Genomic DNA, 115343 nt, shown 5'->3' on the forward strand with positions numbered 1-115343 from the left:
TTTCCACTGGTCAAAATAATAGTATACGGCTTGCCAGTGCGGAAAGCTAGGCGGCAGGTTTCGCCATTGACAGCCGGTGCGTAACATCCAGAAGATGGCATCCATGACGGCACGTAATTGGTGTTTACGCTTGCGTTGAAGGTTAAAAAAAGGCGAAATTGCTGCCCACTGGTAGTCGGTCAGTGGTTGCCACTGCTTAGTCATTACTTTGTTTCTTGGTCGATACAAAGTTGACTCGACTACCAGTCCTTATCAATTCCCCAACAAGCTCTTAGCAAATGACTATCGCATGACTTAGTCAGTTCTTTCACAGATTTAACGCGTACATTCCAATGAACAAAAATGATAAAATTGTAGAAGGTAAAAACGACCTTCGTAATTACCAGTTTGAGCATGTAAAAAAAGGGAAACGAATTTACAGCCAGATTTTTCCCGGTAGCTACCAAGAGTTTACCAACTTCTTTTACACAAAAAAGTGTCTATATTGTGGTAAGGAGTTTGAAGGTAAGAGAGTTGATGCTACTTTTTGCTGTCAAGGATGTCAAAAGGCGCGTATGAGGCTCAGAAGAAAATAATAATAAAAGGATAGACTATAGTAGCATCTATCCTTTTATTATTTAACATATAGGCATTAATTTCTCCTAGCTTCTTCAATATATTGGTTAATCAAATTATTATGCGTTTCTGAATCAATATAATTAAATATTGTCTCTGCTAATATTTTTTGAAACCCTCTTAATACCTCTGTTTTAGAATTTGCACTTAAATCGATTTCAAATTCTTTACAAATGACATGACTTAGATTTTCTTCATCAATAAAATAATTATATATTAATGGCTGTTTAAACGTTATTTCCATGCCACTAATATTCAAGTAATTTACAGATAGCTCTACTTGAGCTTCTTCCCTTTGAAAAAGAATATTCTCATTCATGGTTTTCTTTCCAAATGAAATTACACCATCTTTCTCCGTAACTTCAACTATTACATTTAAAATTTTCTTTTTTTCAATACTGTCAGGATTAGGTGGGCTAGTTTTTATTATTTCTTTATAAGTTTTTCTACTAATAGAAGGGTGGATTTTTTTATAATCACCGTTGGCACTACGAGTCTCTAATTTATAATCCTTACTAACTAGAATGTCCATAACGGGTTTTATAATTCTACGCCTAGTAGCTTCATTAGGAAAACGTTCTTCCAATTTAGCAATAGCCTCCTTAGAATTGTAATCTATATTAATTACATCTTCATGGTAATTTTTCATTAAATTTTTTCTCCAATTCCGATATTCTGTTTTTTCTCCATCATAGCCCATATACCGATCAATACTAAGCATAACTTCAAAGCTGCTAAACTTTGCATCAACAACTAAAGGCTCAGCAAATTCTCCAACATTAGACACAGCCTTTTCAAGTTGTTTTAAATCTGTAAAATCATCTTTGTATTTATTATAAAAATCATTCCTAGCGTATTCATGAGCAGATAGACTAATGTCTACCAAAAAATAGCCAGCATCATGTAATCTCACGGCTCTACCGTAACGCAGATTGACGTTGGTTGTTTTTAAAGCAAAATAGTAACCCGTTTCCCGCATTGATTTTAAAATCTGAGTTGGGGAATATAGAGGTTTAGGTAAATTATATATTTCTGGAATATCAAAGGAATATAGACTGTCTTCCTCTGGAATATAAATTGAGGGTATTTCATCAAGTGTAAGTATAGTGATATTGTTATAATTAGTCTCTCTATCTATTTCTACGCTAAAGAATATAGGAGTTTCGAGGAATACTTTGTGAAGAGACATTTCCCCATGAATGTAGTCGTATAAGGAAGTAGTATTAATACTCCAAACTAACCATCTATTAAAATAGTCGTTATAATCAACCCAATAAAATAATATATCTTTATCCATGGAATCTCTAAAATGGGATAATAGAGGCCCATCATATTCCATAAGATCAGATACCTTGCGAAGCTCTTTGTAAGGTAGATCGGGTATAGCCATACCATTTATTGCTTCCATATTACAAAGTATCGATAATATTAAACTTTTTAGCTCAGATCACAACCTACATATTCATAAAAAAGGAAATGCCCTTTATTATTTACAGAACTCATTATGCCATCTGATTTTGATAATGGGCCAGTTGCTACATGAGTATAGCCAAGCTTACTACGGGTATTAAGGGGATATTTATTAAATTGTTTTTTTGCATTTAATAAGCTATCAAAGAATGAAAGGGCACATACTCCACAGTGATATTCATCGCCCTTTAAAAGTCTTCTGGGCTTATTTTTTGCCTCGTCTTCAAGAAGATTAGGTAAAAAATTGATCTCGTCTGTTACAGGTTCACAACACCATCTGAAAGATTCTTTTTCGTCCTCAAAAAGAGAAGGATCAGGGCAAGGGATAGTGAACGATTGGCTATCAATAAGCAGTTGGTGTTTTAAAGGAGGGTTCATTGGGTGGAGGTATTTTTAAAAACTCTACATTAAAAGACCAAAGATTTTGTTACGCATAATCTATTCAAAAGTTTTAATAAAATTTCAAATTTAGAATTCATGTAACTCAATAAATGTGCAAAGATGTTACAGACTGTTACAGAAAAACTAAAAAAGCCCCAAATCGTGAGATTTGAGGCTTTTTGCTCCCGAAGCTGGGCTCGAACCAGCGACCCTCTGATTAACAGTCGTATCCAATAGCTTTTTATATATTAATAGAATGCTTATTTAGGTACTTTAAATATATTGATAGTCAGTAAGTTATATTGAATGATTTTATTTCTAATTATTGGTTTTATGCGTTGATTCTTTATTTTTGTATTGCAAGTTGTATTGCAACTTATGGCCAACTTGCAATACAATATGAGCAGAGCAACCGTAAACCTTTTCTTTGACAAACGAGCCAGCAAAGACGGGCAAGGTGTAATAAAATGGCTTGTCTGCCTTGATCGTAAGCAACGGCTTTTTAGTACTGGGCGTAAGATTTTACTGTCTGAATGGGATTTCCTACAGACTAATAAAAATAAGCTGGATAACCGAATCAAGGATGAGGGTAAAATACGGCTCTGGCATGAGTTTTACGGTGAAACGTTTAGGGATGAGTTAACAGGTAAAACGCAAACAAGCTACCTGAAACGGGCGCAAATTGTCATCGGTCAGTTAGTAGATCATTTCACGTTCGATGCATTTGCCGAAACTATTGCCAACTATGGCAAAGAGCCAGAGAGACCCGCCGAACAAACCGACCTCATTGCAGCACTATTAGCGAAAGCTGACAGTATGAGTAGTGCCGGGCGTATCGGTAATGCCATTAATTACGAATTAGCCGCAAAGTCACTACGTCGGTTTGTGGATTCGTTCACAGATGAGGAACGAAAAGAGTTTTTAAACTTACCTCTCCCTCGTCGATTTAGCCAACCCCGCCCAGTTGCCGTATTGTATTTTGAGCATCTTACATCGAACTTTCTGACAACTTATGAGCACTGGATGCAACATTATGGCAAAGCCCCACAGAGCAAGCTAAAGGCCGCAACAGGGGCGAGCTTGACCACCGTAGGAATTTACCTACGGCACGTGCGGGCCGTTGTCAATGATGCAATAGAAGCTGGATTAATGAGTCGGGATAATTACCCGTTCGGACGTAATCGGTATGTGATACCCGCTGGAGCCAACGTTAAGAAAGCCCTGCCCAAATCCGATATTGACAAGCTGAAAGCCTACCAACCCATAACTGGTACGACGGAGCAACGGAGCCATGATTTATGGCTATTTTCCTACTTCTGCAACGGAGCCAATCTCACTGACATTTGTCGCTTGACGTGGGGCCGGGTTGACCTCAAAGACGGTAAACTAACCTTTGTTCGGCAGAAGACAGCTAGGAGTAAAAAACATAGCCAAACTCCTATAGTAGCACATCTACGGCCCGAAACCCTCGCCATTATTGAGCGATGGGGAACTGCCGACCGACGCGCCAGTAACTTCGTTTTCCCATTCCTCAATGCTGATATGAATGAACGGCAAAGGAAACAGGCAGTACATCAGATAGTGAAAATGACGAATAAATGGATGGGCAAAATTGCCGAACAGTTAGGTATAGTAGGTGATGTAAACACTTACTCGGCTCGACACTCGTTTGCAACCAGTTTACTTAAGAGTAAAGCTCCACTTGCTTTCATTTCCAAGTCGTTAGGGCATACTAATCTCAAAACGACGGAAAGCTATCTAGGATCATTCGATGATGAAGAAGCAAAATCATTTTTAAATGCTCTTTAATATATGTCTGCTACCGAAGCACTTGCTAATCTAGAACCTCTGGTAGCTGTTGGCCAACTATTTGACAAAACAGATGAATGGAAGTGATAAATCTTACAGAATCTGAAAGCTACGAAAACCGACGAGCCCGCGCTTGGGAGTTAAAACAACAATTAGACAAATTGTCTTCTTTCAGCTTTAAATTAAAGTTCTGGCTGGAAAATATTGGCTCCTACCCTTGTCCTGTTACATTTCAAGATGGAGAAAATGCACCGTTTACATTGAGCCTTGATCCTGAAACGGACGACGATTTACGAGAACTACACCGAGTTTGGATGGACTTTCATAGGAAGAAATATGCATTAGAAAAAAGAGAGGTAAATAAATTCGGCTGGCGATGGAGTGAAGCTGAAAAGGTAAAAATTGCGTACCATATTCAATCATTAGAAACACTCCTTTCGGATTTAGAAATAAGGTTATCTACTACAACACGTCGGAACGATTTATTACAGAAAGAACTAACCAACGTAACTGCTGCCATTGATGCCGTTAGTAGAAAAGTCAATGGAGCTTTCTCAACACTGGCTGATGAGATTAAAGAACTACGAGACACGTTAGAAACGAACCGAGAATATGATTTTGTTTTTGTAAATGAGCATTTTCCTGGAACCAAAACCGCGCGTTTAGCTGAGGTTTGGGACATTGTGCATTATGAAAAGTACCTGAAAGACAGGTTGGCGAGTTGGCAAATTAACCCAGAATCCTCAGTGCTACCAGTCAATGATAAACGAAGTAACCCCAAACGCAATGAAGATACGGAGCGTAAAGCAAGACAAGCTGTCACGCTTTATGAAGATCAAATAGAATCAATTTTACAACGAGAGAGAGGGAAGCAATTTCCACTTACAGAGAAAGAGATAGTTAAAATGGCGATAAAAAAATTTATAGAATTAGCAACAGGGCGCAATTTAGGAGCTACACAAAGAAGCCTTGACCGTTATTTGGAAGACATTGGTAAAGTAGAAACATCCTTAAAATATGGTAGACAACTTGTCAGACAATTTAAGAAAGGAAATATTCTGAATGACAGGTAGTTATGTGTATTTTTAGACAAATTGAAAATTGTCTAATTTCTTGGAAGCAGAAATAGCCTGAACCTTGATTTATTGCGGTTGCAGGCTTTTTTATTTGTGGTCGAACTCAAAGAAACAAGTTATGACCATAGCAGAAAATCATTTGAAGATATGGGTTGATCAAACTTTACGGCCCGTATTACGTGAAATGTTACGTGATGAATTAGCGGACATTTTATCTAGTCTAAAAGTACAACCAACATCAGTAGATGAGGAAACAATCTTAACTGTTTCGCAAGCTGCGGACTTTTTAGGGATTACGCCACAAACAGTTTACCAACGCATTAAAGATCTTCCACATAAAAAGCGGTTCGGTCGATTGTATTTTCTTAAAAGTGAACTGGTCGCTTATCTTCAAGCCGGGACACAAAATCAGGAAATGATATGAGCGCACTACAAGACATCCGCCAACTTGTTGACGCTCGCAAAACCGCACTAAAGCCCAACTTCCCAACTCGTTGTATACCTCGAAGCAAATACAACGATAAGGATGCAAATGTATTAACTCGTTGTGTTGTCGGCTACTTTAATCTATCTGGCTATTTTGCTACTAGACTACAACCAACTGAAACATACCATGAAGATATAAACTGGTATATACCCTCGCAGCAAGGTATAGGGTTACCTGATTTGTTATATATCGTCAATGGTTGTGCAGTAGTTGTTGAGATAAAGATCGGTAAAGATCGCCCGCCAGAAGTTCAAAAATAACTCGCAAGACACATAAATAGGTTGAAGCCAGTATTTAATCGCTCGTCCGTTTCAGGACTTCTGCGAATGGCCTACCGATTTTCGTGCATCGTATCCACGTCAGCCTTGTTTGCTTAAGCTATATGCAACAAAACGGGCTGATGCCCCTAGCATCAGCCCGTTCTAAATATTACCAATATGAACGAAGAACATAACAAAAATACGTCCATTTTGCAAAATATCCACATCAGCGATGGAACAGATTTAAATAATCTTGCCAGCGAAATGCAGATTGGTATGTTTCGCATACGAACTGCGCAGGATGTCTTAGATTATGCCTCACAACTACCTGCGCCGGTTGAGCTTTATCCAAATCTCATTATCGAGAATGAGCTAACCATCTTATTTGCCGATACAGGAATAGGCAAGACGGTTTTTGCTACTCAAGTTGGTATCGACATTGCCACTGGCGCCAGTAAGACAGTGTTGTATGTGGATTTAGAGTTGAACGACCGGCAGTTCTTAAAGCGGTACCAAGGGCAGGATGGGCTTTTGTTTCGATTTCCTCCTAACTTCTACAGAGCCGACTTTACACCACAATTTCAGGCTCCCAACGGCTTGAGCTATCTGGATTACTTCATACAAAGTCTGGAACAGGCTATTGATGACACTGGGGCTGAGGTAATCATTATCGACAATCAAACCAAACTGGTTGCAGGGGACACTGATTCAGCTAAGACAGCTATTCCTGTACTGGAACATTTGACCCGCCTGAAGCTTAACAAAGGTATAACCATTATTATACTGGAACACAACAAAAAGGTCGATTCTTCCCGTCCTATCAGCCTAAACGACCTGCAAGGGTCAAAGATGAAATCCAACTTTGCGGATGCCGTTTTCTCAATTGGCCGTAGCCTGACTGACAAAAATTTGCGCTATATAAAGCAACTCAAAGCACGTAGCGCTGAACTGGTTTATGACACCGAGAATGTGGCCACTTACGAAATTACCAAGGAGGACGGCTATCTACATTTTGCCCACATTGGCTTCAGTAGCGAGTTTGAGCATCTCAGACAACCAAACAGAGACGAGGGAAAAAACGATACGCTAACCGAGCAATACAATTGTATACAGGATTTAAAGCGGGCTGGCTATAGGGGTGATTCACTTGCCCGTAAGATGGGGATGAGTAAAGGAAATATCAGCAAGATCGAGAAGAAATATGAAACCGAACTTTCCTGCGCACTTTCAAATCAATTTATAGCAGAAACTATGCAGGAAACCTATTAATCAAAGTTTCCAGAGTTTCCTGTACTATCAGTATGGAAACTCTGGAAACTTGGAACCTATTAAGAACTTGGCTTCTATGAAATCCATATTAGACGTTACTGTGAGTTGTTTTGCAAACTTTAAAGCCGCTGGCAATCCACAACCCGTAAACCTGCTACAGTGGTTAAGATCGGATAAATATGCTAACCGAGTGGTCAATATCCGAACTATTGCCGATAAGAAGGAACGAGATGCGCTAAAGGCCACTTTACCGGCAATTACACCAAGTGGTCAGTTTACTTACCGTGAAGCATCGTCATTGGTACAACACAGTGGGCTAATCTGTCTTGATATTGATTTTAAAGGAAATGAGCAAATCAGCAACTACAACTACTTGAAAAAAGAACTCAGCCACATTCGCAACGTAGCCTATTGCGGTCTATCAGTGAGTGGCACAGGGTTATTTCTGCTGGTGCCTATTGCTTACCCTGAGCAGCATGTCAGTCAATTCAACGCCCTGCAACAACTGTTCAAAAGTCATTTTAGCGTTCGAATAGATAATACACCCGATGTGGCTCGTTTGCGTGGCTACTCGTTCGATGCCGAGGGATATTATAATCACTATGCAACGCCCTTCACAGGCCTATACAAAGCACCGGTAATAACGCGTCGTAGTGTACCTACTATTACAGCTAGCGATGCGGGCGAAATCTTATCTCATTGTATAAAGTTGGTCGAAACAGCCTCTGAAGGACAACGACACCAACAACTATTAAAGGCAGCAAGATTGGCAGGTGGCTTTGTTGCGGGTGGTTTCATTGATGAGAACCTCGTTGTTGAAACTCTGGAAACAATAGTGAGTAAGTGGCCGAACTTTACAAAATCTCGAAAAACGATTCGTGATGGACTCAGTAACGGTAAACAAAGCCCATTGCATATTGATGGATGGCGCTGCTCTCAACAGTATAGTACAGGGTATAAATCCGTAGTCGGCACCATAACCAAACAATATTCCAATTCAGGCAATATGCAACGAGTGTCAGCCGCTGAAGTCGATCTATCACCAGATATTAAAGCCGCCGAACACTCTGTCGGAAGTAACGAATACTTATCAGATATTGCGGCCACTTCAACTTACAATCAGGACGCATCAGTGGCACCTACACGAATTAAGGATCAGGTTAACCCGCCGATTCTGACTGACGATTTGCCACTGACAATGACTGAACTGGCGTTACAACGGATGAACCAGCGCAACCCAGCCTTACAAAGATTAGTTGAAACACTTGACTTGGTGGATAAAGAAACCGGGAGATCGATTCGATTTACAAACTAAAGACAGGTTATAAGCAGGTTATACTTCTACAATAATACGAGACGATATTTACCGGGATGGTCAAGAATATCAATTCAAGTAGGGGCAAAGTGGTAACTCAAAGGGGCGGCCGAAAGGAGTCGGAGATAAAGCTAAACTAATTCTGCAATGCTTGGACTCGGAACTGTTAACCAATCCATGTCTATTACAAGCACTCTTAGTTTAGAGGAGATGATTCCATTAGCAATTATCCAGAAAGCGTTGAAAGGCAATACAGCTGCCTATAAAGCAAGTATTGATACAGCTTACGGTAAAAATCGAAAAGTCTATGAAGTCGATGAATAAAGGTAGTAAGCCAGAGCGTCGAAAGTATAATGGTCAGGAAACATTGGACTTGATTTACGAAGCTGTTTTTGCGGGTAAAACCAACAAAGAAATTGCTTCTTTACTACTGATTAATCCTGATACATTCTATGAATGGAAAAAAAATATACCCGATATATCCGAGACAATAAAAAGAGCCGAAGCTAATCATCGTGAAGAGATTCGAAATGCAGCTCGTATATCTCTGCTAAAACGAATTGAAGGGTATACTGTTGAAGACAGGCAAACTACGGAACGTCATGACAAAGATGGTAATATTGTAGCTAAGACGACGAAAACGACCATCAGGTATATAATGCCTGACACAATGTTGCTCATGTTTGTATTGAACAATCTTGATAGTGAAAATTTTTCAAACAGCCAGAGAGTAAAAGTGCCTGAAGAGATTTCTGCTGGTGAAAGTATATTTTTAGAGGTAACGGAACAGGAAGCTGAATTAATCCGGCAGTTAAATGAATTAAACGGGCAAAACCTGACTTCGCTTTGAACTGATATTATATTCCGTAAGAATATTACATTTGCAAAAACTTGAAATTATCGAATAAACAGCGGAAACACTGACATATTGAATAGCGTTTAACGAAACTTCCTGCCGTCGAAATCTGGTAAATTTTATTGTGCAAGGGAGTGAGGTTGAACGCCCCGCGTCATGGCGTGGGGTGTTTGCTTCATTCTTGCATATAGGCTTACCAGAGCCTCGACGGCGGAATGAGTGCAGCCCCGCGCTATTTTTTTGTGTTGGTACAATTTACCCTCACAAGCTCATGAAAACATTTCTATGCCTTCTGATTACCATTGTTGTTAGTTCATCTAATTCAACTCAGGAACGATATAAGCTTAAGCCTAATACAACTGTAGAAGGTGCATTGAAAGAGTTTTGGTCAGGCCGGATAAAATTAGCCGAAGATCAACAGTCTAGTGATTTACAAGTGTTCTGGGCAAAGCATAAGGACGAAATCCTGAACAATATGGTTGTCGCAGATAAATATGTTTCTTCCAAGGGCGATCTATGCTTGGTTATGTATAGAATTACAGTTGGCGACAAGATATCTAGGAAGACACAATGGTTTCGTAAGCTAGATGATAACTGGGCAGCAAGTAATTTATATGCTTCTTCGCTTGACGATGATCCGTTACATGACGGGAAAGGTGAGTTAGTAAAAAAGTGGCTGGCCAAGGCTGAAGCTTGGGAGCAAGAAGATTCTTCTGAAGTGTGGTGGTAAATGGAGTATTTAGCTATTTGAATTTTTAAAATTGGTTAAGTACTAGCTACTACAGCTAAAAACAAGTAAGTAAATTGACCAAGGGGACACGAAATAAAATCTTCAAATACTCTCAGTATTAAGAGCAACTTTGGTATCTTATGTATAAACAGCAAGCCACTCTGGCTTATTCAGCATTTCCTGCAAAAATGAGGCTTTTAGAAACTTTCGATCATCATACCTATCTATGTTATAATTTTCGATCTCATCGTTTAGAATCTCCTCGTAGGTAGCCCCATGTTTTCTCCTTGTGTTTCGATTGAATCTATTAGCCAGTGTCCTCAGTTCCGTTTTCGAAAATTGTCTAACTTCTTCATTGTAACGGGTTGTTATTTCAAACAGCCAGTCCCAGGTAGCAACCTTGTGAGAATCATTATTAAATGACATCGATATTTCGTCTTGGCTAAGTTCTCCATAATTAGTTGCATCTGTATTATTAATAGTTATAACAATCTCAAACTCTTGATCCAATGCTTTAAAGGCATAAAATGATTTTCGCCTATTCTCAAACGGATTCTTCGAGGATTTACACTTTTTATTACATTTACTACAGAGTGGAACAAGATTTGAGAAATTAACTGAGGCAAAAGGATATTCTGCTTTTGGGCCATAATGATCATTATCTTCTCTGTATCGTGACTCGGTACTTTCAACAGGAAGAATTCCACAGCAGGGACAAAATTTATAATTTGCCTTTTGATGTTCAATTAGCTTATTGTAATAGTCTAGCTTCTCCTTTGCGGTAATAAGATCACTGTAACACTTAATTAAAAAAGTTTTCATTTTTTTCTCTACAACATCAGGTAATATATCGAGGCCAATAGGTTCTTTTTGTGCTTCGCATAATTCCTCGATATTATTATTTACAAAGAATGCTTCTTTGATGTCAGCCCGTTCTTCATCTGTTAATTTCTTACAGATTTCATAGATTTCATCAACAGCTGTCTTTACCCAATCGCGTTCCCAATAAATTTCTTCGAATTCATTACTAAGTAGGTCTGTACAAAGTATTTCATCTTGAGCTTGGCACCAGACCTCACAAATCAGATGTTGAAAATACTGCTGATAGACAAATACGGGATGTTCGTCCAAAGGCTTATAAGTTCTTAACATCTGGTTCGCTCTTTAATTTTTTATTCAAACGGGATAATACTAAATCCTTTTCTATAGATTCTCCTAGCTTACGCAATTCTGCTTTAGCTTTTTCGATCTGAGCAACACCTTGAATCGAATCTATATCAAGAGCTTCAATTTGTGAAAACGATAAATCACCGATAGATTGCGTGTATCCAAATAATCTGTCCAATATCAATTCCACAGAAGTGCCATAAGTATTAAAGGTATTTTCTAGCTCCGAAACCTTCATAGCTGTCGTTTTTCCCATACCATCTTTTTCAAACAGTATCACATTGTCGGGCAAACAATCTGAAATAATAAATGGCGAATGTGAGGTGAGTAATATATCCTTCAGTAAATGAACGTTGAAATTAACAAGAACAGAAGCTTCAGGACTTCCGGCAGAGATACTATCATTAAGTACTTTTACAAACTTGGCACGCCAGCTGGGGTTGAAATGTGTTTCAGGTTCATCTAACAGTAGGATAGAACGCTTGTTTTTTAGCAGTAGGCAAATACCCATAGTGTGGATAAATTGGTGTTCTCCATCCGAAAAGCTACGCAAAAGTAAATCTTTCTTCTCTCCGGTTTTCTTTAATTCTTTAGTGATATAGAAGTCCAGAAAGTGGAAAACATCTTGCTGCGCACTACCCACCGGAAGTTTACCATCGGTGTATACTCCTTTGGAGCGATACACTTCTTCTTTTGCTTTTTCGTTCACAAAATGTGAATTCAGTTCATACAAAAGTCGAAAGCACTGAAAGCATTCAAAAGAAGTTTTGAAGTGCTTTTGGAATGCCTGTTTTGTGGCATCGTTTACAAAAAAGTCCAGCCATAAGGTTTTTTCTTTTTCATCGTAAAACAACGCAGTAGCACATTTCTTCAGGCTATCCAACTGATGTTTTTCAATCAGTTTAAGAATGGATATATTTCTTTCTTTCCCTTTGTCATCTTTAAACACAAAATCGTGCAGGCGAATATTCATCCGGAAGCTGCGAAGACCTAGGATACCTGTGTTATCTACATCTCGAAATGGTGCTAATGTATCTTCCTTTTCAAATAATAAACACGATAATAATACCGCCTGACTCATGTTGCTGTCGATGTAAATCAGACTGTTCTCTGGTTCATCGTAACGCTCATAATTATCACGCGTAGCTTGGCGGTATTCATCCAGATGGATAAGACGACTTTTGATGAAAGGCAAGCTCAAGATTTCATTCTCACCAGAAGAGTAACCCACGATATGTTGTGGTAGGTACTGCTTGCCTTCCGCTGCCTCTTGTTTGTTAATGGAAGGTAATAAGGAAACTCTCCTTACCTCTACCGTATCATCGAACGGATAAGGCTGAATAAACAATTGCGGTTCTTCGCTTTCTTTTTTTATTATAGTGACTTTTTCGAAAGAATGAACAGCATAAGCATTATTATTCTGCTGGCCAATCAGATATTCCAATGTAAATGCATCAGGAGTGCATTTAGCACGTTCGAAGTTACCTGGATCTTTTATGCTTTCTGGTAGATAACGGGCTACACAAAGCTCCAAGTGAAAAAAAATATTGGCCAACGCTTCCAACACATTCGACTTGCCGCTGCCATTTAAGCCCGCGAAACAAAATGGGCGAAACTGCTTCATAGACTCCGTATCTTCAAGTGTATGGAACTTGATCTCAAAGCCTTTTTGTAGGCTCCGGAAACCTTCGTTGTTTTCTATCTTGAGCCTAAGGAGTTTCATGCAACGACAAGATTAACACTTTTGGTTAGTTCATCAAATACCTGTTGCACTTTGCCTTCTTTCAATAGTTCGAATACGAAGTTCTTAGCTTTATCGTAGATGACAGTATCGTAAAGCCTCTTGTCATTCAATTCATTTTTATCAAGCCGATCTATGAGTAATTGAATAGCTGTTTCGCTGCTATTTTGCTTGAAAAATTCGTAATCATTTTCAAGTAATACTTCAAGATCTACGGCTGTGTTAAAAGTTAATTCGCCTGCAAAAGCAAGTTGGGCGATGTTGATATTCAGATTCCTTATATAATTTAAATTTACTTCTAGCGATTTTTTTATTGATTCTATCTTTAAAGCAATTTTAGCAAACTTTATTTGTAGGACTTCCGGAGGGAGATATACAGGAAACTTTTTCAGCTGAGTTGAATTTATTGAAGCAATGCCTGTTGTTTGCTTCGCGGACTTTAAAAAGTAACTTTTTCCGTATGCACTCGATGTTTGATAAGACAAGAAGACAGGATTTAATTTTTCTTTATCCTTAATCCTAACACGAAAAATGTGATTTTGAAAAATGCAATCTTCAATTTCGTTTTTCCATAGTGATCCTCTTCCTAGTTTATCAGGATCACCTCCCTCGGTTAATAATAAGTCATCCACCTGCAGATTATAACGAGCTATTTCTTCTTCCGTAGCTTCAATCTCTTTAATCTCAGATAAATCAAGATAGCCATCCTGAACGTTAGCAACGCGCATGTAAGGTGCATAGACCGTAGTTTTGTTAGAGTAGTCTTTGCCCTTAGTTATACCAGAAGTTACGTCTGCGATATCTGATAAATTGATTACATCTTTACCTTCATACTCCCCAAACATTTTCCAAAAAGTACTTCTCAGTAATTCGTCATATTTAAGAATGGTTTCGATTCGCTTATACAGAATAGCTTTTGACTTATCTAAGATTGCTACAATTTTGTTTTGTGTCTCGAAATCAGGAAGATTTACTTCAAAGTCTTTTATATCACTTACAGAGACATTTTTGATTGTTGCACTTTTTGCTTTGTTAATTATTTCCTCAATAGAATGTGCTATTTTATAATATATCCAATCAATATTGACACCAGCTTTGGGCTCTATCTTGACAATTCTTTGATTTAACAAAGCTGAATTTCCATGCCATTTGTAGATTTTAATTGTCCCTGATAGGCTTAAAAGAATGTCGCCTTTATTTATGATGTATTTTTTGTCGTAGTCTAGATTCCAATAAACAAAGTCATTAGCATGAAGATCAAGGTTATTTATTCTAATTATTGGAATACCTTGCTCAGAAAAATCGTTTGACTTCCAAGCATTGCCCGATATAAAGGTGCAAATCTGATTTAACTTTACTCTCTCCATCACCCAATTAAAATTTTAAGCTCATCCATATCTTTTTTAATTTCTTTTTCCAATTCTATTAATGCATCCAATATTTTTTGTGGCGGCTCGTAAGCTTGCTCTTGATACTCGAATTTTTTGTAGCGATTGTAGCTCAAGTCTAACCCATTGTCTTTTATCTCGGCTAAGGGTACATAAAAATGATTGGAGCGCTCAATCGGTGTTTGCATGGCTCGTTGCTTATATATATCGACTGCTATCGGTAAGGGATTTACTGCTAGCTTCCTGCGGTTGTCATCAAGGCTATAGCCATCGTTCTTCAATTCATAGAACCAGACTTTTTCAGTATGCCAAGTGGTGCTGCCTTCTTCTGCCTTCGTAAATACCAGAATGGCAGTTTTTACTCCTGTGTAGGGCTTAAATGCTCCGCTAGGTAAGGAGATTATTGCCTCGAGTTGGTTGTCTCTCAATAATACCTCACGTGTTTGTTTTTGATTTTTGCTTCCCCCAAATAACACACCTTCTGGAATGATTACCGCAGCCTTACCACCAGGACGAAGCATTTTTGAAATTCGGATGAGAAACAACAGCTCACTTTGTGTACCATTAATCTTTAGCTTGTCGCTCATACCTCCTTTATCGATACGTCCTGTAAAAGGCGGATTTGCCATCACAACAGAGTATTCACCGTCTGGGTATTCCTGATCGTACTTTTTGGAAAGCGTATCCACATTTTCAATCTGTGGTATCTTAATGCCATGTAGCATTAGGTTCATCAAACCAATCCGCACCATAGTCTGATCCATATCAAAACCAAAGAAGGCTTTTTCGTTTAGATGATCCCAAACGTCTTGTCTCGTAATCAAATCGCCTCCGTACTTCTTAAAACGTTTCAGTCCGTTCTCATCTAGCACAATTTCCTCTGGACTGCTGTGTTTGGTGAGAATATGCTGATAAGCACCTAGCAAAAAACCGCCAGTCCCGCATGCAGGGTCGCAAATTGTGTCTGTCCAATCTGGGTCAATTATCTCGCACATGAATTGAATCAGGTGGCGAGGTGTACGAAACTGACCATTTTTACCTGATTGGCTGAGTTCTTTTAATAGGTATTCGTACACATCGCCCTGCGTGTCCTGAAACTGTTGTCCTTTGTTTTGTTGTTTTTTTATCTCTTCAAATATTTCATCAATTGCACTTACTGCTTCATCCAGCAACGCAGAATTGTTGATAATGAAGAATGCATTTTTCATGTGACGTGCGTATGGCTGCGAAGGATCATTTAGATCCTTTATAAAAGGAAATGCCTTCTTCGAAACTGTTTCGAGCATATTATCAGGATCAAGATTTCTAAACTGAGACCAACGGCAATCGTCAGCGTTTTCATAAACAGGATTCTTATCTTTATCCAAAATAGGTTTTCCATCTTCACCCAGTTTCGGCCGGACAAACAATGTTTTGTATTCAGCACCGGTAAATTCCGCTATAGTCTTAGCATTTGTATCTGCATCGTCAATCCTCCGCATAAAAAGCAGATAAGAGATTTGCTCAATAGCTGTGACAGGATTCGTGATTCCACGGCTCCAGAACTTATCCCAAAGATTATTAATCTTCGTTTTTAATTCGTTTGATAACATTTTTACTTTCCGATTTTAATTATGCTGCTATTCGATGAATAACGCCAATAATTTCTTCTATTTCCCTTGGCGAAAACATGCCTAGAATCCCCTGTGGATGTAACTGAGTAAAAGGCGGATTTATCAAGTCTTTCTTCTGCGCTGTTCCTTTATCAATCAAATACTTCTGCAGCAATTTCACGAATTCGATCTGGTTGTTGGTTAGATTGTTGTGCTGCTGAATGAATACATTGAATGCTGTAGTGACGGTTTCTTCAAAAGTATGAATAGGCTCTACCTGCAGAATGTGGCGGATGAACTGTAGGAATTTTGCATGCTGGTTTCCATACACACGTTGCAGTAGTTTTTCAGTCACGAATGGATCACGTTTATTCATCAATTGTGCCAACGCATCTATCTCATGCTCTGTAATGGCCTCACCAGATTTTATTTTCTGCAATACCAAATGGGTTTTTGCTAACTGTTGAACCATATTTTCCACCATTTCTTTGTAGCGGCTTACGCTCACTAATTCATTTTCAGGGCCAAACTCAATCATTTCTTTTTTGTAGGTAACATCCTGCAGATTGAGGCTCGCCTGTTCATCACCCCAATCAAAGCGCTGACGGTAGCGCATAAGGGGGGCTATTTTTTCAATCGCTTGTTTGAGATCCTCTTCAGAAGTGTTAGTCCAGAAACTGTTTTTTAAAGCACGTTGAACAAGCTCTTTTTCCTTTGCTACTACACCTATGTTCAAGGGTAATTCTGCTATTTGGGTAACGATAAGTTCACGAAGGTTTTCTATTGCCTGTTCATCGGTTTTCAACTGAGCAATAGAAAATTCCACTATGTCCTTCTCAAAACGCATAGCTTTAAAATCTAGCGATGAAAGCGCTCTTAGCAAGGGAGCAATGGTTTGATCCAGAAATTGAATCTTATCGTCATTGAGATGTTCCCAGAAAGCGGGATCTGCTACTATTTGCAAGTGCGTGGCATTATCTAGTACCAGCACATTGTTTTGGGGAAGTGCATTAATAAGTTTTTCTAATTCAAACTTCTCTGACTGCGCAATATCGGAATTTCTTTCACGCGCGAGCTTTAGTTTTTCCAGCCGCATTTTGAAAAGTCGCACAGGTAGTGCAAGCTGAGATTTGTTCTCTTTTCCTTTCGGCTTAAGTTTAAAGTATTCAAAATTGTCCCAGCAATCTATGATGAGGAACTTATCCTTTTCATGGCACCAGCTTCTTCGGTCTTTTTTATCTAGTACGCGTGTACCTCTTCCAATCATCTGCCAGAATTTGGTGTAGGAAAAGATAGGTTTGGCAAATACAAGGTTCACCAACTGCGGAATGTCGATGCCTGTATCGAGCATGTCCACACTGATCGCGACTCGTGGGAGGTCGTTATTTTTGAACTGATCCAGCAATCCACCTTTGCCATACACGCGAGGATCATCCGATACAATCACTTTAGCAATTTCACCTGCACCCTGCGGATAGAACTGATCGAAAATTTCTTTAATCCTTCTTGCATGGGTCATGGTCATACAGAAAAAAATAGTCTTTCCTGGCAATACTCCATTGGGATCTTTAATACATTCCTCCCAAAATTCACGAACAATCAGCGCATTCGTTCCTTTGTTAGTGACTGTCTTTTCAATATCAGTTCCTTCAAAGTTAATTTCAGCCGGGTCTTTATTTTCAACCATCAGCTTGTGTTGATCTTCTTCGCTGATAGTATGAATATGTATACCCTCCTGCTGAAATTTAGTGGTTAGCTTCATCACCTCGAAGTTAGAGAGATATGGTGGTTTGTTGTTTACCGCATCTTCGAATGTATATGCAAAAGTGGGAAGGCCATCCTCACAGTCGAAAAGCTGAAAGGTATTGTGGTCAACAGTCTCAGTAGGTGTTGCGGTTAGGCCAAGCACAGCCGAGTCAAAGTAGCTTAGTATATTTTGGTACACATTGTAGATCGAGCGATGGCTTTCATCAATAATAATCAGATCAAAAAAGTGTGGTGACAAACTTTCCTTTTCACCCTCGATGATATTCAGTATTGTTGGGTATGTAGACACGTAAACACGTCTGTCTGTGGTTAATTTCGCTTCACCCGTTTGTGGCCATACAGAATATTGCGGTACATATTCTTTGAACGCTTCCACAGCTTGGTCCCGTAATGCAATTCTATCTACCAGAAATAATACCCTTGAAATCCATCCTGCTCGCATCAGCCCATCGATCATCGCAATACAAGTTCTGGTTTTGCCAGTTCCTGTTGCCATGGTAAGGAGGAATTTTCTTTTCTTTTGTTCTATGGCTTCAAACACTGCACGGATAGCTTGTATTTGATATGTTCTACCTGCAATACCAACATTAATCAATTCATTCGCAAGCGGTTTTCTGTTTTTGCGAATAAATGCCATACGTTCAAGATCGGAGCGGGTTGGAAAGGCATGGATCTTTCGGGGTGAATAATTTCCTAAATCCCAGAGCCAGATGTCATTTCCATTAGTATACATACAAAACGGAAGCTCGCTGTTGAATTGCTTCTGGATGTTATAAGCATATTGCTTGGCTTGCTCTTCACCTACACGAGCATCTTTAGTAGATCTCTTTGCCTCCACAACGGCCAAAGGCTTACTGTCTTTACCGAGCAAAACATAATCACTGAATTCGGAACTGTACTTTATTAATAGCTCATCAACAGCACTTGCATTACTAGAAATATAAAACTCTTCAATTACCTGAGTACGGTCAACAACATTCCATCCTGCTTTTTTCAAATTCAGATCGATTTGCCTTCGCGTAAGTTTTTCGGGTTCCATTTCTATATTCAGACTATTGATCACCTAGAAAAAGATTTACTTCCCTTTGTATACTCTAGAGCAAATGTTGTTCAAGTTTATTTTTGTCAAGGTACACTGAATTTTAAGGCCAACAAATGATTCAATGCTTCAAATAATTACCTATTTTCTCCGGCCCTCAGAAGGGGTACAACGCACGAAAATGAGAAGCGAGAATCTAAAGCCCGTTTTAGTATGCCAAAATTTCATTTTACCAACTAGTTAAAACAAAATAAAAAAGCACTTATCGTTATTGGTAAGTGCTTTTTTAAGTTAGGAGTTGATGAAGTTCAACCAACGATCCGCCGTCTGTAAGGCAATTGCACCATATTAACCAATAAGAATGTATTGCAAGTTGTATTGCAATGAACATAAAAAAGCACTTACCATTTATGATAAGTGCTTGATTTACAGGGCTCCCGAAGCTGGGCTCGAACCAGCGACCCTCTGATTAACAGTCAGATGCTCTAACCGACTGAGCTATTCGGGAATTGTGGTGCAAAACTAAGGGCTTTTTACATACTACGCAAGCATTTGCCATGAAAAAAGACTTTTTTTTGCGACCATTTCAGGTAACTCCATGGGAATCAATTGCCCCGCCATCGCACTTTATCGGAAAGCGTCGGGCCGATGGTTGGGTACGTTCTCCAATATCAACTCCTTGATGCGTCGGGCATCCGCTTTGGAGAAGTTTCGGATAACAATCTCCGGGCGAGCGCGGGGAATAACCCGGATCGTGGAAAAAAAGAGCCCGTTATCGATTTCAACACCGGATATGTCCGAAAAGAAGACGAAGTTATCAGTACCGCCAATTAGCTTGCGAGACCGAAATGTGACGCCTTTGTCGTTGAATGCTACCTCGTCGGGGGTAAGCGGATCTTTAAAGCTGCTGCTGCGGAATTTTTCGTTTGGCATATGTGGGAGGCAGTCGTGCGTAGGTAGAAGAGAAGGGCGAGAATCCATTTAGCAGTCCTATTCCTGCGCCAGCATTCTCACTTCTCGCTCCTGGCTACTCACTACTTTTTAGGTATATAAATCACTTTTTTGGTTTCGAAAAAAGGCTCCTTAAAATAGTCGGATAAGTCGTAAACCCGGTATCGGTCCGGAATCTCGGCTAACTCTTCGGTCAGGTCGCCCCCTTTGAGGTACAAAACACCATTGGGCCGGTCGTTGTTGCCCGCTTTATGGATTTTATAACGTACCCAGCCCAAAAAGGGCTTTAGTCGCGTAACAGCCCGGCTCACCACAAAGTCGTAGGTGGTATTCAGTTGCTCAACACGCGCCTGCTCGGCTTTTATATTTTTTAGCCCTAATGCATCGGCCACCTCCTGCACCACCTTTATTTTCTTGCCAATGCTATCGACCAGGTGAAAATCGACCAGCGGATACAGAATCGCCAATGGAATACCCGGAAACCCGCCCCCCGTACCCACATCCAGAATTTCAGTACCCGGTTTAAAGTCCACAATTTTGGCAATGCCCAACGAATGAAGCACATGCTTTTCGTAAAGCGCATCAATATCCTGTCGCGAAATTACGTTGATTTTCGCGTTCCAGTCCCGGTAGAGTCCATCCAGGGCCGCAAATTGCTCCTTTTGTTCAGCGGTCAGGCCCGGAAAATAGTTTAAAAGCAGGTCAATGTTCATCCGTAAATGCGATAGCCTGATGTATATATTGCCCTGGTGGTAGATGGGTGGTGTCCAGACGTACCAGTCGACGTTGTTATATAAATCAGTTTATTTCCAGTAAAGTCGTTTTTTGCGCCGTATAAACAGGGTTGTTAGCCCCGATAATCCGTAATAGATCGCTAACATCACATCCATTACAGGCATGATAGCCCAATGTACGGTATGCGCCAAACGATAACTGATTCGCCCAACGATACCCCAGAACGCTATAAGCCGAAGCAGAAAAGCGCCCGTTGCCGTCAGCAAAAATAACCATTCGTGGCTGGTAAACGAACGATGCTGCCATTCGTGTATAAGAACAACAAGGCCAGCAGCCATTGCCAGTACCCACGAGAGAACGTGTGAACCGAGGAGCAGCGCCAGCCGTAGTTTATGCCCTGGCTTGTAATACTTACCCGCGTTGAGGTGCCGACGCTTCTGTTGCCGCCATTCGCTCCAGGTTTCTTTAGGGGCCGACCAGGTGAAGGTATCGGGGTGCAGGCAGACCGCCGTATTTTTACCCGTGGCTACTTCATTCACAAAAAGATCGTCGTCGCCACCCATTACGTTCATGTGCGAATAAAACCCCCGGTTCGCAAAAAACAGGCTGATTCGGTAGGCCAGGTTCCGGCCAACTCCCATATAAGGCGAACCCGCCAGGGCTAACGAAACATACTGAACGGCGGTAAACAAGGTTTCGGAGCGGATAAGCAGGTTTAGCAACCCCGGCTGCTGATAATAAGGTGAAAAGCCCAGCGTAAGCTCCTTCTGATCGGTTGCCAGGGGCGCTACCATTCCTGCCAGCCAGTTGGTTGAAGCGGGGCGGCAATCGGCATCGGTAAAAAGAGCAATCGGGTAAGTTGCTTTTTTGAGCGCTATGGTAATGGCATATTTTTTCGGGGTTACATGCTCATGCTCTTTATCGATTCGGATAAACCGTACCCGGTCGAGGTGGGCAATGTCATTTTCCAGAAAAAGGAGTGTGCCATCCGTTGAACGGTCGTCCATAACCAGCACGTCGAAATGTGGATAATCCTGCTCATTTAAGAGGGGGAGAAGTTCCTGTAGGTTGTCGAGTTCATTGCGGGCGCATACCACCACCGTAACCCCAACCGTTGAGCCGCTCGAAAGTGGCTGTTGCCTGTTAACATCACCTGGTTCAGATTGTCGATAGAGCGCTGTTCTGGAGTAAACAAAGAAGATGTAAATAAGCTGAATGCCGACCATAATCAGCCAGGCTATCAGTAGGACCGTAATCACCAGGAGTAAATGTTTATTCGTTAATGCGTTGATTTTTAATGAAGCCGCAAAGATAGGTGGCAAAGGGCAGAGAGCAAAGGGCAGAGTGGTTAGGGCATGGAGCAGGGTTGACTCAGAGTAGTCGGAATTGTGTGACAACTATAACCGAGTTATGCCCTAACCCTCCGCCCCTGCCCAAATCCCTTTGCCCCATGCCCCTTGCCACCTATCTTTGTACCATGACATTTTCTATTACTGCTCATGATCCGCAGTCGAAGGCCCGAACAGGCAGCCTGACAACGGATCATGGTCTTATTCAAACACCAATTTTTATGCCAGTCGGAACGGCTGGCACGGTGAAAGCCGTTCATCAGCGCGAACTGGAAACCGACATCAATGCCGAAATTATTCTGGGCAATACCTATCACCTGTACCTTCGGCCGGGATTGGATATTCTCCTTCAGGCGGGTGGATTGCACGCGTTCAATGGCTGGCAGCGGCCCATTCTGACCGATTCAGGTGGCTACCAGGTCTACTCCTTGTCGGGAACGCGTAAGATCAAAGAAGAAGGGGTTACGTTTAAATCGCATATCGATGGCTCAAAGCATACCTTCACGCCCGAAGGCGTTATGGATATTCAGCGGATCATTGGGGCGGATATCATCATGGCGTTCGACGAGTGTACGCCCTATCCCTGTGACTATGGCTATGCCCGGCAGTCGATGGACATGACGCACCGATGGCTTGATCGATGCATTGCCCGCTTCGACGGCAGCGATGGGCTGTATGGGTATCGTCAAACGTTGTTTCCAATTGTACAGGGGAGCACCTATGCCGATTTACGCCGACAGTCGGCTGATTATGTAGCCAGTAAAGAACGGGACGGCAATGCGATTGGAGGATTGGCGGTAGGTGAACCTGCCGAAGAAATGTATAAAACCATTGAGCTGGTCAATAGCATATTGCCTGTCGATAAACCCCGCTATCTGATGGGGGTGGGAACACCCGCCAATATCCTGGAAGCGATCGCCCTGGGTATCGATATGTTCGATTGTGTCATGCCAACCCGCAATGCTCGTCATGGTATTCTGTTTACGACAGAGGGCATAATTAATATCAAAAACGAAAAATGGAGCCGCGACTTTAGTCCGATCGATTCGGCCCTGGGGGGATATGCCAGTACATTTTATACGAAAGCGTATCTGCGGCATTTGTTCAAAGCCGAAGAACTGCTAAGTGGGCAGATTGCCAGCCTGCATAATCTGACTTTTTATTTGTGGCTTGTTCGGCAGGCACGGGCGCATATCGAAGCGGGTGATTTTGTGGGCTGGAAAAATGAGGTGGTGAACAAGTTTATGCGTCGATTATAAGCCAGATAGTCAATTGGTTAGCTAAAAAAAGTCTCCTAAGCGTACAGCTTAGGAGACTTTTTTTATGTTTTGTCGTCATACTGTATGATTAAGGCCACTTCGGGCCTTCTGGAAGGATGCTAACTCCTGGACGATTTCGGTATGGTCACATCGACGAAGTTTGAGCCCCCCACACAGCCCAATTGGTGGTTTTTGCCCGCCGATCGGGTGGTACGACTGGTATGGCTGGCCCGAAACCGTGTCCTGCTGCTTACGTTTCTCTTTGCTCTCCTTGGGCTGGTAACCGCCTTTTTACTACCTCAGGAATTTAGGGCAGAGGCACGGATTATGCCCGAAATGAATACGAGTGCCGGGAGTTTATTTAAGCGACTATCGTCGGTAGCCGCGTTTGCCGATTTGGATCTTTCTGATACGGAGGGCATGGATGCTGTTCGGCCTGATCTCTATCCTAATGTCTTACAGAGTACCCCTTTTGCTTTGTACCTGATCAGCCAGACGGTTTATCCGAATGATGGGCTTGCGACAACAGTTGGGCGGTTTTTGCTGCCTGATTCGACGGGCTGGTCATTCAGACACTGGTTTTCATCCAGGAAAGAAGTCGCCGGGCCATCGGTTTCGAACCGGCTTAAAGGCCCTATACGCTTATCGGATCGGCAGCAGGAACTGGTTGAGGAAATCGGTGAGCGAGTGAGTGCCCGGCTGGATACACGTTCGGGGATTATTACGATTGTGTCGCAAATGCCCGATGCCGAAGTAGCTGCGCAGGTAGCGCAGAAGGCCATGACGTATCTGACGCTTTACGTAACCGACTATCGTACAGAAAAGGCCAGAGCCGATTTTGCTTTTTATAGCCGTCAATTGGCCGAAGCCCGTCAGCGTTACCAGGATGCCCAGTTCAAAGTATTTCAGTACAACGACAATCACCGGAATGTAATACTCCAGACCGTAGCAATGGAGCGGTATCGGTTAGATGCTGACGTGACCACGACCGAGACGGTATTTACCGAGTTATCGCGTCAGTACGAACAGGCAAAGCTTAAAGTACAGGAGCAAACGCCCGTTTTCAAAGTACTTGAACCACCCAGAGTACCACATCAGCGAGCCTCTCCCAAACGAACCGTTGTATTACTCGCTTTTATCCTGCTGGGCCTGATCGTGAGTGTATTGTCGGTGCTGGCCGAACAGCCTGGTTTAAAAGCGCGTGTACGAACGATGATAACCGATGTATAGCTGATGGAGGGAGCCATATGAACATAGTGATTGTAGGGAGCCACCTTGCCGATTCCTTGGAACAGCACCTGTGCGATTCGTTTCGGGTGTTGGGCCACGATGCTTTTCTCATTGATGTCGTTGGGCTGGCTCCTATGGGCGGGCGAGGTGCCTATTGGCTGTCTCGTTTTGTTGGTTTATACGACCGATTCGTTGGTAAACAGCTAGCGGCTAAAATTGTAAGTCACCGGCCCGATCTGGTACTGGTAGTCTATCGGTACATGAATCCGATACTGGTAGAGGAGGTGAAGGCCCAATTGCCCAATACACCCATTGTTCAGATCAATCCAGATGCCTTATCGAATCTGGAAAGGCAACAGATCATAGCGGCCGATTTTGATTATTACTTCTCGAAAGAGCCCTACATCGTCGATGTGCTGCGGCATAAAGCTGGCCTGAACGCGCATTATTTACCAGAAGGTTTTAACCCACGCTATCACCAGAAGCCGCCCGTCGAAAAGGCCGTTGCTGAATGGCTCACCGATATCGATGTATTGGTATTTGGCAATTTGTATGCCTATCGGGTTCGGATGATCGAGCAACTGATTCGGGCTGGGGTTAAAGTGGTCGTATATGGGACGAAAGGTCCTTACATGCGTCCAGATATTCGTAGGGTTTTTCAGCGCCAACGACTGGTTGGGCAATCAAAAAATCGCCTGCTCTACGGGGCCAGGATCGTTTTTAATAATTTCCATTATGCCGAAGTGACGTCGGTCAATCAAAAATATTTCGAGATCAACGGGATTGGAGGTTTCCAGCTTTGTGACTACAAACCGACCGTAGACGCCTATACGGGGGTCCCGGCCGACCTGGTTACCTACCAAACGATGAATGACGCCATCGACAAGATTCGGTATTACCTGGCCCGGCCAGCCCGACGACACGAACTGGCGGCCAAACAGTACCGCCATTTTCAGGAACACCATACGTTCGACCATCGGGTTTCGCAGCTTTTGCAAACCGTCGGGTTGGTTCCGTCAATCGACCTGCCCCAACCAAAACCTGCTGACCGATGAATCGTCTTCTGCTTCCGTCCGTAGCTGTTCTGGGGTCGCTCTGGCCTATCGATGGTTCGCTTTATGAAGCGATGGCTGCGGGTTTTTCGGTCTATACCTTTCAGCGCTTCTTCAATGAGATTGGCCAGCGCATTGCTATTGTCGAAGGGATAGGAGCCATTGCGGCATTTGAGATTCTATTTATTCCGGTCATTACCTACTGGGTGTTTCCGGCCTCTATGCCTGTCGAATCAACGACCTATTTGGGCTATGCGCTACCCGCTTGCTGTCTGTTTTATATAGGGCTCAATGGCTCGAAACTTCATCGAGCCGAGCCCACTCATCAGATAAGTCTGGAATGGGTGTCCAGTTATCTTCAGGATCGACAAGCGGCTGCCCCGGTTCTGTTCTGTGTTGGGCTGGCTGGATTTATAACCAAGCGATTTTGGCCCGATGCGCCAACGTTTATGGGAGCCTTGCCCATGAATTGTCTGCTTACCAGTGTCCTATATGCCCGGTATGCCAATAGCCCGTTTCGGTGGCCGCTGATTGGTCTGGTTGTTATGCTGTGGCTGGTCAACATGGTGCAAACCGGGATGTTTGGCGAGTTGTTCTTTTGGCTTTTCTTCTGGTTACTGATGGGTTGTGTTGATCGGGTCCGGCCCCTGACAGCTTCTGTCAAACTGTTTGCTGTGGGACTGGGTTTGGCCGCCCTGCTTTTGATCCAATCCATAAAAGGGGAATACCGATACAAGACCTGGGGGTACTGGCGTACCGAACGCGCTGCTGATGCCGGCCTGATGGTTGACTTAGTGACAGACCGGCTGGCCCACCCTGCTAAGCTCCTGAATATCGCTCAGTTGTTTCGGGCCACGGTTCGGTTCAATCAGGGAATTCTGATTGGTAGTGCTATCGGAAAAGTGCCTGTTTATGAAGCGTATGCTCATGGAGAGGTACTCTTGTCATTTATCTATCCCTTTGTTCCTCGCTTCCTATGGGCCGATAAACCACTGGCAGGTGGATTCGCCAACATCAAACGATTTACGACCCTACCCCAACACGAGAACACCAGTATGAACCTTTCGCCCATAGGCGAAGGCTATGTCAATTTCGGTTATGGAGGCCTGCTTTTTTCCTGGTTTTATGGCACGATTTTGCGTACCTGTTTTCGTGCTGTTTTTCAAGTAGCCAGGCAGATACCATCTGTGTTGCTGTGGCTGCCTATGCTGTTTATTGGGTGCATGACCATGGAAACGGATGTGTTTTCGACCTGGGGAAGCCTGTTGAACAGCGCTGTATTTATAACCATCCTGTATTGGCTGCTGAAGCCAATCGGAGTGAATCTGTAACCGTAACGAAAACGAAGGAGGTCATCATCCTTCAGTACTCATGAAAATTACCAATTGCCCAATGCAGATTACCTATTTATTCCGCAGCCCAGGAACCGGGTATAGTATCGAAACAGTATTCGGGCATATCAGGCAGTCGATGAGCCTGTTGCACGATGTGCAGACGCAGGATGTTCAGATGCCGAACATCAGCCATAACCTGCGGCAGGTGTGGCAGAATCTGCGCTTTGTACGACGATTACACGCTGATATTTTTCACATTACCGGCGATGTACACTATGCGGCTCTGGCTTTGCCTGCATCGCGTACCGTGCTTACGATTCACGACTGCGGTCCTCTCAAAAAGTTTCGGCATCGTCCCTTCCGATACGTTGCGTTCTGGTTGCTCTGGTATTATTTACCCGTACGTCGGGCACGATACGTAACCGTTGTCTCGGAGAAGACTCGTCAGGAATTGATTCGCTACCTGGGCCGGATTGGTGAAAAGGCGATAGTCGTGCCTAATGGGTATGACCCCAGTATGGTTTATACCCCAGCTCGTTTCAAAGCCGAACGCCCAGTTTTACTACAGGTAGGTACGGCTTCAAACAAAAACCTGCTTAGGCTGATAAACGCGCTCTATGGTATCCCCTGCACACTAGTGATCGTAGGAACGCTGACAGACGACATCATAGCCTATCTGCAGACGCACCAGATCGACTATCGGCATTACGTCAATTTGAGTCGGGAGGCCCTTATCGACTGCTATATCAACTGCGATATGGTTACATTTTTATCAACTTACGAAGGGTTTGGGATGCCCATACTGGAGGCCAACGCCATAGGGCGGGTAGTGCTTGCATCGGCCCTTGAACCCCTGTTGAGCATTGCCCCTGGGGCAGCTCATTTTGTTGACCCAACCGATACAATCGCCATTCGCCAGGGGGTTTTGCGGTTGATGGACGATGAGTACTACCGGAACAGGCTTATTGAGGCAGGTCTCGATACTGTACGACGGTATTCGATCGATAAAGCCACTGAACACTATGCCGCTATTTACCAGAAAGCATTCCGTAATACCCCCCTGGCTGAAGTAGTCGCATGAAGATCGTTCTGTCGGCCGATTACTTTTACCCCTCGCAAATGGGTGGCCCCAGCAATTCGATTTACTGGCTGGCAAAAGCATTAAAACAGGCTGGGCATGACGTAACCGTAGTGGCTACTTCCCAGGCGTTGATATCGGTGCCCGTCAATACCTGGATTACGCGGGATTGCGGACGGGTGATCTATACCCAAAACCCTCACGCTTACCTACCCATAAACCATATCTGGTACGGTTGGCAGGCGATTCGAAATGCCGACATCGTTCATATCAACAGTTTTTTTTATCCTGCCTCTGTAGCCTGGGTGCTCATGAGTCGCATTACGGGTAAACCAATTATATGGACTCCGCATGGTGAGCTCAATCCGGCCGTTTTAGCCATCAAGCCCCTTCGCAAATGGCTGATAGTACAACTCATTAAGCTTACGAAGCCACGGCTTTGTTTTCATGCGGCCAGTGCTCCCGAAGCAGAGTGTATCCAACAGCATTTTGGCGCCGGGACTGTTGTCCATACCATTCGAAATCGCCTGGAAATGCCGGTGTTACTAACCCCTGACTCCATCGAGCGGTCGTATCTGCTTTTTATTGGTCGATTACATCCCGTTAAAGCCATCGATCGCTTGCTGAAAGCAATCAGTACCTCCAACGTATTTCTGGAAGGTAATTTTCAGCTATTGATTGCCGGGCCGAACACGCACAGAGTTTATGCGCATACCCTGAAGCGCTTAGTAAAAACATTGGGGCTTTCGGCCAAAGTATCCTTCATCGGGTTCGTTGGGGAGCCGCAGAAGCAACACTTGTATGCCAATGCTTTGCTCACGGTCTTGCCGTCGCATTCGGAGAGCTTTGGCAACGTTGTGATGGAATCACTGGCGCAGGGAACACCAGTCGTTGCCTCTATTCATACGCCCTGGCAATTGCTCGAAATGGAACGCGTAGGAGCCTGGGTCGATAATGCCCCTGATACGTTACGACAAGCCATTGAGCAGTATCTGTTGATGCCTTCAAAAGAATACCAGGCTTGCCGCGAACGCGCGGTTCATCTTGCCCAACAGACGTTTTCGATTGGCGATTCCATAAGCGAATGGACACAGATTTACGATCAGTTACTCGCTTCCAGTTAGCGGCCATCCGGTATGAAAATCATGAATGTTGTGGGTACCAGGCCCAATTTTATCAAGCTTGCCCCCTTGTATCGGGCGTTCTCCAGTGAACCAGAGATGTGTTCGAAGATTGTGCATACAGGCCAGCATAACAGCCTGTCGATGAGTGATGTATTTTTTCAGCAGCTTGCTCTGCCACAACCTGATTATAACCTGTGTATAAAGGCTGGAAATGCTACGCAACAGACAGCCGATATACTGGTCAAATTTGAGCGGGTACTGGCCAAAGAAAGACCCGATTGGGTATTGGTGATCGGTGATGTGACCAGCACGCTGGCCTGTGCGCTGGCAGCCGCTCAGCAGGGCATCCGCGTTGTGCATGTCGAAGCCGGGTTACGGTCGGGGGATCGGCAAATGCCGGAGGAGCGTAACCGGATACTTACCGATGCCCTATCCGAACTTTTATTCGTAACGGAGCCGGCGGGTGTTCAGAATCTCCAGCGCGAGGGCATAGCGGCCCATAAAGTGCATTGGGTAGGTAATGTTCTGATCGATGCGCTGATTCAGTACCGTTCGCAGGCTGCCGAATTGAACACGATTGAGCACCTGGGGCTATCGGGCAAAAGCTACGTAGTCTGTACCCTCCATCGCCCCTTTAATGTCGATACCGAAACCAGTCTGCGGAACGTGCTGGAATTGATCGAAACGGTATCTGTACTCAAAACCGTAATCTTTCCTGTACATCCACGTACTCAAGCTAACCTGTTGAAGTTTGGTCTGGAAGGCCAGCTTATGGCTATGCCGAATGTTCGCTTACTAGGGCCCCTGAGTTACCTTGACTTTCTGAATCTGATGGAAAACGCGGCTGCTGTCATTACCGACTCGGGTGGTGTTCAGGAAGAAACCACGTATCTGCAAATTCCCTGTTTAACCGTACGCCCGTCGACCGAACGCCCGATTACCCTAACCCTGGGCACCAATCAACTCATCGACGATCTGAGTAAACAATCGATCGGGCAGTTTATACGCGAGTCGTCAGATTCGAAAAAGGCCTATAAAAGCTCTCCGGTCTTATGGGATGGAAGAAGTGCAAACCGCATCGCCAAAATAATACTGGCAGCTCACGGCTAATGACGTCAAAAAAACAGTTTGTCCGGCAGAGCCCGGATAACACTATCGCTATTCATTCTTTCAATCGTATTGGGCTGATCTGGCGGACGGTGCGGCACTTGTCGGGCTGGCAGATTATGCATCTGGTATGGCATCGACTACGTGGCCGGGCACGGTTAACGTTTTCCAGTCGGCTCCGGCAAGGCCATTTTTTACAGGTTCCGGATGCCGATAAACCTGTATCGTGGCAGTCAGGGACATTTACATTTTTGAATCAATCCGTTTCGTTTCTACCCTGGATCAATTGGAATTTCAGCCAGTCAGGTAAACTTTGGACGTACCATCTCAACTACTTCGATTTTCTGAATCAGCCGCATATAAGCCAGAGTGGTGGCCTGAGACTGATACGGGATTTTATAGCCCAGACTCCCTGGTTAAAAGATGGGTTAGAGGCTTATCCAACATCGATACGGATCGTAAACTGGATTTACTTTTTGAGTCGCCACCAGATTCAGGATGATGTTGTTAACCGACATTTGTTTGCTCAGGCGACCTTGCTTAATCGCCGGATAGAGTACCATTTAGGGGGTAATCATGTGATTGAGAATGGGACTGCCTTACTTACCGCCGGGCTGTTTTTTAGGTATATGCACTGGCTCGGAAAGGCAGAACGGCTACTCCGAAAAGAACTATCCGGACAGGTTTTGCCGGATGGAGGGCATGATGAGCGTAGCCCGGTTTATCACCAGCTACTGCTCAATCGATTGCTCGATACGTTGACGGTTTTACGGGCAGATGCCTGGTACGATAACGCTGATTTTATTCTGTTCCTGAGCGTAACCGCATCCCGTATGCTGGCCTGGTTAAGTGCGGTTACGTTCCGTAATGGCGATGTACCTATGATGAATGACAGTGCCGTAGAAATGGCTCCGTCAACACCACAATTGCTTAACAAGGCCAGAACGGTTCTATCGGGTTCTGTTTGGCAAGAAAATAGATTACAGGAAAGTGGCTTTCGTATGTTCCGGCAGAACCGATATGAGCTTTTGGCAAACGTAGGCGGTATTGGTAAGGCGTATCGATCGGGTCATGCTCATGCCGACACCTTTTCGTTTGTCTTATACGTCGATGATCAGCCCATTCTTGTAGATGCGGGTACATCGACTTATGAGGTTAGTAAGCAACGACTCTGGGAGCGAAGTACCGAAGCCCATAATACGGTAACGATCAAGGATCGAAACTCCTCCGAAGTATGGGCAAGTTTTCGGGTTGGGCGCCGGGCGACGGTGAGCCTGCAAGTCGATTCGGAAACAGAGTTAACTGCCTGGCATGATGGATACAGGAGAGTCGATGTACTTCATCAGCGAACCTGGCTTATAGCACCCGACCGGATCCTGATTACCGACACATTGCTGAACACGCATACCCAAACTGTGGCCGGACAGCGTGGGACGGCACGTTTCCATTTTCATCCAGGTATTGCGTTACAGTTGATAGGAGATACCATTCAGGCTGATTCAATAAAAATAAACGTAAAATCCGATACCAAACCAACGTATCACGTCTCAACGTTTTCCAGAGCCGAGGGTTTCAATCGTCTTATTCCAGGACAGTGCCTTGAAGTCGTCTTTACGGATAGGCTGGAGACCTCTTTCCTACTCAGTGGATGAATATACTTTATCTGACGTTTTATTTTGAACCGGATCTGGGCCCAGGAGCTACCCGCAATACCTCGGTAGTCAATGAACTGGCCAGCCAGTTAGCTCCCAGCGATTCCATCCATGTCGTTACAACGCATCCCAATCGGTATAGCTTATACCATTCCCCCGCTACCAGTCATGAACAATGGTACCACGGAGGAGCTGCGATCACGGTGCAGCGGGTTAAAGTTCTGGAACACAAAGGCCGCTATGTGGGTCAACTGGCTGCGTTTTATAGCTACTACCGACAGGTCTGGCAGCTAACGAAAGAGCGGCCATACGATTTAGTAATAGCCTCATCGTCGCGTTTATTTACGGCATTTTTAGGGGCACGAATCAGTCGGCGCAAGCACATTGCTTTGTTCCTGGATATTCGCGACCTCTTTCGGGAAGCCATCCTGGAGATACTAAAGCGTCGTTGGTGTACTGCCCCTGCCGCCTGGATGATCGATGGGGTGCTACAAGTCGTTGAGCGGTACACATTCGGATACGCCCAGCATATTAATCTGGTTTCAGAAGGGTTTGCCGATTACTTCAGGCCATTTGACCAGGCTACCTACAGCTATTATACCCAGGGTATAGACGACCTGTTTATCAATATGCCGCATTCCGAAAAACGAACGGATAGTGCCGTTAAAACCATCCTTTACGCGGGCAACATTGGCGAAGGGCAGGGGCTCGATACCATTATTCCGCAAGCGGCTCAGCAATTGGGAGACGGGTATCGTTTTGTGATTATTGGCGATGGGAGCGCTCGATCGAAGCTGGAAAAAGCCATTCGTCGGAGTACCCGATCGAACATCGAATGGCATCCGCCAATCAGCCGGGCCAACCTGGTCAATGCCTATCAAATGGCCGATTACCTGTTTGTGCACCTGAATAATTTGGAGGCTTTTAAACGGGTAATTCCGTCTAAATTGTTTGAATACGGAGCTACTGATAAGCCTATACTTGCCGGCGTGTCTGGCTATGCGGCATCATTTATAGAAAAATACCTGCCCAATACGCTTGTGTTTCCGTCGGGTGATGTAAACAGGTTAGTTGAGCAATTGCGCCAAACGCCTTATGTCAGGTTAGCAAGAGATCGGTTTGTTCGGCAATTTAAACGTCGGACCATCAATGCCGCCATGGCGCGTCAGATTCGGCAGGTCCTGACAAACAGTACGGCTCACGTATGACAAGAGGTCGGCTTTATCAAGCCGACCTCTTGTTTTCTGAAACGCTGAATCAGTCTGCCGAGGTTTACATAGAGGCTGACTTAACACTCTTGCCAATGGCAATCAGGTCTTCGGGCGATTGATAGCCTAATACTTTTTTCAACACTTTACCATTGCCGTCAATAAACAGCAACGTAGGGTAGGCTTCGAGCGGATATACCTGCGACAACGCAGGGCCTTCGCCTTTTTCCATATCCATTTTTACGTTGATAAATTTGCTGTTGTAGAAATCACCCACCGCTTTCTTCGTAAACACATTCTTCTGCAACATCTTACAGGGGCCACACCAGCTAGCGTAGGCATCGAGGAAGATCACCTTTTTTTCGGCCTTGGCCTTTTTCAGGACTTCTTTCCAGGAGGTTTCTGTAAACTGAATACCTTCTGCGTCATTTTTAGGAGCAATATTGGGGTTGCCAGCTCGGTTAGTACGGGTCGGATGGGAGCCAGCCTGAGTTGGTAAAGAAGAAAATCCTACCAGTAAAAGCGCAAGTAGCCAAAAAACTTTTTTCATGATTGAACCGGCAATCCGGTGGTCTTTAATGGTTTTTCTGAGTCTATAACGCGTCGGCAGGCGATTTTCGTTTCTGATCGCCTGTTTCTGAAGCAAATTAATAGTCTACTTCTCAATTTACAAATGGTGTGCCATTCTCGGTAATCTTTCCGAACTTTGCAGCCGTTTCAACCCATGTCTGTCATTTAGGGTCATTCATTATCATTGATAAGCCAAAGCGGCCCTCGATGAATGACAACGAATGACGAGCCTTGACGATCAATGACTTCATCGTATGCCTGTTAAGCAAGCTGAGTTTTTTGTCAGTAACTCCGACCCCGCTAAATGCCCCAGCCCCGATCGGCCTGAGTATGCCTTCATTGGCCGTTCCAATGTTGGCAAATCATCGCTGATCAACATGCTTACGGGCCGTTCGGGGCTGGCCAAAATTTCGGGCAAGCCGGGTAAAACACAACTAATCAACCATTTCATAATTGATAATGAATGGTATCTGGTCGATTTGCCGGGATATGGGTATGCGCAGGTCAGTAAAACAGAACGAGAAAAATTTGCGGCACTCATTACGGGCTACCTGACCAACCGGCCTAACCTGCTCTGCATTTTTGTGCTGGTCGATTCGCGAATTGAGCCGCAAAAAATAGATCTCGATTTTATGGAGAATCTGGGCGATCGTGGCCTTCCGTTTGTTGTTGTGTTTACGAAAGCCGAGAAGCTGGGCCCGATGAAGTTACAGGCTACCCTCGAAACGTACCGGGCAAAGTTGCTGGAAAGCTGGGAAGAAGCCCCCACGTTTTTTGTGACATCGGCCATGACCGGAGCGGGTCGGGAAGACATTCTTTCGTTTATTCGGCCCCTGAATGAAGACTATGCAAAAGAACAAAAGAGTGAACGAAAGAAGCGAAATGCCGGGCCACTTCGAAAAACAGGCAACTAATCTTTGAGCCATTCCATCGGTCAGTAGCTCAATCATTCAATTATTGAAACGGGCAATACACCCACCAAAATACGCGTTACCAAATTACAAAGTCTCTCTATGGAAGCATTAAAACAGATTGCTAATGTGGCTGGCTACAGCGGCCTTTACCGAATTCTGAAACCCGGCCGGGCTGGCGTTATTGTTGAATCACTCGACGACAAAAAGGCTAAAACCATGATGGGGCCCACCGCACGGGTGTCGGTCCTTAACGATATTTCTATTTATGTCGATGACGGCAGCAAAGAACAGTCCATTCCATTGAGCGAAGTTCTGCTGGCCATCCACGAAAAATATGGCGATACATTATCCGTTGATCCGAAAGGTTCGCCCGACGAACTGGCGGAGTTCATGGCGTCGGTAGTGCCAGCTTACGATCGTGAGCGTGTTCGTCAGGCCGACATCAAAAAACTCATAAGCTGGTATGGTATTTTGAGCCAGTATGCTCCCGAATTATTTGAGGTAACGGCTGAAGCTGAAGCAGCATCGGACGAAAAATCTGACGCTTCGGAAGGCGTAGAAGAGGCTCCCGAAGCCCCTGTTGCCGAAAAAACGGCCAAGCCGAAAAAACAAAAGGCATAGGTTTGGGCTTTATGTAAGCACAGCTATTGTTACCAACGTTCTTATTTTCAGTAAGAACCGAAAAGCCGCGATGACCTTTGGTTTCGCGGCTTTTTAGATGGGTAATACATCGACCTCCACCTGAAAGGTGTGCCTGCCTGTGCTGAAAATGATCCCTTTCAAGGGCGAAACATCGCCGAAATCACGCCCCCAGGCGGTTGTGATGTGCCGTTCCTGCGGAATCAGGTCGTTGGTAGGGTCGAAATCACACCAGCCAATTTCGGGAACGTAGACAGATACCCAGGCATGAGTAGCATCGGAACCCTGTAGCTTGGCCGCACCCGGTAAGGGTTGCGTTTCCAGATAGCCGCTAACGTATCGGGCCGCAAAACCTAAGCTGCGCAGACAGGCAATGGTGAGGTGTGAAAAGTCCTGACAGACCCCTTTCCGTTCACGCAGTACGGTTTTTAACGGAGTATAAATAGTCGTAAAGCCGGGTACGTAAGTGAACGCCTTGTAAATTTTATGACACAGAAGCCGGGCACTTTCATAAAACGGATTCTGGTCATTAAAGCAATCGGCTCCAAACAGTCTGATTTCGTCGTCCCACTGCACAAACGGACTGGGAAGTATATAATCCAGTAACTCATTGCGGAGCGCCCGATCCGTTTGCAATCGTTTCCGTACCGCTTCATTGGTTAACAACGAATCCGGCGAGCTCACGGCCTGGGTTTGAAGTGTGCTTTTGGCAATAATAACGAGTTTGTTATGGGGTCTGTAAATCGAGAAATAGTGCGTGGTATTGCCATAAAAATCGGTGCGGGCGTCAATCTCGTCGGGCGTGGGGTAAATGGCCAGTGAAAAGTCAAGGCAGGTCTGATACCCTATGGTTTTTGGCATTACACACGCCAGTCCATGGTAATTATTGACGTTCTCGCTGTAATCATATTGGGTTTTATGGAATACTCTATAATTCATTTACAATGTCAACGATGGTTTCGGTAATGGAATGCTGCGTGGCGGTGTGGTTGAAATATTGATTGGCCGTATAGCTCGAAACATCGGCAATCAAACCGTACACCTGCGAAAGTATATTGCTAAGTTTTTCGTACGTCTGCGTACTGGGTTCAACAGCCGTAATGTCGGAGACATCAATGAGTTTGATTTGCGTAACCGCTTCCAGAATGGCTTTCCGGGATTTACTCAGCCGTTCGGATGCCTGCGGCAACTGGCTGATGCTATAATCCAGCGAATCCAGTAAATAGGCCAGCGAAGAGGGGATCTGCCGATCCAGCAAAATCATGTCCAGCACATACTCCTTGTCGTAATTGGTTTTATAGATCGACCGATAGTGTGATAGCGCAAAATGATTCATCAGTACCACTTCCATCAATTCACTTTCGATGATCGGTTCGGTTCTGATGCTGAAAATGGACTGCAGAATGGTAATTTTTGATAGGATACGCTCGATTAATTTTCCTGTTTCGAACAAGTAATAGCCATGGTTTCGAGGGATCGATTCGTTTACGATTCCATAAAAGGTAAACAGATGACTCTGCAAACTATTGAGGGTATTCTGAATATCGTTGGGGTTGTGGCTAGCCTGAATTTGCTGAAGTTTCTGATTGATATGTTCAATAACATCGATCGTTCGCCAGGTTACGTTGTTCCAGCGTTCGCGGACGGCCATCATAGCCCTTAAAAACGAATTTACCGATGCGGCTACCGTACCGGCTTTGTTGCTATTGGCAATACTATCGGCAATGATCGGAAACGGATTTTTAAAGTCCTCTTTAGTTTCATCCGAAAAGCAAGGCTGAATCTGAATGAGGTTGGATACCGTTTTCAGCAATATTTCGAGGTGCTGCGTCTTATTCTGACTGCCAAAATTACGTTGAAGGCTCAAGGCATTAAGCGTAAACATCAGAAAAGTGGCGGCATTCATACTCCGCTCACTGTAGCGGGCAGCCCAATAAAGATTTTCGGCACTACGGCTGGGCAGCGAAGTCTGCGTTTGATGATAAACAGTACCGGGCACTTTAACCCGTTCGCGGATCACGTCGGCCTCATCCGAAATAATCCAGGTATCCTTGGACACACTACCGTACTGGTTCGAAAACGTGAATTTGTCTTTCAGGGCCGAACTTCGGGTTAGTCCACCTTCCATCACCTGATACCCATTGGGCGTAGCAGTCAGGAAGGCGCGTATAGCCGCATACCGAGGCTCAATCTGCCCATCAACGAAGGTAGGGGTAGTGGAAAAACTAACTTCTTCCTGGGCCACATACTCGGTCGGATTTTGCAGAATCTGTTCCCGTAGCTGCTGAAGCTGCGCTTTTGTAAGCTCTTTGCCGTATACCGATCGGAAAACCTGCTTCCGGTTGGCTTTTTTGATAATCAGGCTGTCTAGATGATCGAGCGTATTCTGAAGCTCCTTAGGCTGACCGCACCACCACGTAGCTACCGATGGCAGAATCAGTTCTTCGCCCAGAAAATAACGGCATAGTGATGGCATAAACGCATTGAACGCCGAATTTTCGACCGCACTGGTACCGGGTGGATTAATGACCATCACATTACCGTTGCGGATGACCTGCAACAAACCGGGAACGCCCAATTTAGAATCGATGCGTAATTCGAGTGGGTCGCACCATTCGTCATCAATTCGTCGGATAATAATGTCGACCCGCTGAAGGCCGTCTATCGCTTTCACCCAGACACACCCGTTCTTCACCACCAGATCGTCGCCCTGAACCAGTGTATAGCCCAGATAAGATGCCAGATAGGCCTGCTCAAAGTATGTCTCATTGTTGGGCCCAGGGGTTAAATAAACGACGTTCAGATACGTTGACTTTTCGCGAAATACTTTAAAAATGGATTGCTGTGCCTGGGTAAAAAAGGGAGAAAGCCGACCAACGTACATATCCCGCGCCAGTTCAGGCATGATTTTGCTGATAATGGCGCGGTTTTCCAGGGCGTAGCCTGAGCCCGATGGAGCCTGCGTTCGATTATCGACTACCCACATGCGTCCGTCAGGACCGCGTGCCATATCGGCTGCGTACATGACCAGTTGGTTCTGGGTGGGTAGTTTTACATCGTAGCAGGAGCGAAAAAATCCGGTATTTGTATAAATCAATTCGGCAGGAAGTACCCGATCTTTCAGCATCTTCCGTTCGCCGTAGATGTCCCGCAGAATCAGATCCAGCAGGATCGCTCGTTGCTGCAACCCTTTCGAGATAGTCTGCCACTCCCGTTGTTCGATCAGGAAAGGAATCAGGTCCAGTTTCCAGGGGGTATTGAGGCCGTCGGGATGCTGGTAAATGTTGTACGTAACGCCATTTTCCCGAATCTTATTTTTAATCTCCTGTGCCCGGTTGGTCAGCTCCTGAAGGCCAATTTTTTCCAGTGACGTAAAGAGTTTCTGCCAATGAAACCTGGTTGTACCCTGGCTGCCCAATACCTCATCGTAGGTGTTTAGCTTTGTGCGGTATACGTCGAGCAAAGTACTGACAGATTCAGAAACCATTACGCAAATACGGATTACAGGAGTATATTGCTAAAAAAGCAATTGTGGCGATAAAATTACCCCTATATTGTATTTAGCCAACTTTTTTAAGGTTATTATTGGATTAAATAAAATTTTGTTTGTGAGAATGCAATTTCTGCACCTCTGAAAACAGTCGGGCCAGCATTGTCAATATGCTGGCCCGATCAGTTCGTAAAGATGAAATCCGGTATTCGTAAAGTGGTTTAATCGACCATGCTTAATTTGACTGTATTGGTCCGACGCGACTGGGTAAGCGGCATACTCAGGGTATTGATAAAAATATCACCTGATTGCAGTTTGCCTTGCCCGATCAGGGTTTGTTTGATGCCTTCCACCGTTTGATCGACCGTCAGGTCCAGATTTGGTTCATAGGGCATCACCTGAACCCCCCAGTACAGCCCCAGCGTATTTCGTAACTGTGCATCGTTCGAGAACACATACAAATCAGCTTTTGGGCGGTGATGCGAGATTCGTACGGCCGTGTAGCCTGAGTTGGTAATGCCGATAATCGCTTTGGCTTTGGTATCGCGGGCCAGTCGGCAGGCACTCATAACCACATTGTCGTTCAGGACATTATCGGTTGGCTCCTCGTTGACGTGCGCATGGTAGCGATAATAAATTTTGTCGGAGGTGGCTTCTACCTGCCGGATCGTGTTGGCCATGCTTTCAACCGCCAGGATGGGGTATTTGCCGGATGCGGTTTCGGCACTGAGCATAACGGCATCGGCTCCATCGAGTACCGAGTTGGCAATGTCGTTGATTTCAGCGCGGGTTGGCCGTGGGGCGTCGATCATGCTTTCGAGCATCTGCGTGGCCACGATAACAGGTTTGGCTGCCTTGTTGCATTTCTCAACCAGCATTTTCTGAATCATCGGAACCTCTTCGGCCGGCAGCTCAACACCCAGGTCACCACGGGCAACCATGAGGCCGTCGGTAGCGGCAATGATGGAATCGATGTTCTGAATGGCTTCGGGCTTCTCAATTTTAGCCACTACGCGGCTTCTTTTGCCCTGCGATTTGATGTATTCCTTGATTTCCAGAATTTCAGAGGCTTCCCGCACAAAGGAGAGCGCAATCCACTCTACCTCATGTTCAAGTCCGAATTTAAGATCGGTCCAGTCTTTTTCGGTAACGGCGGGCATCGACACTTTTGTATTCGGCAGGTTCACACCCTTTTTGGATTTCATAGGCCCACCGTACACTACCTCAGTGACTACGTCAGTTCCTTCAGTGCGCAACACCCGAACTTCCAGCTTGCCATCGTCCATCAGAATACGTTCGCCCGGATGCACATCCTTATACATATCTTTATAGGGTGTACTGACGCGTTCGGCCGTTCCCAGGATATCGTCGTTGGTAAAGACCAGTTCCTGACCGGGCACAATCATGACACCATCTTTATTCTCCACGTTGCCGATTCGGATTTTCGGGCCTTGCAAGTCCTGGAGTACGCAGAGGTTCAGGTTGTATTCCTGGTTGATTTCGCGGATACGGTTCAGCCGCATCAGATGGTCTTCGTGAGTACCGTGGGAGAAATTGAGTCGGAACACATTCACCCCGGCTTTGGCTAATGCCAGCAATTGCTCTTTGGTTTCGGAAGCCGGGCCAATGGTGGCCACAATTTTGGTTTTCTTAGACATAGGATGGGAAAAATTGGGCAAAATTGGCCAAAGCCGGTGCAAAAATAACCGGATGCCCTAAAAAACGGTGGTATTCATCGAAATTTTACAGCAATGAGCCCCATTACAGGCAATCTACGTCGGCTACGATGCTTACCTGACGGAGCCCTTTGTCGGTCAGGATGTCGTTGATTCGATCCTGAATATAGGTTTTGACGGCTTTGATGTTGACTTTATCCCGCTCAATTTTAATCAGAATGTCGAACAAAAACTGGTTACGAATTCGCTCGACCAGGGGTTCTTCCGGGCCCAGCACGCGACTACTGCCCAGTACATCCGTTAGCTCGGCGGCTAGTCGCTCGGCCGCCTGATGGCTGATGAGTTTATCGGTATGCCGGATGGTTAGTTTGATAAGCCGGGAGAAAGGAGGGTAGTTGAAGTCCTGCCGCTCCTGAATCTCTTCTTCATATAGCCCCTTATAATCATTGGTAATGATCTTTTGCAGAATGGGCTGCTGCGGATTATTCGTCTGGATGAGTACGGTTCCCTGTCGTCCGGCCCGTCGCCCGGCCCGACCACTTACCTGGGTCAGCATCTGGAAGGCCCGTTCGGTAGCCCGAAAATCCGGGAAGTGAATCAGACGATCGGCGTCGAAAATACCGACCAGACTGACATTGTCGAAGTCGAGACCTTTGGTAATCATTTGCGTACCTACCAGAACATCAACCTGCCCCCCTTCAAACTCCTGAATGATTTGCTGGTAAGCGTTTTTGGCGCGAGTCGTATCCAGATCCATTCGCAACACCCGCGACGATGGAAAAATGATCTGAAGCTGGTCTTCCAGCTTTTCCGTTCCGAAACCTATGGTACGCACTTTGGTAGAGCCACAGGTAGGGCAGGTACGGGGCACGGCCTCTTTATGACCACAGTAATGACAACGCAGTTCGGCATCGCGCTGGTGGTAGGTCAGGCTAACGGCACAGTTCTGGCATTCGGCTGTCCAGTCGCAATCTTCGCATTGCATATAGGGCGAATAGCCCCGCCGATTCTGAAACAGAATGCTTTGTTCCTTTCGCTCCAGATTCATCTCCAGCGCCCCGAGCAGGGCCGACGAGAATTCGTTCTTCATCGTCTTTTGCCGCTTTTCCTGCTGGGTGTTGACCAGCACAATATTGGGCAATGTGGCTTCTCCGAATCGCTGGAATAGTTCGACCAGCCCATAGCGCCCCTGCTTAGCCTGAAAATAGGTTTCGAGCGACGGTGTGGCCGATCCCAGCAGCACTTTGGCCTGTTGCCAGTGGGCCAGCATAATTGCTACATCACGGGCATGGTAGCGAGGAGCCGGGTCGTGCTGCTTATAACTCGTTTCGTGCTCTTCATCAACAATAATCAGGCCCAGGTTATCGAAAGGCAGAAATACCGACGATCGGACACCCACCACAAACTGGTACTGCCCCGATACGACGCCTTTCCAGACCTCGACCCGCTCATTGTCCGAAAATTTGGAGTGATAAATTCCCATTTTATCCCCGAAAACCCGCTGGAGCCGCACCACTATCTGGGCTGTCAGGGCAATTTCGGGCAGGAGGTAAAGTACCTGTGAACCACCCAGTAACGCCTGTTGAATGAGGTCGATGTAGATTTCGGTTTTGCCGCTACCCGTAATCCCGTGAAACAGCACAATGTTCTGACGGGCAAACTGCTGCATGATCTGGTTGGAAGCTGCCTGTTGGGCATCGGTCAGGCGGATTTCTACCTGAGGAGCCAGATTGTCTGAAAAACGGGGCTGAATAACCTCGAAGGTTTCAAAAACACCATTTTTGATAAGCGTCGACAGCGACGATTGCGAAAGCTCATCGTCCTGATTAAGAATCGTTTTGTCCAGCCCTTTCTGGTTCAGCGACGGGTCACGCTGCATGGGTACATGGCGCAGGTACCGCATCACTACTTCCTGTTGTTTGGGGAGTTTATCGAGCCGTTGAATCAGAGCCAGCATTTGCTCCCGCTCTTCGTAGTTGCGGTGCAGCCTGATTTTCCGAATCATTTTAGGAATGTATTTTTCCCGAACTTCTTCGAAAACAATAACGGCTTTCTTGCCCACCAGCGATTTGATCAGAGCAGGTACGTTGGTGCTCTCACCCGCCAGACGTCCTAATTCTTCGTAAGAGAGGGCAGGATGCTTTTTGAGTTCGGTAAGCAGTACTTCCTCAAACTCGGTAAGCAGTTCAGGATAATCGAAATCGGGATTAAACTGCACCTTCGATTGACTCGATATTTTAAGCCCCGACGGCAGGGCTACATTCATGACATCCCCAATGCAACACATATAGTAGTCAGCCATCCATCGGAACAGTTCCAGTTGATAGCCAGTCACCAGCGGGTATTCATCCAGCACTTCACTGATATAACGTGCCTGATAGGCCGTAGGTGGTGAATTGTGCAATTTGGCCACTACCGCAGTCAGAACCCGGCTATTTTTTTTACCAAAAGGCACGATTACTCTGGCACCAATTTTGAGAATGTCGGCCATTGCTCGAGGAACCCGATAGGTAAACAATTTTGGGACCGGAATAGGCAGAATTAAGTCGGCGAAGAAGGTAATTTCTTCACTGTCAAACGACGAAAATAACGTATTGAGCTGATTTTCCACTTGTTGGATACGGATGGACAGTAAATATACACAGAAACCCGAAGCGGTCTGGCAAGGCTTTTGTCGTATGCACGTCTATTGATTTTCTTTTTGTAAACAAAAATTTAAATAAAGAAAATCAAAAAAAAAGATGTCACTAGATGGGTCTGATCGTGTATTTGTCTGGTACTCAGTACGCATTCCTTTTTCCAACAAAAATTTCTTAAATTATGAAGCTTGTCTACAGACTAATATCTGACCTGTATGGGCGATGGTTAGTTCTTTGTTTCCTCTATTTTATTAGTACGCTAACTACGCAGGCTCAGGTAAAAGGGGTTGTGTTCCGAGACTTCGACTTAAACGGTGTTCGGTCCGATACACTACCTATTGAAGTAGGGCTGTCGGGAGTTGTGGTGCTGGCTTTTGTCGATCAGAGCAATACGCCCGTATCGACCACAACAACTGCCGACGGTTCGTATGCCTTTAGCAGCAGTGACGTACCGGCTGGGCAGCCCGTTCGGGTCGAATTCAGAAATTTCGCTTCGGGCGATTACAATGGCCCTTATGGAGCCGGTAGCGGAACCAGTGTGCAATTTGCAAAAGCACCAGCGGAGCATGTTAATCTTGGGGTCAACTACCCCGCCGATTACTGCCAGCCGACCGGCTTACAGTTAGTGACGCCCTGTTACGTAAACGGTAATTCGCAAATCACCACCGATAAGGATGGCAATCCGGTGCCAGCCGATAAGCAGGCGGCTCATGCCGACGCCTTAGTTCGTTTCGCTTATGAGTCGTCGGGTATGGCCGGGCCAGGTAATTTTATGCCTACCCACCTGGCATCGGCTGGCGAAGTAGGAACGATCTGGGCGCTGGCCTACCAGCGCCGGAATAAGGCTGTTTTCAGCGCTGCGGTTGTCAAGCGACATGCCAGTTTTGGTCCGGCAGGTCCCGGAGGTATTTACAAAACAGACATCACGTCTGGTACGACCAGTACCTTTATGTCGGTCAGTTCGGTAGGAATCGATGTAGGCGATGACCCACACCAGGATCCGTTAGCCAATTTGTTTGGCGATAAAACCGAAGCCAGTACCGATCCCAGTTCCATGTCGGCCATGGGACGCATGAGTTTTGGAGGAATGGATATGTCGGAAGACGATAAAACCCTCTATTTTGTTAATCTGAAAGACCGGAAAGTATATAGCTTATTTGTTGGATCGCCAGCGGTTGTGCCTACGTCGGCTGCAGCCGTCAAGTCATGGGATATTCCAAACCCGGGATGTTCGAATGGTGATTTTCGCCCCTGGGCATTAAAGGTATATCATGGCGCGGTATATGTTGGGGTGATTTGTTCGGCCGAAACGTCGCAGTTGCAAAGTGATTTGAAAGCGACCATCTACCGTTTTGATCCAACTGCGGCTACGCCCACATTTACAGAGGTACTTTCGTTTCCTCTTGATTTTCGCCGTGGCTCGGCCGACCTCACCGGCACCTGCATTCAGTACGATCACTGGCTTCCCTGGACTGAAAACTGGCCTGCTGCCTGTGGTATCGGTCCTGATCCAAAATTTGTCATGTACCCTCAGCCGATTCTGTCGGATCTGGCTTTTGACGACGATGGCTCCATGCTCATCGGTTTTCTGGATCGTTTTGGGCACTTATCCGGTGTGGCCAACCATGACCCCAGTGGCAACGGATTGTATGATGGCTTTACGGGTGGCGATCTACTCCGGGCTTATAACGATAATGGTACATTCAGGCTGGAGCAGAATGGGAAAGCTGGTAATCTGACGGGCTCAGGTGTGGGCAACAATGAAGGACCCGGCGGAGGGGAGTTTTATGGAAATGATAAATGGTGGTTCTTTGGTAACGTAGCCCATGCCGAAATCACAAACGGGGCCTTAACGAAAGTGCCGGGTTACGACGATATTATAACATCGGCGTTCGACCCTATCACGGATGTGTATCAGTCAGGGGGATTGAAAGTCTTTAATGTCAAAACGGGGGCTGAAAATCGGAATTATGTTTTGTACACGATCAACCCGGGTTCATTCGGGAAAGCAGCAGGGCTGGGCGATAATCAACCACTTTGCGATCCGGCTCCTGTCGAGATTGGCAACCGCCTGTGGTTCGATGACAACCGCGATGGGATTCAGGATGCGTACGAACCCGGTATCGACGGCATTGTACTCACCCTGCACGACATGCAGGCGGGTGGCGCACAGATAGCCTCTCAAAAAACGCATGATGGCGGTCAGTTTTATTTCAATAGTACCACGGTTCCCGGTGGGCTCCAGTTTGGACATAGTTACGAGATTCGGATGGATACGACTCAGTTACCGCTGCTGGACATAACCCTGGCCGGAACCAAACCCATAACCCCAGCCGCTTCGGGTGGCCGCTTGGCCGCGCGTGGGGCTCGGCTGTCGTCTCCGACCTCACAGCGTTACTATTCGTTGTCGCCAGCTAATCGCGGCAACTTTACCGATCCCGACCTCCGGGATTCCGATGCGAGCCTGGTTGGCGGTTCGGCAGTAATTGCGGTAACGACGCTCGATGCGGGACAGAATGACTTTACCAATGACCTGTCCATTTACTCCTGCCCGCAGTTAAAAAATGAAAAAGACACCATTGCGGTCTGTACGGGTGTGCCTATTGATTCTATAGCTGCTGTTGGCAATTATTTCAGTCGTGTCGATTCGGTTCGGTTTGTCCTGTTCACGACCCCTCAATCGGGAACGGCTATGTATAGTAATACGGGTACTGTGCTGGGAACGGTTAAGCCAGACGCCAATAACCGGGCGGTGTTGCATAATCCGGGCATCAGTACGGCCAATAATACGGCTGGCATTTCCCGGCAGTACGTGTATGCGATCATTTACCCAATGCCCGAAAATCCGGCCTGTCGTCAGGAAGGCGAAACGGTCATTGAAATCACCCCTGCCCTCGCTGTAACAGCTACCGGAGGCAAACTGACCTGCTCCGTCAACTCCGTAACGCTAACAGCACAGGCTATTTATAAAGACGGATCGGCAGCTCCCCATGCAACCTATTCGTGGGCAGGCCCTGCTGGATTTAGCAGCGCGGTTCAGAATCCAGTGGTATCGGAAGCAGGAACCTATACCGTAACGATCAGTAGCATCGATTGCCCCAGTGCGTTTACAACGGCTATTGCCGAAGTGACGGCCGATACAACCAAACCTGTATTGGAGGCTTTTGGAGCCGCTTTAGCCTGTAAAGGCTGTACAGCTACTTTATTTGCCGATGCGCCTGGAGCTACTTTGTTCTGGACGGGGCCTAACGGTTTTACCAGCACCGCAGCAGAGCCCGAAGTAACGGTAGCGGGCGATTACACCGTTGTGGCTACAGGCGTAAATGGTTGCAAGATCGATCTTTCGGTTGAAGTCCAGCCGATTACTGATGACCCCTGCCCACCGTTATCCATCACCGCTACAGGTGGCAAATTGACCTGTTCCGTTGTATCAGCCACTCTGACAGCCCAGGCCAGCCTACTGGATGGAACAGTGCCACCAAATTTGGTTTATAAATGGACTGGACCGAACAGTTTTAGCACTACTGCTCAGAATCCGGCTATAGCTGTGCCGGGGAATTATACGGTTATCGCCTATACGCTCGATTGCCCGGATGTCATTGCGTCTGCTACAGTTGTTGTGACGGCCGATACAACCAAACCCGTTCTGGAAGCATATGGGGCGGCTATACCCTGCAAAGGCTGTAGCGCTACATTATTTGCCGATGCGCCTGGAGCTACTTTGCTCTGGACGGGGCCTAACGGTTTTACCAGCACCGCAGCAGAGCCCGAAGTAACGGTAGCAGGCGATTACACCGTTGTGGCTACAGGAACCAATGGCTGTAAAATTGACCTTAGTGTCGAAGTGTCACCGCCCGATGGCGACGACCCCTGTACAGGTAGGGAGCCCCGGTGTTTGCCAATATTGGTGCGACGGGTACGATAACTCGCCAGGGTATCATACAATCAACGAAAAGGGGGTGCGCCTAGGCGCACCCCCTTTTCGTTGACCAATTACGCTCGTACATCTATGGATATTATGAGCACTGTACTCAACTAAGGATACATGGAGAGTACAGTTTGAATATCAGTTTCCGATAGGCCGTTCCGTTGGCTGACAAAGGTCGACCCATCTTTTTTGGTAATAGTAGGCAGCCCGTTTTTAGAGAAATCGTACGAGCCGTACATCATAACGGAACCGAAGTCGAGTCCACCGGGCGAATCGAAGCCATCTGTCCCTCGTTGCACGTAAGTCTGGAAATCGGACTCATAGCCCGTGATGATATTGCCCGTATTGATGTCTACATAGGTATCGCGGTCGGCGCGGCTGTGTTCATGCCATAACCCAATCGTATGGCCTATTTCATGGATGGTGTTTCCAGTTGTACAGGCACTGGCCAGATTGACATACTGAACACTCCCTACGTACCCCACATTCGCTGAGCATCCTGAACCGGTCTGAAACAGTACATACCCTCGCTGGGTTGTTCGCTGAACAAAGCGGATCGGGGTATTCGCTTCCCAATGGGCAATGGCGTCCAGCACACGCGACTGATTGGGCAGAGACGGGCTGATGGAGTAATACACGATTTTGTTGGGCCAGCGTGAGGAAGCTTTGGTCCGACCGGTGCCCTCCACCTGTAAATCGTCGTCCTGACGTAAATCTCGCTCCGACAGCAGAATGTCGCTCTCGAATACCGCCTGATCGCCAAACAACTGATAAATAACGGTTTGCCCGTTAAGCTTGGTAGTTTGGAGAGCCCCCCGCTGGTTCGGGAAAGCCTCTTCAGGGCGGGTTGTGGCCGAGGCCGGTTTTACATTCTGTGAACCCTGTTCGTTGACTTCGGGCGAACAACTGATTGAGAGAATGGTTAGTGTGTAAAAAACTGAATAGGATAGTTTGTTTTTCATATATGTGTAGTATTAACGTTGTAGTCCCCAAATAACATTAATGACATAATAAATGTTAGTATATATATTAAGCGGTTAATAAATCGTATATGTTATTACTTATAAGTTACCACTAAAAAGATATATTTATATATGAGTATTTTATTGTTATATCTATAAAGCTTACTTAAGGCGTGCCTGTCGCTTTATACCTTTCACTTAATCAGGTATCTTACAACCAGAACAGGAATTTTTGCAAAGTCCTCTTCGTTGCCTTTTTGACTGCCATTACTTACGATTGGAAGCAGGTCATTGGATTGGTTGATCAGAAAAGGACAGATTCTCTTACGTAAATCATGCAATTGTTCGACGTCATTATTGTTGGCGGTGGTCCTTGTGGACTAGCGGCTGGTATCGAAGCAACCAAAGCGGGGTTGAGTCATTTAATTCTGGAGAAGGGAAGTCTTACGGAGTCGATTCGGCAGTATCCCCGACGAATGCGCTTTTTCTCGACAGCCGAAAATATTGAAATTGGTGGGCTCCCTTTCTCCATTTCGGATGTAAAGGCGAGCCGTAACGAAGCCTTGCAGTACTACCGGAAAGCAGCCGCGTATTACAAGCTGAATTTTAACGTGTTTGAGGAGGTTTGGGACGTTCAGAAACAGGGTGAGGTTTTTACCGTTACGACAACAACCGGCAAGTCGTACCAGGCTCGCAAAGTGATTATGGCTACGGGCTATTTTACGCGCCCACGCTGGCTCAACATTCCGGGCGAAAATCTGCCGCATGTGTCGCATTATTACGATGAACCCTTCAAGTATTCGTTTACGAAGGTGGTCATTATTGGAGCATCGAATTCGGCCGTCGAAGCAGCACTGGAACTGTATCGGCATGATGTCGACGTAACGGTGGTGCACCGTGGTGAAGACTTTCGCAGCACGGTAAAGTACTGGCTGGTGCCTGATGTGAAGAACCGGATAAAAGAAGGAAAAATCAAGACGGTATTTAGCTGCTGTGTCACGCAGATCGACGAGCATTCGGTAACCGTCAACGATCTGAAAACGGGTGAGGAAATACGCTTACCAGCCGATTTCGTGTTTATTCTGACGGGGTACATCCCCGATGCTGATCTACTGGCTCGCTGCGGTATTGAGCTGAACCCCGAAACGCAGGTGCCTGTCTACAACAAGGAAACGTTTGAAACCAATGTCTCCGGCCTGTATGTCTGTGGTACGGTGCTGGCTGGTATCTATACCGAAAAGGTATTTATCGAGAATGGTCGTGAACATGCACAGGCTATTATTGATCACATCATGGGCCGCCAGGTCCATAAAGTAGCCGAGCTTATTCAACGGATTTAACTACATAGAGTGTGATTGATCGGGCTAGTGATTGAGTGGTATAACCGCCAAATTACTAGCCCGATCAATCACACCATTTTACCGAAGCGGCTTTACCGAAACTTCTTTAAAGTAAACAATATCGTGGTCGCCGTGATTCTGCAGACCTATATAGCCTGAATTGGGGCGGATACCCCGATAGGGTTCAAAATCAAATTTACGGGCAGGAACTGGCTCCCCTTCCCGGTAATCGGTCACTTTCACCCCATTCACATATACGATTGTACGAGGACCATCCAGGGTAATATCCATGGTGTTCCATTGCGGACCTGGTTTGCCGGGCTTGGCTAGGGGTTTGGTCAGCGAATACAGGGTGCCTGTTACATGGTATTCGTCTTCGTCGGAGGTTTCGGGATGGTTATCAATCTGCACCTCATAGCCATAGTGTACGGGCATCCATTCTTCACGCGGTTCAACGGGGATTCGGATAAAAACGCCCGCATTGCTATTCTCTTTCTGCATTTTATAAACAACGCGCAGGGTGCAATTACCGAATTTTTCCTTCGTATAGTATAGCAGACCCATCCCTCCTTTTCCATGAATCAACCCCTTTTCAACCAGCATACTTCCTTTGCCAACGTGTTTCCAGCCAGCCAGGTCCTTACCATTGAATAGAGGTCGCCAGCCCGAATTAGTAGTAGGCTGATTCGGTTGCTGAAGCCGGGAAAGCGAGGGGCCTGACGAAAAGAAGGCACTGCTTAGCAGAAAGAGAGAAATCAGAATTCCGTAGGGCATCGCTGTGGGTTTAGAGTGGTACGTTTGACAGCATAATAAGCGAAGGATGGTGACGAATTTACTGTCGAAGCCATCCATAGTATTTTTAGGCCCACAGGTGCTTACTAGAGGAGTGCTCAGATAGACAGCGCTTTACATTCGTTTGGGTATGTATACAGATTCGGCACAATCGGACCGACGTACGTTTCTTAAAATGGCTTTGGCCAGTACCGTGGCCGTGATCGCTCCACAGAGATATGCGGAGGCAACGCAATTACCAAGTCGGGTTCGGCTTAGCTGTAATCTGTATTCATTCAATGAGCCATTGATGAGCAGGCAGATGACGCTTGATGACGTATTGACCTATTGTGCAGAACTGGGTTTTGATGCTGTTGATCCTACTGGCTATTACTTTCCGGGCTACCCAACTCCGCCCAGCGATGCCTACCTGTACCAGATTAAGCAGAAAGCGTTTCGGCTGGGGCTCGATATCAGTGGAACGGGAGTGCGCAATGATTTTACCCTGCCTGACCCTGTCCGTCGAAAGGCCGAAGTAGATCTGGTCATGAAATGGACCGATGTGGCGGCTCGTCTGGGCGCTCCTGTTGTGCGGGTTTTTGCGGGTTTGGGTAAAGAATTACCAGCCCAATACAATCGTGACGAGGTAACCGGATGGGTCGTCGAATCCATTCGTGCATGTACCGACTATGCAGCCCGGCAAGGGGTGATGATTGTCTTGCAAAACCATGCTGATTTTATACAGACGGCCGATCATGTACTGGACATTATTCGCAAGGTCGACTCCAGTTGGCTGGCGGTCAATCTGGATATTGGAAGTTTTAAAGTGGGGGACCCCTATGTACAGATTGCCCGTGTGGCTCCGTATGCGGCAACCTGGCAACTCAAAGAAAATCTATTTGTCGATGGAAAGGAGGTTCGGACCGATCTGGTGCGTATTGCACAAATCGTGCGCGATTCGGGCTATCGGGGTTATTTGCCGATTGAAACCCTCGGAAAAGGTGACCCCAAAGTGAAGGTGGCAGCCTTCCTCGATAAGGTTAAAAAGGCATTAGCGACGAACGGCTGAACGAATCTGCCTGTTTATTCGTAGCGTACACTAAGATTGTTATTGTTCTTTAAGTAAATTTAACTAAACTAGTTGCCTTTTATTTCGTTTGAAGAACGGGTAACCCTTAAGATTGACATAGAGAAATCGTTATTCCCTCATGACAACACAGAATCAATCATTTGATGTTTTAGTAGTGGATGATGATCCATCTATTTACGACCTGTTGCATATGGTAGGCCAACGGGAATTTTCTGAAGCTACCTTCAGAAGTGCCGCTACTCCTCAGGATGCCATTAATATAACCGGAGAAGAACTCCCTCATCTGGTTTTGTTAGATATCGATTTTCATCAGGAAAAGGATGGTATCGATTGGTTGCCAATGTTGCACGCCCGGTTTCAGAAGAAAGTTCCTGTTGTTATTTTCTCGCAGTCCGATAGCCAGCAGCATATCCAGCAGGCCTATCAGGCGGGTGCGGTGGCCTATACGCAGAAGCCGGACGAACTGAAAGGCTGGAAAGAGTATGTAACGGCCATGAAGAAGTTCTGGTACGAAACGGCCACCATTCCTCAGTAAATAAACAAACGATTTTTCCTGCGCTGGGATATTCAGGATAGCTTAGGTAAGACCCAGGGGGCTCGGTAATGGGCTTTGGTGAGCGCCTGTGCCGACGTATCTCCAACAATACCGCCCTGGTCGTTGTGCCAGGTGAGCTTTTTTCCGGTCCGATAGGCAATGTTGCCCAGATGCGAATGTAAGGCCACGTTGCGCCCAACCTCTGCCGGGCAGTTAGGCTGTTGTCTCGATCGAATACATTCCAGAAAATTTCGGGTATGACTGTCCAAATCCCGGCCACTGCCATACTGGATTGGCTGAGCCGGGACCAGATAACGGCCCTGTTCTACCTCAGGCAGTACTTCCCATTTGCTACGATCAATCACCACGGTACCCAGATTCCCAATAAAGGCAACGCCATGATCGCGATCGTAGGGGCCGCGCATTGTACCCAGCGATTGCTCCCACAGGATCGAAAAGTTGCCATAATCATATACCACCTGCATGGTATCGGGCGTATCGCCATCCTGATCGGGGAAGCCAAATTTACCTCCCGTAGCCACGACAGAGTTGGGGGCAGTAACGTTCATGCCCCAAAGCGCAATGTCGATCATGTGGGCTCCCCAGTCGGTCATGAGTCCACCCGCATAATCCCAGTAGTAGCGGAAGGTTCCATGAAATCGATTTCGGTTGAATGGCCGACCTGGGGCCGGGCCCAGCCACATATCGTAATCGACCCCGGCCGGAACAGGTTCGTTGGGGCGCGGTGGAAATTCTTTTCCGTAATTCATGAAGGCCCAGGTTTTCACCGACCTCACCCGGCCAATTTTCCCCGACTGAACATAGTCCAGTGCTGCTTTCCAATGGGGGCCACTCCGTTGCCATTGTCCCACCTGAACAATTCGGTTATAGCGTTTGGCGGCTGCTACGATCAGATCGCACTCTTCAATGGTCGTAGCCAGAGGTTTTTCGACATATACATCTTTTCCGGCCTGGCAGGCATATACGGCAGGCAGACAATGCCAGTGATCGGGAGTGCCTACGATTACGGCATCGACGGTTTTATCATCGATCAGTTTCCGAAAGTCGTTGTACAGCGTAACTTTTTTGCCGGTTTGTTTTTCCAGTTCATCCGAGCGCTTTTTCAATACGTTACTGTCTACATCGCATAACGCAACACAAACGGCTCCGGCATTTTTCAACATCGACGTCAGGTCGGCCCAACCCATATTGTTGACACCAATCAACCCGATCCGGATGGTATCGGATGGAGCTACTGAACGGCCTAGTTCGGGCAGTGTGGCCGACAGGCCCAACCCAGCCGCCAGGTGCGTTGACTGGTGAAGAAAATCGCGTCTTGATGAAGGCATTGTGTTCAAGTAGAAAAGGCTAAGGGCCACCTAAAAAAGACAAGAGTGAATCGAAACTACTACCGCCCCGAACGGCAATCGGTCAGTAACGGCTTATCGATAAATGACTAGCCGGAAAGAGCGCAACATAGGCAACGCTCTAAAGTTGTACGATCAACGGCTTAGAGGCAAAGCCAAGACCAGAAAAAATAAAAGCCGACTCTTGGAGCCAGCTTTCTGATAATAAATACTATCCTAAACCGGATATTGCCATTCTCCGCGATAGGCCCGACTGAGTAATTTGTTCGCTTCGGGGTCGTTCGGAATCTGGCTACCATCCCATTCAACGCTTCGGCCGAGTTTCAGCGACAGCATTCCCAGCAGGGCCATGTTTGTGGAGCGATGACCGATCTCAATATCGCAAACGGGGAGTTTGTTGGATTTGATGCTTTGCAGAAAATTGGCCCAGAGCAGGGCAATGTTCTGATCATCGGGTTTGTCGAGCTGGGCATCCTGATGGATAATAGGCTTTTTCGAGTCGGCGGGATAGAATGTCCAGCCATCAAGCCAGCCCATGTGAAAGGTGCCTTCCGTTCCGTAGAAATATACGCCCACAGCCTGTTGGGGATGGGTCTTTTCGGCGTTATTGCCGGCAAAAGTCCGATGCTCCCAAACCGCCGTGAAGTTTTCGAATTCAAACGTAGCCACCTGATGATCGGGCGCATCAGTGTTGTCTTGTTTGATGGCCCGTCCGCCCGTCGAATAGACCTTTCGCGGATGCTTTTCTTCGGTAATCCATAAGATTTGGTCCATCCAGTGAATACCCCAGTCGCCCAGCGTTCCATTGGCATAATTCAAAAAATTACGCCAGCTTCGGGGGTGCATTGCTTTGTTGTAGGCATGAAGCGGGGCCGGGCCGCACCACATGTTCCAGTCAATCTCAGGGGGCGTCTCGCTATCGGGGGTAGGCTGTCCGGCTCCCCCTGCGTAATGCACAAACGCCCGTGCCATCCCAATTTTGCCTGCCTTTCCTGACCTCAAAAACTCCATACCCGATACATTGTGGGGCGATACCCGGCGGTGCATCCCAACCTGACAGATCCGACCCGTTTGCCGGGCGGCTTTTACCATGGCCTTCCCTTCGTTGATGGTGTGGCTGATGGGTTTTTCGACGTACACGTGGGCACCTGCCTGCATGGCTGCAATAGCCGCCAGAGGGTGCCAGTGATCGGGTGTGGCCACAATCACAATCTGGGGTTTTTCGGCGGCCAGCATTTCCCGGTAGTCCCGATAGAGTTTTGGTTTGTCGGTCGTGAGTTTGCTTAGTTCTTCACTTGTCTTCTGAAGCTGGCGGCTATCTACATCACACAACGCCACTATTTTCGATTCGCCCGCCTGGACGGCACAACGCAGTATATTGTTGCCCCACCATCCGGTCCCGATTAGGGCGGTACGGTATTTCTGGGCGGGTTGTCGGGTAATAAACGCCCGTACCTGGGTGGGGTCAGTAATCAGGGTAGCACCGGCAAGAGCAGACGTTTTCAGGAAATCGGAGCGGTTCATCGGAAAACAGGGTTTCAGTGGTCTCAGTAAAAGCCCGACAGGCAGGCCTTCCAATTGTCAAAGATGAAATCCTTGTTTTTTTACCGTCGATTTTATAAACCCGATAGCAACGGCCTGGCTCCTAAAGCCTCCAGCAACAGAAAGGAAACGACGCCGATATAAACCGTGGTGAAAAGAAAAACCTGAATCGGTCGTCGGGCAATGTAGTACCCAAACAGGGGAATCAACTGAAGGGCATGCATACCAAAAAAGTGACCAATACGCAGATCGCCGTAGCGGGTAGACCAGTTCAGGATGGGTAACCCTGCCCCACCATCGGGAGCGCCTACCGTATGGCCAAGCCGAGTGGCCATCATAAATCCTTCAAACGCAAAAACGACGAAGGTCAGAATGCCGATCCGAATGGCCCATAAATAGCTGGCACTCAACTGGGGGGTATGAAGGCGAAAGAATAGGTATCCGATGTAGCCCGTCCAGCCCGTCAGCACTGTAATTGCGATCCCCATGATGCTAAAAAGCATACCATCAAGAGCTGAATTGACGTTGAAGTGCGATAGCTTTCCCAGGGTAGCCTGTCCGGTTATGATGATGAGCTCGATGGCCATGGCCACTACAACCACCCAGTTATAGATCGTTATGGTACGCGTCGGGCTCAGATACCCCGTGTACCAACTCATAGTCCAGCAGAAGATCGTGATCGACACGAAAAACTTCATGGGCTTGATAAACGCATTGATTCCCAGTACCTGCACGTTGGTAGCCAGCGCCAGTATAGCACAGACAAACGTACCGGCCAGACATAGCCAGCCGAAACGATAGAGCAGCGCATTGCGTTTTTTTAGCGTTTCCAGAAAATAGCTCATGTATCGGTTAGTTCGCTGAAACGTATCAGACCTTCTTGATTGAACGACATAAACGCTGACAAGTTTTTGTACAGCTCTTAAAATGCGATTAGATCGACAGTCGACGTGTCCGAATCAAACGGACGATCCAGTACAGCAGCAGCCCGACCGGGCCGAGCATAAAACAGAAAAACAGCGGAAGTACGATGAGCCAGTGGGGAATGTTCTTCGCCTGCGCATCCCGGACAATAACGCTGCCAACAACCAGATCGAAGGCAAGGTAATGCACCCAGGCGGCCAGTATAACCCCACTGCTCCCGGTAGCAAATAACCGTTTGATACCGGCCAGCGAACCGAATGCACCAAAGTCGATGGCTCCATCGCTAAACAGGTAAACGAGATAAATAACAGCAATACACACCGGAATCAGGTAGCTGTTCATCAGCCAGCGCGTTACGTTCCAGCGTGGGGCAACGGCCATCAGCAGCCACTGAGGTAGTACGAGGGTACTGGCAACCTGAAAGGCGATTTCGGGCGACATAGGCGTTCATGCGTTTATAACGGCGGATACGGATTGCTGCCTCAGCTACTTTTTGTTTGGCAAGCCTGTATACGCCAAAAACTTATTGAGAAACTTTCGCCTGCCCCAGTACCCGCAGGAGATTACCGCCCCAGATTTTGGCAATGTCGGCTTCCGAGTAGTTACGCCGGACCAGTTCGGCAGTCAGGTTTTCGATCTGGCTGACGTCTTCCAGGCCATTCACCCCACCACCGCCGTCAAAATCGGAGCCAATACCGACATGGTCGATACCTACCAGCTTCACAATATGATCGATGTGATCAACAATGTCGGATAGGCTGGCTCGTTCTGAGGCATACACTTTGGAGACCGAATCGCTCATCGCCTGAATACGGGCTTCCATGTCAGGGGTAGCTACTTTACCCACCCGCGACATCCGAATTTTGGTTTTAGCCGCCCGGTGCTCATCCGACGGTTTTTTCAGGTAATCGCTTACAAAATTGACTTGTACCACACCCCCTTTAGCGGCCAGTGCTTTGATCATCTCGTCGGTCATATTCCGGGGAAAATCGCAAATGGCCCGGCAGTTGGAGTGCGAAGCGATCATGGGTGCTTTCGACAGCGCCAGCGCGTCGTAAAAGGTGCTATCGGCCACGTGCGAAACGTCGATCAGGATACCGAGTCGGTTCATTTCGGCCACTACTTTTTTACCAAACTCGCTAAGGCCGCCGTACATCGGCCCATCTGGATCGGTGGATGAATCCCCGATGAGGTTGTTGGCAAAGTGGGTGAGGGTAATGTAGCGTGCGCCTAGGTCATAGTATTTCTGGAGCATCGACAGATCATCGCCAACCGGATAGCCATTTTCCATACCGATAAAGACAGCACGCTTGCCCGCTTTCTGAATTCGGTAGGCATCGGCAGGAGAGGTGGCTAGCTCGGCCAGATTGGGGTACTTTTTCAGAGCCTGATGAATCAGATCGAACTGGTTCAGCGCATCACGTTTCGCATCGGCATGGCCTTCGGGGGTTCGGGGGCCCTGTGAAGTATATACGGCAAAGAACATGGCATCCATACCGCCCTGCTTCATGCGTGGAAAATCGATCTGCGATCCGTCGCGTTTGGTATCGTGCGTCTGACCGACATCGAATCCCTCTTTTTTCATCATAATCGGGGCATCGGCATGTGTATCGAGCGTCAGCACGCGCTGGTGAATCTTATGGACTTTTTTCGCCACAGGATCATCGCCACCGAACGGACGGGGGCTGATGACGTTCAGTACAAGCAGCGTAGACAAAGCAATTGGAAGCATAATCAGTCAGGTTGTATAGATACGAAGAGGATTGTTTCGAAACTACGCATTGCCCTCCGAAATGACAAACTTTCGACGGAAAGCTCCTGTTATGGCACTATCTTTGTCAAAGAGCGAAAGAGCGAAAGAATGAAAGAGTGAATTACGGACATCTTTTATTCGCTCTTTCGCTCTTTCACTCTTTCACTCTTTAAAAATGGCTGTTGTTCCTTATAAAGATAAAGATACGTCGAAACGCGAGCAGGTTGCGGAGATGTTCGATAGCATTTCGCCCAAATATGATTTGCTGAATCATGTTTTGAGTGGAGGGATAGATATTCTCTGGCGTAAACGGGCTATTCGTGAATTGAAACCATATGCCCCCAAAACGATTCTGGATATTGCTACCGGAACCGGCGATTTTGCACTCGAAGCGCTGGCATTGAAGCCGAAAAAAATTATCGGTGTCGATATTTCAGAAGGCATGCTGGCCATCGGGCGAGAAAAAATGAAGAAGCGTGGTGTCGATACAGTTATCGACCTGCGCACCGGCGATTCAGAACGTTTGCCCTTTTCAGACAATGAATTTGATGCCGTCATCGTTTCGTTTGGTGTACGCAATTTCGAGAATCTGCTCAAAGGCTTAACCGATATGCACCGCGTAACGCGTCCGGGTGGTGTTTGTGTGGTACTGGAATTCTCGAATCCACGTCAGTTCCCGTTTAAACAACTTTATTCATTTTACTCCCGAACTATTCTGCCGCTCATCGGGCGCGTAGTGAGCAAAGACGCATCGGCTTATACCTACCTGCCCGAATCGGTGCAGGCTTTTCCCGATGGTCCCGACTTCCTGCGAATTTATGAAGCGGCCGGATTTACAACTACTAAATGGATACCGCTTACTTTTGGCGTTGCCTCAATTTACATAGGTCACAAACAGGCTTAGTTCCCATGAATCGGATGCACCGAACGGTGCCGGGGTTAAGCCTGGCTATTGTACTAAGCTTTCTGCTGACCATTCAGAGCCAGGCCCAAACATCGTATAAATACGTTCGGAAACACCTTGAGCGTTACGATGAAAAGGAGATTCATTACGGATTTTTCTTTGCGGCCCCAGTCACGCGATTCAGCGTAACCTACAGCCCTGAGTTCATGACGGCCGATTCGGCTTATCGGATTCATTCGCCCAATAAACCGGCCTTTCGGGTAGGTGGCGTAATCAACCTTTTCCTGACGGATCGTTTTGATCTACGCTTTACGCCCTCGGTATCCCTTTTCAGCCGGGAAGTCCACTACGATTATCCGGGAGGAACATCCAAAACCGAAACCCGCGAATCGACTTGGGTTGACTTTCCCCTGCTGCTGAAATACAAATCCGAACGGCGCAACAACACACGCATGTATATGGTGGCAGGCGGAACGTTCAGCATTGAAAGTAACGTGCGACGCAAAGAGCTTCAGGGAGCCAGTCGGCTAAGTACCGGAACGATGGATTTTGCCGTTGAATACGGCATTGGTCTGGAGCAATTTTTTGAATATTTCAAACTAGCCCCCGAACTGCGTTTTTCGCATGGCCTGGTCAATCTCTTTAATCCAACCAACAATGCCGCTGGCGTCGGAATCAGTAAATTGACTACGCATTCGGTTACCTTATTCCTGAATTTTGAATAGCCTACCTATCTTTAAAAGAAGCGGATGATCGGTGTATATCGTGATTCGCTTCTTTGTTTTTGATTATCCTTAATGAATTGATTTATATTTCGATAAAATAAATATAAGTTATAAGTTATTTTATTTTTTTGAGCATATGCAAAATTTTGTTTAAAACTATTGGTCAATGATTGTAATTTAGCCGATGTGGTATTTATTGTTTCTGGCTCCTCACTTAAGGCATACGAATACATCATGGCTAAACTATGCATGCACTACCAGGTCTGCTTTACACTACTTGTCTGGGCACTGAATTTATTCGGATCAACATCAGTAAAGGCTGAATATGCCGCTGATTCGATCCAGGTTACGGTAACAGAGGGTACCAATATGGCCGCCGATCTGTCGCCCGATAAGAAAACAATCGTTATCGATCTACAGGGTACACTCTGGCTAGTACCGGCTGCAGGCGGCACCGCCAAACCAATAACCGATGCCCTGGGCGATTGTCGGCAGCCAAGTTGGTCGCCCGATGGGAGCCAGATTGCCTTTCATGCTTTCTGGGATGGGCGTTATCACATCTGGACAGTGTCGAAAGCCGGTGGAAAGCCCCGTCAACTGACGAGCGGACTGTCTGACGACCGCGAGCCACACTGGTCGCCCGACGGCAAAACCCTTGTGTTCTCATCAGACCGTGGGGGCAATTATGACATCTGGCAGTTAACCCTGGCCGATGGAAAACTCACCCAACTAACGACCAATCCCGCCAACGACTTCAATCCCGCTTTCTCCCCCGACGGGAAGCAGATCGCTTTTATTTCCGATCGGCCCGATGCACCCGGCGTGTACACAATGACGCCCGGACGAACAGAAAAGTTAATTTCAGCCTCTAATGACAAACTGGCCAGTCCGGCCTGGCAACCCGATGGAACAATACTTTACTACAACCTGCTCAACAAATCGCAGAGTGGTTTAGCAGCAGTCAGTGCATCGGCAGGAGCGGCCACCATCCTCACCGAAACAGCCGAAGATGTGTTCCCGTTTCGAGTGGCCTGGTTTTCGGCAGATGAGTATCTGTACACGGCTGACGGGCTCCTAAAACGGTGTAAAATCGGAAGTAAAGGGGCGCAAACTATTCCGTTTCAGGCCATTATCTCACTGCCTCGTACGACTTACAAACGGAAAACATACGACTTCGATGCGAAAGGCCCACAGCCGGTGCTAGGTATTAAAGGGCCTACTAGTTCACCCGATGGGAAACAGATTGCCTTTGCCGCTCTGGGCGACATCTGGCTACTCACCAAAGGCGATAAAAAGCCCCGTAAGTTGACAAGCGGTTCTTCTATGGAAGTAGACCCGGCCTGGTCGCCCGATGGGACCAAACTAACGTATACATCGGATCGGAACGGGACTATGGATATCTGGATTCATGATCTGAACACGGGCCAGGAAAAATGCCTGGTCGATATGGCTGAGGATCTTCACTTTCCAACCTGGTCGCCCGACGGTAGCAAGATCGCGTTCTACCAAAGTGATCCGCGCAACGCCTGGGGGCGCAGTACATTGTATACGGCCGACGTTACCTACACGGCCGATGTAAATTCGCCCAAAATACAGAAAGTGCATGAGTCAGTCTTCGTGCCCAGTCAGGCCAGTTGGTCGCCCGATGGAAAAACGATTGCCGTATCGGCCCTACATCCCTATTCGTCCCGATATCGGGAAGGTGTCAGTGAAGTACTGTTGATTTCGTTCGATGGTAAAAATGATCGGTATGTATCTCCTGCCCCCGGTCATAGCCTGGGTACACGCAGCAAAAACGGTCCCGTTTGGTCACCCGATGGCACACAGATGGCCTATATTCTGGATGGCTTACTTTGGGTAACGGCAGTTTTGCCCGATGGCACGCCTACTGGCCAGCCACGTCAGTTGACCACGGAGCAAGCCGAGGCTCCAACCTGGACGGGCGATTCCAAACACCTGTTATTTCTGGCTACTGAGGTGTTGAAAGAAGTGTCGCTGGCTGATGGCCATATCGAAACCATTCCCATGGAATTGACCTGGCGACTAAACCAGCCCACTGGTCAGACGGTCGTTCACGCCGGGCGTCTATTTGATGGTCGTTCCAATACCTATCGACAGAACGTAGATATACTGATTGATGGGCATCGGATTAAAGCCATTTTACCTCACCAGGCGGGGCGTCCGGGTACGTTCGTTGATGCCTCTGACAAGACGGTAATCCCTGGTTTGTTTGAAATGCATACCCATCAACATGCTATGACGGGTGAGCGCCTGGGGCGGCTATGGCTATCCTACGGCATTACTTCCATTCGGGAGCCGGGAGCCGACCCATATGATGCCCTCGAACGCAAAGAATCGTGGGCCAGTGGCGCTCGTTCGGGACCAAGGCAGTTTTTTACGGGTGGCCTGACCGATGGCACCCGGATTTATTATGGAGCCGCCACGAGCATCAATTCCGACGAGCAGCTTGATCGGGAATTAAACCGTGCCGTTCGACTCGGTTACGATTTGATTAAAACCTACGTACGCATGCCTGATGCCATGCAGCAGCGTATAACAACCTTTGCCCATGCCCATGGCTTGCCGGTATCGTCACATGAGATTTTTCCGGCCATGCGCTATGATGTTGATGCGGTCGAGCATATTGGCGGTACCAGTCGGCGAGGCTATTCGCCTAAGATTACAGCCATGAACCGCAGCTATCAGGACGTCATTCAACTATTGGCAAAATCAGGGATGAACATTACGCCCACGGCTTCGTTGCAAGGTGGTTTTTTTGTGATGAGTTCAAAAAATCCGGCGCTCAATGAGAACTTACAGTACAAAACATTTTTTACCGAAGACTTTCGAAATGCACTTCAGGCTGGAGCTGCCCAGATAACGAAAATCAATCCGGGCTATTTGACCAATTTCGGTAATCTACAGCAGGGTGTCAAACGATTGATTGCGGCTGGTGCTCACGTCACGACAGGAACCGACAGCCCTTTTGTCCCGTATGGATTAAGTCTGCACACCGAGCTTCAGTCTTTTGTTGATGCCGGGTTGACGCCTTACGAAGCCTTACGGTCGGCAACGCTGTGGGCGGCAGAGACAGTCGGGGTTAGTAAAGACTTGGGTTCGCTGGAACCGGGTAAGCTGGCAGATCTGGTCATTGTAGAGGGTGATCCACTCAAAACGGTTCAGGATGCACTCAATGTACAGCAGGTAATCAAAAACGGCGAAATTTTTCCAATAGACAGGCTGTTAAAAGGCCGTTGATTGTCAAAGACTTGGGTTTGGCGTGAAAAAAAAGTGTATTATTTTTTAAAATTTTCTTAGGCTTCTCTTGCAAAAGGGCCGAATAGACCGTTATATTTGCACTCCCAAACGACGGGAAACAAAGGGAGTTTAGCTCAGCTGGTTCAGAGCATCTGCCTTACAAGCAGAGGGTCGGCGGTTCGAACCCGTCAACTCCCACAAATGAAAATCAAGCACTTAGCAAATTCTGTTAAGTGCTTTTCTCTTTTCTCCTAACACGTTTACTAACACAAGTGTGTAGGTGTTGATTTTATAAGATATTATAAAAAATGGGGATCAATGCCCAAAGTTGTGGAGAGCGTTGTATTTTTTTAGGTTTGTGGGGTTAATCAAACTTACTGATTTTGGAGAGTTTCTTGCCTATAGTTGAATATCTCCTACCTGATTTTATACTGTCGTATTACTAATTGGCTCATCTGCAAAAACGATTCTGAAGCGCTTCATCTGTATCTAAAAGAGAAAGACCATAATGAGTCAGCTATGGCAAAACTCGTGCTGTTATCCAAAGTTTTTTGCCAGAAATTACTATCCAGGAATTTCCCATTAGAGACAAGCGAGTTTTCATACATATCAAATGTTGTCTCTGGCCACCGTGGGGCGGCTCAATACAAAAACAAGAAACTTAGAAGTATTCGCGCTTTTTAAATCAGATTACCGGACTCATTGCCCTCATTACCAATAGTCTAGCCCCCAAGAGCCTCCGTCTCTTTCAGCGTTCTCAATTATTGTTTGAGCCCCAAGATCAGCAATTGGCTTGCTGTAAAGTCTGCTCTAACTCTTAGTTTCGCTGTTCTAAGGCGGTCATATCATGTTTTTGTGCTTTTTTCATGATTGGTAAAGTTAGCAGACCTATCTTCATTTTCTGGCGATAGAGTTGGACCCAGTTGCCCAGGGTATGCCACTGTGAATCCTTAAATCATCCATCACCTAGCTTACGTCTTCACCGACAAAGAGGCTACGAAAAAACGGTGGTCTGTCGGAGTTGTTCGTTATACTGGAAGCGACTCAATAGGTCGTGAATGTAGTCTTTCATGGTTGTCAATTTTTGGTAAAAATCTGATAACCTATTCCAGTGTAAGACGGTCTCGCAAAACCCATTTCTTACTTACAGCCTCTATAATACCCCAAAATCGTCTCCTTCCATTCCTACCGAAGCGTCACGGTCCGCCCTTGCAGACTCGGCTCTCTTTTCCGCTTTTGGCCGAAGACGTACATCGAATGGCGGTTACGAACCGAATTAGGCAAATGATAAACTGAAAATCATCTTTGCTTAAACTGACGTCCGTCAGTTGACAGACGCCAGTAGATAACCAACCTATTGACCTAAACTATTTTATTTAAGCTAGTAACTTGCCTCCTTATTAATTCGACTCGGCAATTCCAAGCGGGCTTGCCTGTTGAAGCACCTGTACAGTTGAATAACCCGTGATTCGCTGATTTTTAGTGGATTACTTCTCGTTCCTACTAGGTACTGACCATCAATTCAGTTGTAATAAGGAATCAATACTAGTTAGCAAGTAAGCGACATTAAAGCGTTGGTTTTAGTGGCTTATTGTCCGAAGCCATACGGCTAGTTCACCACCTGTCTGGCCGGCTTCAGCAAAAGGAACCAGCTTTAAGAGTACTCGCTTGCCATCTATCTTACCCGTTACGCTGTATACTTGCGAGCCAACCCAGCCCACCGGAAGGATCGTAGCTGGCAGTGATTTCAGGATTGTATCCTCCAAGGTTACTTCCTGTACGTCCGTCAGTCCTGGATTCAGGGCCTGATCGAGGGCCAGCACCTGCGGCCCGACTTTCAGGGCTATACGGCCCGGATAACTAATTCCGCCGTCCAATACTTGCGGATGATGATCAAACGATACATCAACCGACGCGCTTTTATCCCAAATTTGATCGATAGTTACATACGTACCGGGCACTCCTTCCCAGGTTTTACCCTGGCTGCTTGCCCGGTACGATTTAGCCCAGGCAGGAACGTACAGAGCTAGCCGAAAGGAAGCTTGCTGTGGTGAAGTCAGCGTGATCTTAACCCGCCCGTCAGCCGGAAAGCCGGTTGCTATCGTCAGTTGAACAGGTACCATTCGCCCATCGCTGGTACGAACGCTGTCCTGAACGGTTCCGGCCGAGTATAGGTTAATATTCAGACCATTGTCTCGGTTTCGAGTATAGGCCAGCTCAGGGATGATGGCAAAACCACGGGGTACGCTTGCCAAACAACAGTGCGCAGTGATGGTACATCGATAGGGTTTGCGGCCCATCAACGCGGTGTAATAACTGACGCATCCTGTTTGTGGATTCTCGGCGGCAAAGAGGTGGTTGAAAATGGATTTTTCCATCTCGTCGACGTACCGAGCCTCGCCCGTCAGGCCATAAAGTGCCTGACTTAGTTGCAGCCAGGTCGTTGTCACGCAGCCTTCCCCCATCGAGTCGCGGTTTTCAGCGGGTAGCACACCATCGGGCTGGAAGTGTTCGTGAGCGCTGGCGGTTCCGGTGATGTACAGTTTATGGGTGGCAATGTCCTGCCAGGCTGTCTGAGCCGCTTTCAGCAACGAAGGCTCCCCAGTCAATTGATAAAGCCTGACGATACCAATCAGATTCGACATCATCTCATAGGCTTTAGCGTTGGCTGTTTTATCAACTTTACCGATCGTATTCAGCGTGGTAATAAGTTTTGGTCCTTTTGGAGTATCATAGGCCTGAATGATGTACTTACAGAAATCAAGGTATCGTTTATCTCCGGTATAGCGATAGAGTTCGGTCATTGGTTCGAGTACAGATGCCGAGGCCATGCCTACATGGTCGCCGGTTTCAACAATATTTAATTGGCCGGGCCCGGCTCCAAATGTTTTTAGTAACAGATCCCCGATCCGTCGACTGGCCTCGAGAGCCGGTTCGTAACCAGTAGCTGCGTAATAGCTGAGCAGCCCTAGCAAATCGTATTTGTGAGCCCACACATCCCAGGCCTTCCAGTATTGATCTGGGGCGTATGTGCCTAGGTAACCACTAGGTAACTGCGTCCCGATCAGTACATCCACGATGCGATCCATCTGCGTTTTGAGCTGCGGATTGTTTGAGTAACGCCACACTCGGCTGGCCGCGTGCAGATACTTACCCGGGTATTCGCCCACCCAGGTTTGACTACCCGGTCGATTATAGAATCCTTCCAGGATGCCCTCTTCGTCAATTTTCAACAGCCGTTGGGTCAGGTTGGCATTAAGCCGCTGCTCGAGAAAACCGGCAAAATGAATATGCTCCAGCGGAAAAGCAGTCACCTTGTCGGGTACTTGCTGAGCCACGACCGGAAATGCCAAGTGGTCGTTTGCACGCTCCCGCCCTTGGTAGCCAATCAGCGTACTATATCGAAGGGTATCATGTAAGCCCGGTACCTCAAACGCATGGCTGGCCAGATAGGATCCGTTTCCGGTTATAGGAACTAAGTATTTATAGGTCACCGGGTGTTGGCCATCTAACGTTAGCGGCTTCGTCTCGTCATAGACCATCGCCTTCGTCATGGTGTTCGTCACTATCGTTCGCATAGAACCTGCCAGCGGTTGACAGGGAATCTTCAGTTGAAACTGTACCGACTTGGCAAGCGTTTGCGAACCTTGACCAGTAAGCAGCGAAGGCCGCTCAGATGAGAATAAGGTGTAGAGCGTAGCTAGACTTGGGACACCACCAATCTCATATGGCCCTCGTGTTAAACCGCCATTGCCGTAAACATCCTCTGCCCGAACGGCAATGACATTATCCGCGTCCCAACGGATAAACTCATCTGGAATGATATATTCCCGGCTGACATCCCAACCCGATGTACGGCCTACTTCTTTCCCATTTACATACGTCTGGTCATTATCGTCAATACGGCCGAGCGCCAGGCGGAGGCCTGATCGCAACGGGGTCTGGTTACGTAACGACGAGGGAATAACTATGTGCAACCTATACCAGACCACCCCGTTGTAATCAGTCAGACCCTGCTCTTCCCAGGGCTTACCGACCTGGATGGGTTTCCAGGATTGATCAGAAACATTCGGACTAGCAAATGCCGCCTGGTCGCTAGGTTGATACCGCCAGCCTTTGGTCAGTGTTAGGTGCGTTTGAGCAAAGCAAACAGAGGCCGTTACACTGTAAACAGATAAGATCAAGAGAATACGTTTCATAAAGGCGTGTAAGCCAAGGGTTGACAAGTTGACTTAGCAGACAGTCTCTGCGGGACGTTTCATTAATTTTATATGCGTTATCGAGCGGCAATGATCAGACCAAGGCCAACGACGTAACAAACCAGCATAAGCTGGAGGAGTGTCTGGGTTGAACGAGGGGAACCCCTGAACTCTTTCCAAACGTAAATTCCCCAGATGGCGGCAACCACTGTCGCTCCCTGACCGAGACCGTAAGAGATGGCAGGACCGGCTTTATCCGATGCAATAATGCTGAATGACATGCCTACACACCAGATGATGCCGCCCAGTATACCCATACTGTGATTACGTACAGTTCCCTTTAGATAGTGCGCATACGAAACTGGAGGGCCAACAAAGGGTCGATACATCAATAGCGTATTAAACAACAGATTGCTGGCCAGGATACCCAGCGAGAAACATACCACGGCCGAGTACGGACTTAATTTTCCGGCAACAGGATGGGTAAAATCAGGAAACATAGCCTGCGCTACGAATTTATAAAACATACCCATTAGGGCTCCACTCACAATAGACAGCAGTAACCCGTTTGTGGAAACTCCCTGGTGGTTCGCCGACGCCTGGCGATAGGCGGTGGCGTTCAGCCCAATAGCTACGATAATCAACAGTACCCCTGCAAACAGTAGAGTTGGCTGGCCAACGGGCTGATCCAGGTAATTGACAACTACCCCGATGACCAAGGCCAGCCCAATCCCTACCGGAAACGCGACCGACATGCCAGCAATGGAAATAGCGGCTCCCAGCAGAATATTGGCAGCGTTGAAAATGATACCCCCTACCAGCGCTGACCTTATATTACCGAGCGATGCCTGTTGCAGATCGGCCAAAAAACTTCGTCCATTTGATCCCGTGCTACCTAAGGTGAGCGCAAACAGCAAAGCCAATACAACGATCCCAATGACGTAATCCCAGTAGAAGAGTTCAAACCGCCAGTTTCCTGCTGCCAACTTTTGCGTGTTCGCCCAAGATCCCCAACACACCATCGTAACTAGGCAAAAAATAACGGCCACGGAATAGCTTTCTATAATAAACATAGTAGAGATAGTGATTAGAGTTCAGTTCGTTTGGGCATAGACGCCTGCGCTCCCAGGCGAGTAACGGAAATACCCGCAGCACGGCACGCAAAGGCAACCGCATCGGCCAGTGATTTGCCCTCGGCCAAGGCTACAGTCAGTGCGCCGTTGAAGCAATCGCCAGCCGCCGTCGTATCAACAGCTTTCACTGGTTGAATGGCAATGACCTGCGATTGCCCAGGCTCAGACAAGAATGCTCCCTTGGCCCCCAGGGTTATGATGACATTTTGGACACCTCTTTCGTGCAACTGGGTAGCCGCTAAATGGGCGGAGGCATCATCGGTAACGGTAATACCGGTGAGCTGCTTTGCCTCCGTTTCGTTGGGGCTGATTAGGTATAACGATGGTAATAGCCGATCCGGTAGGGATTGGGCTGGGGCTGGATTGAGGATGACCCGGCCACCCCGTTTAGCCACCTGCTGAGTTATGTACGCTACAGTGGTCATTGGTATTTCCAACTGGGTCAGAACAAGGCTTGTCGGATCAATCTGGTCGAGCATCGGGTCGATGTCCGATGGCTGTAGATAGGCATTTGCCCCCGGAGCGACCGTGATGACGTTTTCACCCTGGGCATCAACTGTAATCAGCGCAACGCCTGTTGGGTGGTCATCGTTCTGAAAAACGAACCGGGTATCAATACCCTCCTGCTGGAAACCACGAATAGCCTGCTGGCCGAAAATATCGTTGCCTACATTCGTGACAAACGTGACTTGGCCGCCTAAGCGAGCAGCCGCCACGGCCTGATTGGCTCCCTTACCGCCTGGATTCATTAGGAAGGTTCCGCCAATAATGGTTTCGCCGGGAACTGGTAAACGAGACGTTTTAATGACCATATCGGTATTCGATGATCCTATTACAATAATGGGAATAGGCATAAATCGTTTTGTATAAATAAGTTTTCGCTTTCAGGAAAGAACTTTGGTCTCATGGCTTGGTAATTGACCATTCAAAAGCTCCAATGTCGATGGTTCTGCCAACGGGCAAGGTGCGCCGGTCGAAATCAACGCTATAACCTAATTGCTGTCCGGCGTCTACGGCGGGGCTGTCTGCCCGTAGGTGGTAGTTACCTTTTCCTGAATCAATAAAGCCGGGATACGCTATACGTTCACCTTCGCCCAAGGGCCGTCCAATTGGATCCTTATTATCTACTGCATAGTAAAGGTTATGCTGGTGGAGCTGGTTAAAATTTCGGGCTTCATAAGCCCCACCAGCAAAGGCTTGCACGTCATGAGCAACCTCAATGATGTTATTCCGAATTCGGAAACCATTGTTCTTGAATGTAAAGACGACGTTGACACCCGAGTTTGCGGGTTTTGTTCGAATGATCGTATTATTATCGACGTCGCAGCTATCACCTTCCCAAAAGAAAATAAACTGCTGAAAATCGTTACTGACATTGTACGAGACGGTTACGTGACGCCCTGAGTTGGTCACCTCCATAAACCCTTCGTTGCCTTCACTGTAATTGTGATGGACAGCAACGGTATGAATCGGCCCGCCGTAATAGCGACTGTCCAGTTCAATAAAGCCACCGTCGGCTCCAAAAGCTCCACCCAACACCTTATAATTGCGACAGGTATTGTACGACACCTCATTATGAGCATTGGCAACAACGATTGCAACTGGTCCCCAGAACGGCTTCCAGACGAACCGGTTACAGTCTCGAAAGCTATTTTGGGTAATTTGATTGTACTGGCCGTTGCAGTACACACCTAACGGACAATCGCGGAACGAACACAGGCGGACAGTGAGGTGGTGAGCCTCTGTAATTTGGTACACAGCCCCCACCAGCAATACCTTTTTGTCGATGCGGGTACGAAGCGATTCATCCTGCCAGTACCTACTGGGATTCTCCGCATAGGTGCAGGCGGCAGTGTTTGCAAATGAAAGTCCTTCGATAATCAAGTAAGACGCCCGGACTTGAATCACGTTCCCATTTAGGTGGCCGTAATCAGGATTTGTTAACTTCGGATTCGCTCCACGGCCGTACGTGCCAATGTAGATCGGTTGCTGGAGTGTACCTTGACCTTTGACAACAAAACCGCCTGTAAAATGGGAGCCGCGACTGAATAAAACCGAATCACCTGCAGTATATCTCAGCCTTGCAAGGTTATTCAAGGTTCGCCAAGGGTGTTGACGGGTTCCTTCGTAGCGGTCCGACCCCGTTTGGCTATTGAGGTAATACGTTCTGGCCCAGATGGACTGGCTTATTAGTAGAACAAGTAGCGTAATAATCGATTTCATAAACGAGTTTTTCATCGAACGACTGGGCAAAGGTTTACACTGGACTTGCCAGCGTAAAGGCTAGGGAGGGGTTCGGTTGTTAGCAAATCGGTTACGCAGCCTTGGGAAGCCGACAACACTAATCGACTGTATTTTGCCAGAACGCCACTGGTGTACCGGGCAGGTGGGCGCTGCCAGCTTAACTGGCGCTGGGTAATTTCCTCCTCAGAAAGTGCTACCTCCAGCCGGTTGTTGACAGCGTCAATTGAGATGATATCGCCGTCCTTAATCAGACCAATAAGCCCACCTTCATAGGCTTCTGGCGTAATGTGGCCGACAACAAAGCCGTGCGTACCACCCGAGAAACGTCCGTCGGTGATGACAGCAACCTGGTTGCCTAAACCAGCGCCCATAATGGCGGAGGTCGCTTTCAGCATTTCTGGCATACCAGGCCCACCTTTTGGTCCTTCGTAGCGGATTACGATTACCTCACCTGGCTGCACCTGACCAGCTTTGATAGCCTCAATCGCTGACGGTTCACGATCGAATACGCGGGCGGGCCCCTGAAAAAACTCGCCCTCCTTGCCCGTTATCTTAGCGACAGACCCTTCAGGAGCCAAATTGCCAAACAGAATCTGAATGTGGCCTGACTTTTTTAGGGGCTGACTGAAGGAGACCAGAATTTTTCTGTCGTTGTTCCAGTCTGGAACGGCTTCCAGATTTTTCCGAAGCGTCTGACCTGTTACGGTGAGGCAGTCACCCTGAAGGAGGCCTTCTTTCAGGAGAATTTTCAGAATGGCAGGCGTACCTCCGCTGTCGTGAACATCCTCCATCAGGTACTTACCGCTTGGTCGCAGGTCGGCAATCAACGGTACCTGATCACTAATACGTTGAAAATCGGCTAGTTCCAGCGGTAGACCAAACGCCCGGGCAATAGCGAGATAATGCAGGACAGCGTTCGTAGACCCACCCAGCGCCATGACCACTACCAAGGCATTTTCCAGCGACTTTACCGTAACAATATCGCGGGGTTTCAGATCCGCTTCGAGCAGATACTTCATGGCTTTGGCTACTCCACCGCATTCCTGCCGCTTTTCGGCGCTGGTGGCTGGGTAGGAAGAACTGTAGGGCAGGCTTAACCCCAGCGCTTCGATGGATGATGACATGGTGTTGGCTGTGTACATGCCCCCGCAAGCACCCGCCCCCGGACAAGCGTGGCGGATGATGGCCTGCATTTCGGCTGCGTCGATCAGCCCTCCCAACTTGGCGCCGTAAGCCTCGAACGAGGATAGAATGCTGATTTTTTGCCCATTGTGCAGGCCCGATAACGAGCTGCCACCATACACCATCATGGCCGGGCGGTTCAGACGGCCCATCGCCATGATAGAGCCCGGCATGTTTTTATCACAGCCCATCACAGCCACTATGCCGTCGTACCACTGAGCTGACGCGACCGTTTCGATGCTGTCCGCAATTAGATCGCGGGAGGGTAACGAGAACTTCATCCCCTCGGTGCCCATACTGATGGAGTCACTAACCCCAATGGTATGGAATGTAAAGCCCACCAAACCTTGGGATTCCATACCTTGCACAATACTATCGGCCAGGCTATTAAGGTGCATATTGCAAGGATTGCCAGCATAACCAGCGCTGGCTATACCAATCTGGGGGTAATGAATGGTGGTTTCATTGAGCCCGGCTCCGTAGAGCATGGCCTGCGAACCGGGCTGATCCTCGCGCTCGGTAAGTGTGCGGCTGTATTTATTCAAAATTTGACTCATGGTTCAAGGGGTTAAGGAATCGATTGAGATGCCACCGCCATCGCTGGAGCGGTAGGCAGCTTCTACCAGTTGCATGGTCTTAACAGCCTCAGCTACGGATGTACTATGCGTTTGGGAAGAGCCATCAGCAAAGCAGAGCAGGTCGGCCATCGAGCCGATAAACGCGTCTGGATACCAACTACCTCTCAACTGGACTGACTGCCATTCAGGTGCTTGCCCCTCGTCCAACACGACGTATTCGAATGTATCGGCAACGCCTTGGGGAAAGTTTATATTTAAACCAAGGGTCGTTTTGATGGCTCCCTGAGTGCCTTCCCACTTGATGAAAGATTCCTGGTGGCGCGTGCCGAACGCATGTCCGTGGTTAGTATTGATAAATGCCCGGATGGGTCGATCGTAGTCGAAGATAATAACCGAGCGTGTCGATGCCAGTTGCATCTGGTTGGGATGTTGGGAAGTCTTGGCATATACGGATTTGGGCATACCGAAAAAGTATTTTAGCAGGTCCATATAATGAATGCTATGGTACAGCATCTCCATGCGCGGCAGACCAAACAAGAACGTCCAAAGCTGCCAGGGATGGTCGATATTCATACGAATTTCCAGATCGTGCAGCTCACCAATAGCGCCCTGAGCAATGAGGTTTTTTGCGGCTATGACAGCCGGAATGAATTTCATCTGCATATTCACGCTTGCCGTAAACTGCCGTTGCGCACAGATGCTAAGTAGCTGGCGGGCTTCATGAAGTGTTTCGCCAAAGGGTTTCTGGATAAGAACCACTGAGCACTCTGGCAATAGGGGCAGAATCATTGGTAAGGCGGCAGCGGGCACGGCAACATCAAATACCGCATCGGGCGATGCCTGCCCAATAAACTGATCCAATGATTCGGCTACCTTAGGGATGGCGAACCGCTGGGCTACCTGACGTGCTTTGGCCGGATCGAGGTCGTAGATTTGTTCAATTGGCCACCCTGCTTTCTGGTAGGCTGGCAGGTGCGCATCCTGCACAATCGCCCCGGCCCCTATTATGGAAATGGGCCTCGGACGAATGGGTAACTGAACAGAAGTATCAATCACGTAGCTCATGGGGTCAATCGGTAAAAGTGTTCGGCATTTTTACGAAATAGTTGATCCCGTTCGTCGTTGGTCCAATCGGCACAAAGGGCCAGTAGCGTACGAAGCCAGGTATTATAGGGGGCCGCCAGGGTCACCACAGGCCAGTCGCTACCGAATACCAATCGATTGATGCCAAACTGCTCGACAACAACGTCAAAATAGGGCCGCAAATCCTTCAGGTTCCAGCGCTGCCAGTCTGCTTCTGTTACCAGTCCCGACACTTTGCAAAAAGCAAGCGGATGGCTAGCCAACTGGCGGATATGGGCCTGCCAGTTCACGAGTTCCTTACCCGCGATATTGGGTTTTCCCAGATGATCGAGCATAAAGGGCGTGTCGGGGCATTTTTCTACTAAGCGTATGGCCACCGGTAGCTGGTGCGCTTTCAGGCAGATGTCGAAGCTAAGCCCAATGGTAGCCAGTTTAGCTACATTTCTGATGAATTGCGGCTGTTCGTAGAGCGATCTGGGTGATTCTTCCAGCCGTCGTATCCCCCGTAACAGTGGATGCCCAAGGAGGTTTGTCAATTCCAAATCGATGTTCGGATGCTCTAGCGGAAACCAGGCGACAATACCCCGAATCCGAGAATCAATAGCTGCCGCCTGGGTAACATAGTCTATTTCACGCTGGTACTGCCCAGGTTCGCATTCGCACTGCACAAAGACCATGGCTTGCACAGGAAAGCGCTCAATAACCTGTTGGTAGTCGGTTATAGTGAATGTCCGGCTAATTGCCGGTACATCGGTTAACCATGGATAGTTCAGTTGCTGCACATCCCAGATATGCAGATGTGCGTCAATAATAGCCGGTGGCAGTGGTGATATCATTGGACGGTCAGGTCAAAGAGTTGGTGCCCAGCGGTCAGCGGCCGTTGCTGGCCTTTCCACCGAAATGTACCGGTTACCCCTTCTGGCAGATTGATGTCGGCTCGCAATGTACCAGTCTGGCTAAGCGTATAGCTGACGCTGATAACCCCTTTGGGATGAGGCATTTGGCCGCTTACGTTGTGTAAGTTACCCAGGTTAGGCGTGATCCGTACTTTCTCAAACCCTGGGGCATCGGAGTCAATGCCGAGGATAATGCGGTAGAACTCAATATTTGGGCTGGAACCCCAGGCGTGGCAATCCGAACGGGAAGGCTCGTGTGACTCGGCCCAGGTAGTCAAGCCTAGTTTCATCTGCTCACGCCACAGCCCTAGCAGATTCAGGTACTGATCGCCCAGACCCGTTTCAGCAACAGCCCGGTGCAAGTAATACCGGTAGAAAATAGACGGTTGTACCAGTGTTCTGTCAGTGAGTGTCCGTTCCATAAGCTGCCGTGCGGAATCACCCTTGACTACGCCCGTCAATACGGCCAGCATATTCGTGTGCTGCGAAAAATGCCTCTTCTGGGGAGTATCGGTAAATAAAGCTCTTGACTTGTCCCAATATAACCGCTGGATGGTGTGTTTAAGCCGACGGCTTTGCTCGGCATACAGATCCGCAAACCCCGACATACCCACCTGTGCTTCCAGGTCACGGGCTACCTCATAGGCTAATAGCAACTGTAAATCCAGGGGGGCAGAGTTACCATTCTCCGTGTAGGGTGCCACACTACCCCAGGTTTGCCAGTCAGAGCTAGTTGTCCAGTCGGTAAAAGGCCAGTCTGGAAAGCGTTTCAGGGAGCCGTCCGGGTGCTGATAATTAGTAAAGTAGTTGAGTATCATACGGGTGACTGGCAACGATTCCTGGATAAAGGCTTTGTCGCCCCGGTAGCGCCAATAATCATGCAGCATACTGATCCACCAGAGCGAAAACGTCGGTATATATTGCGGCTCTCGACTTGGGTATCGACTCATAGTAAGACCATTAGCCGATAATGATTGCCGAAGTTGCGTAATCGCCTGCCGTACCAACCGATCGTCTGTGCTGTTATAGAGTGTGATCAGGGCTTGAATACGTACGTCACCTGCGTACTGCAACTGCTCGTAGTAGGGGCAATCCATATACGTTTCATTGGCACAGAGCCGGACTGTTCGCCAGCCAATGTTGAGCATGTTCGTTAATTCTGGTGATTCCGGGATATTAGCGGTGCTGGCCTTCGCCAGTGGGTAAGCCGTAAACAGGCCGGATAGGTCGTTGATAACCAGCGGTTCCCGTTGGGTTTTAATGGTTATTTGCAGATAACGGTATGTTCGCCACCAGAGCGTGGTAATTGAGCGCTGTTGCCCTCCGTCAGCCACGAATACATCGTTGCCCCCCCAAAAGACCTTACCATCAATAGCGTTACGATCTGCTTTTATAGTCGGCGCAGGCCGGTCTTTTGCTGCTGGTTCAAATAACGATTCGGCATAGGACAACTCGATTTGAGCGGCTCGTCCGCCACTGACCCTCAACATGGGATAGGCAGTAGTCAAATAGGTCTGATCAAGTAGCAATACCACTCTGGACTGCGCCGGAATACGCAGAGGAACCGCCTGCTCGGGGAACCCGGCAGGAACGGTTATGCCTTCGGCTCTACGGAGTTTGACAAGCCGTTCAGGCTTCAGCTCCATTGGGGGGATTGGCCGTGGTGTGAGCGTCCAGTTGTCAAAATCTATGTTGAGATTCCACATGCTTCCGGACTTAATCTCCTGCGCCCATGTCCAATTTGCGTCCCTGAATGTAGCCGACTCCCAGTCCCAAGGATATTGACTGAACTGGATATGCTCGCCAGGCCCAACCTGAAAAAAGGTGTACAAATTTGTCTGTATTGCCGTATATGCGCCGTTTTGGAGGCATTTCCACGAAGAATTTGTGTTGGCGATCTGTTCATCGGGGCCATTACCCTGTACAATGAGACCTGTTCGGAGCGAATGCTGAGCGAAGGACATCATCGGACCAAAATTCCAGACAACTGCCGCTAGCGTGTTGCTTCCAGCCACCAGGTAGGGAGCCAGATCGACTGTCTCAAATGACCAATGACGCACGTCCGAGCGTGACGGACCCAGTGAAACGAGCCGTCCATTTACAAATAGCTTATATCGGTTATCCCCCGATACATGTACGATAAAAGCGCCCGGCTTGCGAGTCAGTTGAATGGTTTTTCGAAAGTGATACACGCCATAGCCATTAGGTGATGTACCCGGCACCGCAATCCAGTGGGCAGGCCAGAGCTCGGTCACTAGCGACTTAGGTAGCGTTGCCGGATCAATCTGAGCCTGTAATGCCGAACTGCTGATTGTTAGCAGAAGGAGCGTGGAAAGCCAATGCCGCATACTGTATGACGATTAGGGTAAAGAAAATGCTACGTAGCGATCACCTTTAGGCGCACCGAGTTTGCCGCCCCCGCAGGCAATGACGATATACTGCTTACCGCCCGCTTCATAAGTGCTGGGCGTGGCAAAGCCAGCAGCCGGTAATTCATGTTGCCAGAGTAGCCTGCCCGTGCGTTTGTCGAATGCCCGAATTTGTTTGTCTTTTGTTCCGGCAATAAACAGCAGCCCACTCGCTGTCACCACGGGGCCTCCGTAGCTTTCGGCACCTGTCCCATGTATGCCTTTAGCCACCAGTTCAGGGTATTCGCCAAAAGGTATTTTCCAACGATACATGCCTGTGTTCAGATCAATCGCGTTGAGTGTGCCCCAGGGAGGGCGGATGGCTGGAAGTCCGTTACTGTCGAGAAACTTGGTAAACAAAGCCACCCGGTAGGGGACCGTAGTCTGTTTGGTTAGATGCTGAGACTGACCAGGTTCTTTCGCTGCCTGTCCAGGCTCGTTAGTAGTTGCCGGGCGGTTTAATAGATAAGTCACCAGCGTTTGGCGCTGAACCTCAGACAAGTGCGAGAAGGCGGGCATCATTCCTTTCCCGTTGGCGATAATCTGCTGGATATATTCGGGTTTACGTCGATTGCCAATGTTGATGAGCGACGGATAGCCCCCTGCTGGATTACCCGTTCGTTCTGCTCCATGACAAGCTTCGCAGTTGGCCACATAAAGCTGCCTGCCCGATGACCGTTGCTTCGTTGCAGTTAGCATCTCCATCTCTAGTTCAGCCAGCCTGACCAGCCAGGCCATTTCGTTACTGTTAAGGTAAAGAACACCATCCGGGTCTGCCGCAGCCCCACCCCATTCAGCCCCTCCGTCAAAACCCGGAAAAACAACCGTACCCTGCCTGCTATAAGGAGTAAATGATCCCTCGTAGCGGCTCTTTCGGAACGTAGCAAGTAGCTCGTCTCGATTTTCAGCGAAGGGGCTTATGTCGGCTTCGGTCAGGTTCTGTCGGGCGTAGGGTGCAGGCAGACTCGGAACCGGCTGCGTCGGCCACGGCTTTTCGCCAGGGATGTCTGATGAGGGTGTCCGCTTTTCGGTGATTGGGTAAATCGGCTTTCCCGTCACCCGGTCAAATATAAAAACCACGCCATGTTTGGTTACCTGCGCAACGGCGTCGATACGGTTTCCCCCGTGAAGGATGGTTATTAAGTTCGGTGGAGCTGGTGGGTCGCGGTCCAGGATGTCGTGGTGAACAAGCTGGTAGTGCCAGAGTCGCTTGCCGGTGCGGGCATCAAGGGCCAGTAAACAGTTGGCAAAAAGGTTGCGGCCAACCCGGTTACCACCATAATAATCGGCTGCAGCCGAGCCAGTAGGTAAGTAGACAATGCTGCGAGCCCGGTCTATGGCCATGCCAGGCCAATTATTGACCCCACCGATATCGGGATTGCGATAGGCATTTTTCGGCCAGGTGTCGTAGCCGTATTCACCGGGGTTAGGCACAGTCCGAAAAACCCAGGCAAGCTTGCCAGTTCGGATGTTAAACGCCTGAATGTGGCCGGGTGCTGGATCAATACCATCCGATACGCGCAGGGGCAGAATCAACAAATCGCCAAACACCGTACCCGGCGTATTAGATACCACGAACCGATCCTGCGCAACGGCTCCCAGACCAGCTTTTATACTTGTCCGGCCACCTTTTCCAAATGAGGTTATTTCGCGACCCGTATTGGCGTCAAGAGCATAAAGCCAAGGGCCATTGGTAAACAGAATGCGCTGGTCCGCCCCATTGGTACTGGACTGCCAATAGGTAACGCCCCGGCTATTGTTGTAGGCAACAGCACCGGCTTTTTGCCAACGCCAACGTTCCTTACCCGTGGCGGCATCGAGCGCAAACGGCTGGCAGGAAGCAGTCATGCCGTAAAGTACCCCCTTGACAACAATGGGATTACACTGCATCTGACCGGAATCCTGTGTAGCGTATTCCCAGGCGACGTGAAGTTTATTGACGTTGGTTGAATCGATCTGATGAAGAGAGGAATAATGATTCCGATCGGGTCCTCCCAGGTATTCTGGCCACTCAGTTTGCGATGAAACGTGCCAGATGATCCCCTGAAAAGCCGAAGTCATGGCCAGTAACCCAAACAGGAAGGTTGAAAAGATGGCTCGCTTCATGGTAAACTGGTAAGGTTTATAGAATCAATTTCAGTACGAAACCCCCATAGGCATGTAGCGGCAGAGAAAAACTACGACTGGTAGCCTTCGTTACGGTACGAGTCGTAAACGTTCGGGCTCCTTCACCATCGGTCACTAAAATACCCGTGCTGGCTTTGACAAAGGGCAATGACAATTGTAGTGACTTGTTGACAGCTTCTCCATTTATACCCGCTACGTACCAGACATTGCCGACCCTACGGGCAATAACGACTAGTTTTCCCGGATACCCTTCGACAAATCGACTTTCGTCCCAGGCAACGGGTACGTCTCGCATCAATCCCTGCACGTAGTCTGGTACGCCAGCCATACCCGTCGCGACCTCCGAAAAATGCTGAATGCCCGATGTGAACAAAAACGGTAGGGCCAACTCAAAGGCGTTGGTTGTCCGACGCTTAATGTCAGGGTCTTCCGAAAAGACAACTGGTGTGTAATCCATCGGGTCGAAGACGTTGCGGGTGAACGGCAGCAGGGCGCATTGCATGGGCTGGCGATCGGCATTTTCCTGAGCAAACGTGACGTTCTCGTAACCACGTACAGCTTCCATCGTCATCAGGTTCGGGTAGGTGCGTTGCCAGCCCCGGGGCAGAGTACAGCCATGAAAATTGACCATTAGGCCAGAACTCGCAGCATCTTCAGCAATGTCCTGATAGTAGGCCATCATGGATTGTCCATCCCCTCCGAAAAAATCAACCTTGATTCCCTGTACACCAATACTTTTGAGTCTTGCCAGTTCACGTCGACGTCTGTCAACCGACACGAGTACATCCTTGGGGGTGTGGGGAACCGTATTCCAAGTCCCTGCGGAGTTATACCAGACCCAGAGTCCAACGCCTTTCGTTCTGGCATAGGTAACTAAATCGGCTAGTTTGTCATACCCGATCTGACGATCCCAGTTGGCGTCGATCAGGCTATATTCCCATCCCATTTGGGCAGCATAGTCAATGAACGTTCGCTGCGCAGAATAAACCGTCGAATCGTCGCCATACATAGCCCAGCTCCACGCTGAACGGCCTGGTTTTACAAACGAAAAATTACCTGCGATTTCCGGTTTGGCTAAGTCCGTTCCAAGGGTTGATTCCACGATGGTTCCCAAGTTGTCACTAACCAGTATGAGTCGCCAGGGAGTGGCCCAGGGCAGAAACGATTCTGGTTGGGCATTGCCCCCGGTAAAGGTCTCTCGCGGGTCGGCGAGCGCAACGGTGAACGCATCACCCTGGCGCAGATGCTTAAGCCGTGTACCGCAGTAGTTACGGTCGGGTGCTGTCTCACTCAGCAGTACCCAATGTTTTCCGGTTCGGAACAGGGCCGGATACACCCAACTGGAGACACTGTCCGGCAGTTCACTCAGTAAACTGTTTTGTCGGTAGTTTTCTTCATACGAAGGCTGAGTTTGTTGCCAGCCCGATTTGGGTTCGGGACAAGGTTGTATCCAGCTCCGGGTGCCCGGACGAAACCGAAACGACGTTTCTTCCAGAACGATTTTTTTTCGGTCCGTCGATTGCTCAGGGAAGTAATAACGAAACCCGACCCCATCATTGGAGACGCGAAACAGTATATCCATCCGTTGCCCGGCCCTATTTACTAACTGGACAACCTGCTGATTCGCTCGATAAGTGATTTGCTTTCGCTTCCCGTGACGCATAACATACGAGTCGGTAACTACCTCGGGTTTCGATGCGGAAACCAGACGGATTCCCGTTGAGAAATCGCCGTCTTCACGAACTAGACCTAATGCGGCTGTCGGCATAATTACTTCGTTGGCATAGCGAATAGTATAACTGGCCTGGCTATTCGAGCTTATAGAAAACGCTACGGATAGCGTATGGTCAGGGCTGTTTACTATTACCGTAGAGCGCGATTGTGCATAGCTTACCTGTGTTCCCAAGAGTCCAGATAGGCTCAGCCCCAAAACGAATCGAGCTAAGCAGCTCAACGATGTATTTTGTAGATTTACAGGAAATAACCTCATGTAAACGTAAAGTCAGGTTGTAGTCAAAGGAAACTACTGCTTATCGATAGTCAAACCAGGCCAGTTGTCTGTGCGAAAGGGAACGGCAGGTAATCCTTCCCGATTGTAAAGATTGCCATCGGGTGAGTTACCCCAGTTGTAGCGAACGGCTACAGGATTAGGGACTAGCTCGCTGCTCAGTAGAACTTCATTGCCGTTCAATGTGCCTTTCGCCCAGTGGTAAACATGATCTGGACCAGCCAGACTGAAGCCTCGAACGTAGCCGTATTTGTCACGAACGGCCAAACCAGTACCAACCTCGTTGAATCCTACCCGCACTTGCCTGCCCTCAACTCTCATGGCCTTGAACATTGGCCCTGAACTTACGACTCCCGTTTCCTGGTAAGCTACCCGGCGGGCTGCCAAGGCAAGGCGTTTGCCAACATCTTGTTTATTGATGGGGTGAATATTGGTTGAATCGCCAATGTCAATGGCCACGGCCATGCCGGTTTTAGGTTCTGCTAACGCCATGGTCTGGGCTTCGCGCAGTTCTGCCCAGGCATAATCGGCAGGTTGTGGTTTATCGTTCATGAAGCTAGCCAGTTGTACAAATAGGAACGGGAATTCATGCCCCCAGCGGTTTCGCCAGTCCTGAATCAAGCCTGGGAAAAGCTGCCGATATTGATACGCCCGGTCCGTATTGGCTTCGCCTTGATACCAGATAACACCCTTTAGAGCATATGGAATGAGGGGGGCAATCATGCTGTTATACAGTGACGTCAGTGAGTTCTGACTGAATAAAAGATTCGGCGCTTTGGGCGCCTGGCGAGTGTCGATGCCTACCTCATATAACCAGGAGCCTGCCAGCGATAGCGTATCCTCTCCAACAGTAGCGAAAAGATCCTTCGGGTCACCGAAAAGTCCGCCACCACCGCCCGTATCGAGTATGCGAATGGCAATGGTATTTGTTCCAGCTTTGCTTAAGCTACCGGGAACGGTATACACGCGTTGAGCATCGAAAGGGCTGGTGCCTCCCACTTTATGGCCGTTGAACCAGGTGGAGTCTACATCGTCGATACGGGCCAGATGTAGAACGAGTGGCTTACCGGCCTGCTGATCACTCAGCGTAATCTGTCTACGCACCCAGACAACTCCATCAAAGTCGGGTAATGTGCCCGACTCCTCCCATCGGCCCGGCAGTTGCATCGATCGCCAGTTGGTAGTAGGCAGGTCAGCCGCTGACCAAGGGGAGGTTTTGTCAGTAAACCCCCGGTCAGCGACCGTATAGGTTCGCTGCCAATCGGCCAGTTTTCTGGCAAACGCCTGTTTAAGCTGCTCCAGTGAACCGCCTGGATTCTCTTCTACCGATGCGAGCTTAACGGCAAATTCCGGAAACGGGCGAAGGGCCGCTGGGCTCATCCAGGCTTCAATCTGTGTACCGCCCCAATCAGATGTAATGAGGCCAATGGGCACCTGGTACCGTTGATAGAGATCGCGGCCGAAGAAATAAGCTACCGCCGAAAATGTAACTACCGTCTGTGGGCTGCACAACCGCCAGCCGTCGCTAGAAACGTCGGCTAAAGGAGACGGTGAGATAGTGTCGCGCACGTCGAACAGACGAATCATCGGGTAGTTCGCGCTATCTATGTCATTTTTCGTATGGGGTAACAGTTGCTGCATCCGCCACTCCATATTCGACTGGCCCGATCCTAACCACACATCGCCCAGCAGAATATCGTTGATCACTAGCGTATTCTTCTTTCCCCGGATCGTCATGGTGTAAGGTCCACCAGCCGACATAGCCGGTAAGTCGAGTCGCCACTTTGTATCGGAACCGGCTTTGGTCGTAAAGGTTTTGCCCGAAAACTCGATAGTTACCCGTTCATCTGCGTCGGCCCAACCCCAAACCGGGATCGGCTGATCCCGTTGGAGAACCATGTGGTCACTTACAAGTCGGGGTAGCCGTACCTCGGCATGCGTGGTGACTAGGCAACTCAGTTGAATCAAACACGTTAAGAAAATACTCAACGATTGATACATATAAATAAAACAAGAAGAAAGTTTTGAGAAGCGACTATGAATAAAATGCTGTTTTAAACGGCCTTACCGTAAGGCCGTTTAAAACAGACCCAAAGGCATCAATAACCAGGATTTTGCTTTAAGCCCTTATTCAGATCCATCGCTTGAAGCGGGAAGGGGAACAACAGATTTTTCTCACTCACGTTAGGCCGACCGGCGGCTTTGTTTTCGCTTATAAGGCGACCCGTTCGAACCAGGTCGAAGAAACCGTGCCCTTCGAAGCAAAGCTCCATCTCGCGCTCGCGGTAAACAGCCTGCCGAAACGTATCCTTTGATAGACCTGACAGATTCGGTAAAGCGGCTATGTCTTCGGTACCATTAGGCCGGGTCCGGGCCCGCTTTCGAATCTGATTGATCGCATCGTAAGCCGCAACCGTTGGGCCGTTTACCTCGTTTTCGGCTTCTGCGAAAATCAGCAGGGCTTCTGCATATCGCATGATGGGGAAATTATTATCACCACTAAAGCAGACGTTTTCTTTGCCCCAGGCGATGTATTTCTTAATGAAGGGTCGGCTGTAGCTGATCGTCTTGTTGTCCGTTGTTACGTAGGATGTCATCATCGAAATCTCTTTGCGATATGTACTGGGGTAGTTGTCGAAGAATTGTTGCGACACCCCCGCCAACCCTTCGGCAAAACCACAGCCGGTTGTACCCGACGGACTCAGGATCGACTCAAACCAGGCACCCACGCGGAACATCTTGTACTGCGCAGATAAGATATGCTCGGCATTGTTTTTCTTGGCCGGATCAAATACATCCCGGTAGTCAGCCATGAGTTTGTATACTCCTAAGTCGATCACTTCTTTACTCTTGGCACGGGCCAGATCGAACTGCTTGAGTGTGAGATACACACGCGCCAGTTGAAGTTTTGCGGCTCCACGTGTAGCCCGACCTACTTCACTCGGCGGATAATCAACGGGTAGTGCTTTTTCGGCAAACTGAAGGTCTTCCAGAATCAGTTGATAAATCTGCTGCTTATCCGTACGGGGATTCGAAACGGCCACATTTAGGTCGACCGCAGGGTTTGTAACCAGGGGCACATCGCCAAAGAGCCGGACCAGGTTAAAATAATGAAGTGCCCGCATAAACCGGGCCTCGCCCAGGTACGCATCCCGCAGGTTCTTGTCCATGGTAATAGCCGGTACACGTTCGAGAATGAGGTTGGCCCGCTGAATACCGACATAGGCCCCACCATAGTAGTCCAGATACGCCAGCGTGGCATCATAGGAGAAGTTGTCGGTAGCCACCGTGTTCACATTGACCAGTCCATCCATGGCCGGAGTGGGCAAGTCAGCCAGGAAGTACAGCGAGACATTATACGCATTGCCGTTGATTAGTGTATTGTAGAGGCTATAAACGGCGGCTTTAGCTTCGTCGGCTGTCTTGAAAAAATTGTCTGGTGTGACAAAATCAAGGGGCTTTTCTTCCAGTGCACTCTTGCAGGAGTCTACTAGTACGAAGGATAAGAGTAACAGGAAAATTTGTTGTAGTCGTTTCATCGTGATCCAGTTGTAAATTGATGGGTCGATTGACTTTTATTAAAGACCTTTTTTGTGCTTAGAAAGACAGGTTTAGTCCGAAGACGAACCGCTTTTGCACAGGGTATGAGTACAGATCAATGCCCTGGAGGGCCTGCGCCTGTCCGGCGATATTAACTTCCGGATCGAAACCGGTATACTTGGTGAATGTTAACAGGTTCTGGCCTGTAGCGTATACACGCAGACCATTCAGCCAGGTAAGGCCCCATTGCCCCACTGGAAAGCGGTACGAGAGCGTAACGGTCCGCAGGCGCAGAAATGAACCATCTTCAACGAACCGGTTGGTCACAAAGAAATTAGTCGGGCTAACGCGTGGTATGGTGTTACTCGTGTTGGCCCCTGTCCATCGATTCGCCATCTCGCTAGTCGTATTAAACTGACCCGCAGAAGTTTCCAGGTTGTAGCGCGTCAGATTAACGACATTTACGTCGGCCACACCCTGTAGAAACACGTTCAGTTCCAGGTTCTTGTAGGAAATAGTATTGTTCAGACCAAACAGGTATTTAGGGATACCATGGCCCGTGATAGCACGGTCATCGCCATCGATCTTTCCATCGTTATTGAGGTCTTTGTAGCGAATGTCGCCAGGTTTATACACGCTAAAGCCGGGACCAGCGGCATTAATCTGGTCATTGGTCTGCCAGATTCCATCGGCAACATAGGTATAAAAAGAGCCGATCGGCTGCCCAGTTCGGATGACACTCAACCCATCAACGCCACCATTGGTATTGGGAAATAGACTCACCAGTATCTGGCGGCTACCATCTGGATTTGGTGTTGTACCATCGGGCAGGCTAATTACCCGATTCGTGTTAATAGACAAGTTGGCATCTGTAGTCCACCGAACAGCTCCCGTCAGGTTTTGGCTACTCAGGCTAAACTCAACTCCCTGGTTTCGCACCTGACCCAAATTCCGCCATTGGGTCTGAAATCCCGTTTCGAGTGGTACTGGTGTTTGAAATAATAGATCGGAGGTATTTTTAAGGTAATAGTCAGCCGTAGCAGTCAGGCGGTTATTCCAAAAACCCATATCCAAGCCTAAATCGAACTGGGCCGTTCGCTCCCAGCCTAGGTTCGGATTGTATAAATTACCTGTGGGGGCAAAACCTGTCACCTGGTCGCCACCCAGCACCTGTCCCCGGTCAGCTTGCAAGATTGGTAATGACCGGTAAGGCGGTATTTCCTGATTACCCGTTACTCCATAACTTGTTCGCAGCTTAAGATCGCTGAATGCCTTTGTTTTCTTAATAAATGATTCGTCACTAAGCCGCCATGCAAAGGCTCCTGAAGGGAAGAAACCATATTTACGACCATCACCAAACTTTGATGAGCCATCACTACGGGCTGTGAACGTGAACAGATACTTATCATCAAGACTGTAATTAAACCGACCGAAAAACGATTGAATCGTAAAATTGAAACTACCCGATGGAGCGTAATTTCGATCATTAGCACCCGCCGTTACGATATAGTACGAGGTAGCATCGGTTGGAAAACCGGATCGGCGAATGCCGTAATTCAGTACGCTTTGTCGTTGAAAAGAATTGCCTAATAAAGCCGTCAGACTGTGCCGAGTACCAATCTTACGGGTGTAAGTCAGGGTGTTTTCATTCAGCCAAGATACATTTTCGACGGTACTAATATTCGCAATTGAGTTTTCGTTTAAGCCCTCCAAGGTAGTTTTAGGCGAATAGCCACGACCTGTTGAGTAGGCTACATCAGCTCCCACCAGTACTTTACCCACCAGGCCTTCGATAAATTTAAATTCACCGTAAATGTTTCCCAGTGCGCGAGTGACAATGGTTTTGTCGGTCTTCTGATTACCAACGGCCACTGGGTTGTCGATCTGCGAGCTTTGCCCACCAATAGACGTACTTTGCTCCAGGAAGTAATTCCCGTTGGCATCGTAAACTGGATTGAAAGGCCGGGAGGCCAACGTTTGGTAGATGATGTCGCGCACGTCTCGGTCAGTACGGCTCAACGTCAGGCTGTTACCAAATTTGAAGCGCTGGCTAAAGGTTTTATCAAGGTTAAACCGCAACGACATTCGCTTAAAACCCGAGCCTGTCACAGCTCCTTTCTCATCATAATATTCACCCGACACAAGGTAATTCGTCGATTCGTTACCTCCAGAAAAACTGATGGCATGATTTTGTACCGTTCCTGTCTGGAAAACCTCTTTTTGCCAGTCGGTGTTGGTCGTCGGAATAGTCGGATAAGGCGTAACGGGGGGCGTCAGGCTCTGCCCAAAGCTGTTAGCGAGTGCTGCCAGTTGAGAACTATTCATCAAGTCGTAGCGACTACGAACCTGCTGAATGCCCACGTAGGAGTTGACGCTGATGCGGTTCTGCCCCGATTTGCCGCGCTTGGTGGTAATTAGAATAACCCCATTAGCCCCCCGGGCACCGTAGATCGCCGTGGCCGAAGCATCTTTGAGCACTTCAATGCTCTCAATGTCATTGGTGTTGATTGAGGCTAGTGCGTTACCTCCCGTACGTTCGCCCACACCTGATGGCGTTGCGTTATTGTCACTGTAGACCGGAAAGCCATCAATAACATAAAGCGGTTCGTTACCAGCATTGACTGAGTTAGATCCGCGAATACGAATCGTAACCCCACCACCGGGTGCCGACGAAGCCTGCGTCACCTGCAAACCAGCTACACGTCCCTGCAAAATCTGGTCACTTGAACTGACCGGTACGGCAAGAATATCGCGGCTTTTTACTGACGCAACGGAGCCCGTAATGTCACGTTTGTTCTGGGTGCCGTACCCCACCACTACCACTTCGCCTAACGTCTTATTATCGACGGCCAGGGTTAGGTTGAGCTGCGTACGGTTTCCTACGACGACTTCCTGGCTCAGGTACCCAATAAACGAGAAGATGAGTGTGCTGTTGGGGTTCGGTACATCGAGTTTATAGCGGCCCTTTAGATCCGTCGTTGTTCCCTTTGCCGTCCCTTTCAGGACGACACTAACTCCCGCCAAAGCTGCCCCGTTTTCGTCGTTTACTGTTCCAGATATAGTGACGTCTGTAGGTGCTTCAGTGGTTTCGGTTAGTTGGAGCCCTCCGGAAGGCTCTTGACCGTTTCCCAGCCCACTGGTCCGAATTAATATAATCTGATTGTTGCGAACAACCTCATAGGAAATGTGACGGGGCGGAAGGACCCTTTTGAGAACCGACTCTATTGTTTCGTTACTAACGGCAAGGGTTAGTTTATCACCTGAGGAGATTACATCCCGCTGGTAGGAGAAAGCGACTTTAGCCTGACGTTCAATGGATTGTAGCAAAGATTTGAGGCTAGCATTCTGTGCCTGCAAGGTTACCCTTTCCTGTAGGCACTCCTGTGCCGACACGGGTACTGCCCGGCAAAAGCCAGCCAGCAAGCCCATGAGTGCGAGTTGTACGGCCGTGATTTTCATTATACCGAAAATTGCTTTTCTGGTAAGAAAATTTGACATAGATTTAGGTGTTTTTGTTGTGATAAGACAAAACAGTAGCTTCCGATTGCGGTCCAGGCATCGGGAACTTAGAGGAGGGAGACTATGTGGCAACATGGTTTCCCTTTTTCGTAAAAAGACGGGAGAGTAATTAATGCTTCATGGCAAACGATTGGTTAAGGTTTCATTGGTCAGGAACAATTATTGACACCCTTTTGATTCGAGAACAATCTGAGCATCAACTTCTTTGTAGGTAGCTCCGATCACTTTACAGATAAGGTCCAGTTTATCGTACAGTGACTCGTCACCCATCTTCGTGGTGATGACACAATTGGCCAGCACGTCTTCATTATAAATAATATCAACCCCATATCGCTTTTCGATGGCTTTTAGTACCGTTGGCACAGGCACTTCATCGAAGCGAACCACGGACTCTGCTTTCTCCGCCGTTGGCAAGGGGAGCGGTTGTTCGACTAACCGACGAGTTAGATTCTCGGTTTGCCGACTGAAAACAGCCTGCTGATTTGGCTCCAGCACCAGTCCAGTTGTTTCTGGATCAATTACATTTACCCGAGGCTGCTTAAAGACAGATACCCGGCCAGTTCGAACGTTGACCAGCACCTGCTTGTCTTGCTCATAGGCCCGTACCCAGAAGCTCGTCCCGAGTACTTTAGTCACTAACTCATTAGCATATACGTAAAACGGCCGACTGGGGTCTTTGGCTATGTCAAAAAAAGCCTCTCCGCTCAGAAGAACCCGGCGTCTATCTTTTGTAAAATGACTCGGGTAACTAATCTTGCTATGCTTCGTCAAGGTAATGGCACTACCGTCTTCTAAAGAAATGCGAAGTGGTTTTTCACCGTCGTTAACTCGTTCAATAAGCGGCTGCTGATCGTTGACGGAGGCAACCAAATCGCGATAGGTTACCGAATGGCTATCGTAATTCCTCCAGACAAACCAACTAATTCCTATTAATAAAGCAATGCTCGCGGCCCAGCGCCAAGTGGATCGCTGCCACCAATTCTGGACAACAATAGGCTCGTTTACCTCAACCGGAGTATCTTCCATAGCAACCTGAATACGCGACCAAACGGCCTGTTGATCCAGAGTAGGTAGATCGGTCTGCTCAGCAGCACTAATTTTATGAATCAACTGGCGGGCCTGGGCTACCGTTACTTGCTGATAGGCGTTTTGTTCAAGGAACGATTGCCAGAACGACTCGTTTTCTCCGAATAGAGCCCATCGGATGAACGAATCATCGTTTAGAAAATCCAGCAGTTGATTGTAATGATATTGCATCTTGATGTGAAGCAGACCTTTTATCTATACAGGTAAGGATTCGCCAAAAAACTAATCATTGCTATTAAGTTTTTTTTGCCCTGAGTTCATAAGAGCCCGAATACGGACTTATAAGTCTTTGACTAGTAGAAGGTTTTTCGCAAAAAGGTCGATAAGAATACTGAAGCTCCTACCGACCTTACCCTTTACGCTGTCGATTATGTTATTAAATATCACTTTATACGGCTGTTGCAACCTCCTGCCATAAGTAATGACTCGTCAAAAAGAAGGAACTGTAATCCGTATGGTCAATACCTACTTCGAGCGTCTGAACAGGTTTTATATACTCCTAAATGTATACCCCCTACTTTACCAGCACTTCCCTCGCCATTGATTTTACATTTACCATATTCGATACGAGCTTGGTGAAGCTTACAATTGTGCCAACAAGTTTTTGTATTTAGGAGAACCTTGCAATAAGTACGCTTCATCTGTAGAGGTACACTATTTTCGCAGAACTAACTATCCATACAACAAATTTTGTTGTAAGAAAACTACTTATACCAAATAGCGGCCTTAAGAATAGCAAAAGTCACCTATTTTGTAAATTAGATGTACTTGTTTCACTTAAGAAGTAATAGGAGTAATATTGCCTTGGCGGCTTTAAGCGTTATGCGGAGTGCGGTGTATGATTTGGAGATGAGGTTGTTTACAGCCTGTTTGGTCAGCCCCATTACTTGGGCAATTTCATCAAGGCTCAGCCCTTGGTAAAAACGAAGATGAATCACTTCTCGTTGCCGGTTCGTTAAGGTGGCAATTGCGGCCTGCACAGAGTAGGTTTCAGCCAGAAGCGTTTCCTGCTCAATGGATTGTTGTTCAATGGATGGATGAACCAGTAGGTCTAAAAAATTGCCTATATCTTCAGAACTTTCGAAGACATCGTGACGGGCGTTACGGATCAGTTGATTACGTAAGGCCCGGAAAAAATAAAATTTGACTTGTTCGACATCACTTAAATGTTCCCTGCGTCGCCATAGATCGATGAAAACGTCCTGAATAGCATCTTCGACTACTGCTTTTTGAGGAGTCAACCGATATCCATAATGGCTCAGCGCTTTAAAGTGACGATTGTACAACAACTCATAGGCTGCCTTATCGCCCGCTTTAAACGCCTTCCATAATTGCGCGTCCGACTGACCTGTAGTCAATGTTTTCTTGAATTTTTTCTATTTTATGTAAAGAAAGATAAAAACCTCGAATAAGACAACGGTCAACTTTTTCCCGGACGATGCAAAGATTGTAAGGTATACGCGTTCATGACTACTGATCTATCGTCTGTAGCTGTTCTTCACCTCGGTACGTGTACAGCGTTTTGAAAAACCGCTGCTGGCAGTTGGTTATTTTATTACCAATTTCGCGGTCGTATACACCCTGGCGGGATAGCTTCAAGTCATCATTGAAAATAGCTGTCACTATTTCTCCTGCTAAGTCGTCTAACTCCGTCTTTAGGGCTTCATAAGTTGGGCCATGAATAAACAGAATACGCTCCAGAAAATTAGTTCTGAGAAGAGCAAGTGCTTCTTTATAGGCTTTCGATAGACGGTCCTTTTCTTCTTCAGATAATTCCGCAGAACGAATCGTTGATTTCTGTTTATGTAACTCATCAAACGTTAAATACACTAAGAAGATGTTGGGAAATTACTTTTGGCGATAAGCATCAATTCGCTGTAACATGATTTGAATATTGGCTAAATACAGCCAATTGACCGAAGAGAATACGGTATGCTCGTGGTCTTTCACGATACGCCGGAAGAAATTAGTCCATGCAATACTTCTTTCCACTACCCACCGCTTAGCTACCGGCACAAACCCTTGAGCTGATTCAGGTCGGGAGGCCTTCTCAAACTCAATACTCCATTGGGTCAGTTCGTTGGCAAAGATTCCATTATAGGATTGATCACCAAAAACTTTTTCCAGCCGCTCCCCAGCCCGCCACAGTATTGACGATATAAGTTGTTTGCCGAGTTGGCCATCCGCTTGATTAGCAGCATCCACATCGGTGGCCCAGAGTCGTCCCTGGGTATCAACGACAAAGGTTCGTTTTCGCCCGTTGACTCGCTTATGAGGGTCCGTACCCCGGTAATTGCCAATCATAGGTGAGAGCTTAATCGACTGTGAGTCAATACATAACACAGAGGGATAGGTTTCGCGACTATTGTTAACCCGATCCAGTTGATTCAGGGCTGCATTGATATGTTCGAAGGTGCCCTTGTTCTTCCATTGGTCGAAGTAATAATAAACGGCCTGCCAATGGGGCCAGCCGGGAGGCAGGTTTCGCCATTGGCATCCGGTGCGCAACAGCCATAAAATGGCATCTACCATTTGCCGAAGGTCATGTTTACGCTTGCGCTGAAGATTAAAAAAAGGCGATATTGTTGCCCACTGGTAGTCGGTCAGTGGTTGCCACTGCGTTGTCATTACTTTGTTTCTTGGTCGATACAAAGTTGACGCGACTACCAGCCCTTTTCAATTCCCCAACATGTTCTAAGTCAAGCTTATTTCGCACAATATCGGGGTACCATTCGAGCCTGATCGTTTGCTGCCTTAACCGTTCTACCTCTATACTAACAAGTCTATCTTTTTCTTTTTGTTCGGCAGCAGCTTTTCGGTTTTGGCGTTGCTGAATAATATATGTAAGTACGGTAAACAGAAGCACAATTAGTGCAATGATATCGTTGGTCCAGTCAGCCCCAGGCAGTTTATCAACAAAAGAGCCAGAACTTGGTTGGCTCTGGCTTGTTGATAAAATAGAGGTGCTGATGGGCTGTTTAGGCTGCAAGGGCATTCTCTTCAGTTAGTATGCGGTCAATAGCTTCTTCTAAATCATCGGTAACGTCGTAGCGCTGGGCCTTCGTAAATTCTACACGTGTTAAAAAGCCTTCACGCCCGTAAGCACGCACAGCATTTATCAGGAACTCTTCGAGAAAAGATGGATTAATTGACCGGACTTGTTCCGGTATCACAATGATCAATTTATCAGCAGAAGCTATCCGTTCATCAATTCTTACGGACTTCTATGCCCCGATACCGTCCTGTAAATACCTTCGCACCTGGTGTAAGGTATTCACCAAGAATAATTCTATCTACCATGGGATGATTGATTCGGTTGTTGTATTGGGGCCGTATTTCCCGGTTTTATGCAAATTTTGGCAGAAAGCATGGTACCAGGGAAGTAATCGGGTACAAATTTAACTAATTTTTTGTCAGGTTGTTCTTCAATATCGCCTGTCTGATTAAAAGGCATTACCTTAAACCGATGGGTTTTACCGTCTCGTATAATCTCCTTTGTCTCAATTTGATAGCTTCCATCAAAAATGATACGAGTATTGCCTGATATAATTGTCATACTCGACAAATTATCGTATTCCGTATCACCTTTTAAGCTGAAAAAGCTGTCTATAAAACGGATTGAGCCATTGCCTCGTTTCCAGTCTTTATGACTGGTTACGCCTTCCTGAAGAGCATATAACGTCCACAGGGTTTCTTCTTCAAACTCGGCTTTGGAGAACCATCTTTTTCGGGTGTAAGTTTCCGAAAGGCGTTGCATTTGCTTGACAACCGTTTGGTTAGGGCATTTGGGATCTTTGAATTTTTCATAAATCGTATCCCCGAAATTCATAATTACCAGTTGTAAAATGCCGAGTATACCTTCTTCCTGGGGTTGTTCATGAAAGTACCCTATTGAGTAGAGGTAATCAGTGGTTGCGTGTTCACTGGCTGTATGTCGTCAAATGGAAGTGGACATAACTAAGGTGGCTTGGGTGAGACAACCGGGGTGCCGATGCGATTACTGAATTGTATCTTTCACCGCTTATTTATCCACTCTCATTTGACGACATACAGTGCATTTGACGACATACAGTGCATTGGCAGTACAGAGTAGACCTATTTGTTCAGCCTGTACGATTGGTGACGATTAGCTTTTCTGACCAGCCTGTTCGATCTGTTCCGTTTGTGCATGGCCCTCCGGAATGGGTGGGGCTAGCATGGGCTCGTCGCCCACGGGCTGCGCTTTGATTTCCCGAAACTCGCTCTTGCCATCTATCGACGGGCCTTGGGTCCACCTCCGATTCTGTCCGGCCGATCGGGAGTCGGGGTCAATGTTAGTATCCACAAAGGCGTAGCTGAACTCCTGATGTTCCTGGCTTTGTGGGAAACTGTTCGGAATAGGCAATACACCCCGAATATCGCCATGCCCCAACTCTTCCAGTACAGCCAGCCATTGCTGCTGGTGCATGGTATCGCGAGCGATCAGAAAAGCCAGCATGTCTTTCATGCCTGCATCGTCCGTCATTTCGTAAAGCCGCGTGGCCAGCGTACGTCCGGTAGATTCGGCCATTACATTGGCAAACATATCGGACGCTATGTTGCCGGAGCTTACTACCCAGGAGCCATTGAAGGGAACCCCATTGGCATCGGCCGCCAGTGCGCCCATACCACCCGACAGAAAGTGTCGGGGATCTCCACCACCAATAATTTTTTCCATCAGTGGATCGTCACCAACAATTGATTCGATGACACTGCTATGAGCGCCCTGAAGGTTCAGGCAAACGGCTGTAGCCAGCATTTCGATATGGGCCATTTCTTCGGTGCCAGTATTGAGTAGCATATCCCGATAACGGACGGGACCTCGTGCATTCCAGGCCTGGAACAGGTATTGCAGGCAGACTCTAATCTCTCCTTCAATGCCTCCTATGGCTTGCTGAAGGGCGCGGGCGAACTGAGGATTAGGTTTGTCGACCTTAACGGTGTACTGGAGTTTTTTGTCGTGATAAAACATAAAAAATAGAGGGTTTATTAGCTCGTCTCTGGCCCATATCATGAGCAAAAGGAGCGTCTGAACCAGCCTTTTTATCAATCGATAAACGGCATTGGTATTGCCTTACCAACGCCCTTTGAACAGCCAGTGGCTTTAAAATAAAAGGCAGAGTGAGCGAACGGCCGGTGAGCTTTTAAGTGTCCGTTTCCGAAATAGACACGCCCCGTTTCCTTACTCGTTTGGCCGAGTCTGGCTACTCCCACCGACAAACGAGTTGGTATAAACAGTCCCAATCAATTAATCGTAGCAAAACATCCGTATGCTAGCCATGAATTATCGGGGCCCTCGACGGGTCCGTATTGACTCAAAACCGTATCCCGAAATCAAACACCCGGAAGATGCCATCGTGCGGGTGACCCGCTCCTGCATTTGTGGGTCTGATTTGCATTTGTACAACGGCAATGTGCCGGATACACGCGTTGGTTCCACATTCGGACATGAATTTATTGGTATTGTCGAGGAAATCGGCTCCGACGTACATAAGCTCAAAGTTGGCGATCAGGTACTGGTTCCCTTCAATATTGCCTGTGGCAAGTGCTCTTTCTGTCAGCAGGGGTTGTACGGCAACTGCCATGAATCGAATACCGAGGCCACGGCCGTAGGCGGCATCTTTGGATATTCGCATACGGCGGGGGGATTCGATGGTGGCCAGGCCGAATTTGTGCGGGTTCCTTATGCCAATTTCGGCCCTACGGTTATCCCACCAGGTATGGACCCCGACGATGCCGTTCTGCTGACGGATGTAGTCCCAACAGGTTACCAGGCTGCTGAAATGGGAGGGATTCAACCCGGCGATACTGTTGTGGTATTTGGTGCCGGACCAGTAGGCATTATGGCCGCTCGCTGTTCGTGGTTATTTGGTGCCGGGCGCGTCATTGTCATTGACCAGGTTGATTATCGTCTGGAGTTTGTCCGAAATTATGCGCCCTGCGAAGCCTACAATTTCAAAGAAATGGATGACCCGGTGGTGTTTATCAAAAAAATGACGGACTGGCTGGGGGTTGATGTTTGTATCGATGCGGTTGGGGCCGAAGCTGCGGGAAGCGCCCTACAGACCATTACCGGGCGAAAATTGTTGATTCAGGCCGGTTCGGCAACGGCGCTTCACTGGGCTATCAATTCCGATAAAAAAGGATGAATTGTGTCGGTAGTGGGGGTATATGGCCCAACGGATAATCTGGTTCCGATTGGTAATGTAGTGAATAAAGGACTTACCATCCGGGCGAACCAGGCTTCAGTAAAACGGCTTCTGCCTCGGCTCATCGACCATGTCCAAAATGGCATTTTGAACCCTAAAGCCCTGATTACTCACCGGGTGCCTCTGGAAGACATTGCCGATGCGTATAACATCTTTGCCAATAAACTCGACAACTGCATTAAACCCGTTCTGATGCCGCCTTCGGCTCGAAGCTAACGTACAACTCCTATGGAAACTATCGAAACATTAGCCGGTAAGTATACACATATCCGGGGCTGGGGCATCGATGCCGACCCCAAAAATGACCCAACCTACCCCATTAAGAATCGGACCGATGCCGAACAACGAGGGTACTCATGGGAGCGCCCCTCACAACAACCCATTGACACGGAGGTACTTCGCTCGATTGAACGCCCAAACGTGAGCGCGGTTTTCGGAACGTCTGTTCCTCCGACAGGACTTAGCGGACAGATTCGTCGATTTGCCTTTCGATTCAGTGAGTCGGAATATGGGCATTGGTTACCCTTGCTGCTGGCCGATCGGGTCAACGTGGTAGAGGGCTTTATCGATGATGTCAGACAAGGGCGCGTGCCTAACATTTTTGCTGAAAAGGGGATGCTGGCCGATTGGAAATACAATCGAAAAGGTCTGCTTCAGCAAGTGTTGATCGGTGCTGTGGTAACCACTACTGTACTGACGATCCTGTCCAGAAACAGGAGTCCCCGACGAGCGTAAAATAAACTTTATAGCCAGCACAAACGATCGCATGAAACAGGTACAACCAATGCCCTTCGGTCATTTCTATAAAAACGATCTCTAAGTCAGGTTAACAGTAAGGTATTTTGCTGAACGTGAGGATAGAGTCGATAAAAAGCGAAGGCATCGATAACGGGCGAATTAGGGATTTCTCTGATCATGAGGAGGCCAAAAAACGCGGCAAGCACCGATCATACGGATGCTTGCCGCGTGTCTAAACTGGGCGTCAGGCCAGGTTAGATTCGCTTCTCCAGATCGGGTTTAAACGGTTGATTATAGTGTCGTTTGCCTGTCGTTTTATATAACGCATTGGCCACGGCACCAAATACAGGAGGGAATGGTGGCTCCCCTAAACCCGTGGGGTCAATATCATTCTCGACAAAGTGAACTTCGATCTGTTTGGGGGCTTCGTTATGACGAATGATACGGTAATTATGGAAATTGCTTTGTTCGGCAGCACCGGCCTTATGGGTCAGGGCTCCGTAAAATGCATTCCCGATTCCGTCAACCACCGCTCCCTGGACCATATTTTTGGCTGATTCCGGGTTGATGACAATGCCGCAATCCATGGCGCTGAATACCCGTTCCACATACGGTACACCATTGCGGGTGATCATATCGACTACATGGGCGGCATAGGAGTTATGGCAGAAGTAAGCGGCCACTCCCCGGTTGTATGTCTCGTTGCCCGGTTTGTTCCATCCCGATTTGTCGCGTACCAGGTTAAGTACACCCGCATATCGATCGGGGTCATACTCATTGTTTTTGCCGACCGGGGCCTCCTTGGCCCGTTTTAAAAGTTCGAGCCGGAATTCAATGGGGTCTTTGCCCATGGCTTCGGCCAGTTCGTCCAGAAAAGACTGTTCGGCAGCTGCGTTGAAGTTGGAACGGGGTGCCCGGAAAGCACCAATGGTGATATTGGATGGAATCTGCCAGCCTTCGGCCAGGTAATTATCCACCGCTCCGGCCGGAAATCGATTGGCATGAATGGGGTGCTCGGGTATGCCGCCCCCTTTTACATGGAAGGCAATCAGGTTTTTATTCGCGTCTAAAGCGGCCCGATACGTAGCGGTATACATCGGCCGATAGATGCCGTAGGTCATGTCGTCTTCCCGAGTGTACATTAGCTTGATGGGGGCTTTGGCTTTTCTGGAGATCAGGGCTGCTTCTACCAGATAATGCGAATAAGCCCGTCGGCCAAATCCGCCCCCCATCCGGGTCATCTGAATCTCGATTTTGTCGGCTGGTAGCCCCAATCGTTTGACGAGAGTTTGCTCGGCTACGCCCGGCGCCTGTAGTGGACCTGCCAAAAGGGCTTTTTCGTCGGTCACATGGGCAAAGAAGTTCATCGGCTCCATCGTGTTGTGCGCCAGAAAAGGAGCCGTGTAAGTCCGCTCTATAATTTGCGCTGCATTTTTGAAGGCCGTGTCCGGGTCACCGTCTTTTCGGAGCTGCGTGGCTGGTTTTTGCGCCCATTCCTTCATTTTTTGTAGGTGTGAGGTCGAGCTTTCCAGACCGGCCGGTGTTATTTCCTCTACCTTACGCCCGAATGCGTTCATGGTTTCTCGAAGTTCAGGGGCTGGCTCCCATTGGACCTTCAGCTTTTTGCGGGCATTCATAACCTCCCAGGTGGTTTTGCCTACTACGACAAGAGCCTCATTGAATGACCGGGTTTCGAAAGCGCCCCGTTCAGAGCCTTCTTCAAAAAGCGTAATCGTGAAAACGTCTTTAATACCCGGCATTTTCAGCGTTTGGGAGGCATCAAACGATTTTAATTTCATACCGAAAGCGGGTGGATGCTGAATCATGGCGATCAGCATACCCTCCTGTCGGTAGTCCAGCCCGAACAACGGTTTGCCTGTTACGACTTTGAGTCCTTCAACATTTTTCTTCGAGTTTCTGACAATACTAAACGCTTTGGGGGATTTGAACGTAACGGCTTTGGGTATAGGGAGGTCGGCAGCTTTGGAGGCCAGTTCACCGTAGGTGGCCGATTTCCCGGATTTCTCGTGGTAGAGCTTCCCGGCTTTGGTCGTTATCTCTTCAACGGGCACCTGCCAGCTTTGGGCAGCGGCTTCCCGCAGCATTTGCCGGGCCGAAGCCCCTGCGGTTCGTAACGGCTTCCAGTACGATCTGACGGACTGGCTTCCACCCGTAAATTGAGAGCCAAATTTGACGTTATCGTGCGGGGCTATCTCGACCACCACCTGCTGCCAGTCGGCATCCAGCTCTTCGGCAATGATCATCGGAAGGGATGTCATCACGTTCTGGCCAAACTCAGGATTGGGACACATGAGCTTCACGACATTGTCGGGGGTAATTTTGATGTAGCCCGTAAGCAGGACGCCCTGATCGGGCAGGTTCAGAGCCTGTACTTTGTCGGCAGGTTTAAAACTGGATAGCCAGCTAATACTGAGCATCATGCCACCGCCCGAAAGCAGTGAAGCCTTCAGAAAAGAACGTCGGTTATAAGTCGTTTTTGTGTTTTCCATGGTAAGGTTCTGTTTGCGCGTTGAGGCACCTGATTACTTCCGGGCGGCTGATTTAATGGCTTCTTTGATGCGGAGGTAAGTACCACATCGGCAGATATTACCACTCATGGCCGCATCGATGTCGGCATCGCTTGGGTTCGGATTGGTTTTGAGCAGAGAGGCTGCGCTCATGATTTGTCCTGCCTGGCAGTAGCCACACTGGGCTACATCCTGTTCGAGCCAGGCTTTTTGTACGGGATGGTCGCCATTGGCCGAAAGCCCTTCGATGGTGGTAACGGCCTGATTGCCTACTACAGAAATGGGTAGCTGACAGGAGCGAACGGCGGTCCCATCCAGGTGAACCGTACAGGCGCCACACTGAGCCATGCCGCAACCGTATTTGGTGCCTGTCAGGTCGAGGTGGTCGCGCAGGACCCAAAGCATGGGCGTCGATGGATCTACATCGACCTGCCTGCTTTTTCCGTTGATTTTTAAACTGAATTTTGCCAATGTGTGTACGAGTTTAAGGGGTATCGATTACTTGTTTTTGAACTTCATTGGACTGACCTGCATATGCTTTTTGAAGAAGTTGTTGAAGTGGGTTACTTCTGCAAAGCCTAGCGCATAGGCGATGTCTGACACGGTCCAGCTGCTATGTTTCAGCAGCATTTTAGACTCCTGTAGAATCCGCTCGCCAATGAGCTGCGAGGTCGTTTTCTGCGTGGTGAGCCGCACGGCCCGGTTTAAGTGATTTACATGCACATTCAACTGAGACGCAAAAGCAGAAGGCGATCGAAAAGCTACCTGCTGGTGGGTGTCGTCGAGCTGAAATTGCCGCTCCAGCAATTCCAGAAATAGCGTTGCAATTCGCTCAGAGGCATGGGTTGTCTGTTTCGTAAAGGTCGATGTTGGCTGCATCTTCATCGCAAAATGGAGCAGCTCGAACACCAGGTTGCGCAGCACATCGTATTTATGAATGTAATCGGAACGAATTTCGGTAAACATACGCTCGAAAATCGGGCGAAGCTGCTCCACCTGTTCATCCATTAGCTCAAAGACGTGCGTGCCATTGGGCTGAAACACGTCGTACTGACTCAGATTGCCAAACTGGCTGAAAAAATGGCGATTGAAGATGCAGTAATACCCTTCCCGAACGGTATCCAGATGTTCCCATTTGTACGGAATATGCGGATTGGAGAAAGTAAGAGCCTGTTTTTTTACGGTTACTACTTTATCCGCATAATGGACCTGACTATTGCCGATCACGAGCATGACCTTGTAATACTCGCGTCGTTTGTAAGGTACTGGCTTCGCTTTCCCATCCACCAGTGGTTCCAGACGGAATACGTTGAAATGCCCAATCTCATGCCGAATGGGATCAGGTATCCATTGGAAAGTGGCCTCATCAAACTTTCGTTTGTATAATTCGTCTATCGTTTCGATGTCATTCATCCGTATCGCCTGCCGTTAAGATGGCTACTATGCGCATTTGGCTTTTCGGCCTGGAACAGTTGTTAAGTAGCTTACGAATTTACTTAAGGTGCTTGTTAGCAGTACGTTACTTATAAAGTGGGTTCCCTCTAGGGCCTACTAGTTTTTCGGCCAGGTCCAGCCTGATTTTGACGGCTAAGTTACCCATATACAGCCTGCTGATCTTACTACATTCAAATAAGAAATTACAAAATTCAAACAATCTGATCGCCCGTTATCTGTACATGCGTAGGTTGGTTTACCTAATGTAAACCAATGGACGAACTGATTCGCTATACTGAAAATTAGACGAATAACCGATAACGGCTCTTACAAAACATGCTGCTTAGAAGTAATGCAGTTTGTCGAAAAGAAAGTATGGCTTACCGGGATATTCTGTACAGCGTAATTCGGTAAAACCGTGTCTGGCGGTTGTTGATATTATGCTAATTTTTCTGAAACGATTGATGAAATTAACGGCGGTTCTTCCTTTTAGAAGGCAGAGGCTGGTCGACAGCCCGACATTTCATACCTACTGATTTTATGATGCGCCTGAGTCAAAAAGGAGTCATTTCTGGACTGGTTATAAGTAGTACCCTTGTCGTCGGTATGGTGATGAGTGATGGCCCGATCACAACAGGGAAGGACTGGCCCAACTATGGAGGCAATAAAGCCGGGAATCGCTATTCGCCACTGACTCAGATCAATACTCAAAACGTAGCAAGCTTAGCGGTAGCCTGGATGTACGATGCTTCTGAAAAGCCGGACGCTAACGGCCGTCGGCCTGAGCGGGCTATTCAATGTCAGCCTATTGTGGTAGATGGGATTCTATACGGGACTACGCCCGATCTGAATCTGTTTGCCCTGAAGGCTGGGACTGGTGAGCCACTCTGGCGGTTCGAACCATCGCCTAATGACCGACGTAATTCCAATCGGGGGGTGGTGTACTGGCAGAGCGGGTCCGACAAACGGATACTATACACGGTTGGATCAAGTCTGTATGCGGTCAATGCTGAAACGGGTAAATCCATAGCCAGTTTTGGTAGGGAAGGGAAAGCTGATTTACACGAAGGGCTGCAAACGAATCTGGACCATGATGTGAGCAAACTATCGGTCAATGCTACTTCGCCGGGAATCGTATATCGTAATACGTTTATTATTGGGTCGAGTGTATCCGAATCGGGTGACGCGGCTCCCGGCCATATCCGGGCTTTCGATGTGGTTACGGGCAAACTCAAGTGGGTGTTTCACACGATTCCGCAACCAGGCGAGTTCGGGTATGATACCTGGCCCAAAGAGGCTTACCAGAAAATCGGGGCTGTCAATAACTGGAGTGGAATGGTTCTCGACGAAAAAAGAGGGGTCGTGTATTTCGGAACGGGCTCACCTGCATCCGATTTTTACGGGGGCGATCGCAAAGGCCAGAACCTGTTTGCCAATTGCATTATGGCGCTGGATGCCGAAACGGGCAAGATGAAATGGTATTACCAGACCATCCACCACGACCTCTGGGATCGGGACCATCCTTGCCCACCCAACCTGATCACACTCACCCGCCCTGGCCCCGATGGCCGACCCCGGCGGGTGGATGCCGTGGTGCAGACCACCAAAGATGGGCTGGTATATGTCCTGAACCGGGATACAGGAACGTCCCTGTTTCCGGTAGATGAGCGGAAAGTTCCGATCGACGGCTTACCTGGCGAACATCCCTGGCCGACGCAGAAATTTCCCCGTAAGCCACTGCCGCTAACCCGGCAGGTGTATACCGAGGCCGATATTACCGACCTATCGCCAGAAGCGCATGCGTATGTAAAAGAGCGGTATCTTCAGCTAAAAACGGACAATAAATTTGCGCTACCCTCAGAAAAAGGTACGCTGCTGTTTGGGTACAGTGGTGGGGCCGAATGGGGCGGTAATGCCATCGACCCGTCGGGGGTTCTTTACCAGAACGTAAACGAAGATCCCTGGGAATTGATTATGACCAAACGGGCCGATCTGACGCAACGCAATACCCCCGTTACGGCTGGTAATGCCCTATACGTCGCGAATTGTGCCACCTGTCATGGGCAGGATCGACGTGGGAGTGGGCCTGAACTACCGTCGCTCATCGACATTGGGAAAAAGCGGTCGGCAGATGATATTAAAACCTTGCTAAAAACCGGCAGTGGTCGGATGCCTTCTTTCGGTCATTTGTCGGAGAAAGACCGGGATGCACTCGTCCGTTTCCTGCTGAATACCGAAAGCGGGGCGGCTAAAGTAGCGCAGGCTTCGGCTACTCCTGCCGCTGCTGGAAGCAAAAATGGGTTTCCGTATGTACCCACCTATGTTAGCAAGGTGTGGCAACGCTTTACTGACAAAGAAGGGTATCCGGGCATCAAACCACCCTGGGGCACGTTGAACGCCATTGACCTGAACACGGGCGATTATCTCTGGCGAGTTCCATTGGGCGAATATCCCGAACTGGCAAAGAAAGGCATTCCTACCACCGGAACCGATAGCTATGGCGGGCCATTGGTCACGGCAGGGGGATTGGTATTTATTGCCGGAACGAAGGACGAGAAGATTCGGGCTTTCGACAAGAAAACGGGCAAGGTTGTTTGGGAATACCAGCTTCCAGCGGGTGGCTTTGCCACACCCATCAGTTACGAGGTGAACGGCAAACAGTTCGTCGTCATTGCCGCCGGGGGAGGCAGAGGCCAGAAAATCGGAGGAAACTACATTGCCTTTGCTCTGAAGTAGTCTTCGTATTTCTTAAGAAGTTGTTGGAGTGTATAGAACGCTAAGCTGAACGGTATGTTTTTATCCTGCTTATATGGTTAAGGGCTGAAAAACAACTCGTTTAGCGTATTTCAACCGGGCGTTTTGTTCTGCTGACTCAGGAAACCTACGCTCCGGCGGCTTCCTGAGTCAGCAGAACAAAATTCTAATGAACTCAAGTAGTTCATTGGGCTACTAGCGGGCATATTTTGCCTGCATCGACCGGATAAACGTCAGTCCCTTTTCGGCAATGTCCCAGGGACTGCTGAACTCCCGCCAGACGTTGATTGAATTGGCAAAATCAATATCGTTGCGGGTAAAGGCTTCGATGGTCATCCAGCCCTGATAGTCGATTTCGGCCAGGGTTCGGAAGGTATCGTCCCAGGGAATATGTCCATCGCCGGGTGTACCCCGGTCGTTTTCGCTGATGTGCACATGCGCCAGATACGGAGCGATCGTCCGAATCGCATCCGGGAAGCGTTTTTCTTCCATGTTGGCGTGGTGCGTATCGAACATGGCCCGTACATTCGGATGATCGGCCCGACGGACCAGCTCGGCTAGTTGATCCATCGTATTGCACAGGTAGCATTCAAAGCGATTCAGGGCTTCGGGGGCCAGAATAATGCCTGCCTGCCGGGCATACTCGCCTACCGTGTGCAGCACTTCGGCGCTACGGTCATACTCCTCCGACTGGGGCTCGCGACGGGTAAAGGTCGCGAAAGCCGAATGGAATGGCCCACAAATGACCGAGGCTCCCATGGCATGTGCCCGATCGACTACGCCTTTTAAGTGTTCGATAGCTTGTTGGCGGATAATGGCCGAGTCGCTGGCGGGATTGGTATCGGGGCCAACCACTGTTACGCAGGTACTTTGCAGACCCGTTTGCTTTAAATGATCGCCAAACTTCTGGTAGACCGCTACATCCTGCGTATCCACAAAACATTCAACCCCATCGTAACCAATCGTTTTCAGCCGGTCGGCAATAGGATTCATTTGTTCGGAAATGGCAGCCGTCCAGACGAGTAGGTTAAAGCCGACGGGCGATAGCGATCGGGTCGTAGAAGCGGGTGATTGATCGGATAATGACATAGGATAAAGGGGGATAAATCAGGTTTTTATTTCTCCAGCGGATGCGCTTTCAGTAGCTGAGCGGGGGTATAAAAATCCTTTTTTTGCTGCGTCGCTAATCGGACTTTTTTGACGGTTTCGGGCAGGATTGCCGACGCTTTGTTGCCAAACGAGTTTCGCACGTAGGTGAGTACGGCGGCTACTTCTTTATCGTTCAATAAACCACCAAAAGGGGTCATGGGTACCTGGCCGGGATAGTTTTTGCCCGCGACCTCAATGGGCCCCATCAATCCCTTCAGGGCGATTTTGATCAGGCGATCTTCGCTGCCCGTTACCCAATTGGTGCCCGTCAGTGGCGGAAAACCCGACGCGGCCAGGCCTTTGCCATCGGCCTGGTGGCAGGTGATGCAGTAGCCTTCCTTGGCGAAAATTTGCCGCCCCTGGGTGTACAGATCCAGTTCCTGCCCTTTCAGGTTGGAGGTCACCGTGATCTCTTTTTTCTTTTTGACATTTTCGCCTTTCAGGTGCGCTACCGCCGTTTCGTAGGCAGGCGTCATCCAGTCGTCCAGTGGTTTTTTAGCGGCCTCGGTCAGAATGGGCAAGCCTTTTTCCTTACCGATCCAGGAAGCGGCTACGATAGCCGCCAGGCGAACCCGACTGTTTTCGTCTTTAGCCGCCTGCATCAGTAAATTAGCCTGATCGGCGACCTGATGGCCGGTATAGCGTACCACCTGAACGGCAGCTGCCCGGGCATGGTAGTCGTTGGCTTTCAGGACCTGGCGCAGTAGGTTTTGATCGACTTTATCCATGCCCCAGCTTACCCATAAGCCTTCCAGCAGATGGTGTTCGTAACGCGGGTCGTTCTTATCCAGTTTGGCTACCCAGGTTTTCAGCTTCGCCAGTACTTCGGAAGCATCCCGTCCCCGCAACTCCCGTCGGGTTCGGTAGCGGGTCCGGTACTCGGGTAGTTTGAGGTTGTCCAGCAATTCTTCCACGGAGGCTCCGTCAATTTTTGCGGGCGTTACCAGGGGCCTGGATGGATACGTAATGCGGTACACCCGTCCATGCGAATGGTCGCGCAGGGGGTCGCGGGCGTTGTGCTGCATATGGCCGATCAGGATGTTGTGCCAATCGATCAGGTACAGTGAGCCGTCGGGGGCAAACTCCATATCCACGGGCCGGAAGTTGCGGTCATCGCTGACGACCAGATCCATCCGGTGGCGGCTTTTATAGCCCGTTCCGTCATCGACCAGCGTATGTTCTTTGGTACCCAGAAAACCAATGGTGTTATTGATCAGGAAATCGCCCTGAATATCGTCCGGAAAATGGCGGCTCGACACAAATTCCAGCCCCGACGTGGGGCGTACCCGGTGGGCTTCCTCGATCAACTGTTTCGATTTGTCGGTGGCTTCGCCGTAGCGGGGCAATACGGTTCCCGGCATCATCCACCGCACATCCGGGCTGGATGTTTCGGCAAAAAAGGGCTGGCCCCAGTCATCAAAAGCAATACCCCAGGGGTTGGGAATCGATAGCTGGGCCGTGCGTTCGAGCTTATGGAGTTGGGGCGCATAGCGGTAAAAGCCACCATTGGTCGCCCGAACAGGGCCGTAGGAGGTTTCGACATTGGTATGCAGAAAGACCCCTTCGCCCGAATAAATGGCCCCCGACGGGTCGACCGTAAAGGCGTGGCTGTTGTGGTGCGTATCGTGGTCGTCGTAACCACTCAGCAGGATTTCGACCTTATCGGCCTTATCGTCGCCATTGGTATCGGTAAACAGTTTGAGGTTCGTTCCCTGCGATACGTAAACGCCTTCTTTGGCGATCTCGAAGCCTAGCGGCAGATGCAACTTATCGGCAAATACCGTTTGTTTGTCGGCCTTGCCATCGCCATTGGTATCTTCCAGAATAATGATTTTATCGTTGGGTTTGGGATCGCCTGGTTTGTAGTGGGGATAACTGGGCATACAGGCCACCCAAAGCCGACCTTTGTTATCGAACGACATCTGCATGGGCTTGGCCAGATCGGGGAATTCCTGTTCGGAGGCAAATAACTCAATCTTATAGCCAGCAGGTACTTTCAGTTTACTCAACGCATCCTGGCCGTAGAGATAGGTCAGGCTGCCGTTTTTCTCGGGGTTGAAATTGGTTTTTACCGTAGGTAGCTGGCGGGTCCGTTCATCGGCTGCAGCTATATCCATCCGTTTGCCTTCCGAAGCGGCCTGCCAGACAGCCGTATCCCGTATGGCCGTCATCTGCCGAATCTTCTCAATCTCAGCCGGATAGTTGTCGGGCCCGAATGGATTATACCGACGCCCATAGACGTGTACGCCGTTGGGGATTTTATAATCGTTGTGCCACATCCAGTTCTTTTCCAGCACCGCTTCCTGAACGAAGGCCCGATTGGCTTCGGCCTGGGCGGCTGTTTGCCCAAAAAGCTGATCGGCCAGCAACAGGCTCAGCTTTTTGTAGCCTGCTTCGTTCAACTGCGACCCGTCGATGGTGAGTGGTTCGGGCGTGGCTTCGTACCAGGCCAGCGAAGGGGTAAAAGCATCCACAAAGAGCACTTTGTTTTGCTGGGCCACCTCTTTCATTGCTTCGGTATAAAGCCGTAGGTTTTCATTCTCTTTCTGGCCATTGGGCAGGTCGTAGGTAGCGGATAAGTCTTCAAAAGCAATGGGCGAAACCAGGGCCAGTTGCGGAGCGGTTACCCCATTGTACTTCTGGCTCAGTGTCCATTTGATAAAGGCGTCGAGTTCAGCCTTGTAGTTGGCCAGTCCGTCTTTGCCCTGAAACGATTCGTTATAGCCGAAAAAGGCGACAATCACGTCGGTTTTCAGGCGGGTAAGCCACTGGTCGGGGGTTTCGAAATGGCCTTCGCTTTCGGACTTGTTGGCCAGTTCGGTCTGGAATTTTTCGGCACCGGGAAAGGCCCAGGGCGAAAATCGGCTGGCGTGTGGTCGGAATCCGGGCGTGTCGCCCCCATCGCACATATTGCGGATGAAGAGCCGGTAGTTGGGGTAACGCACCTGCATCTCGGTCTCAAAGAGGCCGTAATTCATCATCCTCGACCCCAGGTTATTTCCGATCAGGCTAATGTGCGTGTCTTTTTTTAGCTGTATCGGAGGTTCATCGGTCGGAAAGTGCTTGCGCTGGAAAGCACTCATGGGCATGATGAGTAAACCCACTATAGCGAATAGGGTAGTGACGCTGGTTTTTCGGGCTACGAATGGTCGCATACGATCAGGATATCAGGGTTTTTGGGGATGACCATAGGGTACGTTGATGGCAATCTTACCTTTCCAGCGGGTGGGGATGGGCAAGCCTAGCTCCCAGTGAATGGCGTTGATCACCAGCCGCTGAAAGGCTTCGACCTGAAAATCTTCGGGATGGCCCAGGGTCGTCATAAAGGCTTTGCCGCCCCACTGGTTTTTCCAGGTCCAGGCCACCGGATTATCGATGGCTTCTTTGTCGGGATTGACCGATTTGCCCATCAGTAGCCAGGTAGCACCCTGGGCGGGGTAGTCGGGTCGTACGCGATAGAGCCAGGAGGCCACATGAAAACTGGGAGCTACGCCCGTCAGAATCGGATTCCTGGCGGCTTCGGGAATGATGGTCACATCGGTGGTACTCTTGTGGCCGTAGTGGGTGTGAGCGGCTTTCCCCCCCCAGCCGGGAGGAGCGCCGAAGGTAAACTCACCAAAAGCATTCCAGCGGATACGCGGGTCGCCTTCCGGGTAATTGAAGGCATGGGTTGTCGTGCGAAAACCCATCACTGGTTTGCCGGATTTGAGATAGGCATCGATATAATCAAGCTGCTCCTGCGGGAGTTGTCGCCAGCGAAGAAAGAACACCGCCAGATCGGCCTCACGCAGCGCTTCCAGACCCGGAATGTCTTTTTCGCCATTGTAGTCGGGATAAGCTTTGAGAACTTTGGTGCGCATCCCATAATTTTTCTCCAGTTCGGCGGCAATCAGCGGTAAGGTCAACTCGCCACTGTATTCATGATCGCCGGTCACAAAAACCACCAGCGGTTTCTGAGGGGCGGCAGCACCGACGGCCGACAAGGCACTCAGGCTGGCTAATCCGGTAATCGTTTGCAGAAAGGCTCTTCGTTTTGTTTTCACGGCTGTTTGTTTTAAATGGGTACAGAACACGGGGTCTTATGCTATTCAGGATTGGTTATGATCTGTCTAAATCATAAGAATCATAAAAATCCGTGTTCTATTATTTCATGAACTGCGACAAATTGGCCTTCGTCACTAACTGAAACGGGATGAGCGTTTCTTTTTCGTACGGCTGCCCTTTGATAATTTTTTCGGCTGTCTCAATGGCTTTCGATCCTTGTTGCTGGGCATTCTGAAAAACGGTCGCATCCAGTGTGCCCTTCTGGACAGCTTGGAGCGCGTCGGGGATGGCGTCGATACTGACCACGACAACTTTATCTTTCAGCCCCGCATCCGCCAGTGCTTTTGCCGCACCCAGGCCCATTTCGTCGTTCTGGGCAAAGACAGCATTGATCTGCGAACCATACGATTGAATCCAGTTTTCCATCAACGACATGGCTTTGGCGCGGTCCCACTCGGCGGTTTGGTGGGCAATCAGTTTGATGTTCGGGTATTGCTTCAGTATTTCCCGCGCGCCCTGTTCGCGCTTGATCTGGGCTGCCTGACCCATGTAGCCGTGCATCATCACAATGGTGCCTTTGCCTCCCAGTTTATCGGCAATGAATTTCATGGCAATCCGGGCCGACTCTACATCATCTGATCCCACAAAGGCCGAGGGCTTGGTACTGGTCTCCGAATTGACGTTGATGATCGGAATCTTGGCCGCCAGGGCTTTGGCAACGGCGGGCGAACTGGCTTCGACCTCACAGGGGTTCATGATGATGGCGTCGACATGCTGGGCAATGAAGCTTTCGACCTGCTCGACCTGCTTCAGCGCCGACCGTTCGGCATCGACCGTAATCAAGTCAATCCCATCGGCTTCGGCCTTCTTTGCCATTTCATCGTGAACATTTACGATAAACTCGTTTTGCATACTGAGCATCGTAGCGCCGATAACCAGTTTTTTGCCTTCCCCGCTTTGGCTCTTTTCGCTGTTGGTAGATTGATTGCAGGATGCGAAAATGGTAATAAGGCTGATTGTGAGGGCTATTGACGAGATTGATTTCATAGTAAGTGGGACTGTAGATTCTTTAGGATCTGTTCGGTTGATTGACGCTATCCAGTACAACCGCACCGATGATGATGATGCCCATCACAACCTGTTGATAATAGGAGGTTACGTTGAGCAAATCGAGGCCGTTGCTAATGACACCAATGAGTAAAGCACCCAGCAGCGTTCCGGTCATGGTGCCTGTTCCGCCCGATGTGCTGGTGCCGCCAATAATGGCAGCCGCAATGGCATCGAGTTCAAAGCCAGCACCGGCGTTGGGTTGTCCCGTTGTAATACGCGAGGTCAGCAGAATACCGGCCAATGCCGCCAGACCGCCACAGAGCGTGTAGACGATCATTTTTACCGTACTTAGCTCAATGCCAGAGGCTCGGGCAGCCTGTTCATTACCCCCTACGGCATACATATAACGACCCAGTACCGTTTTTCTGAGTACGACAGTACAGCCAATAAACGCCAGAACCAGAATGATGATCAGGGTAGGAACCCCCATGATTTTGCCCCCACCAATAAAATTGAACGCATCGGACAGGTTGGAGACGGGACGCCCTTTGCTGAGGATCAGAGCTAAACCGCGGCCGATGGTCATGGTGCCTAACGTGACAATAAACGGAGGAACTTTACTGCGGGTGACAACAAAGCCATTGAAGGCTCCGAAGAGTAGCCCGGCCAGTAAGCCGACCACCACTGGAACAACCACCGGATACTCGTCGGGATGGGCAAATGTGGCGGCAACTACCCCCGTAACGGCTACCATCGACCCAATCGACAAATCGATACCGCCCGTAATGATGACAAACGTAACCCCAAAGGCCAACAGTGCATTGATGGAAACCTGGGTTACGATAATCATCAGATTCTGGATGGTCAGAAAGCGGGGAGTGGTTAGGGAGAGCGCCAGACAAACCACGACAAAGGCAATCAGCAGACCATATTTTCGGACTTCCTGAAGGCGTACCAGCAGTTTGTATGACCCGCTATCCTTATCGAAATAGCTGTTTAGGTTGTTTTCCATGTATACGTGTAAAAGGTGGGTTGTCAAACCTGCATGGCATACTGCATAACCGTTTCCTGCGAAGCCTCCCGGGTCGAAAGTTCGGCGGTTTTCTTCCCCTTCGCCATAACCAGGATTCGGTCGCTCAGCCCCAGGAGTTCGGGAAGCTCAGACGAGATCAGGATGATGGCTTTACCGGCTTCTTTCAATTGATGAATGAGTTTATAAATTTCAGCTTTAGCGCCAATGTCGATGCCACGGGTTGGTTCATCAAGAATAATGATTGATGGCGATGAAAGCAACATTTTGCCAATGACTACTTTTTGCTGATTCCCTCCGCTCAAAAATGTGACGAACTGCTCAGGACTAGCAGCCTTTATGCGCAGGTCAGCAATCATACGGTCGGCGGCTGTGGATTCACTTGCTGCCTGGATCAGGCCCCCTTTGGCGTGAACAGATAAACTGGCTAAGGTTATATTTTCGCGGACCGACAGCCGGGGGATAAACCCAAAGCCTTTCCGGTCTTCGCTTACGTAGCCGATGCCCCGGCGGATCGCATCCTGCGGAGACTGTATGTCAGCGTGTTCGCCCCGGATATAAATCTGGCCACTATCGGGTTGGTCGAGGCCAAAAATGGTCCGGGCTACCTCGGTTCGGCCTGCGCCCATCAATCCACCAAAACCCAGTACCTCGCCTTCGTGGACGGCAAAACTGATGTCGGCAAACTGCCCCTGTCGGCTTAACTCCTTCACCGACAGGATTTCTTTACCCCGTTGGATGGCAGAAGCGGGAAACAGACTCTCAATTTTTCGGCCTACCATCATCGTAATCAGCGTATCCATGTCCAGTTCGGAAGCAGGGCGAGTGTCGATGTATTTACCATCCCGAAGTACGGTAATGGTATCGGCCAGGGCGGTAATCTCTTCCATCTTGTGAGATATGTAGATGATCGCTACGCCTTTGGCCGTGAGGTCTTTAATTAGCCGAAAGAGGGTGGCTACTTCCTTCTCCGACAGCGCCGAGGTCGGCTCGTCCATGATGATTACCTTTGCGTTGTTGGAAATGGCCTTCGCAATTTCAACCATCTGCATCTGAGCCACGCTCAGGTGCTTCATTTTGAGGCTGGGGTCGATTTGAATATCCATTTCCCGAAGTAACGCACCGGCCCGGTTGGTGAGGGCCCGATCATCCAGCCAACTGAACAGATGGCCAGTGGTTTCCCGACCCAGAAAAATATTCTGGGCAACCGTCAATTCAGGTACGGCCAGCATTTCCTGGTGAATCATCGAGATGCCTCTTTTCATGACCTCCCGGACATGGCCAGCCGCCAGTTCCGCCCCTTCGAAGATGATTTTTCCGGAGTCGGCCGATAAAAGACCGATCAGAATCTTCATCAAGGTAGACTTCCCGGCCCCATTCTCACCCATCAGGGCGTGGACTTCCCCTTTTCGTACGGCCAACTGAACCTGATCGAGGGCTTTTACCCCCGAAAAGGATTTGGTCAGCTCATGTACCTGAAGAATGTAGTCGGAATTGGGATTCATAAGGATGTACGCTTGTCCTGTGCGTTATCGATACGAGGAGGGGTTTATGCGATTGGAGGTGTATCCGCCTGGGCTAAACGATTGAGCAACTGGTCAATTTGCTCGGGTTGGAAGAGCACTTCCAGTTCTACCGTATAAGTTCGCTTTTCGCCGGGTTCTAAAAAAATAAGCGTTTGCTGTTCCCGTGCCTTCGCCTGGCCAATGGGTGGATGGGTGCTGGGTTCGATCCCCGTAACATACTCGCCTTTGCCCCAGTGCTGCCAGTTGGTGAGCCAGGGCAGCTCGGCTTTCTGAAACCGCATGGCCACGGCTATGCCTAGTGTAGGGTTGTAGAGTCCGGCGCAGCACTGTCCGTTCGGATCGGGCGTGGCATCGATAAAGGCTACGGCTTCGCCCGTACCGGTATGGCTATCGAGTGGAGCCGGGCAGGTACGGAAATCATACCCTTCCCGAAAAATTTCGCCATTGATGCCGCCCTCACGAGCCTGCCAGGGACCCTGCCACAAGAGTTTGGTCCCCTCGTCGACGAGCGGCCAGCCGAAGTTAAAATGATAGAGTACCATATGGGGAGCGGGGGTATTGGCCCGGTTCACGACTTCATCATGAATACGAATAACGGGTTGGCCGAGGGTGCTGGAAATGGTTCGGGTCAACTCCAGGCTAGGACCGAACACCCTTGTTTCCATCATTCGCCCGGTAATATGCATATCCAGTTTGCCCCTGGCCGGGTCGGGCTGGCTGATCGATTCGATGGTGGCCGGGATATTGCTGATCTGACCATGTAGCCCCCGTTCGCCGTAAGCATCCTGTTCGGGCCCACCTACGTGCGAGAGCCCGCAGGTGGTCAGTAGTCCTCCATTGAATGTCCGTAACCAATCGAGTCCTCGTTCGGTAAATGGTTGGGGTGAGGTGATGCCGGAGTGACTTAGCCAGGCAAGGCTATGCTGATTATAAAAGGCATCGGCAATGTCCATGGCTCGGTCGAGGACCAGTTTATACCGAAGTCCGGTTCCGGTATTGATCCAGGCAATTCGGGTTCCGCGACCCGCCCCATTGTCAAGAACAGACGTTTCGATACCGCCAACCTGTGCCGGGTTCGAGATTTTAGTATACCAGGATTGTGATGCCAAAACAAAACGAAGTAAATGTGAATGGATACGTTACTTGGCCATAAAAGCCCCTGGAGAGTCATAGCTACCCAACCAATTTGCTACAGTTGCCTCATTTCGGCCATTATTTTAGGATGGGGCCTATGGATTAGGCGGCCGTAGGGAGTACACATCAGGTTAAGGTTGAACCCTGCTACCATCACCCGTCGGAACATTTTCTGATCGTTGCCATTCGTATACCACAAATCCAATCAGTAATCCATATTCCAATCCGACAAGCGGCAAATTCTCATTGTACGGATAAGTTCGATAGGCTCCGTAAGACAGTATAACAAGCCCTGACCAGACAAACGGATACCGTAAAGAGGCAAACAGGCTTACAGCCAATAGGGTAGTAATATACCAGGGGTGAACCGTTGTGGCCAGCAACCAGTAGATACTCAACGTAAGGAGTACTCGGGTTGAAAGGGTATGCGCCGATACCCTGCGCGGTTTCCAGACGGCAATGACTAGGGTACTAAAAGCAATGAGAACGAACAGGAACGGGCCTGCTTCATGAATGATACTATGCCCCGTAAGCACATAACCAACTGCCCGAATCACATAATAGATACTGGCGTTGAATTCAAACGTCTGGAAATACAGGTCGAGGCTGGACAACACATTTCCCACCAGATGGGTGTTGATAAACGGCAGAAAAAGCAACCCGGCTATTGCCAGGGTACCTGTTCCGTAGTTGATTCCACGCTTCCAGCCCAGGTATCGAATTAGCAGTGGGAAAAAAAGCAGCGGTAGTAGTTTTGTGCCAATACTTAAGGCGAATGCCCCTGCGGATACTGCCCAGCGTTTTTGCAGATAGAGCCAAACGGCTAAAAGGGCGAAGAAAATCATCACGGCCTCATAGTGGATGTTTCCGGTCAGTTCCAGAATTACCAGGGGGTTTAGTCCGTAAAGCAAAGCCAGATTGGGGTTTTGTCCGAACCCTCTGAGAAGCGTTACCAGCAGCCACAATGTACCCGTTTCGGCCAGCACAATCGGGACACGTAAGCCAATCAGGTTGCCCAGTAAAGTATCGGGCGAAAGCAAAGCGGCCAGGCCAAACAATGCCTGATTGACGGGAGGATAAACGGTGAAGTAATTGGGCGAATTTAAGCTCTTGTACAACGACTCGGTTAATCCGGCCGTTGCCGCTAAAGGGGTATGGATAATCTGGCTGGGCAAATAAAGATACGGGTTATACCCGTTGGCAAGCAGACGCCCATCCCAGACGAATCGAACGTAGTCATCCGATAGGTTAGGAACAGCAGCTAGTAAACTAAGCCGAAACAAAACGGCCGCCAGAAAGAGAAATCGGTCGGGCTCAGATGCAAAAACAGACGTGTGTACGGGTTGGTTTGATCGGCTCCACAACGGCCGGGTAATCCGAACGTAGCCCCAGAAGGCAAGCCCGTATAGCAGCAGCAGCAGATTGAATTGCGACCGGACAAGCCCGTATCCGATCAGGGTAAACAGGGCTAGCGAAAGAGCCAGCCAGCCAATCCGAAACGGTGTAATCATGGCTGTAGAACCGTCATGGGCGGTGCTACGTTCGCTTTTCCAGACCAGTTATGCACCAGCGTATACCCAACGACGAATCCATAGCCAATCACCAGCAGGCTGTGCAGAATCCATAGGGAATAGTCGCGTAGGTACATGCCCAAACCAATTCCTGCCAGAAAATACAGCCCAACCCCAATCTCTAAAAAAACAGATTTGGGCAACGCTTTCTTCAGGTAAACATTGGTGGTCCAGTCGGCAGGCTTTGTCGTACTATTGAATTTTGGCGTGCGAACGAAAGGGGTCTTTTTCCCAAAAAGACCTTCCAGTACGGCCAGACTGTTGTGTAGCGATAAACCCAGCATGATGGAAATAAAGGTGGGAAAGAGCCAGAAAAATCGGATCACCCGGCTAAAAATAGAGGGATTTATCGCATGGTCAGTCGGTTCACGGCTGATTTCAGATTGATAGTAGGCAATTCCGTAAAAAAGGGTTGAAATGAGGGTCGCCAGTAAAAAGAAATTCGATAGTTGGTGGCTGATGGTAGCCCAGTCGGGATGACGATGGTGAATCCACAACACGGGTACGCTTAGCACAGCCATACTCAGAATAAGTACAAGCAGGGAACTGTTCAGCAAATGAAAACAGGCCTGTATTTTTTTGCGGACTGAAATACCTGATTTCTGCCAGACCTTTCCCAGAAGTTTCCGACTGCATTCGGCTGGCCCTTTCATCCAACGGTACTGTTGCGACTTAATCGCATCCATCGTAATCGGCAGTTCGGCGGGCACCCCAACATCGACACGGTAAACAATTTTCCAGTTCGTTAGCTGCGCCCGGTAACTCAAATCCAGATCTTCGGTCAGCGTATCCGCTTGCCAGCCGCCACTGGTTCGTATCGCTTCACGACGCCAGATACCGGCCGTTCCACTAAAATTTAAAAAGAGCCCGGTGGCGTAGCGAGCATACTGTTCGATAAGAAAGTGCGCATTCAGCCCAAAAGCCTGAATCTGAGTCAGTAGCGAGTTGTGCTGATTGGTATGCAACCAGCGAGTCTGAACAACGCCTATGTCAGACTGCGTGAAACTGGGAAGCACGCGTAATAGAAAATCGGGCTCAGGTAGAAAATCGGCATCGAAAATAGCCACGTACTCGCTGTCGGTCAGGGTGAGGCCATAGGCTAACGCTCCTGCCTTAAAACCCGATCGGTCGGGTCGGCGGATGTGTACGAACGGAAGACCTGCCGCCTGATAAGCAACCACTTTTTGGGCAATCAGCAACGTAGTGTCGTCCGTCGAATCGTCCAGAATCTGAATGGTCAACCTGTCCCGAGGATACTGCAATTGAGCGATGGCATCGATCAGTCGCTCCACTACGTATAACTCATTGTAAATGGGTAATTGAATCGTAAGGGAAGGTAATTGTTCCCAGCGTGTAGCAGGTGCCGGAAGGCCCTCATGTCTGCGACGCCAGCGACCGTATAGATACCGCACAAGAAGCCCCAACTGACCAATACTGAACAGTACGATCAGAACAATCAGCAGGTTGTACAGGACGAAAATGAATAGCTCCATTGGGTCAACGTCAGCGCAGGACCAGTAGGGGTGGTGAGCCTTGCTACCAGTACTTAAAAATGGTGGTCAGGATTTTGTAGCCTGCCAGTATCGTCCCTTTGATCGTGCCCGAAATTTTTGAGTGCCCGATCCGTCTTCGATAACTCACAGGTACTTCGGTTGTTTTACAGCGTAGTTTGGCAGCTTTTAATTGCATTTCGACGGTCCAGCCGTAGGTTTTATCCTGCATGTTCAGCGCCAACAACGTATCGAACCGAATGGCACGGAAGGGGCCTAAATCCGTAAATCGTACCCCATACAATCTACGCAGCAGCCGGGTAGCCAGCCAGTTTCCGAAGAGCTGTTGCGGGGTCATGGAACCCCGTTGCCGATTCCCCAACGCGCGTGAACCGATCACTAAATCAGCGTTTTGCTCCAGAATCGGTGCAACGACGCGGGGTAGTTCAGCCGGAAAATCGGAATAGTCAGCATCCAGAAAAACGACGATGTCGGGCACGGGCTGACGTTGTGTCGCATAGGCAATACCCCGCAAACACGCTCGCCCGTATCCTTGAATGGGCTCGTCCAGTACGGTAGCGCCCGCGCGGGAGGCTT

General features: G+C 48.3%; 87 protein-coding genes, 2 tRNA genes and 1 pseudogene (1 of these 90 running past the window's edge). 32 read left to right on the forward strand and 58 right to left on the reverse strand.

The annotated features are described in order from the left end of the window. The coding region (locus B153_RS0112815; RefSeq protein ID WP_020597120.1) for a transposase at window positions 1-204 on the reverse strand (204 nt) is incomplete at its 3' end. A gap of 128 nt (window positions 205-332) precedes the next feature. Between B153_RS0112815 and B153_RS0112820 the strand changes: the two genes are divergently transcribed. Next, a complete protein-coding gene (locus B153_RS0112820; protein ID WP_020597121.1) occupies window positions 333-575 on the forward strand; it encodes a hypothetical protein in 243 nt (80 codons plus the stop codon). Window positions 576-631: 56 nt separating this feature from the next. On the opposite strand, the gene B153_RS0112825 is transcribed toward B153_RS0112820, so the two are convergent. Together B153_RS0112825 and B153_RS37640 are read right to left on the reverse strand one after the other, a co-directional pair. Then, complete coding sequence (locus tag B153_RS0112825; protein WP_020597122.1) at window positions 632-2023, reverse strand: DUF6575 domain-containing protein; 1392 nt, start codon at window positions 2021-2023, stop codon at window positions 632-634. A gap of 29 nt (window positions 2024-2052) precedes the next feature. Beyond that, window positions 2053-2463 carry a hypothetical protein gene (locus B153_RS37640; protein WP_157634666.1) on the reverse strand — a complete coding sequence of 137 codons (411 nt, stop codon included), beginning with the start codon at window positions 2461-2463 and terminating at the stop codon, window positions 2053-2055. 402 nt (window positions 2464-2865) lie between these two features. On the opposite strand from B153_RS37640, the gene B153_RS0112830 reads away from it, so the two are divergent. From B153_RS0112830 to B153_RS0112870, 9 genes are all read left to right on the forward strand, one after another. Beyond that, window positions 2866-4275, forward strand: a complete 1410-nt coding sequence (locus B153_RS0112830; protein WP_020597123.1) for a site-specific integrase — start codon at window positions 2866-2868, stop codon at window positions 4273-4275. Between the two features lie 77 nt (window positions 4276-4352). Beyond that, window positions 4353-5348, forward strand: a complete 996-nt coding sequence (locus B153_RS0112835; RefSeq protein WP_020597124.1) for a hypothetical protein — start codon at window positions 4353-4355, stop codon at window positions 5346-5348. Window positions 5349-5469: 121 nt separating this feature from the next. Beyond that, window positions 5470-5775, forward strand: coding sequence for a helix-turn-helix domain-containing protein (locus B153_RS35030; protein WP_020597125.1), 306 nt, complete (start codon window positions 5470-5472; stop codon window positions 5773-5775). Beyond that, complete coding sequence (locus tag B153_RS0112845) at window positions 5772-6098, forward strand: hypothetical protein (protein ID WP_020597126.1); 327 nt, start codon at window positions 5772-5774, stop codon at window positions 6096-6098. Before B153_RS35030 ends, B153_RS0112845 begins: the two co-directional genes overlap by 4 nt. Window positions 6099-6275: 177 nt before the next feature. Beyond that, window positions 6276-7367: an AAA family ATPase gene (locus B153_RS36605; protein WP_020597127.1), complete on the forward strand. Its 1092-nt coding sequence runs from the start codon at window positions 6276-6278 to the stop codon at window positions 7365-7367. A gap of 76 nt (window positions 7368-7443) precedes the next feature. After that, window positions 7444-8682 carry a BT4734/BF3469 family protein gene (locus tag B153_RS36610; protein ID WP_020597128.1) on the forward strand — a complete coding sequence of 413 codons (1239 nt, stop codon included), beginning with the start codon at window positions 7444-7446 and terminating at the stop codon, window positions 8680-8682. Between the two features lie 147 nt (window positions 8683-8829). Further along, window positions 8830-9006, forward strand: coding sequence for a hypothetical protein (locus tag B153_RS38555; RefSeq protein ID WP_245564880.1), 177 nt, complete (start codon window positions 8830-8832; stop codon window positions 9004-9006). Then, a complete protein-coding gene (locus B153_RS0112865; RefSeq protein WP_211221670.1) occupies window positions 8990-9532 on the forward strand; it encodes a hypothetical protein in 543 nt (180 codons plus the stop codon). Before B153_RS38555 ends, B153_RS0112865 begins: the two co-directional genes overlap by 17 nt. 277 nt (window positions 9533-9809) lie before the next feature. Beyond that, on the forward strand, window positions 9810-10268 hold the full coding sequence (locus tag B153_RS0112870) for a hypothetical protein (RefSeq protein WP_020597131.1): 459 nt from the start codon (window positions 9810-9812) through the stop codon (window positions 10266-10268). 138 nt (window positions 10269-10406) lie between these two features. Here B153_RS0112870 and B153_RS0112875 read toward each other — a convergent pair whose 3' ends face one another. From B153_RS0112875 to B153_RS0112915, 9 genes are all read right to left on the reverse strand, one after another. Then, window positions 10407-11399 (reverse strand): hypothetical protein, encoded by a 993-nt coding sequence (locus B153_RS0112875; RefSeq protein ID WP_211221671.1) that lies wholly within the window; start codon window positions 11397-11399, stop codon window positions 10407-10409. Between the two features lie 4 nt (window positions 11400-11403). Beyond that, window positions 11404-13158 carry a restriction system-associated AAA family ATPase gene (locus B153_RS0112880; RefSeq protein ID WP_020597133.1) on the reverse strand — a complete coding sequence of 585 codons (1755 nt, stop codon included), beginning with the start codon at window positions 13156-13158 and terminating at the stop codon, window positions 11404-11406. Then, complete coding sequence (locus B153_RS35045; protein WP_020597134.1) at window positions 13155-14543, reverse strand: restriction endonuclease subunit S; 1389 nt, start codon at window positions 14541-14543, stop codon at window positions 13155-13157. Before B153_RS35045 ends, B153_RS0112880 begins: the two co-directional genes overlap by 4 nt. Next, complete coding sequence (locus B153_RS0112890) at window positions 14543-16156, reverse strand: type I restriction-modification system subunit M (protein WP_020597135.1); 1614 nt, start codon at window positions 16154-16156, stop codon at window positions 14543-14545. Before B153_RS0112890 ends, B153_RS35045 begins: the two co-directional genes overlap by 1 nt. 19 nt (window positions 16157-16175) lie before the next feature. Beyond that, window positions 16176-18962: a type I restriction endonuclease subunit R gene (locus tag B153_RS0112895; RefSeq protein WP_020597136.1), complete on the reverse strand. Its 2787-nt coding sequence runs from the start codon at window positions 18960-18962 to the stop codon at window positions 16176-16178. A 434-nt stretch (window positions 18963-19396) separates the two neighbouring features. Next, window positions 19397-19470 (reverse strand) — tRNA-Asn (locus B153_RS0112900). 119 nt (window positions 19471-19589) lie between these two features. Then, window positions 19590-19895 carry a PH domain-containing protein gene (locus B153_RS0112905; RefSeq protein WP_026262118.1) on the reverse strand — a complete coding sequence of 102 codons (306 nt, stop codon included), beginning with the start codon at window positions 19893-19895 and terminating at the stop codon, window positions 19590-19592. 101 nt (window positions 19896-19996) lie between these two features. After that, window positions 19997-20626 carry a 16S rRNA (guanine(527)-N(7))-methyltransferase RsmG gene (gene rsmG, locus B153_RS0112910; RefSeq protein ID WP_020597138.1) on the reverse strand — a complete coding sequence of 210 codons (630 nt, stop codon included), beginning with the start codon at window positions 20624-20626 and terminating at the stop codon, window positions 19997-19999. A gap of 90 nt (window positions 20627-20716) precedes the next feature. After that, window positions 20717-21970: a glycosyltransferase gene (locus tag B153_RS0112915; protein ID WP_020597139.1), complete on the reverse strand. Its 1254-nt coding sequence runs from the start codon at window positions 21968-21970 to the stop codon at window positions 20717-20719. Window positions 21971-22125: 155 nt separating this feature from the next. Here B153_RS0112915 and tgt point away from each other — a divergent pair, with 155 nt between their 5' ends. The 9 genes from tgt (at window position 22126) to B153_RS0112960 (ending at window position 33041) form a co-directional block, all read left to right on the forward strand. Next, a complete protein-coding gene (tgt, locus tag B153_RS0112920) occupies window positions 22126-23256 on the forward strand; it encodes a tRNA guanosine(34) transglycosylase Tgt (protein ID WP_026262120.1) in 1131 nt (376 codons plus the stop codon). A gap of 141 nt (window positions 23257-23397) precedes the next feature. Further along, entirely contained in the window at window positions 23398-24486 is a 1089-nt protein-coding gene (locus B153_RS0112925) for a GNVR domain-containing protein (protein WP_020597141.1), read from the forward strand. A 17-nt stretch (window positions 24487-24503) separates the two neighbouring features. Next, complete coding sequence (locus B153_RS0112930) at window positions 24504-25541, forward strand: CgeB family protein (RefSeq protein WP_020597142.1); 1038 nt, start codon at window positions 24504-24506, stop codon at window positions 25539-25541. Continuing rightward, on the forward strand, window positions 25538-26869 hold the full coding sequence (locus B153_RS0112935; protein WP_020597143.1) for a hypothetical protein: 1332 nt from the start codon (window positions 25538-25540) through the stop codon (window positions 26867-26869). The genes B153_RS0112930 and B153_RS0112935 overlap by 4 nt, the downstream gene beginning before the upstream one ends. Window positions 26870-26909: 40 nt before the next feature. Then, on the forward strand, window positions 26910-27953 hold the full coding sequence (locus B153_RS0112940; protein WP_020597144.1) for a glycosyltransferase family 4 protein: 1044 nt from the start codon (window positions 26910-26912) through the stop codon (window positions 27951-27953). Next, entirely contained in the window at window positions 27950-29074 is a 1125-nt protein-coding gene (locus B153_RS0112945) for a glycosyltransferase (RefSeq protein WP_020597145.1), read from the forward strand. The genes B153_RS0112940 and B153_RS0112945 overlap by 4 nt, the downstream gene beginning before the upstream one ends. A gap of 12 nt (window positions 29075-29086) precedes the next feature. Continuing rightward, the gene (wecB, locus tag B153_RS0112950; protein ID WP_020597146.1) at window positions 29087-30184 is read left to right on the forward strand and encodes a non-hydrolyzing UDP-N-acetylglucosamine 2-epimerase; all 1098 of its coding nucleotides are present in this window, start codon (window positions 29087-29089) and stop codon (window positions 30182-30184) included. Continuing rightward, entirely contained in the window at window positions 30184-31833 is a 1650-nt protein-coding gene (locus B153_RS0112955) for an alginate lyase family protein (RefSeq protein ID WP_020597147.1), read from the forward strand. Before wecB ends, B153_RS0112955 begins: the two co-directional genes overlap by 1 nt. Beyond that, on the forward strand, window positions 31830-33041 hold the full coding sequence (locus tag B153_RS0112960; protein ID WP_020597148.1) for a glycosyltransferase family 4 protein: 1212 nt from the start codon (window positions 31830-31832) through the stop codon (window positions 33039-33041). Before B153_RS0112955 ends, B153_RS0112960 begins: the two co-directional genes overlap by 4 nt. A 64-nt stretch (window positions 33042-33105) precedes the next feature. On the opposite strand, the gene B153_RS0112965 is transcribed toward B153_RS0112960, so the two are convergent. After that, entirely contained in the window at window positions 33106-33591 is a 486-nt protein-coding gene (locus tag B153_RS0112965) for a thioredoxin family protein (protein ID WP_020597149.1), read from the reverse strand. A 274-nt stretch (window positions 33592-33865) separates the two neighbouring features. On the opposite strand from B153_RS0112965, the gene yihA reads away from it, so the two are divergent. Both yihA and B153_RS0112975 read left to right on the forward strand, forming a co-directional pair. After that, window positions 33866-34525 carry a ribosome biogenesis GTP-binding protein YihA/YsxC gene (gene yihA / locus B153_RS35050; RefSeq protein WP_020597150.1) on the forward strand — a complete coding sequence of 220 codons (660 nt, stop codon included), beginning with the start codon at window positions 33866-33868 and terminating at the stop codon, window positions 34523-34525. Window positions 34526-34624: 99 nt separating this feature from the next. Further along, on the forward strand, window positions 34625-35146 hold the full coding sequence (locus tag B153_RS0112975) for a DUF5606 family protein (RefSeq protein ID WP_020597151.1): 522 nt from the start codon (window positions 34625-34627) through the stop codon (window positions 35144-35146). Between the two features lie 93 nt (window positions 35147-35239). Here the strand turns inward: B153_RS0112975 and B153_RS0112980 are convergent, their stop codons facing one another. The 4 genes from B153_RS0112980 to priA form a co-directional block, all read right to left on the reverse strand. Beyond that, the gene (locus B153_RS0112980) at window positions 35240-36103 is read right to left on the reverse strand and encodes a transglutaminase family protein (protein WP_020597152.1); all 864 of its coding nucleotides are present in this window, start codon (window positions 36101-36103) and stop codon (window positions 35240-35242) included. Then, window positions 36093-38651, reverse strand: a complete 2559-nt coding sequence (locus B153_RS0112985; protein WP_020597153.1) for a circularly permuted type 2 ATP-grasp protein — start codon at window positions 38649-38651, stop codon at window positions 36093-36095. The genes B153_RS0112980 and B153_RS0112985 overlap by 11 nt, the downstream gene beginning before the upstream one ends. A 224-nt stretch (window positions 38652-38875) precedes the next feature. After that, on the reverse strand, window positions 38876-40312 hold the full coding sequence (gene pyk / locus B153_RS0112990) for a pyruvate kinase (RefSeq protein ID WP_020597154.1): 1437 nt from the start codon (window positions 40310-40312) through the stop codon (window positions 38876-38878). Between the two features lie 103 nt (window positions 40313-40415). Further along, complete coding sequence (gene priA, locus B153_RS0112995; RefSeq protein WP_020597155.1) at window positions 40416-42941, reverse strand: replication restart helicase PriA; 2526 nt, start codon at window positions 42939-42941, stop codon at window positions 40416-40418. Window positions 42942-43150: 209 nt separating this feature from the next. Between priA and B153_RS0113000 the strand changes: the two genes are divergently transcribed. After that, window positions 43151-46894, forward strand: coding sequence for an SdrD B-like domain-containing protein (locus tag B153_RS0113000; RefSeq protein ID WP_020597156.1), 3744 nt, complete (start codon window positions 43151-43153; stop codon window positions 46892-46894). Between the two features lie 110 nt (window positions 46895-47004). Here the strand turns inward: B153_RS0113000 and B153_RS0113005 are convergent, their stop codons facing one another. Continuing rightward, window positions 47005-47859: a M12 family metallopeptidase gene (locus tag B153_RS0113005; RefSeq protein ID WP_020597157.1), complete on the reverse strand. Its 855-nt coding sequence runs from the start codon at window positions 47857-47859 to the stop codon at window positions 47005-47007. Between the two features lie 335 nt (window positions 47860-48194). Here B153_RS0113005 and B153_RS0113010 point away from each other — a divergent pair, with 335 nt between their 5' ends. Next, window positions 48195-49199, forward strand: a complete 1005-nt coding sequence (locus tag B153_RS0113010; protein WP_020597158.1) for a YpdA family putative bacillithiol disulfide reductase — start codon at window positions 48195-48197, stop codon at window positions 49197-49199. A 78-nt stretch (window positions 49200-49277) separates the two neighbouring features. On the opposite strand, the gene B153_RS0113015 is transcribed toward B153_RS0113010, so the two are convergent. Beyond that, window positions 49278-49973, reverse strand: coding sequence for a 3-keto-disaccharide hydrolase (locus B153_RS0113015; protein ID WP_020597159.1), 696 nt, complete (start codon window positions 49971-49973; stop codon window positions 49278-49280). Between the two features lie 148 nt (window positions 49974-50121). Here B153_RS0113015 and B153_RS0113020 point away from each other — a divergent pair, with 148 nt between their 5' ends. Then, entirely contained in the window at window positions 50122-51039 is a 918-nt protein-coding gene (locus B153_RS0113020; RefSeq protein ID WP_020597160.1) for a sugar phosphate isomerase/epimerase family protein, read from the forward strand. Between the two features lie 139 nt (window positions 51040-51178). Continuing rightward, window positions 51179-51595: a response regulator gene (locus B153_RS0113025; RefSeq protein ID WP_020597161.1), complete on the forward strand. Its 417-nt coding sequence runs from the start codon at window positions 51179-51181 to the stop codon at window positions 51593-51595. Window positions 51596-51627: 32 nt separating this feature from the next. On the opposite strand, the gene B153_RS0113030 is transcribed toward B153_RS0113025, so the two are convergent. The 5 genes from B153_RS0113030 to B153_RS0113050 all read right to left on the reverse strand — a co-directional run bounded on the left by B153_RS0113030 (window position 51628) and on the right by B153_RS0113050 (window position 57160). Beyond that, window positions 51628-52944, reverse strand: a complete 1317-nt coding sequence (locus B153_RS0113030; protein WP_020597162.1) for a Gfo/Idh/MocA family protein — start codon at window positions 52942-52944, stop codon at window positions 51628-51630. A 234-nt stretch (window positions 52945-53178) separates the two neighbouring features. Then, a complete protein-coding gene (locus B153_RS0113035) occupies window positions 53179-54486 on the reverse strand; it encodes a Gfo/Idh/MocA family protein (protein WP_020597163.1) in 1308 nt (435 codons plus the stop codon). Between the two features lie 92 nt (window positions 54487-54578). Next, window positions 54579-55349 (reverse strand): hypothetical protein, encoded by a 771-nt coding sequence (locus B153_RS0113040; RefSeq protein ID WP_020597164.1) that lies wholly within the window; start codon window positions 55347-55349, stop codon window positions 54579-54581. Window positions 55350-55437: 88 nt separating this feature from the next. Beyond that, entirely contained in the window at window positions 55438-55869 is a 432-nt protein-coding gene (locus B153_RS0113045; protein WP_020597165.1) for an ABA4-like family protein, read from the reverse strand. An 82-nt stretch (window positions 55870-55951) separates the two neighbouring features. After that, window positions 55952-57160, reverse strand: coding sequence for a dipeptidase (locus B153_RS0113050; protein ID WP_020597166.1), 1209 nt, complete (start codon window positions 57158-57160; stop codon window positions 55952-55954). Between the two features lie 196 nt (window positions 57161-57356). Between B153_RS0113050 and ubiE the strand changes: the two genes are divergently transcribed. The 4 genes from ubiE (at window position 57357) to B153_RS0113070 (ending at window position 62266) form a co-directional block, all read left to right on the forward strand. Further along, complete coding sequence (ubiE, locus tag B153_RS0113055) at window positions 57357-58085, forward strand: bifunctional demethylmenaquinone methyltransferase/2-methoxy-6-polyprenyl-1,4-benzoquinol methylase UbiE (RefSeq protein WP_020597167.1); 729 nt, start codon at window positions 57357-57359, stop codon at window positions 58083-58085. A gap of 5 nt (window positions 58086-58090) precedes the next feature. After that, window positions 58091-58810, forward strand: coding sequence for a type IX secretion/gliding motility protein PorT/SprT (gene porT / locus B153_RS0113060; protein WP_020597168.1), 720 nt, complete (start codon window positions 58091-58093; stop codon window positions 58808-58810). Window positions 58811-59044: 234 nt separating this feature from the next. Then, the gene (locus B153_RS0113065; RefSeq protein ID WP_026262121.1) at window positions 59045-62068 is read left to right on the forward strand and encodes an amidohydrolase family protein; all 3024 of its coding nucleotides are present in this window, start codon (window positions 59045-59047) and stop codon (window positions 62066-62068) included. Window positions 62069-62191: 123 nt separating this feature from the next. Further along, window positions 62192-62266 (forward strand) — tRNA-Val (locus B153_RS0113070). 1382 nt (window positions 62267-63648) lie between these two features. Here the strand turns inward: B153_RS0113070 and B153_RS0113075 are convergent. The 21 genes from B153_RS0113075 to B153_RS0113170 form a co-directional block, all read right to left on the reverse strand. Then, window positions 63649-66267, reverse strand: coding sequence for a glycoside hydrolase family 127 protein (locus B153_RS0113075; RefSeq protein ID WP_020597170.1), 2619 nt, complete (start codon window positions 66265-66267; stop codon window positions 63649-63651). Window positions 66268-66344: 77 nt separating this feature from the next. Next, window positions 66345-67340 (reverse strand): GRP family sugar transporter, encoded by a 996-nt coding sequence (locus B153_RS0113080; protein WP_020597171.1) that lies wholly within the window; start codon window positions 67338-67340, stop codon window positions 66345-66347. A gap of 14 nt (window positions 67341-67354) precedes the next feature. After that, window positions 67355-68254, reverse strand: coding sequence for a ribokinase (gene rbsK / locus B153_RS0113085; RefSeq protein ID WP_020597172.1), 900 nt, complete (start codon window positions 68252-68254; stop codon window positions 67355-67357). 49 nt (window positions 68255-68303) lie between these two features. After that, window positions 68304-69623 carry a choice-of-anchor Q domain-containing protein gene (locus B153_RS0113090; RefSeq protein ID WP_157634669.1) on the reverse strand — a complete coding sequence of 440 codons (1320 nt, stop codon included), beginning with the start codon at window positions 69621-69623 and terminating at the stop codon, window positions 68304-68306. 11 nt (window positions 69624-69634) lie between these two features. Next, entirely contained in the window at window positions 69635-71383 is a 1749-nt protein-coding gene (gene ilvD / locus B153_RS0113095) for a dihydroxy-acid dehydratase (protein ID WP_020597174.1), read from the reverse strand. Between the two features lie 3 nt (window positions 71384-71386). After that, entirely contained in the window at window positions 71387-72469 is a 1083-nt protein-coding gene (locus B153_RS0113100; RefSeq protein ID WP_020597175.1) for a Gfo/Idh/MocA family protein, read from the reverse strand. Further along, window positions 72466-73323, reverse strand: coding sequence for an amidohydrolase family protein (locus B153_RS0113105; protein ID WP_020597176.1), 858 nt, complete (start codon window positions 73321-73323; stop codon window positions 72466-72468). The genes B153_RS0113100 and B153_RS0113105 overlap by 4 nt, the downstream gene beginning before the upstream one ends. Continuing rightward, complete coding sequence (locus tag B153_RS0113110) at window positions 73320-75731, reverse strand: alpha-L-rhamnosidase-related protein (protein ID WP_020597177.1); 2412 nt, start codon at window positions 75729-75731, stop codon at window positions 73320-73322. Before B153_RS0113110 ends, B153_RS0113105 begins: the two co-directional genes overlap by 4 nt. Window positions 75732-75743: 12 nt before the next feature. Next, complete coding sequence (locus tag B153_RS0113115; RefSeq protein WP_020597178.1) at window positions 75744-77897, reverse strand: outer membrane protein assembly factor BamB family protein; 2154 nt, start codon at window positions 77895-77897, stop codon at window positions 75744-75746. Between the two features lie 16 nt (window positions 77898-77913). Next, window positions 77914-79824 (reverse strand): glycoside hydrolase family 97 protein, encoded by a 1911-nt coding sequence (locus B153_RS0113120; RefSeq protein ID WP_051097284.1) that lies wholly within the window; start codon window positions 79822-79824, stop codon window positions 77914-77916. Window positions 79825-79941: 117 nt separating this feature from the next. Then, entirely contained in the window at window positions 79942-81825 is a 1884-nt protein-coding gene (locus tag B153_RS0113125) for a sialate O-acetylesterase (protein WP_020597180.1), read from the reverse strand. A 200-nt stretch (window positions 81826-82025) separates the two neighbouring features. Then, complete coding sequence (locus tag B153_RS35055) at window positions 82026-83465, reverse strand: RagB/SusD family nutrient uptake outer membrane protein (RefSeq protein ID WP_020597181.1); 1440 nt, start codon at window positions 83463-83465, stop codon at window positions 82026-82028. Between the two features lie 58 nt (window positions 83466-83523). Then, window positions 83524-86964, reverse strand: a complete 3441-nt coding sequence (locus B153_RS0113135) for a SusC/RagA family TonB-linked outer membrane protein (RefSeq protein ID WP_020597182.1) — start codon at window positions 86962-86964, stop codon at window positions 83524-83526. A 180-nt stretch (window positions 86965-87144) separates the two neighbouring features. Continuing rightward, on the reverse strand, window positions 87145-88242 hold the full coding sequence (locus tag B153_RS0113140; RefSeq protein WP_020597183.1) for a FecR family protein: 1098 nt from the start codon (window positions 88240-88242) through the stop codon (window positions 87145-87147). A 602-nt stretch (window positions 88243-88844) separates the two neighbouring features. Continuing rightward, window positions 88845-89429, reverse strand: a complete 585-nt coding sequence (locus B153_RS0113145) for an RNA polymerase sigma factor (protein WP_020597184.1) — start codon at window positions 89427-89429, stop codon at window positions 88845-88847. Window positions 89430-89541: 112 nt separating this feature from the next. Next, complete coding sequence (locus tag B153_RS0113150) at window positions 89542-89901, reverse strand: hypothetical protein (RefSeq protein WP_020597185.1); 360 nt, start codon at window positions 89899-89901, stop codon at window positions 89542-89544. 18 nt (window positions 89902-89919) lie between these two features. Continuing rightward, complete coding sequence (locus B153_RS0113155; RefSeq protein ID WP_026262125.1) at window positions 89920-90699, reverse strand: IS5 family transposase; 780 nt, start codon at window positions 90697-90699, stop codon at window positions 89920-89922. After that, the gene (locus tag B153_RS0113160; protein ID WP_157634670.1) at window positions 90638-91060 is read right to left on the reverse strand and encodes a hypothetical protein; all 423 of its coding nucleotides are present in this window, start codon (window positions 91058-91060) and stop codon (window positions 90638-90640) included. The genes B153_RS0113155 and B153_RS0113160 overlap by 62 nt, the downstream gene beginning before the upstream one ends. After that, on the reverse strand, window positions 91050-91244 hold the full coding sequence (locus B153_RS38000) for a hypothetical protein (protein ID WP_169518480.1): 195 nt from the start codon (window positions 91242-91244) through the stop codon (window positions 91050-91052). Before B153_RS38000 ends, B153_RS0113160 begins: the two co-directional genes overlap by 11 nt. A gap of 116 nt (window positions 91245-91360) precedes the next feature. Next, a complete protein-coding gene (locus B153_RS0113165) occupies window positions 91361-91900 on the reverse strand; it encodes a hypothetical protein (protein WP_020597188.1) in 540 nt (179 codons plus the stop codon). Between the two features lie 297 nt (window positions 91901-92197). Continuing rightward, window positions 92198-93061, reverse strand: coding sequence for a manganese catalase family protein (locus tag B153_RS0113170; protein ID WP_020597189.1), 864 nt, complete (start codon window positions 93059-93061; stop codon window positions 92198-92200). A gap of 298 nt (window positions 93062-93359) precedes the next feature. Here B153_RS0113170 and B153_RS0113175 point away from each other — a divergent pair. Both B153_RS0113175 and B153_RS0113185 read left to right on the forward strand, forming a co-directional pair. Continuing rightward, a pseudogene (locus B153_RS0113175) lies at window positions 93360-94514 on the forward strand (zinc-dependent alcohol dehydrogenase). Between the two features lie 12 nt (window positions 94515-94526). Then, window positions 94527-95033 carry a hypothetical protein gene (locus B153_RS0113185; protein WP_020597192.1) on the forward strand — a complete coding sequence of 169 codons (507 nt, stop codon included), beginning with the start codon at window positions 94527-94529 and terminating at the stop codon, window positions 95031-95033. A gap of 257 nt (window positions 95034-95290) precedes the next feature. On the opposite strand, the gene B153_RS0113190 is transcribed toward B153_RS0113185, so the two are convergent. The 3 genes from B153_RS0113190 to B153_RS0113200 are packed head-to-tail and all read right to left on the reverse strand — an operon-like array spanning window position 95291 to window position 98977. Further along, window positions 95291-97546, reverse strand: coding sequence for a xanthine dehydrogenase family protein molybdopterin-binding subunit (locus tag B153_RS0113190; RefSeq protein ID WP_020597193.1), 2256 nt, complete (start codon window positions 97544-97546; stop codon window positions 95291-95293). Between the two features lie 33 nt (window positions 97547-97579). Then, a complete protein-coding gene (locus tag B153_RS0113195; protein WP_020597194.1) occupies window positions 97580-98035 on the reverse strand; it encodes a (2Fe-2S)-binding protein in 456 nt (151 codons plus the stop codon). A gap of 27 nt (window positions 98036-98062) precedes the next feature. After that, a complete protein-coding gene (locus tag B153_RS0113200) occupies window positions 98063-98977 on the reverse strand; it encodes a helix-turn-helix domain-containing protein (protein WP_020597195.1) in 915 nt (304 codons plus the stop codon). A gap of 561 nt (window positions 98978-99538) precedes the next feature. Between B153_RS0113200 and B153_RS0113205 the strand changes: the two genes are divergently transcribed. Continuing rightward, complete coding sequence (locus B153_RS0113205; RefSeq protein WP_020597196.1) at window positions 99539-101734, forward strand: outer membrane protein assembly factor BamB family protein; 2196 nt, start codon at window positions 99539-99541, stop codon at window positions 101732-101734. 213 nt (window positions 101735-101947) lie between these two features. Here B153_RS0113205 and B153_RS0113210 read toward each other — a convergent pair whose 3' ends face one another. The 10 genes from B153_RS0113210 to B153_RS0113255 form a co-directional block, all read right to left on the reverse strand. Next, the gene (locus tag B153_RS0113210) at window positions 101948-102841 is read right to left on the reverse strand and encodes a sugar phosphate isomerase/epimerase family protein (RefSeq protein WP_020597197.1); all 894 of its coding nucleotides are present in this window, start codon (window positions 102839-102841) and stop codon (window positions 101948-101950) included. Window positions 102842-102867: 26 nt separating this feature from the next. Further along, a complete protein-coding gene (locus tag B153_RS0113215; RefSeq protein ID WP_020597198.1) occupies window positions 102868-106056 on the reverse strand; it encodes a PVC-type heme-binding CxxCH protein in 3189 nt (1062 codons plus the stop codon). A gap of 12 nt (window positions 106057-106068) precedes the next feature. Next, window positions 106069-106944 carry a ThuA domain-containing protein gene (locus B153_RS0113220; RefSeq protein ID WP_040761342.1) on the reverse strand — a complete coding sequence of 292 codons (876 nt, stop codon included), beginning with the start codon at window positions 106942-106944 and terminating at the stop codon, window positions 106069-106071. Between the two features lie 100 nt (window positions 106945-107044). Next, window positions 107045-107992 (reverse strand): sugar ABC transporter substrate-binding protein, encoded by a 948-nt coding sequence (locus B153_RS0113225; protein WP_020597200.1) that lies wholly within the window; start codon window positions 107990-107992, stop codon window positions 107045-107047. A gap of 22 nt (window positions 107993-108014) precedes the next feature. Then, window positions 108015-109007: an ABC transporter permease gene (locus B153_RS0113230; RefSeq protein WP_020597201.1), complete on the reverse strand. Its 993-nt coding sequence runs from the start codon at window positions 109005-109007 to the stop codon at window positions 108015-108017. A 23-nt stretch (window positions 109008-109030) separates the two neighbouring features. Continuing rightward, entirely contained in the window at window positions 109031-110530 is a 1500-nt protein-coding gene (locus B153_RS0113235; RefSeq protein ID WP_020597202.1) for a sugar ABC transporter ATP-binding protein, read from the reverse strand. Window positions 110531-110574: 44 nt separating this feature from the next. After that, window positions 110575-111660 carry an aldose 1-epimerase family protein gene (locus B153_RS0113240; RefSeq protein WP_020597203.1) on the reverse strand — a complete coding sequence of 362 codons (1086 nt, stop codon included), beginning with the start codon at window positions 111658-111660 and terminating at the stop codon, window positions 110575-110577. A gap of 156 nt (window positions 111661-111816) precedes the next feature. After that, window positions 111817-113196, reverse strand: a complete 1380-nt coding sequence (locus B153_RS0113245; protein WP_020597204.1) for an MptA/MptB family glycosyltransferase — start codon at window positions 113194-113196, stop codon at window positions 111817-111819. Further along, window positions 113193-114749 carry a glycosyltransferase gene (locus B153_RS0113250; RefSeq protein ID WP_020597205.1) on the reverse strand — a complete coding sequence of 519 codons (1557 nt, stop codon included), beginning with the start codon at window positions 114747-114749 and terminating at the stop codon, window positions 113193-113195. The genes B153_RS0113245 and B153_RS0113250 overlap by 4 nt, the downstream gene beginning before the upstream one ends. A 43-nt stretch (window positions 114750-114792) precedes the next feature. Continuing rightward, window positions 114793-115343 carry the 3' portion of a glycosyltransferase family 2 protein gene (locus B153_RS0113255; protein ID WP_020597206.1) on the reverse strand. Its footprint extends 142 nt past the window's final position, so only the last 551 of its 693 coding nucleotides appear in the window; its start codon lies off the right edge, out of view; its stop codon occupies window positions 114793-114795.

Origin of the sequence: Spirosoma panaciterrae DSM 21099, assembly GCF_000374025.1 — a bacterium.
GTDB classification, from domain to species: Bacteria; Bacteroidota; Bacteroidia; order Cytophagales; family Spirosomataceae; genus Spirosoma; species Spirosoma panaciterrae.

Bases quoted from the DNA above. Each gene is read 5' to 3' on its own strand.
- wecB (WP_020597146.1), top strand. From the start codon at position 29,087: ATGAAAATCATGAATGTTGTGGGTACCAGGCCCAATTTTATCAAGCTT.
- B153_RS0113065 (WP_026262121.1), top strand. From the start codon at position 59,045: ATGGCTAAACTATGCATGCACTACCAGGTCTGCTTTACACTACTTGTC.
- B153_RS0113000 (WP_020597156.1), top strand. From the start codon at position 43,151: ATGAAGCTTGTCTACAGACTAATATCTGACCTGTATGGGCGATGGTTA.
- B153_RS35045 (WP_020597134.1), bottom strand. From the start codon at position 14,543: ATGGAGAGAGTAAAGTTAAATCAGATTTGCACCTTTATATCGGGCAAT.
- B153_RS0113075 (WP_020597170.1), bottom strand. From the start codon at position 66,267: ATGAAACGTATTCTCTTGATCTTATCTGTTTACAGTGTAACGGCCTCT.
- B153_RS35055 (WP_020597181.1), bottom strand. From the start codon at position 83,465: ATGAAACGACTACAACAAATTTTCCTGTTACTCTTATCCTTCGTACTA.
- B153_RS0113215 (WP_020597198.1), bottom strand. From the start codon at position 106,056: ATGCGACCATTCGTAGCCCGAAAAACCAGCGTCACTACCCTATTCGCT.
- B153_RS0113040 (WP_020597164.1), bottom strand. From the start codon at position 55,349: ATGAGCTATTTTCTGGAAACGCTAAAAAAACGCAATGCGCTGCTCTAT.
- ilvD (WP_020597174.1), bottom strand. From the start codon at position 71,383: ATGAGTCAAATTTTGAATAAATACAGCCGCACACTTACCGAGCGCGAG.
- B153_RS0112845 (WP_020597126.1), top strand. From the start codon at position 5,772: ATGAGCGCACTACAAGACATCCGCCAACTTGTTGACGCTCGCAAAACC.
- B153_RS0113230 (WP_020597201.1), bottom strand. From the start codon at position 109,007: ATGGAAAACAACCTAAACAGCTATTTCGATAAGGATAGCGGGTCATAC.
- B153_RS0113010 (WP_020597158.1), top strand. From the start codon at position 48,195: ATGCAATTGTTCGACGTCATTATTGTTGGCGGTGGTCCTTGTGGACTA.
- B153_RS0113200 (WP_020597195.1), bottom strand. From the start codon at position 98,977: ATGAATGACATCGAAACGATAGACGAATTATACAAACGAAAGTTTGAT.
- B153_RS0113025 (WP_020597161.1), top strand. From the start codon at position 51,179: ATGACAACACAGAATCAATCATTTGATGTTTTAGTAGTGGATGATGAT.
- B153_RS0112955 (WP_020597147.1), top strand. From the start codon at position 30,184: ATGACGTCAAAAAAACAGTTTGTCCGGCAGAGCCCGGATAACACTATC.
- B153_RS0112890 (WP_020597135.1), bottom strand. From the start codon at position 16,156: ATGTTATCAAACGAATTAAAAACGAAGATTAATAATCTTTGGGATAAG.
- B153_RS0112870 (WP_020597131.1), top strand. From the start codon at position 9,810: ATGAAAACATTTCTATGCCTTCTGATTACCATTGTTGTTAGTTCATCT.
- B153_RS0112980 (WP_020597152.1), bottom strand. From the start codon at position 36,103: ATGAATTATAGAGTATTCCATAAAACCCAATATGATTACAGCGAGAAC.
- ubiE (WP_020597167.1), top strand. From the start codon at position 57,357: ATGGCTGTTGTTCCTTATAAAGATAAAGATACGTCGAAACGCGAGCAG.
- tgt (WP_026262120.1), top strand. From the start codon at position 22,126: ATGACATTTTCTATTACTGCTCATGATCCGCAGTCGAAGGCCCGAACA.
- pyk (WP_020597154.1), bottom strand. From the start codon at position 40,312: ATGTCTAAGAAAACCAAAATTGTGGCCACCATTGGCCCGGCTTCCGAA.
- B153_RS37640 (WP_157634666.1), bottom strand. From the start codon at position 2,463: ATGAACCCTCCTTTAAAACACCAACTGCTTATTGATAGCCAATCGTTC.
- B153_RS0112945 (WP_020597145.1), top strand. From the start codon at position 27,950: ATGAAGATCGTTCTGTCGGCCGATTACTTTTACCCCTCGCAAATGGGT.
- B153_RS0112895 (WP_020597136.1), bottom strand. From the start codon at position 18,962: ATGGAACCCGAAAAACTTACGCGAAGGCAAATCGATCTGAATTTGAAA.
- B153_RS0112905 (WP_026262118.1), bottom strand. From the start codon at position 19,895: ATGCCAAACGAAAAATTCCGCAGCAGCAGCTTTAAAGATCCGCTTACC.
- B153_RS0112985 (WP_020597153.1), bottom strand. From the start codon at position 38,651: ATGGTTTCTGAATCTGTCAGTACTTTGCTCGACGTATACCGCACAAAG.
- B153_RS36610 (WP_020597128.1), top strand. From the start codon at position 7,444: ATGAAATCCATATTAGACGTTACTGTGAGTTGTTTTGCAAACTTTAAA.
- B153_RS0113080 (WP_020597171.1), bottom strand. From the start codon at position 67,340: ATGTTTATTATAGAAAGCTATTCCGTGGCCGTTATTTTTTGCCTAGTT.
- B153_RS0113250 (WP_020597205.1), bottom strand. From the start codon at position 114,749: ATGGAGCTATTCATTTTCGTCCTGTACAACCTGCTGATTGTTCTGATC.
- B153_RS0113245 (WP_020597204.1), bottom strand. From the start codon at position 113,196: ATGATTACACCGTTTCGGATTGGCTGGCTGGCTCTTTCGCTAGCCCTG.
- B153_RS0113185 (WP_020597192.1), top strand. From the start codon at position 94,527: ATGGAAACTATCGAAACATTAGCCGGTAAGTATACACATATCCGGGGC.
- B153_RS38555 (WP_245564880.1), top strand. From the start codon at position 8,830: ATGCTTGGACTCGGAACTGTTAACCAATCCATGTCTATTACAAGCACT.
- B153_RS0113125 (WP_020597180.1), bottom strand. From the start codon at position 81,825: ATGGTTCTCCAACGGGATCAGCCGATCCCGGTTTGGGGTTGGGCCGAC.
- B153_RS0113210 (WP_020597197.1), bottom strand. From the start codon at position 102,841: ATGTCATTATCCGATCAATCACCCGCTTCTACGACCCGATCGCTATCG.
- yihA (WP_020597150.1), top strand. From the start codon at position 33,866: ATGCCTGTTAAGCAAGCTGAGTTTTTTGTCAGTAACTCCGACCCCGCT.
- B153_RS0113115 (WP_020597178.1), bottom strand. From the start codon at position 77,897: ATGAAGCGAGCCATCTTTTCAACCTTCCTGTTTGGGTTACTGGCCATG.
- B153_RS0113050 (WP_020597166.1), bottom strand. From the start codon at position 57,160: ATGCTTCCAATTGCTTTGTCTACGCTGCTTGTACTGAACGTCATCAGC.
- B153_RS0113035 (WP_020597163.1), bottom strand. From the start codon at position 54,486: ATGAACCGCTCCGATTTCCTGAAAACGTCTGCTCTTGCCGGTGCTACC.
- B153_RS0113090 (WP_157634669.1), bottom strand. From the start codon at position 69,623: ATGAAATCGATTATTACGCTACTTGTTCTACTAATAAGCCAGTCCATC.
- B153_RS0112880 (WP_020597133.1), bottom strand. From the start codon at position 13,158: ATGAAACTCCTTAGGCTCAAGATAGAAAACAACGAAGGTTTCCGGAGC.
- B153_RS0112925 (WP_020597141.1), top strand. From the start codon at position 23,398: ATGGTCACATCGACGAAGTTTGAGCCCCCCACACAGCCCAATTGGTGG.
- B153_RS0112820 (WP_020597121.1), top strand. From the start codon at position 333: ATGAACAAAAATGATAAAATTGTAGAAGGTAAAAACGACCTTCGTAAT.
- B153_RS0112960 (WP_020597148.1), top strand. From the start codon at position 31,830: ATGAATATACTTTATCTGACGTTTTATTTTGAACCGGATCTGGGCCCA.
- B153_RS0112835 (WP_020597124.1), top strand. From the start codon at position 4,353: ATGGAAGTGATAAATCTTACAGAATCTGAAAGCTACGAAAACCGACGA.
- B153_RS0113235 (WP_020597202.1), bottom strand. From the start codon at position 110,530: ATGAATCCCAATTCCGACTACATTCTTCAGGTACATGAGCTGACCAAA.
- B153_RS0113100 (WP_020597175.1), bottom strand. From the start codon at position 72,469: ATGAGCTACGTGATTGATACTTCTGTTCAGTTACCCATTCGTCCGAGG.
- B153_RS0112865 (WP_211221670.1), top strand. From the start codon at position 8,990: ATGAAGTCGATGAATAAAGGTAGTAAGCCAGAGCGTCGAAAGTATAAT.
- B153_RS0113190 (WP_020597193.1), bottom strand. From the start codon at position 97,546: ATGGAAAACACAAAAACGACTTATAACCGACGTTCTTTTCTGAAGGCT.
- B153_RS36605 (WP_020597127.1), top strand. From the start codon at position 6,276: ATGAACGAAGAACATAACAAAAATACGTCCATTTTGCAAAATATCCAC.
- B153_RS0112935 (WP_020597143.1), top strand. From the start codon at position 25,538: ATGAATCGTCTTCTGCTTCCGTCCGTAGCTGTTCTGGGGTCGCTCTGG.
- B153_RS0113020 (WP_020597160.1), top strand. From the start codon at position 50,122: ATGTATACAGATTCGGCACAATCGGACCGACGTACGTTTCTTAAAATG.
- B153_RS35030 (WP_020597125.1), top strand. From the start codon at position 5,470: ATGACCATAGCAGAAAATCATTTGAAGATATGGGTTGATCAAACTTTA.
- B153_RS0113225 (WP_020597200.1), bottom strand. From the start codon at position 107,992: ATGAAATCAATCTCGTCAATAGCCCTCACAATCAGCCTTATTACCATT.
- B153_RS0112830 (WP_020597123.1), top strand. From the start codon at position 2,866: ATGAGCAGAGCAACCGTAAACCTTTTCTTTGACAAACGAGCCAGCAAA.
- B153_RS0112975 (WP_020597151.1), top strand. From the start codon at position 34,625: ATGGAAGCATTAAAACAGATTGCTAATGTGGCTGGCTACAGCGGCCTT.
- B153_RS0112825 (WP_020597122.1), bottom strand. From the start codon at position 2,023: ATGGAAGCAATAAATGGTATGGCTATACCCGATCTACCTTACAAAGAG.
- B153_RS0113030 (WP_020597162.1), bottom strand. From the start codon at position 52,944: ATGCCTTCATCAAGACGCGATTTTCTTCACCAGTCAACGCACCTGGCG.
- B153_RS0113105 (WP_020597176.1), bottom strand. From the start codon at position 73,323: ATGATATCACCACTGCCACCGGCTATTATTGACGCACATCTGCATATC.
- rbsK (WP_020597172.1), bottom strand. From the start codon at position 68,254: ATGCCTATTCCCATTATTGTAATAGGATCATCGAATACCGATATGGTC.
- B153_RS0112930 (WP_020597142.1), top strand. From the start codon at position 24,504: ATGAACATAGTGATTGTAGGGAGCCACCTTGCCGATTCCTTGGAACAG.
- B153_RS0113135 (WP_020597182.1), bottom strand. From the start codon at position 86,964: ATGTCAAATTTTCTTACCAGAAAAGCAATTTTCGGTATAATGAAAATC.
- B153_RS0113005 (WP_020597157.1), bottom strand. From the start codon at position 47,859: ATGAAAAACAAACTATCCTATTCAGTTTTTTACACACTAACCATTCTC.
- B153_RS0112965 (WP_020597149.1), bottom strand. From the start codon at position 33,591: ATGAAAAAAGTTTTTTGGCTACTTGCGCTTTTACTGGTAGGATTTTCT.
- B153_RS0113205 (WP_020597196.1), top strand. From the start codon at position 99,539: ATGATGCGCCTGAGTCAAAAAGGAGTCATTTCTGGACTGGTTATAAGT.
- B153_RS0113165 (WP_020597188.1), bottom strand. From the start codon at position 91,900: ATGAATTTCGGGGATACGATTTATGAAAAATTCAAAGATCCCAAATGC.
- porT (WP_020597168.1), top strand. From the start codon at position 58,091: ATGAATCGGATGCACCGAACGGTGCCGGGGTTAAGCCTGGCTATTGTA.
- B153_RS0113045 (WP_020597165.1), bottom strand. From the start codon at position 55,869: ATGTCGCCCGAAATCGCCTTTCAGGTTGCCAGTACCCTCGTACTACCT.
- B153_RS0112940 (WP_020597144.1), top strand. From the start codon at position 26,910: ATGAAAATTACCAATTGCCCAATGCAGATTACCTATTTATTCCGCAGC.
- rsmG (WP_020597138.1), bottom strand. From the start codon at position 20,626: ATGAACATTGACCTGCTTTTAAACTATTTTCCGGGCCTGACCGCTGAA.
- B153_RS0113170 (WP_020597189.1), bottom strand. From the start codon at position 93,061: ATGTTTTATCACGACAAAAAACTCCAGTACACCGTTAAGGTCGACAAA.
- B153_RS0113110 (WP_020597177.1), bottom strand. From the start codon at position 75,731: ATGCGGCATTGGCTTTCCACGCTCCTTCTGCTAACAATCAGCAGTTCG.
- B153_RS0113015 (WP_020597159.1), bottom strand. From the start codon at position 49,973: ATGCCCTACGGAATTCTGATTTCTCTCTTTCTGCTAAGCAGTGCCTTC.
- B153_RS0113155 (WP_026262125.1), bottom strand. From the start codon at position 90,699: ATGACAACGCAGTGGCAACCACTGACCGACTACCAGTGGGCAACAATA.
- B153_RS0113140 (WP_020597183.1), bottom strand. From the start codon at position 88,242: ATGCAATATCATTACAATCAACTGCTGGATTTTCTAAACGATGATTCG.